The sequence below is a fragment of the Salicola sp. AFF1 genome (assembly GCF_056783195.1).
The window spans coordinates 1-115343 of the sequence record NZ_JBXAYL010000002.1 but is presented as its reverse complement, the minus strand read 5'-3'; the positions used below and the strand labels follow the sequence as shown (position 1 = coordinate 115343).

The following is a 115343-nucleotide window of genomic DNA, read 5'->3' as shown; positions in this document are numbered from 1 at the left end:
ACGCCCTGCAATGTCGATCGTGCTCTGCGCCATGGGGAACGCTCCCAGTGGTCGGGGTCAGGATTCGCTCTTGCGAGCCAACGCAGCTTCCACGAAGCCCTTGAACAGCGGATGGCCGTCACGCGGTGTTGAGGTGAACTCCGGATGGAACTGACAGGCCACGAACCAGGGATGATCCGGCGCTTCAACCATCTCCACCAGGCTGTTGTCACCGGAACGCCCAGCCACCCGCAGGCCGGCCTCCTCCAGTTTGGGCAACAGAAGATTATTCACCTCATACCGGTGGCGATGGCGCTCCCGGACCACATCCTTACCATAGCACCGGTGCGATGTCGTACCCGGTTCCAGTCGGCAATCCTGTGCACCAAGCCGCATTGTGCCGCCCAGGTCCGAGTCCTCGCCGCGAACTTCAACCTCACCGTTCTCATCCACCCATTCAGTGATCAGGCCCACCACGGGATAGGGGGAGTCCTTGCGGAACTCCGTACTGTGAGCACCGGAGAGCCCGGTAATGTTGCGGGCGTACTCAATCACGGCCACCTGCATGCCGAGGCAGATCCCCAGGTAGGGAATGCCGTTTTCGCGGGCATGACGGACAGCACTGATCTTGCCTTCAACGCCGCGCTCGCCAAAACCGCCGGGCACCACGATGCCGTCAACATCCGCCAATGCGCCCACCCCGTCGCGCTCCAGATCCTCGGAGTCGACGTATTTCATCTGCACCTCGGTGCGGGTATGCAGCCCCGCGTGGCTCAACGCCTCGATCAATGACTTATAGGCATCCAGCAGCTCCATGTACTTGCCGACCATCGCAATGGTCACCCTGTTGTCGGGGTTCTGCTCGCACTCGAACACCCGATCCCACTCGGACAGATCCGCCGGCCCCACGCTCAGATTGAAGCGCTCGACGATCAGCTGGTCCAGGTCCATCTCGTGGAGCATGCGCGGGACCCGGTAGATGCTGGGTGCGTCACAGATCGGGATCACCGCCCGCTCTTCCACGTTGGTAAACAGCGCAATCTTGCGCCGCGAGCTGGCATCCACTTCATGCTCGGACCGGCACAGCAGGATATCGGGCTGTAGACCGATGGAGCGCATTTCCTTAACGGAATGCTGGGTCGGCTTGGTTTTCACCTCGCCGGCGGTGGAGATATAGGGGACCAGTGTCAGGTGCATAAACAGGGCCCGCTGGGAACCGACCTCCACGCGCAGCTGGCGGGTCGCCTCCAGGAAGGGCTGGGACTCGATATCGCCCACAGTGCCACCAATCTCCACCAGCGCCACATCCACATCGCCAGCGCCTTCAACGATGCGGCGCTTGATCTCGTCAGTAATGTGGGGAATAACCTGAACGGTACCCCCCAGATAGTCCCCGCGCCGTTCCTTGCGGATAACCTCCTCGTAGACCCGGCCGCTCGTGAAGTTGTTGCGACGGGTCATGGTGGTGCGGATAAAGCGCTCGTAATGGCCTAGATCCAGGTCGGTCTCGGCACCGTCATCGGTGACAAACACCTCACCATGCTGGAACGGGCTCATGGTGCCGGGATCCACATTGATGTAGGGATCGAGCTTGAGGATGGTCACCCGGAGACCGCGCGCCTCCAGGATGGCGGCCAGTGATGCTGATGCAATGCCCTTGCCGAGCGAGGACACAACCCCGCCGGTGACAAAAATATAGCGCGTCATGCGAATCCCGTGTTCTGCCCGATTGCCAGTTTTAGAGGAGGAGGGAGGCGTCGCCTCAAGATGGGGGAACAGACTACCAGAAAGGGGGGCAACCCTCAATTTGCAGAAGATGCGACACTATAACGGCCCGCCGGTGCCTACACTGATAACCATGAAAGAACTCATCGCCGCAATCATTGATATGACCCTCCTTGCCGCCCCCTGGCTTCTGCTCGGCCTGGTGGTCGCGGGCCTTGTACGTGGACTGGTCCCCCGTGCCCGCATCCAGCAATGGCTCAGCGGCGGTGGTATACGGCCCATCCTGCGCGGTGCCGTGCTGGGCGTTCCCCTGCCGATGTGCTCCTGCGGCGCCATTCCAACCGCGCTGGCATTGTACCGCGGCGGCGCGGGGCGTGGCCCCACCACATCCTTCCTGGTGGGGACACCGGGCGCGGGCATTGACTCACTCTCCCTGACCTTCGTGCTGATGGGCCCATTCATGATGGTGGCCCGTGCGCTGGGGGCACTGGTGGCAGCCGTCAGCACGGGCCTGCTCACGGCCCTGAGCCAGGGCGGGGCTACGGCCAGGCAGGCGAATGAGAACAAAGGCGATTGCTGCTCTTCAGGCTGCAGTAGCGGCAATGTCATGGCGGATGCCGACGAGACGGCGCCCGGCGTGCGCCACGGGCTGCGCTATGCGTTTACCGAAATGCTGGATGACATCAGCGTTTGGATCGCGATTGGCCTTGGCGTTGCCGGGCTTCTGATCACGCTCACCCCACCCCAGGGGATGGCGGTACTGGGCGGCGGCGTGGGGCCCATGCTGTTGATGGCACTGATAGGCGTGCCTCTCTACCTTTGTGCCGCCGCCACCACCCCAATCGCGGCGGCCCTGATGCTTGAAGGCCTCTCCCCGGGCACCGCCCTAGTGCTGATGCTGGCCGGGCCGGTAACGAGCCTGGCCACCCTCAGTATCTTCCAGCGGGAAATGGGGACCAGTGCGCTGCTGCTCTACCTTGCTGGCATTGTCCTGAGCACGGTGGCGGCCGGGTTGGTGACCGACTCCGTTATTGCTGGGCTGGGCCTGGATATCCAGGGATCAGTCCAGGAGATCCAGCAATGGATACCAATCTGGCTCGAATGGGGTGCACTGATCCTTCTGGTGGTCATGGCCCTGCCCTGGCTCCGGCGCATGCTCATAAAGGAAACCCATGATGACTGACCCGGAAAACCCAGAAGCCAGAACAACGCATCAGGATGGGGCGACAAAGCGCCACGAAGCCCGGCGCTACCAGGTGAGCACCAACCGTGGCCAGGCGCGCCACCATGTGCGTTACGTTGAAAGTGGTGGCGCGGTTGAGGAACTGGGCTCCGGCGAATGCGATCTGTGCCGCGCCGTACCGGTCAGATAACGGCTTTCGCGGCCGCCCTGCCCGCGTTACGCCCTGAAAACAGGCACCCGCCCAGGAAGGTCCCTTCCAGTGCGCGGTAGCCATGCATACCGCCACCACCGAAACCGGCTGCCTCGCCCACTGCATAGAGCCCCGGAATACGCTCGCCCTGCTCGTTCAGCACCTGGGCTTCCAGGTCCGTCTCCAAACCGCCCAAGGTCTTGCGGGTCAGTATATTGAGCCGCACCGCGATCAACGGGCCGTGGGCGGGGTCCAGCATCCGGTGTGGCCTGGCGGTTCGCACCATCCTGTCGCCCTTGAACTGGCGGGCATTATGCATGGCCATTACCTGGAAATCCTTGCTGAAAGGGTTGGCCAGCTGCTGGTCACGCGCCTCGATCTGGCGCCGGATATCCGTGGGATCCAGAAGGTAGTCGCCACTGAGCCTGTTCATGCCCGCAACCAGGTCCTCAATGGTGTCCTCGACGACAAAGTCCGCGCCGTGCTCCTTGAAGGCCTCAACCGGCCCTGTCCCTTTCCGGCCGAAGGGGCGCTTCAGTGTCTGCATCCAGCTCTTGCTGGTGATGTCCGGGTTCTGTTCAGAACCTGAAAGCGCGAACTCCCGCTTGATGATGCTCTGGTCCAGAATGAACCAGCTGTAGTCATAACCGGTCGACTGGATATGCGCCAGCTGGCCCAGAGTGTCCGAGCCGGGGTAGAGCGGCGCTGGGAAGCGCTTCCCGGTCGCATCGAACCACAATGACGACGGGCCTGGAAGAATGCGGATGCCGTGATTCGGCCAGATGGCGTTCCAGTTCTGGATGCCCTCAACGTAATGCCACATGCGATCCGGGTTGATCACACGCGCGCCAGCAGCCTCGCTGATGCCGATCATGCGACCGTCCACATGGGCCGGAACCCCGCAGACCATCCGCTGCGGCGGCTGGCCAAGACGTGCCGGCCAATTGCGGCGCACCATTTCATGGTTGCCGCCAATCCCGCCCGAAGCCACGATCACGGCCTGGGCCCGGAACTCAAAATCACCCTGCTCGTCACGGTTGGTCGCAACGCCGCGTTCCGCAGGGTCATCCGCCAGAACCTTGCCCCGAACGCCGTCCACGTGAGCCCCCGTGGTCAACAGATCGTCCACACGATGCCGCCAACTGAAACGGATCAGGCCCTTGGTTTCAGCTTCACGGGCCCGGCGCTCAAATGGCTCAACAATGCCCGGGCCCGTGCCCCAGGTAATATGGAACCGGGGCACGGAGTTGCCATGACCGCAGGCATCATACCCACCGCGCTCGGCCCAGCCGAGAACCGGGAAGATCCGATGCCCCATCTCGCGCAGCCAGGCCCGTTTCTCGCCCGCCGCGAAATCCACATAGGCTTCAGCCACCCGCCGTGGCCAGTAATCCTCGGCACGATCAAAACCGGCAGTGCCCAACCAGTCCTGCCAGGCAAGTTCCGGCGAATCCTTGATGCCCATCCGTCGCTGTTCGGGCGAGTCGATGAACAGCAATCCTCCCAGCGACCAATAAGCCTGGCCACCCAGATTCTGCTCCGGCTCCTGCTCCACAATCAGCACACGCCGGCCTGCATCCGCCAGCTCGGTAGCCGCTACCAAGCCGGCCAGGCCGGCGCCGACGACAATGACATCCGCGTCCTGAGCCATAGCCACCTCTTTTTGTCATTATTGTTGTGCAAAACTGAACCAAAGCGCTCTCCGGATCAAGATCTTCCGGAGCAGTGCCTGGTTCAGCTGCTGGAGTGGGGCAGGCTGTCCGGGTCGATGGATTCCGCTTCATCGGACTGGAAAAGGCCTTCCAGTTCGTCGATGATTTCCTGGTCACTGGGGTTGCGGCTGCCCTTCTCTTGATGGATGGCGTAATACTTGCGCAGCTCCTGCTCATCATGGTCCCGGAAGACCTGAACCGCTTCCCTGGCCTCATCCTCATCCCAGCCGAAGATCTGCAGCAACTGCTCCCCCATGTCCATACTGCCCGCGAGGGTCTCACGGGTAATCACACGGCAACCAAGGTCCATCAGGCGCCATGCATGCTGGCGGTTGCGGGCCCGGGCATAGACCGGAACCGTGGGGAAGTTGCGGCGCACATGGTCAACAATGCGCATGGAATATTCGGCATTTTCCACGGCCACGATAATGGCCTGGGCATCCCGCGCCCCGGCCGTGGTCAACAGATCCACACGGGCCGGATCGCCATAGTAGATGCGGTGCCCGTAACGGCGAATGAAATCCACTTGAAGCGGATTGGCATCCAGGGCGGAAAAGGGAATCTCGGCGCTGTGCAGCAGCCGCCCCACCATCTGCCCAAAGCCCCCGAAACCACAGATCAGCACATTGGGCTTCTCATCGTCCTCGCCCACCGCATCATAGGGCCTGTCCTCGATTCCGGAAGTAGCCAGCATCGGGTCCAGGATCCGTCGGTTGAACAGGAACGTGAAAGGCGTGGCCGCCATGGTCAGGATGACCACTGCGAACAGCACATCGGTAACGGCTTCGCTCATCACGCCATAGGTCATGGCCATGGAGAACAGCACGAACGCCAGCTCCCCACCCTGCGGCATGAGCGCCGCCAGCGCCCGGCTCCCCTTGTCATCAAGGCCCCCAAAGCGGCCCACGGCGTAGAGGATAACGATCTTGAACAGCAACACGGCCCCGGTAACGCCGAACACCAGCCCAGGCATATCCGCCAGCATATGCAGGTCCGCCGACATGCCCACCGACATGAAGAAAAGCCCCATCAAAAGCCCCTTGAAGGGCTCGATGGACAAGTGGATCTCATGCCGGTACTCCGAATCCGCCAGCAGCACCCCGGCCAGGAAAGCGCCCAGCTCCATGGGCATGCCGGCCATTTTAAGGATCTGGGAAACCCCCAGGACCACCAGCAGTGCCGTGGCGGTAAACGTCTCGCGCGCGCCCACGCGGGCCACCGTGCGGAAAACAGGCCGCAGCAGATAGTGGCCGCCCACAATCACTGCGACCAGCACCACCAGCGTCCGGCCAATAGCCAGGGCAATACCCAGGGGGTCCATAACGGCGGTGCTGCCTTCGCCCATCAACGGGATCGCTGCCAGCAACGGCAGCAGGGCAATGTACTTGAACAGCAGCATGGCAAAGGCACTGCGGCCATGGAGCGAGGACAGCTCATTGTGCTCGGACAGCACCTGCATGGCGAAGGCGGTGGAGGAGAACGCCAGGCCCAGAGCAATGATCAGCGAGGTCTGCCAGTCCAGCCCGAAACCGGCCCACGCAACCGCTCCCATGGGAACAGCACACCCCACCACACCCGCCATCCCCTGGCCGAAGATGTTGTGGCGCATCACCCAGAGCCGTTGCGGCGCCAATTCCAGCCCCACCAGGAACAGGAGCAGCACCACGCCGATCTTGGAGAAGCGCAGCATACTCTCAACGTCGTCGATGACACTGAAAAGGGAAGGGCCCATGATGACACCGGCAACCAGGTACCCCAGTACGGCCCCGAAGCCCATCCACTGGAATATGGGCACAGCAACCACTGCTGCAAACAGGAAAAGGGTTACTTCCAGCAGGAAATCCAATGCACGCTCTCCTTAAAGCCGGTTCAATCGGGGCTCACTCGGGCCACGCTGGAAACAGGGGCATACTACAGACGCTAAAGGCCATTGCGAAGCCCGCCGGCAACCCCGTATTGCCGTCCAGGGGAGCAACCCGCTAGTGTTGGCCAGCACCCCGCTTCAGGAGCAATCATGACGCGTTTTTCACTGCTTGATCTTGCGCCCGTTACCGAAGGCAGCACGCCCCGCGACGCACTACTTAACGCCGCCGACCTGGCCCGCCATGCCGAGTCCCTGGGATACGAGCGCTTCTGGATGGCGGAGCACCACAATATGACCGGCATCGCCAGTGCGGCTACCCCAGTGGCACTGGGCCATATAGCCGCCCATACCACCAGCCTCCGCATCGGCGCTGCCGGTATGATGCTGCCCAACCATGCCCCGCTGGTGGTCGCCGAGCAGTTCGGCACCCTGGAAAGCCTCTACCCCGGCCGCGTGGACCTGGGGCTGGGCCGTGCTCCGGGAACGGACCCGGAGACCCTGCGCGCCCTGCGCCGGGACCACCATTCCGCCGCCAACCGGTTCCCCCAGGATGTTCAGGAACTGTTGCATTATCTTGAACCCGTGCAGCCCGGCCAGCGCGTCCAGGCCGTGCCGGGCGCCGGCACCCGGGTACCGGTATGGATCCTCGGTTCCAGTCTTTTCGGCGCCCAGCTGGCAGCCGCGCTGGGCCTGCCCTATGCCTTCGCCTCTCATTTCGCCCCGGACATGCTGGATGAGGCGATCCGGACCTACCGCGACCAGTTCCAGCCATCACAGCGCCTGGCCGAACCCTACGTTGCAGCGGCAGCCAACGTTTTCGCGGCGGATACGGACGCCGAAGGACGCCGGCTCATGACCTCCATGGAGCAGCAGTTCATTGCTCTGCGACGGGGGTCACCCGGGCCACTCCAGCCCCCGGTGGATGACCCGGACAGCCTTGGAACCGCCGCAGAGCGAACCACAGCCCGGCACGCCCTCAAGGAATCCGCTGTCGGCTCCCCGGAAAGCGTACGGCAATGGTTGAGCGCTTTCATTGAGCGTACGAACGCGGATGAATTGATCCTCACCGGCCAGATCCACAACCATGAGGCCCGCAAGCACTCCTTCCGGATTGCCGCTGAGGCGCTTGCGGATGCGGCGGCGTGATGCCACGCCGCTGACAAGGTGTTACGGACGATCACAATCTGTCCAGTTGATTCCTGCCCGGGTCTCGCCTAGCTTGTGGATATGACGCGCACCAAGCGTGGTCAATTTAAGCTCAGTACGCAGTCCAATAACAACGGCGTGAAGGGCGACCCCGCCGGGCAATAAGGAGGTGTGTCATGGGAGCACCCGTCGACGAACTGGAACAGCGCATCAGGGATGCCCAGGACCCACTTGAAGCGATTCTACCCTCGGCAATCACCCTCTCGCTGATGATCCGCAACCGGAAGATGGGCAGCTGGCTGCGGAATGAATTCACCGGTTACAGCGAGGACTCGGCGCTGCCTCCCTATCGCAGGGATATTCCAGGCCACCTGATGACGCGCTCCCCCCAGTATGGTTGGATGCCGGCCCCCATTACCGACCAACAGGAACAGCAGGAAGCCCATCTCGATATCCGGGAAGGCATCCGCAGCCTGGAAAGAACCTGCCTCCGTTACCGCAAGGACAGCTACATCCAGCACTCACTTCCCAAGGATGAGATGCGTGAGCTGCAAGCCAGGGTCAACCTGACCACCGACCTAGCAATCACCATCAACCGCGAGAGCTACTCCGACCTCTTCCGCGTTGTCCGCTCGACGGTGTACCTGTGGCTCGGCGACCTCATTGAGGCGGGATTCAGCGGGGAACACAATTCATTTGAACGATCGGAACGAGCGCAGGCAAGCACTCTGGACACGCCCGAGCACTACTGGCAGCGGGCTATGGACGAGTTCACCAGCCTGCCTGTGCCGGGCATACGCAAGGCTGGCATGCTTGAACGGTTCTTTGGCGGGGCCTGATCAGGTGAGATCCACATCCGGGTAGCGCCGGCGCATCCGCATCAGCCGCACGATGGTCACAATATTGGTAACCACCACCATTGCCTCCGCCAGGCTGGCGCCCACCGAGCCGATGGCGATATTGTTCCCCATCCAGGCAAGCCCCGCCGCCGCAAGGAACAACCGCATGCGGATTCCCCTGAGCAGGAACATACCCAGGGTGCCGAACAGCATCGCCGCGACCGGGAAGACGTCGATCCAGCTCTGCCACGTCAACCAGGCGGCCACGCCACCAATCGCCAACGTGCCCAGCATCACCGGCACATTGCCACGGAACCGGCGCGCCAGATGGATGCGAAGAATGACAAGCCCCGTCAGAACCGCCGCTGTCCAGCTCTGGAACAGCGCATACTGGACCGCGAAGGCCACATTGGCGCCGATCAGCGCCAGCATGAGGCGGTCGTCCCGGGTACTGGCAAAGCCGACAACGCAGAGCCCGAGCGCAACCAGCGCCACCGCCTGTCCGGCCAGTTCCATTGCGGTCATTTCCGCCAGTGCCAGCATGGGGGCTCCCAAACACGAAACTTCCATTATAACGAACGCTGCCAACCTTAGCGCTCCGTAATCGCTGCGGGCACCTGAGTTTCCCCCTACATAAACCGACTTTATTCGCTCGATTTCCCAGTGGCCGCCTCCTCACCAATTTGGTTACGATCATCCACCCCAAACCAACAACCATCTCGGGAGGCAACGCCGAATGCCAGTAGAGCTCGAACGCGTCAGCGGTGATGCAATCCGCCCCTGGGTCCGGGACGTCGCCGACCTCAGGATCCGGGTATTCCGTGAGTGGCCCTACCTGTACGACGGGGACATGGCCTACGAGGAGCAGTACCTCGATACCTATGTCCAGTCGCCCCGCAGCGTCCTGGTCCTGGCACTGGATGGCGACCAGGTGGTGGGGGCCGCCACGGGGCTGCCGCTGGCGGACGAAGAACAAGCCTTCATCCAGCCCTTTGTGGACCTGGGTTACAACCCGGAACACATCTTCTACTTTGGTGAATCCGTGCTGTTACCCGCCTACCGGGGCCAGGGCATTGGGGTGCGTTTTTTCAGTGAACGGGAAGCCCATGCCCGTGAGCTGGGTGGTTTCCAGTACTGCTGCTTCTGTGCGGTGGAAAGGCCAGCCAACCACCCGCTGCGACCGGACGGTTATCAGCCCCTGGATGATTTCTGGCGAAAGCGGGGTTATGAGCCCGTGCCGGAACTGCGGACCCATTACCCCTGGAAGGACATCGACCAGGCCGCGGAAACGGCCAAACCAATGAATTTCTGGATGGGCAAGCTGGCCTGAATCAGGCCGCCGCCGAGAGCGTGCTGTTCACCCGGTTCCGCAGGCGGCCGACCAGCGAGGTGCTGCTGGCCCCGCTCGCCGCCTGGGCACCATCCTCGTTGAATGCCGGGAAGAGCCGCTCACGCAGCCGGTCCGGCAGCGAGAAGGCCGCCACGCGCTTGACCACGGTCGCATACTGGCGCGGCAAACTCGCCGAGTTGTAGTGCAGGCCGTACTTCTCGCACACCGCCTGGACCTGTGGCGAGATTTCGCGGTAGCGGTAGGCGGGAATGTCCGGAAACAGGTGGTGCTCGATCTGGTGGCTGAGGTGCCCGCTCAGGGTGTAGACCCAGCCGGGGCCGGTGAAGTTGCTGGAGCCGGTCATCTGGCGCAGATACCAATGGCCGCGGCTCTCGTTTTCGCACTCCGCCTCGGTGAAGCTCTCCGCTTCCTCGGTGAAGTGGCCACAGAAGATGACACTGGAGGCCCAGAGGTTGCGGATCAGATTGGCGCCGACGTTGCCCACGATCACCACCGGTGCCACGGGCAGGGTCAGCGCCGGGAAGAACACATAGTCCTTGAAGACCTGCCGACCGCCCTTGCGCGCAAAATCACGCAGAAACGCCGCTTTCTCCCGGAACGTCACCTCGCCACTGCGCAGCTTCTCAAACTCCAGCTCATGCGCACCCACGCCCCACTGGAAGAAGACACTGAGGTTGATGAAGTTGATCATCTGCAGCAGGTGCCTGGGACGCCAGGGCGTTTCATCCTCAAGGCGCAGCACCGCGTAACCATAGTCCCGGTCCTTGCCGATGACGTTGGTGAAGGTGTGGTGCTCATAATTGTGGGTGCGCTTCCAGGAGTCCGCCGTGCAGATGGTATCCCATTCATAGGTCTGGGAATTGAGCTCCGGGTCGTTCATCCAGTCATACTGGCCGTGCATCACATTGTGGCCGATCTCCATGTTCTCCAGGATCTTGGCCAGTCCCAGTGAGGCCATGCCGGCCAGCAGGAACGGCGGAATGATCCCCAGGGGCATCAACGCCCGGCCACCGAATTCCAGCGTGCGGTGCAGGCGGATGATGCCTCGTATGTAATCGGCGTCCTTCTGGCCCAGGTCGGCCATCTGCTCATTGCGGATCGCATCCAGGTCCTGGGCGAGATGTTCGAGCTGTTCTTCGTTGAGCTTTTCCATGATGTTTCTCCTTGCGGTGTTGGTTTACAGCGCCAGCTCGACGGGTCCCTGGGGCACAGTGATACAGAGCTGGACGGTTTCCTCGCCATGCCCCGAGGGCTGGCCGGTGTGCTGGTTGATGACGATGCCGCTTGTCTTGCGGCAGGCGCATTGGTGGCAGATCCCCATGCGGCAGCCGTAACGCGGGTTCAAGCCGGCGGCCTCGGCTTCTTCCAGCAGCCGGCGGTCTCCGGCGCTTTCTACCGTGAGGTTGCTGTGGCTGAAATGAACGGTCCCACCCGCGTCCTCACTCACGACAACGCCCGGCCCCACGGCAAAGAGCGTGCTGCTGACCTGGTCCGCCGGCACCCCGGCATCCGCCAGCAGGTTCTGGGCGTGTTCCATCAGCCCGGGAGGACCACAAAGGAAGCAATGGCGGCTCGTAATCCCGTCCACCGTCTGGAGATGATGCGGGCCCAGACGGTCCGGGTTGCGCGGATCCTGTTCCGCCGCCACGATCCGCAGCTCCAGGCTGGGAAGCCGTTTCGCCAGGGCTTCCAGCTTGCGGCCACCGATCACATCCGCCTCGGTACGCACGAAATACAGCACGGTGACCGGGTTGCGCAGATGCCGGTCCGCCATGGCCTCAAGCTGGCTCAGTACCGGCGTAATGCCACTGCCCCCGGTGATGAACAGCAGCGGCTGACCGGGTTCCGGCGCATGGTCTTCCCCGTAGGCCCGGCTGACGCCGATCACATCACCCGGCTGGCAATGGTCCAGCAGCCAGGGGGTGATTTCACCGTCCGGTACCTTCTTGATCGTGACCGTCACGGTGCCATGGCGCTCCCAGTGCGATGGGGAACACGAGAGACTGAAAGGGCGGCTGTACCAGCGGCCTTCTTTCTCCACCTCCAGGTTCAGGTGCTGCCCGGCCCGGAAGCCGCCCCAACGCCGCGCGGGACGCAGGGTCAGGGTCTTGCTGTCATGGGTCTCCTGCTGAATCGCCTCGATGCGCGCCGGGATATAGCGTCGGACCCAGAGTGGATTGATGCTTTCGAGCAATGGATCGAAGTAGGTGGCGGGATGCGCCCGGTTAAAAAGCTGCTCGCCCAGCCAGCGCCAATGGTCATGCCCCAGCCAACGGCTCGGTCCGTGGGCAAACGCTCTGTCCATAATGCCTGATTCCTGCATGACGCCCTCGTGTACATCTGTTTACAGATTGTGTACGACTGTACACAAAGGCTTCGCAGGGTGTCAACGAGCACGAGACGGGGCGCTTCACACGTTTCGATTCCCTCCACTGGCCGGTACACTCCGGGGATGACCCCGCACGCATCCGAACAGAACATGAGCACACAAAAACGACGCCGCCCCGGCGAAACCCGGGAAATGCTGATGGAAGCCGCCCTTACCCTGGTTGGCAGGGGCCGCCACTTCGCCAGCCTTGGCATTCGGGAGGTCACCCGGCAGGCTGAGGTTGTGCCCACATCCTTCTATCGCCACTTTCGTAACATGGACGACCTGGGCCTGACGCTGGTGGACGAGCTCGGGGTGGTGCTGCGGCGGATGATGCGGGAAACACGTGCCAATGTGATGCACGCGGAAAGGTTGATGGACGAATCAGTCGCCATTTTCGTGGATCACGTCCAGGCCAACCGCAACTTCTTCACTTTCATGGCCCAAGGGTTGGCGGGTGAGAGTCAGGCCATTCAGAATGGCATCCGTAACGAGATGCGATTCTTCAGCAGTGAACTGGCGAACGACCTGCGCAACCTCCAGCTCCTGAGGCACCTGAACGATGAAGACCTGGACATGACCTGCGAGCTGGTGGTGCGTACGGTGGCGTTCAGTCTGACCGACATTCTGAGCATCTCAGCGGAGGATGAGGAGGCCCAGACGCGGATCAAGCGCCAGACCACCCGTTTTCTCCGGATGATCTTCATTGGCGCGGATCACTGGCAGAGCAGCTGAGCCCCGACGGAACGGAACCCAGTCAGCCGGGGGCTTTCAGCCGGCGGTTCAACCAATGGCCCAGAAGGCCATAGCGCGGACTCAACAGGAAGGCAGCCAGGAAGAAGACACCGGTCATGGCCGCCATGGTGCCGCCCACGGACACATCCATGGCAATCGCCAGCGGGTAGCCGCACAGGGTCGCCGCCACCCCCACCACAACCCCCAGCAACAGCATCAGTGACAGGCGGTCGGTGAGCAAGTAGGCCGTGGCTGGCGGCACGATCACAAAGGCAATGAACAACACCGCCCCCACGGCGTCGAACGCGGCCACGGCCGTAACACTGGTCAGCCCCAGCAACAGGTAGAACAACAGCGTGGGGGCCAACCCGAGCGCCGCCGCCAGCTGTCGGTCAAAACTCGCGATCTTGAGCTCTTTGTAGAACGCCAGCACAAACAGCAGGTTCACCACCGTCACCAAGGACATCCAGACCACCGCCTGGGGAATATGCCAGCCCCAGAGCGTCAGCGTATCCAGCCATACAAACCCGATCTCGCCCAGCAGCACCGTATGGGTATCAATATGGATATCCCGGGCATAGAGGTTCAGCAGCAACACGCCAGCCGCAAAGAGAACGGGAAACACGAGACCGATGGCCGCATCGCGCTTGACCCGGTGTGTACGGGCGACCATTTCCGTCAGGAAGACGGTCAGTACGCCGGTCAATGCTGCGCCAGCAATCTGGAATGGCCCTGTCTGGGCCTTGGTCAGGAGCCAGACCACCACAATGCCAAAGACAATGGAATGGCTGATGGCGTCGGACAGCATGCTGTTGCGCTGCAGCACCAGGAAGGTCCCCACCAGTGAGCCGGCGGCCGCCACCAGCGCGCCGGTCAGAAGGACCATATACACGGGGTTGGTAAAAAAGGCCTGCATCATGTTGCCTCCTCAACTCTGCCCAGCCGCTCCAACACCTTCTCGGCCTCCTGATAGCCTGCATCCGTCAAGGCCCAATGCGGGCCCTCTACCCGCATATGACTCGCTGGCGCCACAAATCCCTGCTCGTGAAGGCGTTTGAGGATCGGGTCCGTGGCCACTCCGTAGAAGCTGTCCAACATGCTGCGCTCAACCGGGTAAAAGGGGTCCTCATGGTGCTGCGCCAGTTTGTACAGCGTCGTCAGCATCTGGCGCTGCCCGATGGCGCGGCGCTCACGCCAGAGCTTGAACCAGGACCAGAGCACGCCCCTGCCGGGCGCCAGTAGCAGTGAAATCCCCACCAGCACGGAGGCCGCCAGCACTACAACAGGCCCCGTGGCCAGGTGCGGAACGCTGGCACTGAGTAACACCCCCACGATTCCCGAAATCACTCCAATCACCATGGCAAGCATCACCATGTGCTCCAGTCGGGTCACCCACTGGCGGGCCGCTGCCGCCGGCGCAATCACCATGGCCGTCATGAGGACCACGCCCACCATCTGTAACCCCACGACCACGGCAAGCGCGATCATGGCCGTCAGGATACTCTCAAGAACAACCACGGGAAGGCCGATGGAGCCGGCGAACAGAGGGTCAAAGGTAACCAGCTTGAGCTGCTTCCATAACCCCATGACCATCAGCAGCGCCAGCACCGCAATGCCCCCCATGAACCACAGGTCCTGACGGCGCGTGGCGGCCGCCTGGCCGAAGAGAAAGGTATCAAGCCCTCCCTGGGAGGCATTGGACATCCCCTGGATATAGGTCAGCAGCACCACCCCCAGCGCGAATGACACGCTCAGGGCAATACCCAACCCCGCGTCCGTCTTGATGCGGCTGTAGCGCACCACGACCTGCACGAAAAGCGCGGCAATAACGGCAGTGGCCAACGCCCCGGCCATGATCCAACCCAGGTGACGGGTTCCGGCGATCAGGAAGCCAATACACACGCCCGGCAGCGCGGCGTGCGCCAGGGCATCGCCCATCAAGCTCTGCTGGCGCAGCACCGCGAAAGAGCCCAGAAGTCCGCTGACCATGCCGAGCAGCGTTGCCCCCAAAAGGACATTCTGAACGGTGTAATCACCGAGCAGCGCCAGCATCAGCTCCCCACCTCCCGGGTCACGACATCAGCTTCCTCTTCCCCGGAAGCCGGATCCAGAAGCGCGATCCGGCCACCATAGGCCCGACGCAGGTTCTGGCCGGTATAGATGTCCCGCACGCGCCCCTGGGCCACAACGCGCACGTTGAGGATCACGAGCCAATCGAAATAATCACGCACCGTCTGCAGGTCGTGATGGACAACGATGATGGTCTTACCGGCATCCCGCAGCTCCTGCAGAAGCGCCACCACGGTTTTTTCAGTGGTGGCGTCCACCCCCGCCATGGGCTCGTCCAGGAACAGGACATCGGCGTCCTGCACCATGGCGCGGGCCAGGAACACCCGCTGCTGCTGGCCGCCTGAGAGCTTGTTGATCTGGCGCTTGGCAAACGCCTCCATGCCCACGGACTCAAGGGCTTCCATGGCCTTCTGGCGTTCGCGTTTACCCGGCCAGCGCAGCCATCCCAGCTGGCCATAAAGCCCCATCATCACCACATCCAGAACCGTGGTGGGAAAATCCCAATCAACGGCGGAGCGCTGGGGCACATAGGCCACTCGCCGCACCGCCTGACGCGGCGTGTAACCGTGGATGCAGATATGGCCCGCTGTGGGCTTCACCAGCCCCAGCACCGTCTTGATCAAGGTGCTCTTGCCGGCGCCATTAGGACCAATGACAGCCGCCATCACGCCGGGAGGAATATTGACGTCAATGTCCCAGAGCACCGGCCGCCCCTCGTAGGCGACCGTCAGATCTTCGATGTGCAGGGCCAGATCCGGTTCGTGGCGCTGAGTGCAACTCATTACGTTCCCCGCTTATCCGTTGTCCGCCGCTTCGCCGCCGTCCCAGTGATCAGCCAGGCGCTCCGGCCAGGGCGCGACAGTACCGCCGAGGCCCTTGGTGATGGCCTCCGTGTTCGAGCGCAGCATCCCGATATAGGTGCCAGCCTCGGTGCCTCTTTCGCCCATCGCATCCGAATACAGTTCCCCGCCGATCGCCAGGTCATGCCCCTGGTTCGCCGCACCCTGTACAACCGACTCAACCGTGCGCCGACTGATGGTACTTTCAACAAAAATAGCGGGGATGTCGTTCTGCGCTACGGTATCCACCACATTGCGGATGTCCGCGATCGCCGGCTCGCTGTCGGTACTGATCCCCTGGATCCCGAGCACCTCAATATCGTAGGCATCACCGTAATAGCCGAAGGCATCATGGGCCGTAACCAGGGTACGCTGCTGCTCCGGAATGGTGGCAATGCTGCGCCCGACCCACTGATCAAGGGCTTTCAGGTCCGCCTCATAGGCTTCAGAACGCCGGCTCATGGCGCTGCTGCAATCCGGCGCGATCTTCTGCAGTGTCTGCGTCACCGTGGGCACAATCCGCACCCACCTTCCGGGATCCATCCACAGGTGCGGATCGATCCCATAGGTATCATCTTCGTCCGCCGTAAGGAGCTGGTCCTCTGTCATGGACTCCGGCGCCACGGCGACCGTGAGCTTGCGCTTGCCCAGCTGCTTCAGGACCGAGCCCAGCTGGCCCTCAAGGTTGTAACCGTTGTGCAGAATCGCGTCCGCGCTGCGCAGACGTTCAATATCACTGGCCCGAGCCTCGTAAAGATGCGGGTCGATGCCCGGGCCCATCAACGCCTCCACCTCGACGCACTCGCCAGCAACTTGGCGAGCCACATCGGCAATCATCCCTGTTGTTGTGACCAGGCTGGCCGCTCCCGCAACCGCCGGGAAGCCGGGGACCAACAACAGGATCAAACCTTGAATAAGCTGTTTCATAAGACCCCCTCAATCTGTTCGGCCCTAGTTTAGAAAGAATTTTAACAGCAATGCAAACCTTTTTAGCCTCGGCTAACTTTTGTTGTCTTTCTATTGTGCACAGCCGCGCTCTTGGCTATAGTCGCGGCATGACCAGTGATCCCGACACCCCCTCCTCAGCCGACGACAGCCTGCCGCCACCCGAGCAGCACGCCCGTCAGTACGCCGCCGTTCGTGACGCCCATGAAACCGAACTCATTGAGGATTACGTGGAGCTGATCGGCGACCTGCTGGACCATGCAGGCGAGGCCCGGGCAACGGACATCGCCGCACGCATGGGGGTGCGCCAGGCCACGGTGGCACGCATGATCCGGCGGCTGAATGAACTCGGGTTCGTGACCAACGAACCCTACCGGTCCATCTTCCTCACAGACCGTGGCCGTGCCATGGCCAATGATTCGCGCAGACGCCACGCCGTCGTGTTGCAGTTCCTGCGCAGCCTGGGCGTGGATGATGCTACGGCGCGGATTGATGCCGAAGGCATGGAGCACCACGTGAGCGAAAGCACACTCGATGTTATGCGTGAATTCACCCGCAGCCAGAATAATGGTGGCGGCTGAACAGAACGCGTGGTAAGGTGCCCACCTGCGTTGTTCCCTCCGCTTCCCCGGTCGTTCAGACGACCCCTGTTACGCCGGTTGGTCTCCGCACGCTTATCGCGGACTGCATATTGCCAGGGCCATTCCCGACAAGCCGATAACCTGTCCTTCCCTGTTGATCGGGGCAATGGACAACACCCGCTCTGGCGTATTGAACAGGAAAGACTGAATGTCCTTTGACTCCCTCGGCCTGCGGGCTGAACTGAACCGTTCCATCAAGGAACAGGGTTATGATCAGGCGACGGAAATCCAGCAGCAGGCCATTCCGGCCGCGCTCGATGGCCGCGACCTGATGGCCAGTGCCCAGACCGGCACCGGCAAGACCGCTGCTTTTACACTGCCGCTGCTGCAGAAGCTTTCCCAGGGCAAGGCACAGGGCGGGCGCCCGCGCGCTCTGGTGCTCACCCCCACCCGTGAGCTTGCCGCCCAGGTGGAAGACAGTGTGCGCCTGTACGGCCGCCACCTTCAGCTGCGTTCAGCCGCGATCTACGGCGGCGCTGGCATTGGCCCGCAGATTCGTCAGCTCAAGAGCGGCATGGATGTGCTCGTGGCCACGCCCGGGCGCCTGATGGACCATATGGAACGCGGCACGGTGGACCTGTCGGCCATTGAGGTCCTGGTGCTGGACGAAGCAGACCGGATGCTCGACATGGGCTTCCTGCCGGCGATTGAGACCATTGCCCGCACCCTGCCCGATGCGCGCCAGACGCTGCTGTTCTCTGCCACCTTCTCGGCCCCCATCCAGAAGCTGGCCCAGAAGTTCATGAACGAGCCGGAACTGATCCAGAGCGGCGAACGCAACGCCACCGCGGACAATGTGGACCAGAGCGCCTATATGGTGGATGGCGGCCGCAAGCGGGAACTGCTGACGCACCTGATCGGAACCGAGAACTGGCGCCAGGTGCTGGTGTTCACCCGCACCAAGCGCGGCGCGGACCAGCTGGCCAAGCAGCTCGAAACCGACGGTATCCGTTCCACGGCGATCCATGGTGACAAGAGCCAGGGCGCGCGCAACAAGGCCCTGAAGGCGTTCAAGCACGAGAACGTCCGCGCTCTGATCGCCACGGACGTGGCGGCACGCGGTATCGACATTGACCGCCTGGAATACGTGGTGAACTTCGACCTTCCCGATAATCCGGATGACTATGTACACCGGATCGGCCGTACCGGACGCGGTGGCGAAAGCGGCTCCGCCGTCTCGTTCGTCAGCAATCCGGAGAAAGGTCAGTTCAACAGTATCCGCAAAGTGGTCAGCCAGGACATTCCCGCCAATGTGGTTGCCGGTTTTGAGCCGGTCCAGAAAAGCGGGCCTCCGCCGAAGCGCGGTGGCGGCGCACGCCCCAGCGGTGGTCGTCGCAACGGCCCGCCGCGTCGGCGCTGAAACCGTGAACGGGAGCGGACCCTGTCCGCTCCTTCCCCATGCCCGCCCCTGCGTCGCCACCTCTTCCCAAAAACGACAACCGCTTCTTAGCAATCATCATCCGGCTCGTCCATACTCTCTGATTGAACACTAACAACCAATCAGGAGCCGTGCATGTTCACCCATCAGGTGGTCTGGATCACGGGCGCGTCATCCGGAATCGGTGAATCGCTGGCACTCACCTTTGCCGGGCAGCAGGCCCGCCTGGTGCTTTCCGCCAGGCGCGAGGAAGAACTGGAGCGCGTGGCCCAGCGCTGCGAACGCGAAGCAGGCCTGCCCCGGGGCTCCATCATGCTGCTGCCACTCGATATTGCCGACCTGGCATCGGCGCCCAGTAAAACGGATGAGGTTCTGGCCCACTACGGTCACATTGATGTGCTGATCAACAACGCTGGCATCTCCCAGCGGTCGCTGTGCCGTGAGACGGACCTGTCCGTGTACCAGCGGCTGATGGACGTGGACGTCATGGGCCAGATCGCGCTGACCAAGGCGGTTCTCCCGCACATGCTGGAGCGTGGTCGGGGCCACATCGCGGCTACGTCCAGTGTGGCCGGCAAGGTGGGTGTGCGGCAGCGCACCGGCTACTGTGCCGCCAAGCACGCGGTCATGGGCTTCTTCGACGCTCTGCGGGCGGAAGTGGAAGATGAAGGGATTCAGGTTTCCACCATTGTGCCCGGTTTCATTGCCACCCCGATTGCTGAGAACTCGCTGGCCGGCGATGGCAGTGCCTTTGGCGAGGCGGACGGGGATAACGCCAACGGCATGAATGCCGACAAGGCCGCCGAGGTCATTATCAATGGCCTGGGCCGTGGCAAGCGCGAGATCCCGGTCGGTGAAGGCAAGGAAATGATGGCCTTATGGCTCAAGCGCCTGTGGCCAGGGCTGGTATTCCGGTTGACCAAGAAACGCCAGTAACAACCCAACGCCCAGGAGCCGGAGCAGTATCTGCTCCGGCAGTAACGGACACTCAGGGGAGAGCGGGGAAGCTGACTTCCGGCATTTCGCCCGTCAGCGTATGCAGGAAAGCTTCGATCTGCTCCACCTTCTCATCCGACAGTTCACGATTCAGCATCTGGTCCGCCATCAGCTCAATGGCTTTATCCAGCTCTTCAACACTACCGTTATTGAAGTAGGGATAGGTCACGGCAACGTTGCGCAGGGTCGGTGTCTTGAACTTGAACTTATCCGACTCCTTGCCGGTTACAACAAAGCGGCCCTTGTCCGTGGACCCAGGCACCTCAAACCGATGGTAGTTGCTGTCCGTCAGCGCCGGTCCCCGGTGGCAAGCAACACAGCCCGCGTCCACAAACGTTTTCATCCCCTTTTTCTCCTTCTCACTGAGCGCCTGAAGATCGCCCCTGAGGTAACGGTCAAAGCGGGAATTGGGGGTATTCAGGGTGCGTTCAAAGGAGGCAATGGCCTTGGCGACGTTGTCCGCATTGATCGGCTTCTCGCCCGGGAAAGCTTCATCAAACAGCTTGCGGTAGACGTCGAAGCTCGATAGCCGGTCGATGGCCTTATCAAGGTCCATCGCCATTTCCACGTCAGCCTCGATCGGCCCCAATGCCTGCTCTTCCAGATCATCGGCCCGACCGTCCCAGAACTGCTCCTCAAAAAACCCCGCGTTCAAAACCGTTGGTGTGTTGCGTTTACCAACCTGACCACGATGCCCCGTGGCCCTCGGGATGCGGTCCGTCCAGCCCAATGCTGGATTATGGCAGGTCGCACAACTAATCACACCGCTGGATGAAATCCGTGGTTCGAAAAACAGCATCTTACCCAGCTCCACCTTCTCCGGCGTGAGAGAATTGTTTTTAGGTATCGGCGGCATGGCCGGCAAGGGCTCAAAGCGCTCGCGATAATCCGCATAGCCGTCGCTCGCCTGCACTGGGCCTGCGACAGCCAAACTGCCAAGCAACGCGATAAGAACGACAATAGGTACTGCTGTGCGTTTCATTAGCCCTCCCGGTACGATCATGTTGCACAGTCGCCATTCAAACGCAGCCCACCCCAACCATCGATGAGGTAAGTCAAGATCCTTGGATTGGCCTCTTGATCGGGGGCTTGCCGGTTTTTCCCGTAGGCAAGGCAATGGCTGGGACTGATACACTGGCGCCCTGTACACCAACTGAGCAGGGAGTATCGAGCCATGACCACAGAACGGATACTGACGCTGATCCGCCACGCCAAATCCAGCTGGGAGGACGCCAAGCTCCGCGACTTTGACCGCCCCCTCAATGAGCGGGGCCAGCAGGATGCACCGGAAATGGCGCGACGGATGGCCGCGCGCGGCGAACGCCCGGATCATTTTCTGGCCAGCAGTGCCCGGCGGGCCCGCGAAACCGCATTGATCCTGGCCCAAGGGGTTGGATTCCCGGAAGGGGGTATCCACTTCGAGCGCGACCTCTACCTGGCGGACAGCCAGCAATTGCTCAGCACCATCCAGCGATTGCCCGATACCGCACAGAACGCTTGGTTAGTGGGCCACAACCCGGATCTGACGGAACTGGCCAACCTGCTGGCCGGCCCGCAAACGGACAACCTCCCCACCTGCGCGGTCTTCCAGATGGCGTTTGAGGCCGGATCCTGGCGGGATGTGAAGCCGGAGACAGGTCAGTTGCGTGTCTACGACACCCCCAAAGCGCCCTGGCAAGCTACCTGACGCCGCCGACGCGAACCAGTTCCAAGGGGTTATTGCTACCGGGTTCCTGCGCCAGGATCAGCTCATGGATGCTGCGTTTCTCCGGGGTTATGGATTCACAGAGAAATTCGTTGGCCGGATTCCCCTGGGCCGTCACCACCAGCTGATTGTTCCCTTCAGGCACTGGCAGCATGGAACTGCGGTTTGGATAATCCAGATTGCTGACGAGGGGCTCCGGAATGATCCCATCTTCTGGCAAAGAGCCGGACGCATTGCATCCGGACTCAATCAGGTAGAGATCCACCGGTACCTGATTGGCGGACAAGGCATTGGCAATGCGGAGGCGCGCATTGGTGGCGACCGGCCGCGCATCATGGGTCAAAAAAGACGCGACGGCGGATTCGCTCGATGCCGACGGTAACTGCCTGAGCACCAGTGTTCCAGCTTTCCCCTGCCCCAGCCTGATGTCATAGCAATAGTCGCAACCCTGGTTCCCTGCCACAAAATCGATGGGATAGTGCCTGGACTCAACGCCCAGATACCCCTCGGCCGGCTCAGCCTGTATTGAACCCACCCCCGTCCGGGATAACGCACCGTCCTCAGTCGTGAGATCCACGGCGCTTCCCGAGGCATTCACAAACGCCAGTTCGGCCGCCTGCGCCTGGCCGGGAAGGCGCTGGGTCTGGTTCCCGTCCACCTCGATCAGCGACAGCTCACTGTCATTCGAAGCCAGCACACCAGTAGCGGGAGTCACAGCCAGCAGCACATCATCCCCGCTTTCCCACCCAAGGCTGGGGTCGCTCTGGTAGATTACTTCACTGCTATCGGCTGGCGTGATCGTGAGCTGGTAGACGCCCTCCTCAACCCGAATGGCATCGCTGGCCTGACCACTGGCAAGGGTGGCGTCCGGATCCCCTGAAACATCCGCCTTCAGGTACAGATCAACCGACCCAGCTTCGGGCACAAGATGGGCCAGGCGGAGCCGGACATTGCCCTCCGGCTCGTCCTCCTCTTCCGAGTCACTGTTCCCTGTCTCACCATCCCCCTCTTCGTCCTCTTCTTCGGGCTCAAAGGGGTCATCATCCTGATCAAGAACAAGGGCACGGACATTGTCATCCTGAAGAGAGCCCATCAGCAGCACATCATGGCGCCTGTCTTCACTGAGGTTGGCGTCGAGGGTATCCAGAAGGGGGGCAGGCGCCTCGCCACCGGTATAACCCTGTGCCTGGAAGCGGTAATCATGCGCCGGCAGGTCAACGGTCGTCACCTTGCCGTATTCCAGCTTATCGACGGGCACATCACCATCCGCTTCCAGCCGCAGCGCGGGCGCGTCAGGCACGGCGTGGAGCACGCGCATGGCCACGTCATCAGGGACAACGGTATCCTCAAAGGTTTCGTCTTTCTGGCTGTCAAAACAACCGCTGAGGCCAAGTGTAACGGCCAGCAGCAATGCGGCCCTGGCAGGCGATTCCATGGTCATCATCCTGTTCCATGAAGGTTTAGCGGCGGTTTTAACAGGATCCGGTCAACGGCAAAAGCGACCGGCTCACACTCCGGGCACAGGATCAGTCACAACGTGCCAGGAGACGATTCCAGGCTCCGGCGTGACGTTCAACCGCCCGGTCAAGGTCATGCCAGACGCTGCCAGGTTGGCGGGTACGCAGATTGCGATCACGGAAAGGCGCCATTGCTTGCGGCACCGGGGCGCCGGGCGCCCGCATCAGCGTTTCCAGGGCCCGAGCCATGCGCCGCCCATAGTGGCGCACGCGGCGAATCCGGGCAGCCAGGCCATTAAGGTAATGCGCACGGTAGAGCTCCACTGGCGCGCCGTCCACCGGGCACCGATCGGTTACGGCCAGGCTTTGGTTCAGGATCGCCGTACCCTCACCCAGCCGGCTCTGAAGCGCCTCCGCACTGCGCAGAAGCTGACCAAAACGTGGCACCTCACGCCACTGGCGGTACCGCTCGGTCATGGCGTTCAGCCCCTGGGGCACTTCCCCGGGTTCTACTCCGGCCAGCATCGAAGCGGTTGCCGATACGCCCTCGATGAGCTGTTCCAAATGTTGCGCCGGCACGGGTGTCGGCAGGCGACCACCGGAGCGGCTCACCAATCGGGCTATCTCATCGCTGGCCCAGATCCCATTCCAGAGCGCCAGGGGCAATGATTGCGAACGGGCTTGCCGGGCTTCCTTCAGGGCCTGGACGCGGGATTCACTGCTGACCTTGGGCAGGCACGCATCCACAGCGGCCAGAAAGCGCAGATGGTATTCCATGCGTGTCCCGGGGTGCGCCACGCGCCCCAGAACACTGGTGCGCTCGCCAACCACGACCTGAAGTTCACAGCCATAGAGTGAAAGAAAGTCCACCAGCCCCATATCCAGTTCCGGCAGCTTGAGCCGACGATCGCGGGATCGTGGCAGGGGTTCCACGGTGGGGACATCGGAGCGTTCGGGAGTCACGCCGACGGCTTCCCCCAACGTACTGACATAGGCTTCCGCCTGCTTCTTGCTTTCGCCCATGAGCCAGTCGCCGGCCAAGCCCAGTGGCAGCAGGGCCAGAAGGCCAGCGAGGAGCAGCCCCCTAAACGTCATACCGGATCAGTCGCTCCAGCAACCGGTGGCGCTCCGCCAGCACCTGCGCCATGGTAGCCACGGCGATCTCTGGTGGCGCCTTGCTGCCGATGCTGAAGCCGATCGGAGCGTGGATGCGACCCATACGGGAATCGGTCACGCCCAGCTGGTAAAGCCGCTCCCGGCGCTGGGCCGCCGTGCGCTGGGAGCCCATGGCACCAATGTAGAAGGCATTGGTCTCCAGCGCCGCGAGCAGGCCCATGTCGTCAATTCGCGGGTCGTGGCCAAGAGCCAGGATCGCACAGTGGGCATCGTTGAAGTCACGCTGGATCAGGTCGTCCGGCAGGCACGCATGGCACTGGATACCGGGTTCCTCCCAACCGTCGAGGAACAGCTGACGTGGCTCACACAACGCGACGCTGAACCCATTCATCAACGCCATGCGCCCCACATAACGGGCCACCTCCCCGGCGCCAATCATGAGCATGCGCGAGCGTGGGCCGATGGTGTGAAGAAACTCCTGCTCATGCTCCTCAATACGCCCCGGCACCGAAGCGCCGGCAAACAACCAGTCCCCGCTTTGCCAGTCGACACGCCGGGTCACGCTGCGGCGCTCCGCCAGGTCATCCAGCACCCGTGCCACGGGGCCCGAGTGGCGCTCGGGGTTCAGAACCTCAATGACCAGCCGCATCCGGCCACCGCAGGGCAGACGCCATTGGGCCTGCTCCGCTTCGGTGACCCCGTGGTCCACAAGACGGGGTGGCGACGACGCAGGATCACTGCCTTCCACCACCTCCCGGATCAACGCCTCCTCAAGGCAGCCCCCTGAAACCGAACCGGCCCACTCACCGGCGGCATTGACCGCCAGCATTGAGCCCGGTGGCCGCGGCGATGATCCCCAGGTTCGCAATACCGTGCAGAGCCAGGCCTGTTCCCCACGGGCCAGCCACCGGTTGACCTGTTGGAGGACCGAAGCAGCCGGGTCCTGGCTTGCTTCAGCCATCGGGCCTCCCCGCGCGGAAAGGGGTTCGGCGCTGGCGCTCTCCCGTTAGTGCAAAAAGCGCGTTGCCCAGCGCCGGGATAGCCGGTGGTGTCCCCGGCTCGCCCACGCCCTGGGGGTCTTCCTCGTTCTCCACCAGCAGGATGTTGAGCTCCGGGGCCTCATCGTGGCGCATCAGCTTGTAGTCGTGGAAATTGCTCTGCTGCAGGCGGCCATTGCCATCCCAGTCCACCTCGCCATAAAGCGCCGCGGTCAGACCGAAAAGGATCCCCCCTTCCATCTGCATGCGCACAATATCGGGGTTCACCATCTGGCCGCAGTCGGCCGCGCAGGTCACCCGGTGGATACGGATTGCTCCTTCCTCAATGCTGACCTCCACCACCTGGGCCACATAGGTGCCGAAGCTGCGGTGCAGGGCGACACCCCGAGCCCGCCCCTGAGGCAGGGACTCGCCCCAGCCGGCGGCTTGAGCCGCGCGCTCCAGAACCGCCCGGTGACGGGGGCTGTCTTCCAGGTGGCGCAGTCGGAACCGAACCGGGTCCTCGCCTGCTCTGTGGGCCAGCTCATCCATGAAGGTCTCCACCGCGAAGCCATTGTGGGAATGGCCCACGGAACGCCAGTAACTCACCGGCACACCAGCGTCCGAATGGGTATGGCGAACCCGGAGATCGGGCACGGTATAGGGCACCTCAATGGCCCCTTCGATGGCGGAACGGTCCTTGGGCGTCAGGAAGGTTCCTTCCGCCATGCGCCCCATTGAGGCCAGGGTGTTGTAGAACAGGCGCGGTGCCCAGGGGTACTGGGCGGCAGCTGCATTACGCGCGAACCAGTCAAAGATCAGCGGGCCTGTGATCTGGTGGTCCCAGGCGGCGACACGCCCTCCTGAAACCGCGCCACGGAACCGGTGCAGCATCGCCGGCCGGAAAACGTCATGCCGTATGTCATCCTCGCGCGACCATACCAGTTTGATAGGCTCGCTGCGCTGAGTGGCGATTTCCGCCACTTCCTCCACGTATTCCTGGGTCAGGCGCCGCCCGAAACCACCCCCCAGAAACGTGGTACGCACGGTGATTTCGCCCGGTGAATAGCCGCTGGTACGTGCTGCGGCGATCCGGGCCATATCCGGCCCCTGGGTTGGCGCCCAAACCTCCAGCCCTCTATCCGTGACCCTGGCCGTGGCATTCTGCGGCTCCATGGTGGCGTGCGCCAGGAAAGGCGCCTCATATTCCGCCTCCAGAACATCGGCCGCGTTGTCGAGGGCATGGGCTGCATCGCCGTCACTGCGCTCGGTTTCACCGGCGCTGTCGTCGGCCGCCTGCCGGTACTGGCGGAACACCGAATCCTGGGTCGGTGTCAGCGCGTCAGACTCGTCCCACTCGACGCGCAGCGCATCCCGCCCCTGGAGAGCCTGCCAGTAGCTTTCCGCGACCACGGCAACGCCACGCTCGATGGCCAGAACATCCACCACACCCGGCAGTGCGCGCGCCTCGGAATCATCAAGGGACGCCAGCCGTGCCCCAATGGCCGGTGGCCGTGCGACCACGGCGTAGCGCATGCCTTCCAGCGCCACATCAATACCGAAGCGCGCCTGCCCTGTCACCTTGGCATGGGCGTCCAGGCGCTGGTTCTGTTGACCGATGTAGCGGTAGTCTTCTGGACGGCGCAGCGTAACCTGTTCTGGCATGGTCTGGCTTGCCGCCAGTTCCAGCAACTCCGTGTAGGCGACTTTCTGGGTCCCGTCCGGGTGCAGGACGTAACCATCCCGGGTGGTGAGCGAAGCAACCGGCTCCTGCCACACCTGCGCCGCCGACGCCAACAGCACGCTGCGTACCCGGGCGCCGGCTTCACGCACGCGTGACCAGCTGGTGCGCACGCTGGAGCTGCCTCCGGTCACCTGGAGACCGTACTGCGGGTTGATGTAGGCATCGCCTACCGGCGCAAAGACCACCTCGATGGTCTCTGGAGGCAGATCCAGCTCTTCCGCCACCAGGGTCGTAATACCGGTTACGGTACCCTGCCCCATTTCCACCCGGTCCAGGGTAAACCGGATGCTGCCTTGCGGATCGAGCTCCAGCCAGGCATTGGGAGACCAGCCCGTGGAATAGGACGCATCGTCTTCGCGCGAACTGGCGCACCCCGGCAGAGCCATGCTGAGCACAAGGGCCCCGGAACCGGCGGCCCCCAGGCGGAACAAGCCGCGCCGGGAGATGCCGCTCATGAGCCACCTCCATCGGCGACGGACCTTATGGCCGCATGGATACGGGGATAGGTACCGCACCGACACAGGTTGCCAGCCATGAACTCACGGATGCGCTCGTCCCCCGGGGTTGCCTCCTGGTTGAGCAGCGCCACCGCGCTCATGATCTGGCCGGACTGACAGTAGCCACACTGGGGGACATTATGCTCAAGCCATGCTTCCTGAACCGGGTGCAGCTCATCACCGTCAGCGAGCCCTTCGATGGTGGTCACGGACGCCTCGCCGCCAGCTACCCTGGAGACCGGGGTAATACAGCTGCGCGTTGCCTCGCCGTCAATGTGTACGGTGCACGCCCCGCACTGGCCGATGCCACAACCGAACTTCGTCCCCTTGAGGCCAACCCAGTCACGCAGCACCCACAAAAGCGGTGTGTCTTCAGCCGCTTCAACGGATTGATCCGCCCCGTTCACCCTGATTGTTATCGTCATTGGCGTACTCCTGATCCTCACGCCTCACTGGCCGCTGAACTGCTCGCGGTTGCGTTCCCGGGCCTCGGGACTCTTGCGCAGCATCACGTAGACAGCGCCGGTGCCACCATGCTTGGGCTGCGCTGAATGAAAGGCCATGACATCCGGCAGCTGTGGTAACCACTGGTTTACATAGCTTTTGATGGTGGCGATACGGTCCGGATTACGTTCACCCTTGCCATGTTTCACAAGCGCTGACCGTACATCCCGGCGCAGGCATTCATTGATGAAGTTGAACACCTCCTGACGCGCCTCATCCACCGTCATGCGGTGCAGGTCCAACTTGGCTTCAATGGGGTACTGACCCATCCGAACCTTCTTGAAAACCCCATGCTGGATGCCGTCGCGCTTGAAGCTGAGCTCATCCTGGGGCCCAAGCCAGGCCACTTCCGTGACCGTCAGTGGGTTGCGGTCCACGGTGTTTTCAATCACGGCCGCGCGGCGACGCTCCAGCTGGCCGGGTGTTACCTGACGCCCTCCGTCGAGATCGGCCCGGTCGGGCTTTCGGATTGGTTCCACATCCCCCATGGCTTCTAGGAACTGAAGGCGCTCTTCCTTCGTGGTCATAGCAGACCCTCAATACTGGAATCAGGCTTCGCCGTTACTTTACCACCCGCCCTGAAAGCAGGGAAACGCCGCCCCAGGCGTTATTTTCTGTCACCAGCACCACTGATTGTTTGAGCGACGGGCCAGGGTGGACTAGCTTGGAAAGCATTCCCCTGTGTCGCCAACACCAAGTGGTTCCAGGCCGATGGACGAGAATGAACGCTACAAGCTCTACCGGAAACTGCGTTTTCTGATCACCGACGATTTCGAGAACTTCCGGCGGTCCATGCGCCAGATGCTGAGCAGCATGGGCGCCGAAAAGATCGACATGGCGGCCAATGGCAATGAAACCATTGCCAAATGCACAAGAGAGCACTACGACGTACTGATCTGCGATTTCAACCTCGGATCCGGCAAGACCGGCCAGCAGGTCCTTGAGGCACTGCGTCACCAGAAGCTTCTGCGCCATACGTCGCTGTTCGTGCTGGTTACCGCCGAAACCTCCCGAGAGATTGTGATGGGCGCCCGTGAATACCACCCGGACACGTACATCATCAAACCCATTACCCAGGCCGTACTGCAGAAGCGCATGGACGCCCTCCTGGCCCAGCGCCATGAGCTCTACCCCATCAATCACGCGCTCGACCAGGAGGACCTGCCGGAAGCCATCCACCAGGCGGAGCAGCTGCTCCAGACCAAGACCCGTTACCGGAACCGGGTGACCCAGATCCTGGGTGACCTCTACCTGCAGCGCGATACGCCGGATCAGGCGCGCCAGATCTATAAGGAGGTTCTGGAAGGCCGGGAGCTGGCGTGGGCGCGCATGGGCATGGGGCGGGTCGCTGTTGCCGAGGGAGCGCTTGATGAAGCCATTGGGCACTTTGAGACCCTGATCGAGACCAACCCGGATTACATCGAGGCTTACGATGCCCTGGCCGATGCGCTCCAACGCAAGGGCAACAACCACCGGGCTCAGGAGGTTGTGCAGAAGGCGCTCGATATCTCGCCGCTGGCCATCCTGCGCCAGAAACAGCTGGCCGACATTGCTGCCAGCAATGAGGATATGGAAACTGCGGCCGATGCCTGGCGCTCCACCGTCAAGCTCAGTGATAACTCCATTCACGACGATCCGGAAAACTACCTGGGCCTTGGCCGGACCCTGTCAGAGCTCAGCGACGGCGACACCAGCAGTGAGGGCAAGGCTCTGGCCGATGAAGCCCTGAACACACTGAAAAACATGGGCCGCCGGTTCAAGGATGACGAAACCGCCAAGACCCAGCAGCAACTGGTCACCGCCCGGATCCATGCCGGCCAGGGCCGCATGAACGAAAGCCGCAAGACCCTGGAGAGCATCGGCGACCAGCTGGATCCAGCCCTCATGACCCCCGAGCAGGCCCTGGATTACGCCCGCGCCCTCTACACCCAGCAGGACAACGCCGCGGCCCAGAAAGTCCTGAGCCAGCTTGCCGAACGCTGCTCAGATGACCCCGAAACCATGAAGGCCATTGAGGAACTGATGGACGAACCCGTCAGCTTCCACAAGAAGAACCAGGCCAGAGGCCTCAACAAACAAGGCATCAAGGCCTTTGAAAAGGGTGAACTGGGCCCGGCTGCCGATGCCTTCAAACAGGCGCTGGAGCTGGTTCCGCAGCATCCAGCCCTGAACCTCAACCTGGTTCAGGTGCTGCTCAAGCACGCCGAGCAGGAAGGGAGGGCCTCGGACCCCAGCACATTGAAGCGGTGCGAACAGTGCCTGGAACAGCTCAGCCACTTACCTCCCCAGCACAAGCAATACAAACGTTACCAGTTCCTGGTCAATAAAATTGCAAACCTCAGATCCGGGAGCAATGCATGAGCAATGAACTCGAGTTCTCCACCGTGCTCGCCTCCACCGTTCACGATATGAAGAATTCCCTGGGAATGCTTCTGAGTTCACTGGATGAAGTGCGTGACTCCGTTTCCGAGGAGATGCGTGGTTCCAGCCCATTCACGGCTCTGGAGTACGAAGCCCAACGCATGCACGGCGACCTGATCCAGCTGCTGAGCCTGTACCGGCTCTCTGAGGACAAACTCTCCGCCACGGTGGAAGAACAGCTGGTTTCCGATTTCCTCGACGAACAACAGGCTCATCACCGCCCCCTGGTGGAAGGGCTGGGCATTCAGCTCAAGGTCCACACCGACCCGGAGGCGGAACAAGCCTATTTCGATGCCCAGCTGGTCAGCGGCGTACTCACCAACGTGATCAACAACGCCATCCGCTATGCCAACAGCGAGCTCCACCTCAACGCCCGCTCTGACAACGACTGGCTGGTGCTGAGCGTGGAAGACGATGGCCCCGGCTACCCGGAACACATGCTGGCCGTGGATTTCTCCGGCAGCGAACGCGTTGACTTCAGCACTGGCAGCACCCACCTGGGCCTCTACTTTGCCGAACGCATGGCCGGCATGCATGCCACCGGCAACCGCCAGGGATTCACCCATCTGCGTAATGGCGGAGAGCTGGGGGGCAGCGTGTTTGAGCTCTGGCTGCCCTAGGTCGGGCGCCAGCACGCTCGCCGCCCTGCACAATAACGCCCTGATGGATCAGCTACTGCACCATATTACGGCGCAGCAGCAACTTGACGAGACGGATCTGGGGCGGATCGGTGGGATAGGTCTGCAGGTGCTGATCCCGGAAGCGGATCAGTGTTTCCCGGTTATGGATAAAGTGCGGATCGATACCAGTCAGTCGCCGGATCACCCGGCGCTCCCGGGGCGTCAGCCGGATCTGGTCACCATGGACGAGCATGGTCAGTCTCCCGGTTTACCGAATTCTGTCTGATAGAATAGATCGAGTGAGCTTGCAAGGCCACTGGCCGCCTCCAGATAGAGGCTGCGCGTCAGGTCGTAGCGCAGTGCCAGGCGACTCACAGGCTGAAAAAGGCCCACCCCGTAACGCAGGCTCAGTTTATCCGTCAGATAGCCGGAAGCAACCACGCTGGCCTCGCCGCCCCGCCCTTCGGTCTCAAGCTGGAGATCGTCAATGCCAACACGCTCGCCGATCTCACGCGCCAGTGGTGCCGTGCGCGCCAACCCCAGGTTGATGGCGGCACGCTCCATGGCGTAGCTGTCGCCTTCACTTTCCAGGGGACGCCCCAGCGTCAGGTACGCCAGGGCCTGCTGCTGGCTCATGGGAGGCTCGGAGAAAATCTCGGACCGGGGCTGATCCGCGGGGCCCGTAAGCCGGATGCCGGCGGTCACGTCGTCCACAATCCGCACCGCCTCAATATCCAGGAAGGGCCGACTGATGGGGCCAGAGAACAACAGAGTGGCCCGACGCATACGCAGATTCTGGCCATAGAGCTCATAGCGACCGTTGCGCAGATTGAGGTCGCCGTTGGCCACCAGATCATCATCAAGACTGAGCCGCCCCTCAAGGTTGCCGGTCACGCCAAACCCGTTGAAGCCCACGCGCTCTTCCCCAATCAAAACATCCAGGTCCAGGGATAAGGGCACTGGGTCGGAACCTGGCGCTTCCCCCTGCACCACGGCATCGTCAGACACACCCACCGCCGATTCCGGCAGCGAATCAATCACCACTTTCCCTGAAGGCACCCGTACCTGCCCTGAAACGGCTACACCCTCCGTCTGCCTGTAACGCAGCGTCAGGTCCGGGAAAACCGTCAGGTCGGCATAGGGCGGAATACTCAGCGGGAGGGACTCCGCCACGAGAGCCAGTTCCGCGCTCAGCCCATCCGCCCAGTTGGCCGTACCCTCAACATTGCCATGACCCTGCTCACCGCTGCGCCAACGTCCCTCAATACCGGCTTTCATGCCGCTTATGCTTGCCCTTGCCTGAAGTTCCGACAGCGGCAACGGCAGTCTCGGGTCCCTGACCGCGCCGTCCGACAGCGTTACGTCCCCCTCCAGGGAGGGGGATGTCATGGGCCCACGCACCGCCAGGTTCCCCGCCAACCGTCCTTCCACGGTATCCAGGTCCAGGAAGGGGCGGACCAGGGCGAGATCCAATGCTTCAAGATTGAACTGACCCTCCACGGGCATGCCTTCCACCAGCGGTTCCACGCTGGCATCCAGATCAAGACGACCCATCTCGGGGCCCGCCAGAGTTGCCTTCAGCTTGGTCCGCTCCGGGCCCAACGCCGCCCCAACCCGCAACCGGTCGTACTCGAAAGGCAGCCACTGCCATGCCTGCTGTCCCTCCTTTTCATCCACTTGTGCATCCAGGTTGTCCGGATCAACTGGACGACGCAGCGCCACCTGTCCTTTACCGGCTCTGATCCAGGCTTCACCGCGTGGTCCCTGCGCCCCCAGCGCCACATTGGCATAGGCGTCCAGTGTTTCCCGCCAGCGGAAATCGGGCGGCAGAATCGGGCGCAAGGCCCTGGTGGGCAGGTTCGCAACCCCAAGGCTCAATGATGGTGAGGGGGTCAGCCGCTGTTCGTTCGCGCAGAGCCGGGCGCCCGACCAGCGCCAGCAGTGGGCGCCAAGGTGGGCTTCACCATCCCGCGCAACCCTGAGTTGGGCCGGGGTCGCCATTAACCAGTGCTGGCCCGCAAACGCGACCCCACCACCATTGATCGTCGCCCGCCACCCATCGTTACCCCAGGCACCCGCTGCGCTCAGGCGCAAGCTGCCCCGCTGATGCCCAAGCGACAGTGCGAGTTCATGCTCAGCGAGCGAGCCCGTCAGCCGTAACTGGCCCGATGTCAGCCGCTGCTCCCGGGCCTTCAGTTGCGCGAAATCCACATGGGCGCGGGCCGAGCCATCAGCCGCCACGCTTGCCTCACCCTCAACCTGGCTGAGCTCAATACCGTAATCCGCGAGGGCCAGATCATGGCCCTGCAAGCTGAGACTGCCCCGGGGCTCTTTCAGCAGGTGGCGGCCGCTGGCATGCCCCTCAAGCTGCCCTGCAAGCCCGGACCCAAGCTGGGTCAGTGCCGGAAGATGCCATTCCAGCTCTGCAGCGATCCCCTCCGTTTTACGGGCGGCCCCCTGGAAGCTGTTGTCTCCCAAATGCAATTCAAGCCCTGGCACCTCCCACCGGCCGCCTTCAAAACGCGCCTCAGTAGCCAGCCACACCGCCTGTCCCCGCAGGCTGCCTGCCAGTTCCAGAGACGCGTCCCCCACCGGGCCGTCATCCGCCATCGCCCCACTGCTGGTTACCACGCCACTGAGTTGGCCATTCAGGTCAGGGAGACGCCGCCCCGGCCGCAGGTTCTCCAGTGCCATTCGGGTTCGCCATTCGACGCCTTCTTCCCAGTCAATGCCGGCAGTGCCCGCGGCACGCCCCAGAGCGCTCGCCACGCTCAGATTGGCCAGCTGAACCTGGCTGAAATCCCCCGAGACAGGGGTGCGGATCCAGACAGGCCCCTCCTGGGTGACCAGCTGCGCGTCGAGGCTGCCTGTGTATTCCCCGTCTTCCAGTACAAAATCCAGTCCAGCATCGCTTACGGCCACCGGTACCCCGCCCTGGTCCGGGACCAAGCGCTGCCAGGGGAAATAACGCCAATCCAGCGAACCTTGAACCGTCATCCCATCATGCCAGCCTATTGTGGCCTCGTTGAGCTCCAGCGAGTGCTCTGCCCCATCCGAGAGCGACAGTGTCTCGATCCGGGCCTGCTGGAGGTTGGCATGACCTTCAAGTGAGGCCTCCAATCCAGGCTCGGTCGCCAGCAACGCATCGCCCCCCACAGACCAGCCTTCATCCAGATTGCCTTGGGCTTCCAGGACCAGGTCCGTCAAGGCATAGTGGGGCGGCAGCTGTGGTGTCGCCAAAAAACGGTCAGCAGTGATTCGGGCCTCAACCGGCACCCCGGGCTCAAGAGGACGCACCCGCCCTTCAAGCTGAGCCTGCCAGGGGCGGCTCATACGGGCTCTCACATTCAGCCCTGGAACCGTTCCAGAGAGTTTGCCGGTCAGCTCAAGCACGCCGGGACCCTCTTTACCAGTGTCATAACGCAGTTCCAGCGCCAGATCCACTGGCCAGTCCCCCGCCATCGTGAGGGAGCCTTCAGCTTCCGCATCCAGGCCCCGTCGTACCACGTTCAATGAGCCCAGTGTCAGTGTATTGCCTCGAAGTTCAGCGGCGGATTCAACCGCATCCAGGAGCAGGGTTCCGTTCAAGGTGACCCGCCCCACTGACAGTTTGCCGACGGATACAGGCAGCGGCAGGTCTATCGAAGGCAGTTTGAGGGTGCCTCCAGAGGCTTCAGAAGCCTCTCCCGGGGGCGTGGACACAGCGACCTCACGGGCCCGTATCCGGTCCACACAAACCTCAAGTCTGACAAGACACCCCGGCGACCACACCAGCTCCGGCTCCGTCACCACCGCCCGGGTACCAGTGCCGTCATCATAGATAAGCCGTTGCGCCCGCCAGTCACCCGCCAGCGTTCCCGCTGACGCCTCCACGGTGAGCCCGGGGGCCTGGCGCAGAAGCCAGCGTCCCCCGCTTTCGGTAAACAGCAGCCAGCCTGTTGCTGAAACAATGCCAAACAGCGCTACCGCAACCAGGACAGCGATACTCCACAGGAAACGCCGCCGCATCACAGCTCCGGACCCATGGAAAAGTGAAGCCGGAGGTTCTCGGGCTCATCCAGCCCCCGTGCAATATCCAACCGGATGGGCCCCACCGGCGAGACCCACCGGACGCCCACACCCACGCCGGTTTTCAGGGGTTCATTCAGGTCATCAAAGGCGTTGCCCTTGTCCACGAAGGCCGCCAGACGCCAGCTGTTGGATAGCGGGTACTGGTACTCCATGCTGCCGGTCAGCAGAAAACGCCCACCGGCATTTTCGCCCTCCTCATTGGTCGGCCCCAGCGTACGGTATCCATAACCGCGTACGCTCTGGTCACCACCAGCAAAAAAGCGCAGGAAAGGAGGCATCTGGTCGAAGTCATTGGTTCCGACGCCACCAGCTCGCACCCGGCCCAGAAAACGGTGTCCCCCGTTGCCCAGGGTCACCAGCCCGCGCGCCTCCCCGGACAGGTGGATTACATCGATGTCGGACAGCATGTCGCGCTGGCCGCCGCTCACCTCGAACTGCAACCGGTACCCCCGTGACGGATCCACGGGAGAATCCCGATGCAGATAACTGTAGCTTACCCCTGGCAAGACCAGCCGGGTGCGCTCACTGTCACCGGCCACCCGGAAACGGTCTTCTTCACGACGCAGGGAAATCACCTGCTGCCATCCCGATTCCAGCCGGCTCTGCCATTGGGCACCCAGGCTGGTCCGGCGGGAGCGGGTGTCCTCAATGTCTTCGTTCTGATAGGAGCCGGTGAAGCGCAGCGAATCCGTCATGGGTGGGTCAAGCGGCAATTCATAGTAAACACCGACATTCTGGCGCGGTCGGGAGACTTCCAGCTCCGCACCCCGACTATGGCCCTTGGGATTCACATAGTGCTGATCCCAGGTGCTGCGCAGCCGAGGGCCCACGTCCGTACTGAACCCCACGCCCGCCCCCAGGGAATGCTGGGTGCGCTCATCCAGTGTGACGTCCACCGGGATTGTCCGCTGCTGCGCTGCGTCCGGGTCCGCGTCCACGCGGACCTCACTGAAATAGCCGGCTCCCCGCAGGTCCTGGGTCAATTCAATCAACCGATCGGAATGATAGGGGGTTCCCGGTTCAAACCGCACAAAACGCCCCAACAGATCCTGGCTGAAATAACTGTCCCCGGGCAACCGGGCCCTGCCCAGGCGATACCGTTGCCCGCTGTCATACAGCAACCGGATCTCGGCCGCGTGTTCCGCCGGTCGTACCCGCAGTTCATGAGTGACAAAGGTACCGTCAAAAAAACCATGGGTCTGGGCACGGCTCTGGAAAAAGTGCTTCACCCGCTCATACTGCCCGTGGTTCAGGATATCCCCTGGCTCGGGACGCAACTGATCGGGGAGCTGGAACGAAGGCAAGTCCGAAGCCCCGCCTCTCACCCCGATCCGTACACGCTCCAGCCGTACCGGCTCCCCCGGCGCCACCTGCAGGCGCAAAACCGGTTCGTCGCCGTCGACCACCCGGTACTGGACATCCCCTTCATAGTAGCCGAGGGCGCGCATGGCTTCCCGCGCACTGTCCCGTGCATGGGACGCGAAACGACGCAGCGAAAGCGTATTGCGGTCACCGAGGTCGCCCACATGGGCGCGGATATTGGATCGGAGAGCATCATTCTCCGGCTCAACGATAACCGCCAGTTCCGCCGCCCGGACACCGGTCACGACCAGGAGCAGCAGCAGAAACAGCCAGAGCCGGAGAACGTTCGGGGTCATCATGGGCGCATGGTATCAGCCCCGGCCCGCGCGGCCACGGGATCAGCGCCGCAAATTCATCAGCTTTGCCAAGCCGTAATGGGACTCCAGCTCATCCAGCGCCTCGCCCGTGTAGACCGCCAGGCGCTGCATGCTCGGCAGGGTATCCCGGCAACCGGTATAACCAAAGTTCAGAGAGCCCGCATAGCTCAGGCAGGTGATGTTGAGGGCGCCTCCATGGGTGACCAGCGAGACTGGGTACATCGCTTCCATGCGGGCGCCTTCGTAGTACAGGGGCTCATCGGGGCCGGGCACATTGGAAATGGTAACGTTGAAAACTGGCCGCATGCGGCCGCCCAGGCCGGAAACCAGCTGCAGGATGTAGGGCGACATCAGCATCATGGTGTACTGGTTCAGAACCTGCCGAGGCAGACTCTGAAGGTGCGCCTTGGCGGTCTCCGTCGATTCCTTGATCTGCTCCAGCCGTGCCATCGCATCCGGCTCGTCCGTGGCCAGGCTGGCAATCATGAAACTGATCGCCGTTCCGGTTCCCTCGTCATCCGCTGGCCTTACGTTGACCGGGATACCCGCTGTAAGCGGTGCGTCCGGGAGCGCATTCTGCTCCAGCAGAAAGCGCCGCAGTGCCGTGCCGCAGAGCTGCAGCACCACATCGTTAACCGATGCATCCGTTTTGCGGCAGATGCCCTTGAGCCGTTCAAAGTCGTAATGCTGGGTGGCGAAGCGACGCTGGCCGGTGATCCGGTTGTTCAGAATCGACTGTGGCCCTACAAAGGGCGCGGTCAACTTGCTGTCCTTACGCTTCCAGGCGGCACTGGCCAGCCGGCCAACGGCCGCCGCCAGCTGCGGTGTGGACCCTGCCTGGATGCGCAATGCCTCCACTGCCTGTTCAAAAGCGCCCTGCACCGAGGTGACCCCCTGACCGGCCCGGGAACGGCGCTGGCTCGGCTCCACCGCCCAGGGTGGCGGCATATCCGTGTGGGTCGGATCCGTTGCCAGAATCTTCTGCATCAGCCGAACCCCACTGATGCCATCAATCATGGAGTGATGCATCTTGGTGTAGAGCGCAAACCGGTTGCCCTCCAGGCCCTCGATGATATGACATTCCCAAAGTGGGCGCGCAAAATCCAGCGGATGCGAGTGCAGGCGGGACACAAGCACCCCGAGTTCCCGCTCACTGCCGGGCTTTGGCAGTGCGGAATGGCGCACGTGGTAATCCAGATCAAGCTCCTGGTCCTCAACCCAGACTGGCACCAGGCTGCGCCCCAGGCGGCTGCCACTGAGCAGCTTATATTTCCAGGGAGACTGAATCTCCCCGGCGTTTTTCATGCGCCTGACCATATCCCGCAGGAAAGTCTCCGGCGCCCCTTCCGGCAGGGAGAATATCTGCATGGTACCCACATGCATGGGGGTATCGTCAGATTCGACCTTGAGCCAGGACGAGTCCAGAACACTCATTCGCTTCATCGGGAGCCTACTCCTTGCAATTACTCCGGGATGCTTCCATAACCGAAACGGCATTCTAACCGAAACATTTTGTTACAGTAGCCCCCGACTTTCTAAACTCAAGGCTGCTTCACACCCTCGGGTCACACCCCTCCTTGCTTGGTGGGCACTACCTGATCCGGGTCCGGCGAATAACCAAGCTCATGAAGCGCCGCCAGGACCTGTTCCAATAGCGGGGTACTGTCGCCCGGCATGTTCTCATCGTCCGCCACCGTCAACTCCCGCGCGTCGTACTCCCAGCGGCGCAGTATCCGCACCCGGTCGTCCCTGCTCAGCCCCTCGGCGACGACCACGTCGGCCGGTTTCTTGAACACAGCTGCTGGATCAACCATTGCTTTTTCCAGATCCATGACTCACCTCCTGCTTTGCTCCAACCAACGTAGCACCCATGGGTCACCAACGCCGACTCAGCCAACACGCCAATGCGTCACGGCCTCACCTTTGCTATAAAAGAGCCCTCCAAGGCATGTCATAAGGATGCAGTGTGCTCGCCATCAACCTTCGCAACCTGCGTACCAGCCACCAGTTGATCTGGTTCTTTCTGGATTTGCTGATGCTGGTTCTGCTGGTGGTCAACCTCTTCTGGCTCCTCTTTGATGCCCTCTACGCACTGGCTGCTTTCAGGGCCTTTCTGGAACACCAGGTGCCGGCGTTCACGGCGCTCTACAACCCCGTACACCGTAATTTCCTGTTCTACGACCTGCTGTTCATCAGTGTCTTCCTGAGCGAATTCGTCATCCGCTGGATCCATGCGGTTTACCGCCGCGAATACCAGCGCTGGTACTTCTACCCCATTGCCCACTGGTATGACCTGCTGGGCTGCATTCCCGCCTCGGGGGCGCGGATCCTGCGTTTCCTGCGCGTTTTCAGTATCGTCTACCGACTCCAGAAGTACGGCATCATCGACATCACCCAAACGCGGCTTTTCGAATTCGTACGCTTCTACTATGAAGCGTTCATGGAAGAGCTCTCAGACCGTGTCGTGATCAAGGTGCTCAGCGGCACCCAGGAGGAAGTCAAGCGCGGTTCACCACTGGTTCAGCGCATCCAGGAGGACGTGCTTCTACCCCGACGGGATCTGCTGGTGGACTTCCTGTCCTCACGGATCGCCCGTTATGCTCAGGAAGGCTATATGCCCAAGCAGCAGGAGCTGCGCGCCTACCTCAACGCCCGCGTGATCTCGGCCATGAACCGCAACCGGGACCTGGGCCGCATCCGCGAACTGCCTGTATTCGGAAGCTGGGCATCCGGGACGCTGGACCGTGCGGTGGGTGACATCACCGCCGAAGTCATTGAACAGATCCTTCAGGATCTGAGCTCGCCGGAGAATCACGCCTTTGTCGAGGACCTTGTGGACGTGATGCTCACCCGTCACGAGCGCGAAAGCACACAGGCCCACGACGCCTTCATCCAGGGCTTGATCGAGACTCTGGAGCTGGTGAAGGATCAGGTCGCCGTCAAACGGTGGCAGGAAGTCCTGGCGGAAAAGGATGAACGCAAGGCTGCCGACAAGGCGGCCCGCAAAGAGCAACAGAAGGCATCAACATGAGTGAATGGCTGGACCAACCGGCACGATACCTGGCTGAGGCCCTGCGTACCGGCAGGGTGACCAGCGAAGCGGTCACGGCGGCGTTACTCGCTCGCATTGACGCGCGCAACCCGCCCGTTAATGCGGTGATTTACCTGGACCGGGAAAGAGCCCTGGACCAGGCCCGGGAGTGCGACCGCCAGCGTGAACAGGGGGAAAACCTTGGGGCGTTACACGGACTTCCCATGACCGTGAAAGACGTCTGGGAAGTCGCCGGTATGCCCACCACCGCAGGCTCCTCCTCGCTACGGGATCACCGGCCACCCCAGCATGCAGACGCCATCCAGCGGCTGGAAAACGCCGGTGCCATCATCATTGGCAAGACCAACGTCCCCCTCTTTGCCTCAGACCTGCAAACCTACAACCGACTCTTCGGCGTTACCAACAACCCACGGGACCTGAGCCGGACGCCCGGCGGCTCATCCGGGGGTGCGGCAGCCGCCCTTGCTGCCGGCATGACGCCCCTGGAACTCGGCTCGGACGTGGGCGGCTCCATCCGCACCCCGGCGCACTTCAATGGCGTCTTCGGGCACAAGCCCAGCCGCGATATCGTCTCGCTGCGCGGCCATATTCCCGGCCCTCCTGGAACATTGAGCCAGCCGGACCTGGCCGAGGGAGGGCCCATGGCCCGGACCGCCGATGACCTCGCCCTGCTGCTGGATGTCATCGCCGGCCCCAGGCCCCACGAGGGCCCCCAGTGGGGGCTGTCACTACCCGCTCCCACCTTCAGCCACCTGGGGAGTCTTCTGGGTACCGGCTTCCGGCCCAAACAACGCCGGCAACTCAAGCTGATGGGTTACCTGGTCCGGCTTTTCAGCCGTTGGATGCGGATTCCGCCCGGACTTGAACAGTACATCATCGGCGTCAACCAGTCGTTTCTGAGCTGGCAACAGCATTCAGAACAGCGGGAAAAGGCCCGCGCGGCCCTGGTCAGCGAACTCTTTGACGGCACTGATGTGCTATTAACGCCTGTTACCCCAACCACCGCCATCACGCATAACCGGAGTCAGCCCATGTTTCGCCGCAAGATCCTTGTGGACGGGCGTGAGCGGCCTTACACCGAGCAAATGCATTGGATTGCACTGGCCACCGCATTGGGTCTGCCCGCAACCTCAGCGCCTGTTGGTCTGGATGAGAACGGCCTCCCCTTCAACATCCAGATCATTGGCGCGCCCGGCCAGGACCGGGCCACCATCGAGTTCGCGCGTCTTATGGAGGCAGAGGGGCTGAGCGGGTTCCAGCCCCTTCAGGCGTGATCAGCCGCGCTCGACAATCGCCGTCACGCCCTGCCCGCCTGCAGCGCAGATGGAAATCAGGGCACGACCACTGCCTTTCTGCTCCAGCAGCTTGGCAGCGGTAGCCAGGATCCGCGCGCCGGTGGCCGCAAAGGGGTGACCTGCCGCAAGGCTACTGCCCTTGACGTTGAGCCGGCTGCGGTCAATGCCACCAAGGGGTTGGGCAAGCCCCAGCTTGTCACGGCAGAAGGTCTCGTCCTGCCAGGCCTTGAGCGTGCACAGTACCTGCGAGGCAAAGGCCTCGTGGATCTCGTAGAAATCAAAGTCCTGCAGGGTCAGGCCTGCCTTGTCGAGCAGGCGCGGCACCGCATAGACCGGTGCCATCAGCAGCCCCTCTTTCTCGTCCACAAAATCCACGGCGCCCGTTTCAACATGGGTGAGATAGGCGCGCACACCCAGGCCCCTGGCCTCGGCCCATTCGTCAGTCCCCAAAAGAACCGACGAGGCACCATCGGTCAGCGCGGTGCTGTTGGCTGCCGTCATGGTGCCCTTGTCCTTATCGAATACCGGCTTGAGCTGGGACAACTTCTCCAGCGATGAATCCGGACGCAGGATATTGTCCCTTTCCAGCCCCGCCAACGGCGTGATCAAGTCGCTGAAAAAGCCCTCATCGTAAGCCGCCGCCAGCTTCTGGTGGCTCTCCAGGGCCAACTGGTCCTGCTCCTCGCGCGGAATCCCCCACTCTTGGGCGGTGATCTGCTGATGCTCGCCCATGGACATACCGGTCCGTGGCTCACTGTTCTCCGGGATCTGAGGCAGCAGATGCCGGGGCCGGAAGCGGGCTGCAATCTTCAACCGCTCCGCATTGGACTTCGCACGATTCAGGTCCAGCAGCAACTCGCGCAAGCCCTCGCTCACACCGATAGGGGCATCCGATGTCGTATCCGTTCCACCGGCAACCCCCGCCTCAATCTGGCCCAATGCAATCTTGTTGGCCACCAGGATGGCCGCCTCCAGCCCGGTACCGCAGGCCTGCTGGATGTCGTAAGCCGGGGTCTCCGGAGCCAGGCCGGAACCGAGAACCGTCTCGCGGGTCAGGTTGAAATCACGCGAGTGCTTGATGACCGCCCCGGCAACCACTTCGCCCAGACGCTCACCTTCCAGGCCATAACGATCCACCAGGCCACGGAGGGTGGCGGTGAGCATGTCCTGGTTGGAAAGCTTGCTGTACGCGGTGTTGGAACGGGCGAACGGAATCCGGTTGCCCCCAAGGATGGCCACCGGCCGTGGCAGGATTCCGGCGGAACCGTTGCCTTTTCCCTGGCTCTTACTGGAATTCGATTTTGCTTGTGCCATGACGTTATAACCTTGTTAAATTCGGGATGAAAACAGTCGGGTGCATACTGTGCGGGTTGCACCCAGAGCCTCATTGGCTGAGGTGACGCGGCCGGGTGACAGAGGGTTCATTGCCATCAAAGGGGTAAGAGCGCCCAATACAACCGCCTGATAATGACTTAAAACGTTGCCTGATGTGATCACTGACAGACTTCTTTTCAGACGACCCGGTTACAATCAAGCCAGTTACAGAATGTAACACACCCCCGCGACGACACTGAAAATGTTCCACTACCACTGACCAGACCAAGGGATAGTGCTATGTCCGATCTCTACCTGAAATTCGTGAACACGCCAGTCGGCAAACAGGCCGCCTCCTCGCTCGGCCTGCCGGCTCCCCTCAAGCTTGAGCGCTGGAAACGTCAGGACCAGCCCTTCATCGAGGGCAAAGTCCTGGTGGGCGCCGGTCCGCGGCCGAGAGCGCTTGCCACACTGGGCGAGATACTGCGCGGCAGCCCGGCCACTCTTTACGCGCCCGAAGGCCCGGCGACACTGGGTGATTCCGCCTCGCTGGTGGAAAGTGGCGTTGCCAAGAGCCTGACCATGGAGGAGGACGCCATTGGCGAACACCGCTTCAAGGCACTGGTCTTTGATGCCACCGGTCTCCGTGACCCCTCTGAACTGCGCTGCCTGTACGACTTCTTCCACCCGACCATCCGCCAGATGGCCAAATGCGGTCGCGTCCTGATCCTGGGCACGGATCCAGCCTCCTGCAAGAGCCCGGCGCGCGCAGCGGCCCATAAAGCGCTGGAAGGCTTTGTGCGCTCGGTGGCGAAGGAAATCGGCAAAAAAGGCGCCACCGCCCAGCTGCTCTGGGTTGCGCCCAACGCCGAGCACCAGGTTGAATCCTCCGTGCGCTTTTTCCTGTCACCCAAGTCAGCCTATGTGGACGGCCAGCCGGTGCGCATCGGCAAGGGCAACGCCAGCAAGGGGCGTACGGCGGTGAACACCAATGCCCCCCTGACCGGAAAGGTAGCGCTGGTAACAGGCGCCAGCCGCGGCATTGGCGAAGCGATTGCCCGGACTCTGGCACGGGATGGAGCCCGAGTGGTCTGCCTGGACATTCCCGCCACCATGGAAGAGCTCAACCGCGTGGCCGAAGCCATTGGCGGCTCCCCGCTGGCGGCGGACATCACCGAGGAAAACGGCCCCAAGCTGATCGCGGACCATCTGGAAGACGCCTTCGCTGGTGTGGACATTGTGGTGCACAACGCCGGGGTTACGCGGGACAAGACCCTGGCCCGGATGCCCGAGCACTTCTGGGATATGGCCATTGCCGTGAACCTGACTGCCGAGGAGCGCATTGACGCGGAACTCACCGAGCGTGACCTGATCCGGGAAAACGGTCGCATTGTGTGCGTCTCCTCCATCGCCGCGTTTGCCGGAAACTTCGGCCAGACCAATTACGCCGCCTCAAAATCCGGCGTTATAGGCTATGTGGAAACCATGGCGCGCCAGCTCAAGAACGGCATCACCATCAACGCGGTGGCCCCCGGGTTCATCGAAACCCAGATGACCGCCGCCATGCCCATGACCATCCGCGAGGCCGGCCGGCGCATGAACAGCCTCTCACAGGGTGGCCTGCCAGAGGACGTGGCCGAAACCATAGCCTGGTACAGCAATCCGCTTTCAAGCGGCCTGAATGGCAATGTGGTGCGCGTTTGCGGGCAAAGCCTGGTTGGCAAGTAGGTAAGGGCCCGGCTCGTCTGTGGGTTTGAGGCTCACAGGCGAGGACGCCAAACGACAGTTGAGGCTGCCAACGAAGTCCAAAGGGGAAGGTAAGCGCCACCTCAAGCCAATGACCCAATAGGACTGCATTGTTTGCGTTTCTTATTCATGACTCACCTCCTGTGTCGATGCTGAATCATCGCTTCGTGGTCTGTCCAAAATTCGGGGCCCACCTCAGGAAGCACTTTCTAACTTCTTGACATGGTGTGCCCGGTTCGCGAGCATAAACAGGCCGTCACGGGTACCTGAAGACGGCCTCGAAAAGGGAACTGCATTATCAAGGAGAGATGTCACAATGGGCCACCTCGTCAGCGCACCCTGCGGAATGACTACCCGCCGCTTAGCTGAACAGCACCTCCGGAACGGCGACCCTGAAAGCGCCAAGCAAACCGCAGCAGAAATCGAATACCGCAATAAGGGCCGCATCAAGAACGGCAAAATCACAATGCCGATGCTGGTCGTTACTCCTGATGGAAATAACTACAGCGATCAGGAAAAGAAGGACTGCGAGAAGCTGCAAAAAGACCTTGAGCAACTCCGTATACGGCTCGGCCCCCAGAACTACAAGAAACTGGTTGAGATCACGAATACGCTAGGCCCGGAGGCGACAACAATCATCCAGGCAGTGGAGCGTTGGACAGAGCGTCACAAAGACACGCTCAACACCGCACAGACCCTCGCTGGCGGCGCAGCTTCCAGTTCAGGAAATCGGCTCGACGGATTTGGCAAAGCACTTGCCCAATACGAGGACGCACTCAATACCTATTTGCTCAGCAAACACTCGCCGGCTGCCACCAGAGCCAAGGCACGTGGAGCAGCACAGAAGGCATTTCAGGAACTCAACAGTCAGTTCGCCTCTGAATTACGGACAATGGCAAACAACCCGAGGTATAAGCCCTGGATCCACAATCCTTACAAAAGCTTCGCAGGAGGCATCGAGTCGTCTATAAGGAGCCAGGGGAGTCCTATTAGCTCGCTGCCAGAAACGCAGCGCTTGAACCGAGGCCTGAGTGCAACGAAGGTTCTCGGGAAAGGCTTAGTTGCGATCGATATTTTCGGCCGCAGTATGCGGGTCGCGCACAGCGACAACAAGGAGTACACCTTCGCGAAAGAGGCTACGAGTTTCGCAGCCTCTATGGGCACAGCAACCATCGTCGCCCAGGGGACAGCAATTGGGCTTTCCCTGGTCTTCGCCCCTGGGGGTCTTGTACTAATCTTAAGCGTTGCTGCCGTGGGTGCGCTCACAGCCTATTACACCGACCTCGTTACGCGCGATCTTTTTGATTCCGCCTCCCAAGCCCTAATGGACTAAGTTGATCTAATGTTGTTTGTGCCAAACCCATGCGACAGCCTCATCATTGGCTACCTGATTCCAATCGCAGCTGGGCCAATTATACCACTCATGGTACTAGCGTATCCGTGCCTTGGCCGTTACTTCGATGCTCGGGTTCAGACCAAGGAATCACCTGATTTCCATATAGGTCCTATCGGAACCTTTATCGCGCGACCAGTGGCTTATGCGCTTTATGTTGTGCTGGATCTGGACTGGGAAAAACTTGAAGCACGGGCTATGCGCAAAAACCCGAACAATCCAATTGCCCCACTGGTCCGCAGTTACGGCTCGATCAATTACAGACAGGAGGCAAATGCGTTTCAGGTTGGTTTGAGCTGGCTCTACGTGTTGTGCCTCTCGCTTACCGTTATGCTCGCTGCTAGTTACGCAGTGTGTATGCACCTACTCTGAAATATGCGCCAATCGCTGACCCTGACCCTTTTTCAGCATTACCCAACCATTCTTTTAGCCCGTTTTTCAAGATCAAATAAAACGGGTGTAAGGAGAGGCGCTTTGAGCACCACGGCATCGAGTACCTGGGCCGGCTGCGGCCCAATGTGGCGCTGGATCGCCAGGCCGCCCCTACTTCAAGCGCCCGCCGGGACGCCCACCGAATCAGCCGCGCCAGTGGTGTCACGAGTTGAGCTATCAGGCCGAGCGCTGGCCCCAGCCCGGGCGTGTGGTGCTGGTGGTGCAGGAACACCCGGACGATCTGCTGCTGCACCACTTCTACATCATCACCAATCTGGATCCGCTGTGCCACAGCCCGGACGAGGTATTGCGCCTGTACCGGCGCCGGGGCAAGGCCGAAGGCCACATGGGCGAGCTCAAGTCGGTACTGGATCCCTATCTGGGCTCCACCGGCCGGGGCTGCTCCACCGTTCAGCAGGTGGATAGGCGCAGCAACGAGATCCTGTTGTTGCTCAGTCTCTTCGCCTATGAACTAATGCACGTACTGCGCGATCTACCGCAACAACGCACCAGCGAGGGCTGGAGCCTGGCGCGGTTGCGCGAGCAGGTGCTGAAAGTCGCGGCGCTGACGCGCGTGCACACGCCAACCCCTGGCCAATAACGCCCATGAGTGGGTGTGATGGCGTCTCATGGGCCGTTAGCAGCTGCGTTGAGCCCAAAGAAGCGGATATTACGCGATCACCCGGGTCGGTGATTCAAGCGACACAGCAGCTCCGCGCCGGATCGCCGGGGCTGATGAATAAAACGGGGTGATGGCTACCAGCTGGTAGTAGCGCGGCGTCATGCCCCTCCCATCACCGTAATAAGGCTGCACGGCAATGGTCCTGGCGGTGGACTGCAGGCTCTTCCACTAGTCCAATAGCAGTAGCGTTGCCAGAGCCACTCTGGTGTGGGGAACCCATCCAGGCTGATGGTGGACTCGGTCTTATCGCCCAGGCCGGTATTGGCGTGGAAAAGGACAGTGAGGTCAGTCCCGGTCTGGTTCAGTAGCTCAAGGAATGATGAATCATAAAACCACGATTGCTTTTGCAAGCACCAATCAGCCAACTAAGGGCTGCCTAAGAGCCGCATAGACCTGGAGCTTCGAGTCTTATAATTTCTACTAGGACAAAAGAAGAAAGGAAATGGTGGGTGGTGCTGGGATCGAACCAGCGACCCTCGGCTTGTAAGGCCGATGCTCTCCCTAACTGAGCTAACCACCCAAAAGATGGCGGAGCGGACGGGACTCGAACCCGCGACCTCCGGCGTGACAGGCCGGCATTCTAACCATCTGAACTACCGCTCCGTTTCGTTCTTCAGGGCTTTCCCTGCCGAACGAGATGCGTATTCTAAAGAAATCAGCGTTAGTGTCAAACCCCCTTTCGAATTTTTTTCAGTGATCGGTTGGATCGCGACGCTCACCGCCCTCGATCACCTCCAGCGTCGGGCCCTGTTGCCGGCGCTCACGCAACAGTTCCTCAACCCGCTCCTGCCTGGATCTGGGCACGGCCCGCCAGGCCAGTGCCTGGTTGAGCCTGTCCAGGCGCCGGGCCACGCCAGCAGTCATTGAGTCCAGTTGGTCGCGCTGCCAAGCGTGCCAACGATCAATACGCCGCCGCAGGCGCTCTCCGGCCATAAACTGGCGTGCCATCTCAGGAACCCTCCCCGCTGGCCAGCCGGTCCACTCGCTCCTGCAGGCGTACGAACCGTTGGGTCAGCTGGGCGCGTGAGCTGTCGATGGAATCCACCACCGAGGCCAGTTCGGCAACCCGGTCCTTCAGCTTGCCAAGATCACCGCTGCCGGGCTTTTCCTGTTCCAGCGCGGTTACACTGCTTTCCAGACCATCAATACGGGCCCGCATTTCTTCCAGTGCCAGCCGTTGACTCTGCTTCAAGGACTGGACACGGCTGTCCAGATCCTCACGCACCTGCGTAACCGCCTCGTCTACCGAAGCGTTCAGCTGCTCTGCGTCCGGCAGTCCCTTAATGGTCCCCGCCAGCTTCTCCAGGCGACCTGCCTGGCTCTGCTGACCGGAATCCAGTTCGCTGATCCGGGACTCAATGGAGCCCACCTTTTCCTCAAGGGTCTCAATCCGCGGCTGATTCGTCTGGTGGGCCACGACCCAGAGCTTGCGCATCTCGCTATCGAGCATTTCAAGCTTTTCTGAAACCGCCTGTCCGGTTTCCTCCTGCTCCTCATCCACCACCCCGAGCTCCATCTGGTTGGTGCGCACATCGCTTTTCACGGTTGCCAGCGTGCCTTCCAGCTCGGCAATCCGCTCAGCCTGCTTCCAGGCCAGCCAGCCACCGGCACCAATACAGACCAGCACAAGCACCAGCATCGCCCAGAGAGGCCGCATTCCCGGGCTCTGTCCCTCGCCAGAGCCTTTCCGTCTCCCGCGCTGCGCTGCGACGTTTTCACGCTCGGCCAGTTGGTCTTCGTCGGGCTTCAGTGACTCCATGCTTGTCCCTCTGCGTCCACGATGTCTGCCTCTGATGGGGTTCATGGCATGGTACTCTGGCTGCAATACTGCGCAAAGCCCGAAGTACTGGTTACCATTTGCACCGCCCCCTCTGCGGGCATAAAATACCGCGTTTTCCCGCAGAACAGTGATGTGGAGTCACCCATGACGCAACAGGCTCAGGTCGGACTCATCATGGGCTCAAAGTCAGACTGGCCGACCATGGAACACGCGGCCAGCGTGATGGACGAGCTCGGCGTAGCCTACGAACGCCGCGTGGTTTCGGCCCATCGCACGCCGGAGCTGCTTGGTGACTACGCCCGGCAAGCGCGCGAGCGAGGGCTTAAGGTCATTATTGCGGGAGCCGGCGGTGCCGCGCACCTGCCCGGCATGGTTGCAGCCCACACAACACTGCCTGTTCTGGGTGTGCCTGTGGAATCAAGGGCGCTGAGCGGAGTGGATTCGCTGTACTCCATTGTCCAGATGCCTGGCGGCGTTCCTGTCGGCACTCTTGCCATCGGTAAGGCGGGGGCGCGCAATGCCGGGCTTATGGCCGCGCAGGTCCTGTCCCTGTCCGATGCTTCTGTTGCACAGGCGCTCCAGGCTTTCCGGGAGAAACAGACGCAGGACGTTCTGGATAACCCCGACCCGGCAGCAGACTGAACCACGACGATCACGGCAGGAGGGTAGGATGAAAATCGGTATTCTGGGGGCGGGCCAGCTGGGCCGCATGCTGACGCTGGACGGCATGCGCCTGGGTCATGATTTCAGCCTCTACGATCCGGCCGGCAAGGGGTCGGCAGGCGTGGGCACCGTCTACAACGATCCGGACGGTCAATACCTCCAGACCTTTCTCAACGATGCGGACGTTGTGACCTATGAATTCGAGCACCTGCCGCTCGAGCTTGTAAACCGGATCGCCACGGATAAAACCGTCCACCCTGTGCCCAGGGCCCTGCAGTGCTGCCAGAACCGTCCTCTCGAAAAGAACCTCTTCAGGGACCTGGGCATCAACACCGCCCCCTTTGAAACCGTGGACTCGGCGCAGGCGCTACAAGCCGCCACAGAGCGTCTTGGGGGCCATGTTGTGGCCAAGTCCGCAACCGATGGCTACGACGGCAAGGGCCAGGCCGTGCTGGAGACGCCGGACCAGGCACTGGATGCCTGGCCTGACATTGGCTGCGACACAGCCATTGCCGAATCCTTCGTCCCCTTCCACCGGGAGCTGTCGATCGTCGCCGTCCGCGGCCAGGACGGTGACATGGCTTTCTACCCGCTGGCCGAGAACATCCACCACAAGGGCATCCTGCGCTTTTCGATCGCGCCTGCCCCGGGGGTTACCCAGGAGCTGGAAGACCAGGCACAACGCATGATCCGGACCCTGATGAACGAACTCGGGTATGTGGGCGTGCTGGCGCTGGAAATGTTTGAGACGGACGAGGGCCTGGTCGCCAACGAGATGGCGCCCCGGGTACACAACTCCGGGCACTGGAGTCAGAACGGGGCGGTGACCAGCCAGTTCGAGAACCACATCCGCGCCGTTTCCGGGCTGCCCCTGGGGGACACGGCCGCCTTCCATCCGACCTGCATGATCAACCTGATTGGCGAGACGGGGCCGGTGGCTGACATCCTCAAACTCCCCTACACGCATCTACACCTCTACGGCAAGTCCGAGCGGGCCGGTCGCAAGGTTGGCCATATCAACATCGTCGCGGAATCCCTTAAAGAACTACGCTGGCGTGCCATGAACACTGCCAGCCTGTTACCCGGTTGCCCGGAATTCGACTGGCACCCATGAGGCCGCGCGGGTCCTTGTTGTCGCTGATTTTTTAGCTTTTTACCCAGACCTGCTACGCTTGTTCTGAGCCGGGGGTTCCCGGAAGGAGTGACAAAGAATCCGGACCGATCCATGAGGACACTTTTCCAGCCTGAACGCCGACTCGGTTACCGCATCCTGCGCTGGGTGCTGATCACGGCGTTTACGGTGGGTTTGATCATTGGCAGCACCCAGATCTTCATTGACTTCCGTACGGTCTCGAAGGAACTGGATGACCGCGCCCGCCAGACACTTGCCCTCGTCCGGGAGCCGGCAACCCAGGCCGTCTACAGTATTGACGAGGATCTCGCAACGCAGGTCATTGATGGGCTGTTCGAACAACAATCCATTCGTGGGGGTAAAATCACCCATCCCGACGGGATGCCCCTGGCCCGGGATCAACGCCCGCTCACGGAAAGCCCCTACCGCTCGCTGACCGACGTCATTTTTGGCCAGCAGCGAACCTATAAGGTGGAGCTGGTGCGTCCCCAGTCCGGTGAGGCCATCCAATACGGCACGCTGACCATCAAGGTGGACACCGCGCCCCAGGCCACCATCTGGCTTGAGCGCGCTTTCCTGATCATGCTTTCCGGCGTGGCCCGCGCCGTTATTCTCGGGCTCGTGCTTTACGTGGTCTATCACCTGCTGGTGACACGACCCTTGTTCCGTATTGCCGAGGATCTATCGAATGTGGATCCTGCGGATCCCGGCCGGTACCTGCTCCAGACCCCCCGGGGCCACGACCGGGACGAGCTCGACACCTGGGTCAGGGCCACCAATGAACTGCTGACCGCCATCTCGGAAACCCAGCAGAAACACCAGGACGCCCAGGACCGCATCACCCGCCTGTCACGCTATGATGCGCTAACCGGCCTCCCCAACCGGGACATGTTCCTGAGCCTTCTCAACGGGGCTCTGGAAGCCGCACGCCGCCAACGCGGCATGGTCGCCATCTTCTGCATCGGGCTGGATGACTTCAAGACGCTCAACGAGCAGTACGGTTTTTCCAGTGGCGACCAGTTGCTGCAGGTGATCGCCGAGCGGATCACGAACAACAGCAACCAGGAAAACCTGATCAATGGCGGGCGACTGGGCGCTGACCAGTTCGCCATCATCCAGAGCGGGATCAAGGAAACCTACGAGGCGGCCGCCATGGCCGACTGGCTGCTGCACGAAACCAGTCGCCCGCTCAATGTCAGCGGCAAGGAGATCAGCATAACCGCCACGATCGGCGTTGCGGTCTACCCCAATGACGCCCTGCAATCCGACCGCCTGCTGCAGAAAGCGGAACAGTCCATGACCCTGGCCAAATCCGCGGGTCGCAACCAGTTCCAGTTCTACGTGGCAAGCGTCGACCAGGCCATCCGGGAGCGTAAGAACCTGGAGCGGGACCTGGACGTCGCACTGGCCGAGCGTCAGTTCTATCTGCTCTACCAACCCCAGGTGGATATGGACAGCTGCCGCGTTCTGGGCGCCGAGGCCCTGATCCGCTGGCATCACCCGGAGCGTGGCTTTATTCCGCCGGATGAGTTCATTCCCCTGGCGGAGCTCAACCTCTCGATCATCGAGATCGGGTACTGGGTTCTGGACGAGGCATGCCGTCAGGCCCGGGAATGGATGGATCAGGGGCTGGCGCTGCGGATGTCCGTCAACCTCTCTCCTGTTCAGCTGCGCCAGAACAACATCGTGGATGTGATCCTTGGGGTACTGCACCATCATGACCTGCCGCCCTCCCGCCTGGAGCTGGAGGTGACCGAAACCAGCTTCATGCAGAACCTGGATGACGCTATCGGCAAGCTCTCGCGCCTGCGGGATGAGGGGATCCGCGTGGCCGTGGACGACTTCGGAACCGGCTACTCCTCGCTGACCTACCTCAAGCGGTTGCCGGTACACCACCTGAAAATCGACAAACAGTTCATCCGGGACCTACTGGCCAACGAGGAAGACACCCAGATCGCCAATACCATCATTGACCTTGGGCGCAGTCTCAGCCTGGACGTGATCGCAGAAGGGGTGGAAACCGAGGAACAGAGTGTCTACCTGGTCAACCGGGGTTGCGTGATGGCCCAGGGCTTTTTCTTCAGCAAGCCCGTGAATGTCAGCCAGTTCCTGGCCTTCATCGAGACCTTCAGCGCAGAGCCGTAAAACCGGAGCCAGGTTGCTCCGGTTTTACGCTGCTTGGCCCCCGTTAGGCGCCAATCACATCACTCAACGGGTGGCAGGGGATTACCTTCAAAAATCTCTTGCAGCGGGGGCCGTTCAGGCTGCTTTTTGTCTTCGCCCTTCATTTCCAGGTTCACCTTCCACAGGCGCTTGAACTCTTCACGGGCAACCTTGTCCGCCTGGCCCTCCTCACGGAGAATCGTCGGTCGCAGGAACACCATCAGGTTACGCTTCTGCCGCGATTTTGACTCACTGCGAAACAGCGCGCCCAGCAGCGGGATATCACCCAGCAATGGTACCTTGTGGTGAGCAATCCGGTAGTCCTCTCTGATCAGGCCCCCAAGCACAATCGTTTCTTCGTTATCCGCCAGCACCGTGGTCTTGATCTCACGCTTCTCGGTAATCAAATCCGCCGCGGCGTCCAGTGACTGACCGATGTCCTCCGTCGTCTGCTCAACAGCAAGCTTAACCACATCCTCAGCGCTGATGCTGGGCTCGACTTTCAGCGTTAAACCAATGTCCTTGCGCTCAATGGTCGTGAAGGGATTCTGGAGGCCGTCACCGCTATTGGTCGCCTGCCCCGTCCGGAAAGGAACATTCTGACCAACCATGATTTCGGATTCCGAATTATCCAGAGTGATAATGGACGGTGTGGACAGCAGGTTCGCCTTGCTTGAGGATGACAATGCCTGGATCAATACGCCCCAGGTTATCCCGTTGGAATCCCGCTCCCCGGCTCCGATAGTAAGCCCGGAAGCAAGCCCGATATTGCCACTGCCATCCTCGCCACTGCTTGAACCGCCCAGTATCGTCCCGAGAACGTTACTGAGACTGAGTCCCACATTGCTGAAGTTGGTCCCCGCCACGGGAGCTGCGGTTTCCCCCGACTCATCGCCAGCTGCCCACTGCACGCCCAGGTCCTGCCCGACCTCACGACTGACCTCAACAATGGCGGCCTCGATCAATACTTGTGCGCGACGCACGTCGAGCTGATCCACGATGAACTCAATTTCGTTCATCAACTGGGGCTTAGCTCGTACTATCAACGCATTCAAACCCTTATTGGCATGGACGGAAACATTACTCTTTCCGTCCTTCTGGGAGCCCTTGCCATTCTTGGTAATCTCCCCCATGAGTCCGCTGAGCATCTCGCTGAGCTTTGTCGCATCGGCGTGATTAAGGCGGATCACCTTGGTGGTACCACGGCTGGTACTTGGAGTATCAAGTTTCTCAACAAGTTCACGGATCTTTTCCCGGAACGCACTATCACCCCTGACAATGAGACGATTACCCCGTTCGTCCGCGACCACACCGGCAGCACTGTCCCTTTTATTGCCCCCTCCCTGGCCACTCAGCTTGCCGGGTCCCAGTTCTTTGAGCAGCTCCACCATGTCCCCCACATAGGCCTCTTCCAGCTGAACCACTTCCACCTCGGAGTCCGTGGGTTTGTCCAGATCATCAATCAGGCGCTGCATGCGCTGGATGTTATTGCGATGGTCGCTGATGATCAGCGCATTAGCGGCGGACACGCCCGCCAGGTGGCCATAGCTGGCCACCATGGGCCGGAGTATGGGCACCAATTGCATGGCACTGACATTCTCAACATGGATAACACGGGTCATCAGCTGCTCGGAGGGCACGTCCATGAAACGCGTGATGTCCTCGGCGGCCTGTTTGGCATCACTCTGCTGGATCACCTTGATCACGTCCTCGCCGGGAACTGCCGTAAACCCATGGACATGGAGAACCGACAGGAAAAGGTCATATACCTCCTCCTTGTTCATCGGGGTCTCGGACACCACCGTGACCTTGCCCTTAACGCGGGGATCCACCACAAAGCTGTAGCCGGTGATGTCCGAGACCTGGTCCACCAGGGCGCGGATATCGGCATCCTTGAGGTTGACCGTCCAGGTTTCGGAGGCCTCGGTTTCAGCCACACCCTGCCCGTCGGACTGGCCGCCATCCTGAGCCATCAGGGGCATGGATGCCAGAAGGGCCAGCGCAAGCGTGAAAAACAGTCGTTGCATGTGGATCATCGGATAACCAGTGCCTGTTGTTGTCTCTGGTCTGCCGGTTACGGAACCGGAACCGTGAATGAAAAGCGCGTACCACCGCGCTTAATTTCCAGCTCGAGCCGATCCGAGTTCATCCAGCGCCTCAGGTTTGCCCGGTCTGACTCGATATCACCAAGCTGCTTGCCGTTGACGGAGATGATCACATCCCCCTGTTGCAGGTTCATGGCCGAAAGCCGCTCATTCGTGCCGTCATACACATAGCCGGGGCCATTCTTGTTGGGCCGGAAACCAGCCTGGGCGATGGTCTCCCTGGGGTTTTCCTCAAGCGCCTCGATGGCGCGTTCAACCCCGGCCCGCGTATCTTCCGTGCTTTCCCGCGCCGCCGCAACCCCACCCACTGTGAGCGCCTCGTCATCAAAGCTCAGCGATTCGACCTCACCATTGCGACGCAACAGGATCCGATTGCGTTCCACCGCCACCAGTTCCGCGCCCCCGGGTAGCTCATCGCCCACCCGGTAACGCTCGGCAGCACTCTCCCGACTGGAGAGGATAGCACTGGAGTCCTCCCCGTGACTGGCCAGAAATACACCATGAAGCGTCAGCGTAAGCCCTGTCTCCGGGGCCGTCTCCCGCTCCACGGCGGAGACGTTTTCAGCCTCGCCGGAGGCCGGGCGGCCAAAAAGGGCGAGTTCCTCCAGGGCCGCATCACCACCCCCACCACGGCCGGGCGTAGCCTCCGCCAGCCCCAGCGCCACCGGCTCCGAGGGCGCTGGCCAGAGTAGGCGCCAACTCCACTGCCCGCCCTTCCAGCCAAGCTGAACCACCAAAGCAAGCAGCAACAGGTGCGCCAGACGGACAGGCCAACGGCTCATGGCATCACCTGCTGACTGGCACGGAACACGATGTCGCCCGGAGCCGCTTTCGGCGCGAAGTTCAGGCCCAGAAAGTTAATCCAGCGCTTGTACAATTCAAGCTGCGCCCGGCCCCCGGTGTCGACCAACACGCGCACAGCGGGAGCGCTGGTCCCCTTCTCCATCAACACCAGCTCGGGCTGACCCTTGTTACTGGTCAGCCGCCCTTCGAGGGGCGGCATGCGGGACTGGCGAGGCTGGCTGCCCATGGGCCAGGTGACAGTGCCTCCCGGCCACTGGCCTCGCCCCTGGAAATCGCCAAAGCCCTGCTCCGGATCCCAGACCGCAAAAAAGCTCTCGAGCTCCACAATCCCCGGGACGCGAAGCGGTCGAACTCCCAGATCACGGGCCGTCACCTCCGCCATGTCCAGACGGGCGCGGCGCAACAGCAGCCGCACCCGCCCGTCCAGCATGGCGGTCACACTGCCCTCGGCCTGGGATCCCGGTGAATGCAGCCGCCACTCAAGCGGCACGAACCCATGGATTAACGACCCCGGCTGCAACTGCCAACTCAAACGCAGAGGCAGCCCTTGAAGCGTCAGCCAGGCATCGCCGGACCAAAGGGTTCCTCCCACCTGCCGCACTTTGACCGCTTCAGGGACGGGCAGCTGTTGTGCCGCTTGGTTCCAAACCCACCCTGCGGGAAGATAGACCACCAACGCGGCCGCCCAGGTGACCAGCAACAGTAAAAAGAGCAGGACGCCACGGATTGGCCCAACGCGAAAACGGGGTCGCTCGGCGTCGGGGGACGATTCAGGGCTTTGAGGGGACGATCTACGCATCCGTACGGCAACCACAGCGTTAAGGCGACGATAGGATAACCATAAAAAACCCCCGAGGCGAACCACCACGGGGGTTTTCATGGAGCCGGTCACACCGGCAGAGAAGCGCGGGCGTTTACATCATGCCGCCCATGCCTCCCATGCCGCCCATATCGGGCATGCCGCCACCGCCGGCACCAGCGCCGCCGCCGTCATTCTCTTCCGGCTGATCGGCGATCATGCACTCAGTGGTGATCATCAGACCTGCCACGGATGCCGCTGCCTGCAGTGCGGAGCGGGTTACCTTGGCCGGATCAATGATGCCAGCGTCGAGCATGTCGGCGTACTCGCCAGTTGCGGCGTTGTAGCCGTAATTGCCCTGGCCTTCGAGCACCTTGTCGACCACAACGGCCGGCTCATCACCGGAGTTGTAGGCGATCTGCTTCAGCGGTGCTTCCATGGCACGGCGCAGCAGGTTGATGCCCATCTGGCGTTCTTCGTTGGCGCCCTGAAGGCTCTCAATCGCCTGCAGTGCACGGACCAGAGTCACGCCACCGCCGGCAACGATGCCTTCCTCAACCGCAGCACGGGTGGAGTGCAGCGCGTCTTCAACGCGGGCCTTCTTCTCTTTCATTTCAACTTCAGAGCCAGCGCCCACCTTGATGACCGCAACACCACCAGCCAGCTTGGCAAGGCGCTCCTGGAGCTTCTCCTTGTCGTAATCGGAGGTGCTTTCCTCGATCTGCTTCTTGATCTGAGAAGTGCGGGCTTCGATGTCCTGCTGCTGACCGTTGCCGTTGATAACGGTACTGTCTTCCTTGCTGATGTTGACGCGCTTGGCGCTGCCCAGGTCATCAAGGGAAACATTCTCAAGCGTCAGGCCGACTTCCTCGGAAATGACGGTACCGCCGGTGAGAACAGCGATGTCCTGCATCATTTCCTTGCGACGGTCGCCGAAGCCAGGCGCCTTGACCGCAGCAACCTTCACAATGCCGCGCATGTTGTTGACCACCAGGGTCGCCAGCGCTTCGCTTTCAACGTCCTCGGCAATGATCAGCAGCGGCTTGCCGGACTTGGAAACCGCTTCCAGCGTCGGCAGCAGGTCGCGAACGTTGGAGATCTTCTTGTCGACGAGCAGGATGTAGGGGTCGTCCAGCTCGACAGTCATGCTCTCGTTGTTGTTGATGAAGTAGGGCGAGAGGTAGCCACGGTCGAACTGCATGCCTTCGACCACTTCCAGCTCGTCCTCAAGGCCACGGCCTTCCTCAACGGTGATGACCCCTTCCTGGCCAACCTTGTCCATCGCGTCCGCGATCAGCGAGCCAACGGTGTCGTCGCTGTTGGCGGAGATGGTGCCCACCTGCGCGATGGTCTTGGAGTCATTGCAGGGCGTGGAGAGCTTGCGGATCTCATCAACCGCCGATTCACAGGCCTTGTCGATGCCGCGCTTGAGATCCATGGGGTTCATGCCCGCGGTTACCGCCTTAACACCCTCGCGCACGATGGCCTGGGCCAGAACGGTGGCGGTGGTGGTGCCGTCGCCGGCATTGTCGTTGGTCTGGGAAGCGACTTCCTTGACCATCTGGGCGCCCATGTTTTCGAACTTGTCTTCCAGTTCGATTTCCTTGGCAACGCTTACGCCGTCTTTGGTGACGTTGGGCGCACCAAAGGACTTGTCCATCACCACGTTACGGCCCTTGGGACCGAGGGTGACCTTAACCGCGTCAGCCAGGGTATTAACGCCCGTTACCATCTGCTTGCGGGCCTGGTCGGAGAACTTGATCTCTTTCGCCATAGTGTTCTTTTCCTGTTCGTTGACCGTTGTAACTCGTCAGGTGCCCGGGGCTGCTTCAGCCTTCCAGCACACCGTAAATGTCATTCTCACTCATGATCAGCAGTTCCTCGCCGTCAACCTTGACGGTGTTACCAGCGAACTGCCCGAAAACAACCTGATCACCGACGTTCACCGCCGGCTTACGTACCTCGCCGTTGTCCAGGGTCTTGCCCTCACCCACGGCCAGAACCTCGCCCTGGGACGGCTTTTCCTGGGCATTGCCCGGCAGAACAATGCCACCGGCGGTCTTTTCCTCTTCTTCCTTGCGACGCACGACAACGCGATCGTGTAACGGACGGATTTTCATTGCTGCTTATCTCCAGTTTCGGTTTGTCGGTTAAGCAATGAGTTAAGGTTTCCCCAAAGCACATTGGCCTTGTGGTGGGTGAAATTGGGGACAGGCTCTGCGTTTTCAATCCCCCACCCCCAAAAATTTTTACCGGTGATCCAGCCGATCAGGGTCATCCTCTTTGGTCTGGTGTTCCTGTTGCTCAAACTCACCCTCAATAATGACATTGCCGTAAGCGTCCCGGCGGGGCCCCCGATCACCGTTCTGGGTATACTGTTGGTATTCGTAATACCCGCCCATGGACGCGCCCCCGCCCAACACCATACGATTCACGACATAGCCGCTGAGCCAGCGCCGTATGAACGGGATCAGGCAGGCGAAGCCCACACCGTCAGTCACGAACCCGGGCGTGAGCAGAAGCGCACCGCCCACGGCCAGAAGCAGCCCCTCCGCCATCTCGCGCGCCGGCAGCTCCCCGCTGGCCATGCGCTGGTTGGCCCGCAGCAGGGTTGCCGCTCCCTGCTGGCGAAGCATGGCCGCGCCGATAACGGCCGTCAGCAATACCAGGCCAACGGTGGGAAGGGCGCCAATCAGCCCCCCGACCTCAATAAGGATGACCATCTCGATGATGGGAATGAGGATGAAGGCAACGAGCAATATGGGCATGTGGTCTCCGGACAAACAGGCTTGTGCCTTCCAGCATCGGGGCGACAGGGCCGGAGTTCAACCATACGGAATCGTAATGCATGAATGATTCTGCGCCCGAAGACACGCTCTACCCCGGCTGGCGGGTCTATCTGAACCCGCGGGTCATTGGCATGCTGTTTCTCGGGTTCTCCGCCGGGCTGCCGCTGCTGCTGGTCGGGGGCACCTTTACCGCCTGGCTGCGGGACCTGAACATTGAACTGGCCGCCATCGGTTTTCTGAGCTGGGTGGGGATGGCCCACTCCATCAAGGTCCTCTGGGCACCACTGGTCGACCGACTGCCCCTCCCGATCATCAACGCCGTTTTTGGCCGGCGCCGTGCCTGGATGCTGACGGCTCAGGTGGCAGTGGCCGCAAGCCTTCTGGGAATGGCGCTCACGGACCCCCAGGAACAACTCTGGCTGGTGGCCGTCTGGGCCGTGATCGCCGCGTTTGGCTCGGCAACCCAGGACGTGGCCATCGATGCCTTCCGGGTAGAGGCTGCACCGGAAACCCACCAGGCCGCCATGGCGGCCACCTACGTTACCGGCTACCGGGTAGCGATACTGGCAGCTGGTGCCGGGGCTCTGCATGTGGCCGCCATTGGCAGCTGGTCGCTCTCCTACGGCGTCATGGCCACGCTCATGGGGATAGGGATGGTGACGACCCTGCTCAGCCGTGAACCCGTAGCGGAAGCCGACCGATTCGCGCCGGAATCCGAGGAAAGGGTCATCCAGTACCTGGCCAATACGGAACACACCGGCCTGCACCAGCGCCTCACCGCCTGGTTCATTGGCGCTGTGGTCTGCCCCTTCACGGATTTCTTCCAGCGCTATGGGAATGCCGCCATCGTCATTCTGATCTTCGTGGCCACCTTCCGGATCAGCGACATCTTTATGGGGGTGATGGCCAACCCCTTCTATCTGGACCTGGGCTTCACCAAAAGCGAGATCGCTAATATCGCCGCCGCTTTCGGACTCGCCATGACCCTGGTTGGCGCCGTTATCGGCGGGCTTATGGTGGCACGTTTTGGCATTGCCCGTATGCTGGTGGGCACCGCCTTCATGGCCCCCGCCACCAACCTGACGTTTGCCTGGCTGGCCAGCATTGGCCCGGAAACCATTGGTCTGGTGGCGGCCATTGTGGCGGACAATGTCACAGGCGGGCTCTCCATCTCGGTGTTCATTGCCTACCTCTCCAGCCTCACCAACACCCGCTACACCGCCACCCAATACGCGCTGTTCAGCTCCCTGATGACACTACCCGGCCAGTTCCTGGGCGGATTTACCGGCGTGGTCGCCGAAAACGTTGGCTGGATCGGCTTCTTCCTGATCACCGCCGGCCTTGGCATCCCCGCCATACTGCTTGCCGTGGCCCTGCTCTGGCTGGCCCATCCCGACCGCAATGCCTCGGCGTAACCGCTGTCAGTGCGATCTGGCTCACATCCCGGCCAGATCTGAAAAACGTTTTGCATTCTCCGTCTTCCCCACCCGCTATTGCGGTCTATAATGACCAGCAATACACACAAACAAACGGACAGCAACCACCTCCATGACGCCTGAACTCTCCATCCTCGTTGTAGACGATGCCCGCTTCAGCAGCGCCGTCGTCAGCCGTACACTCAAGCAGGCCGGTTACACCAATGTTCAGGTTGTCAACTCAGCACCCCGGGCGCTGGAAGCTCTGGAAAAGGAACCCACGAGCATACTCATCGCTGACTGGCTGATGCCGGAGATGGATGGGCTGGCGCTCACCGACCGGGTCCGCCAACAGGACGAACAGACCAACCACTACACCTACATCATCCTGCTCACCGGCAAGGAAAGCGTGGAAGCACTGAGCAGCGCCTTTGACCGCGGCGTGGACGATTTCATCTATAAATCCGAAATGAGCCGCCAGCTGGTGCCACGCATCTTTGCCGCAGACCGCCTGGTGGCGCGCCACAACACCCTGCTGCACAACAACCAGCTGCTGATGGCGGAGAACCGGCAGCTGGAAGGGCACAATATCGTGGATCCCGAAACCGGTCTGGGGAACGCCCGCTACGCCCGCCAACGCCTCCAGCAGGCCCTGGATTACACCGAATCACGGGGGGGCGCGGTGGGCTACCTGCTCATCGGCATCCGCCACTGGGAACGCCACATCAGGGAGCACCCCGGCTCAGCGCATCGGGAAATACTGGAAACCCTCTCGCGCCGGATGAAGGACCTGGTCCGGCCACTGGACGCGCTCTGCCGGGTTGGACCTGACCGTTACGCCGTCATTGCGCACTTTCCCGATCCCGAACAATGCCGGCCAGCCGCCTTCCGGCGCCTGCATGACGGCATCAACCACAAAGCCCTCAAAACCCATATGGGCTTCATCGCCGTGGAAGCAGATGCAACGCTGAGCATCGCCAGCGAGACGGAAACGGCGCCCACCGTTGATGCCATGGAAGCTGCTGCGGAGGAAGGGCTCAGTCACGCTCGCCAGTCACGGACGCTGACGCGGGCCCGGCCGAGCGTAGCCACCTGAGCTCTGGGCTTAAGACACCTTGGCGGTACCGCGAGCGGGACAGGGATCAACACCCACCAGCGCTATAAGGCTCTGGCGGTCACCTATCTGGCCGAAATTTCCGGAAAGCCTATCGTATCAGCGAGCAATCTGGTGGAAGCGTCCTCCGATATGGGAACCTCTGAGTGTCGACAACCTGCTCAACGCCATGAAAATGCTTGGGTCAGCCTGCAACATGCTTGATGAAAGATGCTTCAGAGACGAGCTGTGAGTCGTCGGGTAATGGTGCTCTACACAGGAGGTACCATCGGCATGGTTTCCTCGAATGGGGCTTACGTCCCCGGGGCAAACTTTAGCGCGCGATTGGCCCGCCACCTCGAAGAGAGTCGTAACGAGCTGCCACGGTTTGATGTAGTCGAACTGAACCAACTCATCGACAGCGCCAACCTGACTCCCGCTAACTGGACCACCATTGCCCGAGCTCTCGTCGCGAACTGGGACCATTATGACGGTTTTGTGGTGCTCCATGGCACCGACACCATGTCTTACACCGCCTCGGCTCTCTCTTACATGCTCCAAGGCTGCAACAAACCGGTGATCCTGACCGGATCGCAGATCCCGCTTGGGCGGTCGCGTACCGACGCGATCGACAACATCATTAGCTCGCTGGCGCTGGCATCTTTACCTGAGATCTCAGAAGTGTGCCTGTACTTCCGCGGCAATTTACTCCGGGGTAACAGATCGAGAAAGCTGAAAACCAGTGAACTGGATGCCTTTGACTCCCCCAATATGCCAAGCCTTGGCAGCGGGGGCATCAAGCTGGAGCTACAACGCGACCTGCTGCTGTCACCAGGGTGGCCCGATTTTCAGGTGCCCCCATTTAACCCACGCTCAGTGGCTGTTCTTACTCTGTTTCCAGGCATGCCGGTCGCCCTCGTTGAGGCCGCCCTTGGGCTGCCGGAGTTAAAAGGGCTGGTCCTCCATACCTATGGTACGGGCAATGCCCCGGACGCCGATAACGGACTGATCGAGGCTTTGGCTCAGGGAATCACCCAAGGCACCGCCGTAGTGAATGTCAGTCAATGCGTGCAAGGTCGAGTAGCGCAAAAGGACTATGCCTCGGGCGCAGCGCTGGACAGGATCGGCGTTATCCCCGGTCAAGACCTGACTCCAGAAGCCGCTTTCACCAAACTCCACTTCCTGCTGGCCACGGGACACTCTGGTGAGTCACTCCGCAAGGCGCTTCAACAGCCTCTGAGTGGTGACTCCGGGCAACTGGTACACGCAGCAGTGCCCTGTTAGTTGTCTGGTCCCGGGTGATCGATAACCTTTTTGTGAAATAATTCGGGTCGGTCATCCAGAATGATTGTCAACACCGAGGCCATTACAAGCTGTTACGTGTGCTCACAGAGGATCAACAGATGTGATCTCGTTCACAGGACATAATCCAATTGTGGATTTGAGCAGTATCCCCCGGGTGGCAGAGGCGGAAGTCCTGCCGCCGGTAACGGGGTCCTGCGGATCCTGGGGAATATGATTTTTTTCAGGCTTTTCATTCTCCCCTTATGACTTCTTCTCTTGGCGGACTCAGGTCCGCCTTTTTTGTGTGCACCTATTCCGGATACCCCGTAATCGACCGAATACGGTGGTAGAGCGGCGACAGCCTCGAATACATGCGCTGGTAAACCTCCCGGTAAAGTCGCTCATAGAGCGCCTGACGCCCTGCATCCGGCTCAAAACGCTCCCCAATCCGCACCATGGCGGCCACGGCCTGATCATAATCCGCAAACCAGCCCAGACCGACAGCGGCATTGATCGCCGCGCCCAGTCCAGAGGTCTCATAGGTATGCGGCCGCTCCGCGGGCAGACCAAAGATATCCGCGGTGAGCTGTAAGGCTTCGTCACTCTGGGAGCCACCGCCTGCTACCCGGAGGCGCTGCACCGGGACCCGGTTGCGTCGTTCAAGTTTCTCCTGGCCCTCGCGCAGCGCATAGGCCAGCCCCTCAAGGATGGCACGATAGATATGGGCCCGGGTGTGCACATCCCCGAAGCCAATGATGGCGCCCTTGGCCTCTGGCCCCGGCTGGCGCACACCCGGCGACCAGTACGGCTGCAGCATTAAGCCCATGGAGCCAGGCGGGACCTCACGAACCAACTCATCGAAGAGTGCTTCCGGCGCAATGCCCCGCTCTTCGGCAAGGGCTTGTTCACGATGACCGAACTGGCGCTTGAACCAGCTCACCATCCAGAAGCCGCGATAGATCATCACCTCCCCGGAATAGCGCTCTGGCACCGCCGACGGATAGGGCGGCAGAAAGCGGGTCGGTTCCACGTAACGACTGTTGGTTGTATTAATCGTGGCCGTGGTGCCATAGCTCATGCACGCCGTCTCCGGCGAAAGACCACCGGAGCCCAGGATTTCGCAGGCCTTGTCGGAGGCGGCGGCCAGCACCGGCACCCCCTCCGGCAGCCCCAGATGAGCCGCGGCCTCCCGGGTCAGCTCGCCCATGCGCTGCCCCGGATGCACCAGCTCCGGCAGCATGGAGCGCTTAACGGCCATCAGCTGCCACTTCAGGTCCTTCGGCTGGCACCAGTCATGACGCTTGTAATCGAACGGCAGGTAACCGACCTGGCTGCCAGTGGAGTCCACAAAACGCCCGGTCAGACGCCAGCTGAGATAGCCGGAAAGCAGCAGGAAATGGTGCGTCCGGGCCCAGACATCCGGCTGGTTGTGGGCAATCCAGTTGGCCTGGGTCTGCTCCCCGAGCCTCTGGATGGTCCCCGCGAGCCCCAGGGTCTTCAAGAGAAGACGCCACAACGGCGGCACCCGTACCGGCCCGGGGGCGCGGCGCTGGTCCAGCCAGACGATGGCCGGCCGCAGTGGTTCCCCATTGCCATCCAGGTTCACTACCGTGCCGCGCTGGGTCGTCAGCGTCACGCCCGCGACCGTTGCCGGGTCGGCCCCGGTGTTGACCCAGAGATCGGCACAGGCGCGGCCAATGCTCTGCCAGTAATAATCCGGTTTCTGTTCTGCCCAGCCCGGATCCGGCGACTGATAGGGCTCGATTTCCTCGCGACCCTTGCCCACCAGCTCTCCCTCGGCGTTGAAAAGCAGTGCGCGGGCACTCTGGGTTCCCATGTCGATGGCGAGGATGAGCGGTCGACCACTCATGCCGGGGTCTCCGACGGACGGTAGTAGCTGGCGTGCCAGAGGTCGCGGTAACGGGTGCGCTCCTGCTGCCAGCGCTCATCGCTCCAGCCAAGCACCGGCTGGCAATGGGCCCGGATGGTATCCAGCCATTGCTCACCGCCCTCTGGCAACAGCAGTCCCAGACGGGTGCGGCGCAGCATCAGGTCGTCCAGATGCCCGATCCGTTCATGGCGGCAACTCCAGACCAGCTCCGCCAACAGTGTATCCGTATGGCCAATCGGTGTAAGAGGCCCGGCATTCAAAACCTCGGTTATGCGGCTGCCATAATGGCCACACAGCCGTTGCCACTGCCAGGCTGTCAGAGCGTGGGGACGAGCCATCGCGGGCGCGGGCGCAAAGACCTGCTCTTCCACCTCACGCCGGATGCCGTTGTCCGTCCGTACATGATCCAACACTTCCAGGGCAATCAGACGGAAGGTGGTCAGTTTACCTCCCGCGACACTGATCACGCCCTGATCGTTCCAGATCACATGCTCGCGCTTTTCCTTGGACGGCTTCTTCCTGCGGCCACCACCCTCGGAGACGACGGGGCGAACGCCGGACCAGGTACTGATCAGATCCCCCTCGGTGAGATGCGCATCGGGAAAGGCGCCATGGACCGCTTCCAGAAGATAGTTCAGTTCGTCCCGACTGATCACCGCCTCTTTCTGAAGGTCTTCATCGTGATCAAGATCCGTGGTGCCCACCACGGTGACCCCTTCCCAGGGATAGACGAACATGGGCCGATGATCGCGGGGATGAATGAGGGACAGGCTCACCGAGACCGGCAGCTTCCAGAAGGGGAACACCAGATGGCTGCCCCGGAGCGGCCGGATGCGCTGCTCCCCGCCGAGCTGGCTGCGGAGCTTGTCTGTCCAGGCACCAGTGGCGTGCACAATGTGGCGGGCCCTCAGCTCATACGTCCGCTCACTCAGTTCATCATGGACCGTTAGTCGTCCTTCGCCCTGCTCGCCCGGGGGTGTTACCGACAGCGCCCGTGCATAGTTGATCGCACGGCCCCCCGCTCTGGTCGCCTCCTGCAGGATCCGCAGAACCAGGCGGGCGTCATCGGTCACGGCGTCCGAGAAGCGGGTCCCACCCCGTAGCCCATCGCGGCGCAACCCAGGCACCCAACGCAACACGGATTCGCCGGGGAAAAACCGGCGGGTTCGGCGCTGGGCCAGGAAGTCATAGAACCGGAGCAGGAGCCCGAACAGGCCTGGCCCGGGGAACTGGCGCCGAAAATGGGGCATGATGTAGTAAAGGTTGTCCACCAACCCCGGCGCTTCGTTCATCATGCGTTCACGCTCATGCACCGCGTCACGCGTCAGACGGTAGTCCCCGCTCGCCAGGTAGCGCAGCCCCCCATGCACCATTTTCGAGGAGCGGCTGGAAGTGCCCCACGCAAAATCCTGCTGCTCCACCAGCAGCACACTGTAGCCTTCCCGGGCAGCCTCCCGAAGGACGCCGACCCCGGTAATACCACCGCCAATGATCACCATGTCCCAGGAGGTATCCGCTCCCAGAAGCTCAACCGCCTCCTGGCGCTCCTCCCGGATTCCGCCTGTAGCCGTCATGAGGACGCCTCCGATTCATCCAGCAGCAAAACCCCGGGTGCCAACCGCTGCTGCGGGTCCATGTACCGGCTCATGGCGCCCAGCATGCCGATGGTCACCGGCCCTTTTTCAATGGGAAGGTAGGGAGCATGATCCTTGCCAACACCATGCTGATGGCTGATGGTGCCCCGGTTGTTCACGATCGCCTCGGAGGCCGCCTGCTTCAATCGCGCCCAACGCTGGTGGGTGGCTTCATAGCTGTCCGCGCACCGGAAGGCGTAGGTGGTGTAGATGCTGCAGCCCTGGCCGTAGACATGGGATAGATGCGTGAACACGTGAACCGGCTCCCCTTCCGCTTCAAGCCCGTTGCGGAGCGTGGACTCGACATGATCCATCAGCGCATCCACATTGTCCCAGTCCGTTGCCGTCTCAAGGGTGTCCACGGCATAGCCCTGCTCCCAGAGCGTCTCGCGCAAATAGGGCATGGTGAAGCGCTTCTGCTCCCACTTCCTGCCCAGATAGGTCCCGGTGTAAACCCCGTCGTGACGCCGGCTGATGCGCTTGAGCTCACGCAACCCGGTACGGCACTGGGCTTTGGTACCCGTCACCCCGATGGTCATCATGCACTTGCCCTCCCCCGCCCCGCGCCAGGCGAGAAAGCGTTCAAGCACCCCGATCATCCGGGGATGGCCCGCCAAAGCCAGCTGGGTCTCGGTTTCAACGCCATTGCTCAGCCGCAGCATGGAAAGAGGGGTCCGGTTCTGCACCAGCCGGCGCGCGCACTGGCGTGCCCGCTCCCAGTCCGGGAAGAACAGGACATGAAAGGATTCATGGTCGGCGACAGGCGTCACCCGGACCTTCACCTCCGAGATGACACCAAACCGGCCCTCGGAACCAAGCACCATTTCACGCGGATCCGGGCCAGCGGCAGAGGCGGGGAAGGTCGGGATGGTCCATGTGCCCTGGAAGGTTTCCACGCGACCACCGGCGAAGAGCTGCTCGATGCGCCCATAGCGCAGGGACTGCTGGCCACTGGACCGGCTGGCCACCCACCCCCCAATGGTGGAGAGCTCAAAAGACTGGGGAAAATGGCCCAGCGTATAGCCATGGGCCAGCAGCTGGGCCTCCACCAGCGGGCCCGGGGTGCCCGCACCGAAGGTAGCGACCTGACTTTCAGCGTCCAGATCCAACAGCCGATTCATACGCGCCAGCGACAGCGTGAGCACGGGCTTGCCGGAGGCCTCTGGGTTGATGTGGCCGGCCACACTGGTGCCACCGCCATAGGGAATCACGACCAGGTCCTGCTCCTGGGCCCAGGCCAGAAGTGCCGCCACCTCATCACTGTGTTCAGGCAGCGCGACCGCATCCGGAAAAGCGCCGAAAGCCCCGCTGCGCATCGCCAGCCAGTCCGCCAGGCTCTGGCCGCGAGCGTGGCGAACGCGGGTCTCGGCGTCCGTGTAAACGCCCTCACGCTCTGGAACCCGGGATTCAGGAACCTGGGCGCAGACCTGTTCAAGGCTGGCCTCGGACAATGACGTGGCGGCCCCGAGACGGGCTTTCAGGAAATCCTGCCCATGGGGCGGTAGTGGCAGATGGAAGCTGGCATCACCCCAGCCGTTCCAGCGTCGCATTGGATGGTACTCCCTTCAGGCTTTTTGTTTGCTGCCTTTGATACACCATCGGGGATTTGATTGTCCATCATTTTTAGAGTTTTTGCTCTAAGCAGATACTTGCGGCAGGAAGGCCGGCCTTCACCAAAAGGCCAAGCGTTCAGGAATGGGCCTCAACCCTGTTGCGCCCCTCGGTCTTACCGCGATACAGCGCCGCATCGGCTCTCTTGAGCACCTGTTCGGGGTTCTGATCATCCTCGTTCAAGACGCTGATGCCGGCTGTGAGCGTGATATGGAAGGTATCACCGGCCTCCGTGTGGGCATGCGGCTGTCGCGCTACGTCGAGTCGCAACCGGTCTGCCAGTTCCAGTGCCTCAGAAAGGCCAGTGCCCGGCAATAACAGCCCAAACTCTTCGCCCCCAAGGCGGCAGGTCAGATCGCTTTCCCTGACATTGCCCGCCAGGGTGCACGCAACGCTTTTGAGCACCCGATCGCCGATACTGTGGCCGTAGGTATCATTGACCGCCTTGAAATGATCGACATCGAGCATGATGACCGCCGCCGGAATGCGTTTTCGGTGGAACAGTTCGTAGCTTTCCCTGAGGCGCTCCATGAAGACGCGCCGATTATGGATCTGGGTCAGCGGGTCGGTAATCGACATCTGTCGCAGGCGCGCCTCCTGCTCCTTCTGTTCGGTGATGTCCCTGACGGTACCAATCAGAAGCTGGTCATCCCCCGAAGGCGTGTAATCCGCTCGCTCATGAACCCATCTCACAGTGCCATCCGGACGAATGATCCGGTGCTCGACATCGTGCAGGCCCGTCTGCTTCGCGCGCTCATCACTGGCCTCCACCTTCCCCAGGTCTTCCGGATGCACGAAAGCCTTGAACGCATCGACCGAGGGCTCAAACGTATCCTGGCAGACGCCGAATATCTCGAAGACCTTACTCGACCAATAGAGATCGCCCGTTTCGAGATTCGCTTTCCAGTAGCCAAGGTTACCGATTTCCTGGGCTTTCTCCAGGGTCTGCACCAATTCCCTGTTGGCAGCACATTCCTCACGCAGGCTCTGCTCGGTATGTTTCTGGGTGGTGATATCAAGGTGGGCGCCGCTAACCCACTCAGGGTAGCCATCCGGGGTCCAGCTGATGACCCTGCCAAAATCCCGGATCCAGACCAAGTGGCCATCACGGTGGTGGACGCGGACCTCGCAGTCATAGGCTGAAACGCGGCCCTCAAAATGCGCCTTCAACGCTTTCTCTGATACGGGCCGATCCGCCTCATACAGCACAGCCAGCCACGTCTGGATGGAGGTTGGCTCAAGCTCTGCCAGTGTGTACCCCAACATCCCGGCCCAATATTCATTGAACTCGGTCTCGCCCGTCTGCACGTTCCACAGCCAGGTACCCAACTTGGCAACATCAATAATGGTCTCGAGCGCGGAAATCCGATCTCCAGACAACGGACGCTGCTCCATACGTCACTCCCAGCCCAAGGTAATCATCAACCACAATACGCACGTCATGATACGGTGAAACTGTGGATCATACGTAATGTTGGGTGTTCAAAAGTTGCTAAATCGGCGCAAAAGCCATTTACTGACGGAGGCTGCGGAATGCACAGATGCCCTCCCGCAGCGCCCACACCCAACCGGCGGAACCAGAACAGATCGAGTCGATCGGTGACAACACTCCAGTTGAATGCGGACATGGGTGAAAGCTTCGGCCCCTGGGCCATGGGCATGGACGAAGCCGTTATGCCCGTGGTGGACCTGGCCAACGTGGCCTGTGGCTTCCACGCCTCCGATCAGGATCATATGCGGCGCACCGTGCAGCTGGCGGTCGACCATGACGTAACCATCGGCGCTCATCCGGCCTACCCGGACCTGATGGGCTTCGGCCGGCGATCCATGGCATGCTCGGTCGATGAGGTCGAAAACCTCGTCCTTTACCAGATTGGCGCTCTGGACGCCTTCTGCCGTGCTGCAGGCACCCGGGTGCGCTACGTCAAGCCGCACGGTGCCCTTTACAACGATATGATGAAGGACCACGACATACTCGCCGCCGTTATGCGGGCGGTGAAAGCATTCAACCCGGCCCTGGCGCTCATGGCCATGGCCACCCGAGACAACCACCCGGTGCGTTCCCTGGCCGCTTCCCACGGCGTCACGCTCTGGCTTGAGGCGTTCGCGGACCGCGCCTACGATGGCGACGGCCACCTGGTGAGTCGGCGTGAGCCCGGGGCCGTCCATCAGGATGCGGAAACCATCGTGGAACAGGCCCGGCGTATTGCATGGGGCGAACGACTCACCACCAGCGACGGGCAGGAACTGGTTCTGGAAGCGCACACGCTCTGTGTCCATGGTGACAACCCGGACGCCATTGCCGTCATACGCCGCATCCGGGATGTCGTGACCACCAGGGCCCGCTCATGACAGTGCCCCGCTTGGAAAATGCCGGTGCCGACGCCTGGATCGTGCGCCTCGCCGAGCGCATCGACCCAGCCAATCGCCGCTGGATCAACGGTTTCTCCCGGGATTGCCGCCATGCCTTCGGGAATGCACTGGTGGAACTGGTGCCCTCCTACACCACCGTGCTGGTGCAATACGATCCCTGGCAACTCAGCGATGTCACATCCCGGGAACGGCTGGAACGCCTCCTGGCCCAGCTGGCACCGGATGAGGATGAAGCAGGGGGGCGGCTGGTGGACATCCCCGTCTGGTACGACGTCAGTGTCGGGCCAGAGCTGGCACTGATCGCGCAACGCAATGGCTGGTCGGCGCAACAGGTGGCCGAAGCCCATGCCGCCACTGAGTACCAGGTGTTCGCGCTGGGCTTCGTGCCCGGATTCGCGTTCATGGGCTTGGTCGAGCCGCAGCTCGCAACGCCCCGGCTGGCCACACCGCGCGAGCAGGTCCCCCGGGGCAGCATCGCCATTGCCGAACGCCAGACCTCCGCCTACCCACAGGTCACGCCGGGTGGCTGGAACCTCATCGGGCGCACCCCCCTCACACTGTTTGACGCTAACCGCGACCCCATGACCGTACTTGAAACCGGGGACCGGGTCCGCTTTGTGCCTTTATCACGGGAGCGCTTCATCGAAATGGGAGGCGACGTGACCCCCGTGGGGGAGGCAGCGACATGAGCAACAGCCCTCACCTCCGGGTCGAGCAAGCAGGCCCCCAAACCCTGTTACAGGACGGGGGTCGTTTCGGGGTGCGCCACCTGGGCATCACCCAGGGCGGGCCGATGGACTGGCATGCCGCCGGGTGGGCCAACGTCCTGTTGGGCAACGCTTACGCCGCGCCTGTGCTCGAGATCACGATTGGTGGACTCGCCCTGGCCGCCGGAGCCAGTACACCGCTGGCGCTTGCCGGGGCGGACCTGGGCGCTGCCCGCAATGGCCAGGCGCTGGCACCCTGGCAGCGGTTCCAGCTGAGTGCTGGCGACCGGCTGACCTTCGACCTGCCCCGCACCGGCCTTCGCGCCTACCTCGCCGTACCCGGTGGCTGGCGGGGCGACGTCAGCCTGGGCAGCGTGGCCTGCGTCCCCCGCGAGGGGCTGGGAGGGCATAAAGGCGGCGGCTGGCCGGTGGCGGCCGGTGACCAGCTGGCCTTCCAACCCCAGCCCTCAACCAACCTGCCCGCCGCCGATACGGTTCCACAACCTCACCGTATTGATTACGCCCAGCCGGCCCGGCTCGGCCTGATTCCTGGCGGCCAGGCAGCGCTGTTTGATGGGTTCAGCCTGTACCAGGCCTTCAACCTTGAATGGACAGTGGCCACCCGTGCCGACCGCATGGGAATCCGCCTCAATGGGCCGGAGCTGACCTGCCACCACAACCCCATGGTTTCCGAGGGCATCCCCTCCGGTGCGGTCCAGGTACCTGCTGACGGCCAGCCCTTCTGCCTGATGAACGACCGCCAGACCATTGGCGGCTACCCACGCCTCGGCACCCTCACCCCGCTTGCCCGCGCCCGGCTGGCCCAGTGCCCGCCCGGCCACCCGGTCCACCTCCACGCCTGCGGTACCGGAACCGCCCAGCGGGCATGGCGCGCGGCATTGGATGCCATGACGGGTTGCCCCCGCCAGCGTGATGAATCAATCGTCCCGGCAACCAATAAGAGAGACTGACCATGGCAACCCCCAACGTCCGTACCGAGGAAAACGGCCCGATCTGCACCATCATCCTCGACCGCCCAGACCGCAGGAACGCCGTTGACCGCGAAACGGCGCAAGCGCTGCAGGCGGCTTTTGAGCACTTCGAAACCAATGAAGCGCTCCACGTCGCGGTGCTCTGGGGCGCCAATGGCATCTTCTGTTCCGGCGCTGACCTCCAGGCCATGGGCGACCCAGAAACACGCAACGCGCTGGATGCCGATGGCGCCGGGCCCATGGGGCCAACCCGTATGACGCTCACCAAGCCAGTCATTGCGGCGGTTTCCGGCTACGCGGTCGCCGGGGGACTGGAACTGGCTCTGCTCTGTGACATGCGCGTCGCGGAGGAATCCGCCACCTTTGGCGTGTTCTGCCGGCGCTGGGGCGTGCCCCTGATCGACGGCGGCACGGTGCGCCTGCCCCGGCTCATTGGCCACTCCCGGGCCATGGACATGATCCTCACCGGTCGCCCCGTTCAAGCCCAGGAGGCGTTGCAGGCCGGCCTGGCCAACCGGGTTGTTCCTGACGGCCAGGCGCGGGAGGCCGCCGAACAGCTGGCGGAACAGATCGCCGGCTTTCCACAGCAGTGCCTTAGAGCAGACCGGGCCTCCGCCTATCAACAGTGGGACCTGCCCATGGACGAGGCACTGCGCCACGAAGGCAGAAACGGCTACCCGATTGTCTTCGAGGAAGCCATCGCCGGTGCCGACCGCTTTGCCAAAGGCGCAGGCCGCCACGGCCATTCAGACGCCGGATCCTGAAAACCAACCGCCCCTGATGCTGGCCCCGCAAGTGCCGGGGCCAAACGTTCAGGCAGCTGTAACGCCCCCCCGCTCCTTAGTCTCCTGATCCGTACCATGCATCAGACCCGCCCTGAGTCGTGCAACCAGTCCAGACTCAAACTACTGAAACGCTAATAACAACGATTATCAGTTGTCATTTTGTTGGTTTCCTTTAGGATACCCCGACAAGGCGGGCCGGCCCCAGTGTCGCCCCGCTGACGGCCAACCATTCAATCAACGAGGAACCTCGACAACCATGCGAGACTTTCGTTCCCCCGGCGCTCTCTACACGATCAACGTCATGCTTGCCACCGCTGGGCTGGCCCAACCGGCCCTGGCGACCGAGGACAACACCGACTATTCCGCCACCCTGCCCACCCTGCTGATCGAGTCCAGTTCGGCGTCGAGCCCGACAGAGGGATATGTGGATTACGAAGGGGCGACCATTACCCGCAACGGCCTTCCAAGCGAGGATGTTCCGAAAACCATTGATGTCATCAACATCCAGAATGACCAGAACTACGGCACCGACGACCTGAGTTCCATTCTGGAAGGCAACGCCGGTGTCGATGCGGGCTACGACATGCGCAGCGAAAACATCTACCTGCGAGGATTCAGGGCCGACGCCAACGACATTCACCGTGACGGCATCCGCTCCAGCGGCCAGGTCCGGCGCAGCACCGCCAATATCGAGCGGGTCGAGATCCTCAAGGGGCCCGCCTCGGCGCTTTATGGCCGCAGCAACGGCGGCGGTGTCATCAACCTGGTCAGCAAATCCGCCAACTTCACGCCGAAGCGTCAGCTGGGCGTCAGCTATGGTTCCTGGGCGGACCGCAGCGTGAACGTGGACATCAACGAGGTCGTCAATGACAACCTTGCAGTACGCCTTACCGGTGAAACCGGCAAGTCCAACTCGTTCCGTTCCGGCATTGAAAGCGAAAACGACATGGTGTCACCGAGTGTCGTGATGACCTCCGATGACGGCAGCCTCACCTGGGAGGCCCAGTACACGTACGACAAAACCTGGCGGGTCCCCGACCGCGGCCCGAGCAAAACCGAATACGACCGCATGGGGATTGACTATGACACCGGCTTCGCCCATCCCGGGGATTACGTTGAGGACATCCTGCATTTCGCCCGCTCCAAGGTGAGCTACCAGATTGCCAAGGATTGGAAACTTGATTGGCTGGTGGGTTACCGGGAAGCCGAACAGAACTTCGATCACCACTACGCTGGCAGTTTCAATGAGGATTCCGGGCTGCTGTCGCGCAACTACGCGTGGCAGGACACCGACAACACAACCCTCACCAACACCCTCAAACTCACCGGTGAGATGGAGACGGCGGGACTGACCCACCAAATCACCGTTGGGCTGGAGGACAGCCGGGAAGAACGGGTTCCGCGGGTCGGTTTCGAAAGCGACTTGGTTGCCATTGATCCCAATGACCCGGCCAGTTGGCCCCGTCCTGACCAGGCCAATGCCCCCGTATTCTTCGATAACGTCCACGAGGCGGACACCCAATCCCTGTTCGTGCAGGACCTGATTGAGCTGACACCCGCCCTTAAAGTAATGCTGGGTGGCCGCATTGATGACTATGAATTCAAGAGCACCAACATTGATGATGAAAGCAGCCGCTACGGGGAAACCGCATTCAGCCCGGACGCCGGGGTGGTTTACGACCTGACCGGGGACCACACCGTCTACACTTCCCTCAGCCAGAGTTTCTCACCCTATGGCGGCCAGGGGTACCTGGGCATCAGTTCCTCCGGGGACAGCGACACCTTCAATACGGACCCCGAGGAAAACCGCCAGTATGAAATCGGCCTGGAGAGCGACTGGCTGGATGAGCGGCTGACCTCCACGGTGTCGGTGTACCACATCGAACACCGTAATATCCGTTACCAGCCCGACCCGGAAAACGATCCCTACCGGTGGGCGGTGCGTGGCAAGGAGCGTTCCCAGGGCCTGGAGCTGAGCATGACCGGCCAGATGGTTGAACACTGGTACCTGCGCGGCTCATTGGGCGTCATGTCGGCGGAGGTGGTTGAAAACCGTGAAGAGCCCGCCGAGGAAGGCCGCCACCTGGAGAACACCAGCAACGTTCAGGGCAATGCCTTTGTCCGCTATGTTCCCAACGACCGATGGTACGGCGAAATGGGCGTCACCCACCAGGGCGACCGCTACAACTACGATCGCGATGGCAGCACCGCGCACCTGGACGGCTTCACCCGAGTTGATGCCATGGTTGGCTGGCAAGGGCGTCATTGGAGCGCCAAGCTTGCTGTGCGCAACCTGCTTGATACCGACTACTGGCGCTCGTCCAGAAGGCCAGGCAAGCCGCGTTCCGTAAACGGCGAACTCAGCTACAGCTTCTGACGCCACGGCAACCGGGCGGCCCAACGGGCCCAGGCCTAGCCCTGGGCCCCGCCCTCCCGCTGCTCCGCCATGTCCATCAACAACGTCTCCACGCCCTCGCGGTAATCGCCCGGCTCGGCCCAGAGTCCGCGCTGCATGGCCTCCAGGAGCCGTTCCCCCATCTCGCGCAGCGCCTCCGGATTGTTCCGTTCCATGAACTCGCGGTTGCCAGCCTCAAAGACCAGCGCCTCGCTCACATTGGCGTACTGGTAGTCGTCCACCAGGCCGGTAGTGGCATCATAGGCAAAAAGGTAGTCCACGCTGGCGGCCATCTCGAAAGCGCCCTTGTACCCGTGGCGCTGCATGCCCTGGATCCACTTGGGGTTGGTCACACGACTGCGCACCACGCGATTGAGCTCCTCCTTGAGGGTCCGGACCCTGGGCGCGGCGGGGTTGCTGTGGTCGGCATGATAGATGGTCGGCTGCCTGCCCCCCATCTCGCGCACCGCATTGGTCATGCCACCCTGGAACTGGTAATAGTCACCAGAATCCAGGATGTCGTGCTCGCGGTTGTCCTGGTTCTGGATCACCGTGTCGAGTTGCCCCAGGCGGCGGGCAAAGGCGTCTGGAGCGGCCTCCCCGTCCGTTTCCTGAGTGTAGGCGTAGCCGCCCCAGTTGATGTAGGCACGCGCCAGGTCGCCGCCGTCCGACCAATGGCGTTCATCAATGGGCCCCTGCAAGCCCGCGCCATAGGCTCCAGGCTTGGCCCCAAAGACCCGGAACGCCGCCTGGCGATCCGCGTCGCCAGCATCCACCCCCTCCGCCCTTAGGCTCTCACGCTGGGCCTCGACATTGGCGCGAATGGTGTTGGTATTCCCCGGTTCCTGGAGCTCGGCCAGCTTCTGCACCGCCGCGTCGAACAACCGGATCACGTTGGGAAACGCATCCCGGAAAAAACCGGAGACCCGCAGCGTCACGTCAATCCGTGGGCGGTCCATCAGGAAGTTGGGCATGACCTCAAAATCCACCACCCGGCTGGACCCCGGCGCCCAGACCGGCCGCACTCCCATCAGTGCAAACGCCTGGGCAATGTCATCGCCACCGGTGCGCATGGTTGCCGTCCCCCAGACCGAAAGCCCAACCTGCTCCGGGTATTCCCCATGGTCCTGGAGGTGGCGCCGCACCAATGCATCGGCCGAAGCCTGCCCCAGCTCCCAGGCCGTCTGGGTCGGGATCGCCCGGCTGTCCACGGCGTAGAAATTGCGCCCGGTGGGCAGCGTATCCAGCCGTCCCCGGGTGGGAGCCCCACTGGGCCCGGGCGGCACAAACCGGCCCTCAAGGCCCGCGAGGCAGTGTCCGATCTCATCCTCGAGACCCTGGGTGAGCGCGGGATAAACCACCTCGCGGACATGGGCCAGAAGCGCCCGCGTACGCCGCCATTCCGGCGCTGGCTCACTGCCCTCCTGATGCCCCAGCACGACGCCGGCCACCAACTGGCTCGCCAGCGCCTCCAACCGTTCACGGGTATCGTGACCATTGCGCCACGGTTCAGGGCTGACGCGGGCCAGTGCCGCCGGCCTGGGCCCCTGCCATTGCGCGGCCTCCGACTTGAGTGGGTCGAAGTCCTCGCCCAGCGCCAGGTCCTGCGCCAGGGCGTGCAGCAGGCTGGCGTCTTCATCTCCATCCCCCCTGGGCAGGCGCACCAGGGCAACCAGGGTGTCCCTCAGCGAGGTCTCGGGCGGACGCTCGCCCAAGCAGTGCAGGCCATCGCGGATCTGGGCCTCCTTGATGTCACACAGATAGTCATCAAGCTGGCGCAACAGGGCCGTCTCGGGGTCTTCCGCCTCCTCACCGGGGCGCCCACTGAGTTCCTCGGCGATATGGCTCTCACGCACATGGTTGAGTATTGACTGGCGCAGATGGTCTTCCCGGCGCTGGTCCAGACCCATCGCCTGATAGTATTCATCCACAAGACGCTCGAGTTCCGCCAGCTCGCCATGGGTTTCCGCCCGGGACAGGGGCGGCGTCATGTGATCAACAATCACGGCCTGGCTCCGGCGCTTGGCCTGGGCTCCCTCCCCCGGATCGTTCACGATGAAGGGGTACAGCTGGGGCATGGGCCCGAGCGCAATGTCCGGCCAGCATTGGTCCGAAAGGCCCACCCCCTTGCCCGGCAGCCATTCAAGGTTGCCGTGCTTGCCAACGTGCACCACGGCGGAAACCCCGTAAACCTCGCGCAACCAGCAGTAGAACGCCAGGTAGCCGTGTGGCGGCACCAGGTCTGGATCGTGGTAGCTGGCGGTCAGGTCCACGTCATAGCCACGGGATGGTTGCATGCCAACGAAGGTTTCTCCCAGACGGATACCGGGGACCATCAGGCGGCCACCCCGACACTTCGGGTCAGCCTCGGGCTCTCCCCAGCGTTCCCGAACCGCCTGTTGGCAGTTTGCGGGCAAGCTGGCGAACCAACGCCGGTAGGTTGCCAGATCCAGGCTCTGATAACAGGGCGAAGCCGCGAGCGTCTCAGCGTTATTGGTGATCCCCGCCTGGAGTTGCTCGATCAGCGCGGTGCCATCCTCGGGCAGGTCAGAGACTGGGTAGCCGGCTTCCGCCATCGCCCTGAGCAGGGTCAGGGTGGAGCGTGGTGTGTCCAGCCCAACGCCATTACCGATTCGCCCGTCGCGGGTCGGGTAATTGGCGAGCACCAGCGCCACCCGCTTGGTGTCATTCCGGGCCTGGCGCAACCCGCACCACCGGCGTGCCAGCTGGGCCACAAAGCGGGCCCGCTCCGGGTGCAACTCATAACGCACCACATCCAGCTGGCAACGACTGCTGTAACGGCTCGCGCTCTTGAAGCTGACCGGCCGGGTAATGATGCGACCATCCAGCTCCGGAAGGGCGATGTGCATCGCAATGTCGCGCCCGCGCAGCCCTTGGCTCTGCTCCGCCCAGTCACTCCGTGTGCAACTGGCGATGATCAACTGCAGGATGGGCAGGTCCCGGTGGAACGGTGAGCCGGGACCACCGGGACTGGAATCCATGGCGGCATTGGCCCCTGCCTGCATGGCGAAACCGGTGGTGTTGAGCAGCACCCGGGCATCGGCCGCCTCGACCAGTTCATTAACCGTCGCCAGGCAGGCAGGCTCCTTGGGTGACGCCACCGCCACCGGCAATGGATTGAGACCGTTTTCCGCCAGGACGTCGATCAACCCGTCGAACATGGTCATGTTGGCGGCCTGCAGATGGCTGCGGTAGAACAGCATCAGCGCCACCGGCCGGTCCTGTGTCCAGTCCTCATACCAGTCCCCAAGCGCCGCCTCCCCTTTGCGGGGGTGATAGATGAGCGCACGCGGCAGCGGTGCCGGCTCCCGCCAGGGCTCATCCCGTCCGAAGCCATAGGCCCCAAGGTACCGGTAAAGCTGGAAGGCGTTATCTCGTCCGCCTTCACGCAGGTAGCGCCAGACACGCCGTGCGACGGTCTCGTCAACGGTACCGCTGGTCAGCAGCTCGACATCCTCGCTGTCGTCCCCGGGCACCACGATCAGTGTGCGCTCCCCGTCCTCCTCCGCCCATTCCTGGAGCTGTTCCAGCCCATAGGGCCAATAGGCCCGGCCGCCGAGCAGCGATACCACCACCAGCCGCGCGTGATCCAGCACCTTGTCCCGGTACAGGTCCAGCGCCGCCGGCTTGGTGAGGTTCAACCAGTTCGCCAGCCGCAGGCTTGGGTAATCTTGCGGCAGTTGCTCAGCAACATCCGTCAACAGGCCGAGCGTGCCATCGGCCGCCGCCAGTATCACCATGTCGGCCGGGCTCTGCGCCAGGTCGATGATGCCCGGCTCGTCGGTAAAGCCCCCGGGCTGGGCGGAAAGCATGTGCATGGTGGCCTCCGGTCAGACCTGCGCCCCCGCGAGCGCTTGATGGAGTGTGTCATGCTCCAGGTCGCGGCCGATCACCACCAGCCGGGTATCGCGGGCTTCGTCCTGCTCCCAGGGGCGGTCGAAATAGTGCGCCACCCGTTCGCCCACCACCTGCACTACCTGGCGCATGGGCTTGCCGGTGTCCGCAAACCCCTTGATGCGGTAGACGGCATGTTCGGCCACCACCGAGCGAATGCGCTCCAGCAGCGCGTTGCTATCGACCTTGCCCAGGCTGATCACGCAGTTGTCGAAATGATCATGGGCATGGCCGTGTTCCTCGCCCTCGGCATGGTGGCGGTCGTGATGGGTCTGCACCGACTCAATCCGCGCCTCCGTTGCCGCATCAAGCCCCATCAACAGGTCGTTCTCCACCTCGCCGTTCTCGACGAACAACACCTTGACCGACTGCGGCAGGTGCTCGCGCACCGCGGCGGTGACCTGATCCCGTTCCGGCGCCTCCAGCTGATCGCTCTTGCTGGCGATGACCAGGTCCGCCGACCCCAGCTGGTCCTCCAGCAATTCCCTCAGGGTCGGGTCATGATCCAGGCTGTCATCCGCCAGACGCTGGCGCTCGACCCGTTCCGGGTCATTGGCGTAGCGGCCCGCCGCAACGGCCGGTGCGTCCACCACGGCGATCACCGAATCGACGGTGCAGTGCTCGCGCACTCCCGGCCAGTTGAAGGCCTGGACCAGCGGCTTGGGCAGGGCCAGGCCCGAGGTTTCGATGAGGATATGGTCGATCCGGTCCCGCTGCTCGATGAGCTTTTCCATGACCGGCACGAACTCTTCCTCAACGGTGCAGCAGATGCAGCCGTTCGCCAGTTCAAAAATGCCGTCGCCCTGGTCGGTGCCGTCGTCGCACGCCAGGGGACAGCCCCGGAGGAGCTCGGCGTCCATATCCATCTCGCCGAACTCGTTAACGATGACAGCAATACGCTTACCATCGGCACGCTGGAGGATGTTGGACAACAGGGTGGTCTTGCCGCTTCCAAGAAAGCCGGTAACCACAGTGGCGTTGATCTTGTCGAGTTGCATGGTCAATTCACTCCATTAATGGTGGGCCGCGCACGCGGGGCAGCGTCCGCCAGCTGCTGGTACGCCCCGCCCAGGGTCTGGGCCAGTTTCCGGCAGCGCCCCAGTGGCACGCGCGCGCGTTCGGTGTCGATGACCGTCAGGGAGGCGGTCAACTGGATGTCCTGAACCGGGTTACGGCTGAGGCCGTCGGTCAGCAGATAGACCCGGGCGCTCAGTTCCGGCTCACGGTGGCGTTGCTCGCTGATCCGGTCACGGACTTGCAGCAGGGCTCGCCTCAGTGGCGTGCCGCCTCCGGCCGGCAGGCCCGACAGGTAAGGGCGACAGTCCCTGGGCGCGCGACGCGGTGGCAAGAGCCACCGGCAGTCGTCGTTGCCGAATGCCAGGATCGCAAGCTGCTGGCGAGCCTGGTAGGACTGGTGGGCAATGGAAAGAACCACGGCCTCCGCGTCCGCCAATGCCCCATTGTTCAGCGTCGAGCCAGAGGCATCGAGCAACACGCAGTTCAAGGTGTGCGATACCCGGCGGTGTGGCCGGAAGTACAGCGTTGATGAGGCATCACCCGACGAGCGCTGCCGGGCTACCAGCGTGCGGAACCAGTCGACGCTCCCGTCGCTCCTGCCCTGACCGGACGCACCCTTTCTCGCCCCGTCGCAACGCCCCGGGGATCGCTCGGCACTCAATCCCACTGATCGGGGTTTGTTGGCTGGCATCGCGCGCAGGCCCTCGGGCTGTTCCTGCATCCGGAACGTGCGGGGATCACCGGGGCTGACCGCGCTGGGTGGCATGCCGCCCCAATCGCCGCCCCCCTGGCCCCCCTCAGGACTTCCACCATCACCAGGGCCCTGCCCGGGGGTTCCCGAGCCGGAATCATCATGCCCCTGGCCCGAGGGTGGCGGGGAGCCCGAGGAGTCCGGCTCATGCCCCCGGCGGTGATGCAGGACCAGCTCCGCCACGGCGTCCACGTCCGCGGCGGTAATCACCCGGTTCCCTTGCCAGGCGGCGTGGGCCCCGGCGGCCTTGCGCCAGGTGATGTCGGCTCGCACCCCTTCAACCCCGGCTGCCAGGCACTGCTCCACGATCCGGGTTTCCTCGCTGGCCGGGCACTCGATGCCCGGATAGACCTCACGCGCCCTCTCGATCCGGTTACGAAGGTCGGCCTCCTGAGCCGCATAACGCTCAACAAACGCCTGGGGCGCCTGCTCAAACGCCATGCGCTGGCGCATGATGGCCGCTCTTTCGTCGACCACGTCAGGGGTGGTCAGCGCTACCGAGAGCCCGAAGCGATCCAGCAACTGGGGCCGCAACTCACCCTCGTCCGGATTCATGGTCCCCACGAGCATGAACTCGGCCGCATGCGTCCGGCTGATGCCGTCCCGCTCCACCCGGTTAACGCCGGAAGCCGCCACATCAAGCAACGAATCCACCAGCGGGTCCGGCAACAGGTTCACCTCGTCAACGTAGAGCACCCCGCCATGGGCCTTTGCCAACAGACCTGGATTGAAGGCCACGGACTGGTCGCCCAGGGCTTTCTCCAGGTCCAGGCTGCCGGTGAGCTGTTCCTCCGTGGCGCCCAGCGGCAGCGTCACGAAGCGCCCTTCCCCGCCGGGATGCAACCGTGCCAGACCACGCGCCAGGGTCGACTTGGCACAGCCACGCGGCCCGCTGATCAGGACCCCTCCCAGGCGTGGCTCAATACTCGCCAGGATCAGGGCCATTTTCAGATTGTCCTGTCCCACCACAGCGGTGAACGGGAAGACGGGCATGGATACGTTCTCATCAACCTGCATCGTCAAAGACGGCACTCCATCGTTCAAGCAAGCGCGTGTGGCCATACTGGCGCCGCGCCTGGCGTATAGCATTGCGCACACCACTGCGACCGAGCCGGGTGCCGGCGTCCAGGGCTAGTTCGTCTGAAAGGCCAGGCTCTTCGACCCCTCGGTGATCATGAGGATCACCCCACCGATGATGTTGGGGCCGTAGAGCGCCGATTGCGGGCCACGGAGGACATCCAGAGCGCAACGCTCATATCGGGCCTCGATGGCATCTTGATCAAGCACCGTTGCGGCACGGGGTAGTCCACCAGCCCTTCTTATCGCAAAAGGCGACAGTGACCTCATCCGGCGGGTTCAAACCGCCGACGGGCCATCAGGGCATTCACGCGGCCGCGTCTTCAGGGTCGTTGGACCGGTTCCCGGCAATCCGCCTGAGCACCAGCGCACAGGCCAGGCCGACCACCAGCCAGAACGCCAGGTTGGTTAATCCGGTCGCCCAGATAAAATCGTGATGCAACGCATGCAGCGTCGAGACCGCCTCCGGGTCGGGATGGGAAAACAAGGGGCCTTCAGGGTGTGCCGGGACAAAGAGATAGGGCAGACCCAGCAACGGCAGCCCCAGCGCCCTTTTCCAGCCGGACGCCAGGCACAGCAGCCCCAGCCCCGTGGCAGCCAGGATCACGGTCGTGACCCACCACAACTGACGCGTCGCCAGCGCCGCGCTGTTCGCCCCGGGGACCTCGGGAGGAAGCCCCAGCGAGGGCGCCACAAACACCACCAGGTAACCAACCAGCCCCAGCAAAAGCCCATGCAACGGGGTCAGCCTCAAACGTCCGCGTTCATGCAGCTGGTTCATGAGCACCAGCATGACGGCCGTAAAACCAACGCCCGCGAGCACGTTGGACAGCCCCGTGAAGAACAGGCGTTCACCGCCATCCGAAGGCGCCCAGCCATCCCCGCCATGCGCATGCCCCCCATGGCTATGGTCGTGCTCATGGCCATGGGCGTCAGCCGCTTCCGGTTGCGCCGCAGCGCCTTCGAACTGTTCGGCCGACAGAAGAATAGGGGTAACCCCAAAGGACTGGATGGCGGTCAGCAATACGCCAGCAACTGCGCCAATCAGACAGGCGCTCAGAATAAAGGATCGAAACATTCCGTTTTCCTCCGGCAATCAATGGTTCGTGCTGTTCAGACACAATCACCGGGCGGTTAATACCAACCCAATGAGCGGCTTGCCCCTTAGTGGCAGGGGAAGACGAAACTGTGCCGCGTATCGTGCGCCGCGTTGTGCACCGCTTCCATGGGCAGAAAGCCCACGCCAAAGAGGATGACAACGCCAAACAGCAGGACGGCACCTTGCTGGAGGAGCGAAGAGGATTGGGATGCCGAAGCGGAGTCCGCCCCGGTCGTATAGGAGGAATAGACCGACATTGTTTTACTCCCTGAGTGCCCGCCGCACCCTTAGTGGATGAAATACCAAAAACAGGCCGGTCTTCGGGCTCAAAAGGAGACAGCCAGCCTGGCTGTCTTCGCCTGCACCTTCCCGGTATGGAACCAGTGGTATTCGCAGGCTACGCCTTTATCACCGATGCGGGGGCAGCGATGGCATTGGCCTCAAGGGCCGCACCATACTTCCCGATTATCCCCTGACGGGGCACCTGTTTTCTGAGCGATTACCTTACTCATTTACCGGACAAAGCGCAACGCCCCGGCGAGGGATTCATGGGCCCTGCACCCGATGCGCGGCACCAGATGCGCGTGGCCGATTGCCGCCCCATTGTGCCCTGTTACCCCACTGACGGGGCCGGGCAATGGGTGGCACAGTCCGGGCACTGCGCCGGGGTACCGCCCTCGGGCACGGGCAGCACCCGGCCACAGTCACCGCAACGGGAACCAAGCGCCCGCATTACGGAATCACGCTCGTCGGCAGCCATCGACGACCACCGGACAATCTGGTCCCGGGACCGGCCGCAACCGATACAGGACTCATTCTGGAGACGGCAAACGCCGACGCAGGGCGAGGCAATACGAGACCCCTTGGCCATAACAGGATCCTCCATGGCTATTAAAGGCAAGCCGCCTACCCTACCACGCTGGCGGGCAGGCAATGACCCCGAATTGGCTGACTGATTCCGATCAGACCGGTATTGAATCTGAATTGCCCCGACCCCGTGACGCCATATCAAAAGTAGTAGACAGCGCCAACATTCAGCTCATTAATTTCTTCGTCAAGACCAACGTCTTCATTGTTGCGCTGCAGGGCTTCCGCGTAAACGTACATGTTGTCGTTCACGTTGCGCTTGGCCTGAACGGTGATGACATCACTTTCGTCGTCCGATGTATCTGCTTCAGCAGACTCATAGGATGCACGGAACGAGTTGGCGCCCATCGTATAATGACCCATGACACCGAACAGGTCCTGACCATTTTCAGCACCAAGCTCAATGGATGACCCATCATTGACATAGGCATCCTGCCCCTTACGCCTGTCGTAATAGGCATCCAATGTCAGATTCTCGTTAACGTCGAAAGCAACACTCAGACCATAGCTGTTTTCATTGCTTTGATCGGTTAGATAATGACCTGTCCTACCAGTTCCATCGTTGGAATCCATAGCCACTGCCACAGTCACAGGATCCATGGAGTATTTCATACCCAGCTGATAAGGGTGACTCGCATCCTGCTCAGGATCGCCGTTGCCAGAGTCGGTCATGCCATTGACCTGAACGACACCGTGAACAGTCAGCCCACCAAAACTGGGAGAAACATACTGTACAAGGTCATTTTCAGCGGTCGTATAACTCGCATACAGGTTATTCAGACCCACTTCATAGATCCAGTTACCATAGTCACCAACGAGTGCTTCATACTGTGAATCATCAGACCCGACCCAGATCCTGCCAAATGTCTCACCCTTGATACCGATATAGGCTTCATCCAGATCGTCCAGGCCTGAACTACCGCTTTCCTTATCGTCCGCCCTGATTCCCTCAAGTTCAATCTTTCCGAACGCAGTAATGCCCGGTGCCACTTCACTCTCGTGCTTCAGACCGATGGTGGAGCCGTTGTCCTTTAGCCCGTCGTTGGTGACACTGTTGACGTCAGAATCGACGTAGCGGTTAACCAGCTGAATATTACCGTACAACGTTGGCATGGAGTCCATGCTGGCCGCCAATTCCTCAACGGTCATCGCTGCAGCAGAGCCAGAGAAGGTCGCCGCAGCGACAGCGGATACGATCATGGTTTTTTTCATTTTTGGTTTTCTCTTTGGCTGAAGTGTTTTCAGTTTCTGTCAACACTTACGTTCCATTAAGTCAGCTCCAGATCACTATCTCGAACTGCGTTCCTATAGCGGTTACAGCCCTAAACCGACAAGTGCCTTTCATCTTCCCGGAAACGCCATCCGTTAAGACATTCTTATCAGCCACTTGTTCGTTAGTGCCGGTTTCCGTTTAAGCGGTAGCCCCAGTCAAGTTCCATTCACTCAAAAACCGATATCCCTATTACCTCCAGCAATTCACTAGAATTTTTTCATGCCGACCGCCCCTATACTTCTAAACAATTCAGACCACTTTTGCAAACCCCGACCCAGCCTTCCAGGCGATGGTTAATGCCCGATCCGGATAGTGCGGAGCGCCTCTACAGCGCCCTGAGGCGCCGATCAGGGATCGTTCGGATCAACGGTAAAGGAGCTGATTTGATCGACGAATAACGCCATGTTGTTTTTTCGATTGCCGTCAAAACCGGCAGTTCCTACATTCGTCAGTGTCTTGTCTGGCTGATTCTCCGGTCGGATGGGTCAGAAAGGCATCAGGTCTCATAATCAGGGCGCCGGTAGGAAGCCGGCGCAGATCAATAATAACGACAGGACCCCGAACGCCATGAAACGACTTATAACAACGATTGCCATTTGCATTACATTCACAGCCTCGGCCACGACAGCCGCCTCGCCATCGGAGGAGACCAAGGACATCCGGATTGCCTATGATGCTGACCCGGTCACTCTGGACATTCACGAGCAGCTGTCCGGCGGCATCCTCCAGCTTTCCCATATGACGTTTGATCCACTGATCCGGTGGAACAAGGACCTTTCCTTCGAGCCCCGCCTGGCCAAGAGCTGGGAACGCGTCGACGATCGGACCATGCGCTTCAACCTGCGTGAGGATGTCCAGTTCCATTCCGGCAACACCCTGACCAGTGAAGACGTGAAGTTCACCTTCAACCGCCTCAAGCGGAGTCAGGACTTCAAGGCCATCTTCAAGCCCTTCAGCGAACTGAACATCATCGACGACACCACGTTCGAGCTGGTCACGAAGAAGCCTTATCCCCTCGTGCTCAACGCCGCCACCTACATCTTCCCGCTGGACAAGCAGTTCTACACGGGCACTGACGAAGACGGCAACGACAAGAGCCGGATCTCCAAACAGGGCAGCACCTTCGCCTCGCGCAACCAGTCCGGGACCGGCCCCTACCGCGTCACGTCACGCCAGCAGGGCGTCAAGGTGGAGTTCGAACGCTTTGACGAGTACTGGGACGAGGCCTCACCCGGTAACGTCGAACACATCTCGCTGACGCCCATCAAGGAAAACAACACGCGCGTCTCGGCCCTGCTGTCCGGTGGCGTGGACTTCATCGCCCCGGTTCCGCCGACGGATCTGGCGCGGATCAAGCGTGATCCGAAGACCAGCCTGGAAACGATGAGTGGCACCCGCATCATCATGTTTCAGATGAACCAGAAGCGGGTTGAAGCGTTCAAGGATGCCCGGGTCCGTAAGGCGTTCGCCTATGCGATCAATCAGGAAGGCATCGCCCAGAAGATCATGGAAGGTTTCGCCACACCGGCCGCCCAACTCTCCCCAGAGGGCTATCAGGGGCATGTGCCGGAGCTTGAGAAGCGATTCGATGTGGCCAAGGCGAAGCAGTTGATGAAGGAAGCCGGCTACGGCGATGGCTTCACCATCTCAATGATGGCACCCAATAACCGCTACGTGAATGACGGCAAGATCGCCCAGGCAGTCGCTGCCATGCTGGCCCGGATCAACATCAAAGTGGATCTGAAGACCCTGCCCAAAGCCCAGTACTGGCCCGAGTTCGACAACCGTGCCGCGGACATGATGATGATCGGCTGGCATTCGGACACCGAGGATTCGGCGAACTTCTACGAGTTCCTGACCATGTGCCCGGATGCGGATTCCGGCGCCGGCCAGTACAACGCGGGCAACTACTGCAACCCGGAGCTCGATGAGCTGGTCGAGAAGGCCAACGTCGAAACCAACCGCGAGACGCGTGCCAAGCTTCTCCAGCAGGTTGAAAAAGGACTGTATGAGGACGCGGCCTTCATCCCGCTGCACTGGCAGGACCAGGCCTGGGCTTCGCAGAAGAACGTCAGGATCAAGCCCATCGTCAACGTCATGAACTTCCCCTACATCGGCGACCTGGTCGTCGAATAAACGGGCGCCCAATGGCTCACCGGCCCGCAAACCGGGTCCGGTGCCAGCCGTTGGCGGCAACGTTCAGAACGGCCCGGGATCGACGTTCCCGCGCCTCCGCATAGTTGGTGTCCCTCATGCTTGCTTTTCTGGTTCAGCGAATTGGCCAGGCCGCCCTGGTCATGTTCATCATCAGTGTGATCAGCTTTGCCATCCAGGATGGTCTGGGCGATCCCCTCCGGCAGATGGTCGGTCAGTCGGTCTCTGACGCCGAACGCCAAGAACTCCGCCAGGAACTCGGCCTGGATGACCCCCTGCTCTTCCAGTACGCCCGGTTTGCCGGAAACGCCGTACAGGGCGACCTCGGCACCTCCTATTTCTATGGAGAGCCAACGATGGACGTCATCCTCGACCACCTGCCCGCTACACTGGAGCTGGTGATTGCCGCCAGCCTGATCGTCGGTCTGTTCTCCGTTCCCATCGGGGTTTACGCAGCCATCCGCCCCCGGGCCTGGCTTGCGAAGTTCTTCATGGGCGTCAGCACTGTCGGCATCTCCATACCCGTCTTTCTCACGGCCATCGTCCTGATCCAGCTCTTCTCAATCGGCGTCACCGTTACCTGGTTCCCGTCCGATACCGGCTGGGGGCAATGGCTGAACGAGCTGCTGTCAACCGAAGGCGGCATGCCCTCCTATGGGCGTGGTAATGACCTGACACACCTGTTCGGCACCTGGGATTCCAATTTCTTCTCCGCCAGCGGTCTCCTGAACCTGGTGTTACCGGCCATTTCGCTGGCCGCCATCATGCTGCCGCTGTTCATCCGGCTGATCCGCGCGGAAATGATGGAAGTGCTCCAGAGCGACTACATCCGGTACGCCCGCGCCAAAGGCCTCACACCCCGTCGCGTCCACTTCGTGCATGCCCTGAAGAACACCATGCTGCCGGTCATCACGGTGGGCGGCGTGCAGCTTGGCATCATGGTGGCCTACACGATCCTGACGGAAACGGTTTTCCAGTGGCCGGGCGTTGGCCTGATGTTCCTGGAGGCCATCACACGCAGTGACATTCCATTGATCGTGACCTACCTGATGGTGGTGGGGCTGATTTTCGTGATCACCAATACGGTGGTTGACCTGATCTACGGGCTGGTGAACCCAACCGTGAAACTGACGGGAGCAAAGGCATGACCACAACAACAGCACCGGCCTCGCGCCTGAGCCGGTTCCGGGGCTCCTTCTTCTGGCACAGCTTCAAACGGGACAAGGTGGCCATTGTCAGCTTTGTGGTGTTCGTGGCAATGGCTCTGGCGGCGCTGTTTGCGCCTGCCGTGGCGCCCCACGACCCCTACGACCTGGCAACCATCAACATCATGAACGCCGAGCTGCCTCCGGCATGGCTGGATGGCAGCGATGCATCGTTCCCGCTGGGCACCGACGCCCAGGGCCGCGACCTGCTCTCCACGATCCTGTACGGTACCCGGGTCTCCCTGCTGATCGGCTTTGGCGCCGTGATCCTGCAGGCGGCGCTCGGCATCCTGTTCGGCCTGCTCGCCGGCTATCTGGGAGGCCGGGTCGACTCCATCCTGATGCGGATTGCCGACGTCCAGCTGTCGTTCACTACCCTGATGGTCGCGATCATCGTCGGGGCCGTGTTCAAGGCCAGTTTTGGCAACCTGATGTTCGGCGAGATCGCCATCTACATGCTGATTCTGATCATCGGTATCGCTGAGTGGCCACAGATTGCCCGGACGGTCCGGGCCTCCGTTCTGGCGGAGAAAAAGAAGGAATACGTGGAAGCGGCGAAGGTCATGGGCTTTCGCACACGGCGCATCATGTTCCGGCACATTCTGCCGAATACGCTCTCTCCGATCTTCGTCATCGCCACCGTTCAGATCGCAAACGCCATCATTTCAGAGGCGGCGCTGTCTTTCCTCGGACTGGGCATGCCGGAGACACAGCCGTCGCTGGGCTCGCTGATCAAGTCCGGCTTTGACTACATCCAGAGCGGCTCCTGGTGGATCACGCTGATCCCCGGCCTCGTACTGGTCATTCTGGTGCTGGTCATCAATCTGCTCGGCGACTGGCTGCGCGATGTAATGAACCCGCGACTGTATAAGGGATAGGTCATGGCATTATTGGACGTCAAAAACCTCGACATCCGCTTCGCGGTGCGTGGCGGTGACCTGAACGCCCTGCGGGAAATCAGTTTTTCGCTCGATCGGGGCGAACGGCTGGGACTGGTAGGTGAGTCCGGCGCTGGCAAGTCAGTGGCGGCCTTCTCCATCCTGAACCTGACCGCACAGCCGGGCTACCTGGCTGGCGGCCAGATTCTGTTCGAAGGGCGTGACCTGGCCGCCATGAGCGAGCGCGAAATCCGCAAGATCCGCGGCAACCGCATCGCCATGATCTTCCAGGACCCGATGATGACGCTGAACCCGGTTCTGACCATCGAAACCCAGATGATCGAGGCGCTTCAGGCGCATCAGCGCATCAGCCGTAAAGCCGCCCGGCAGATCGCGCTGGACCGGCTCAAACAGGTCCAGATTCCATCACCGGACAAGCGTTTGGATCAGTATCCGCATGAGCTTTCGGGCGGGATGCGCCAGCGCGTGATCATCGCGATCGCCCTGTTGCTGGACCCGGACGTGATCATCGCGGACGAGCCGACCACCGCCCTGGATGTCACCATCCAGGCGGAAATCATGGAGCTGCTGCTGGAACTGTGCGAACAGCATCATGTCGCATTGATGCTGATCACCCATGACCTTGGCGTCGTCTCACAGGTCACCCAGCGCATGTTGGTCATGTACGCCGGCCGCATCATTGAGCAGGGGCCGACGAAAGAAATCATCAACGACGCCCAGCACCCCTACACGCAGGGACTGATCGATGCCCTGCCCCAGATGGGCGAACCGGGCAGCCTGCTCTACCAGATCCCCGGCACCATGCCATCGCTGAACCACATTCCTCCGGGGTGCCCGTTCCATCCGCGCTGCCAGTTCGCCACGGAGCAGTGCCGGAGCAACATGCCGGACTATGTCCAGTCCGGCAACATAGAAGTAGCGTGCCACGAGGTCCAGGAACTGATTGAGGCCGAAACGCACCAGCGGGAGACCCATCCATGAACGCCCAGGCCAACCCACTCGTCGAAATCCGCAACCTGGAGAAACGCTTCGATCTGTCCGGGAATCTTCTTGAGCAGCTGCGTTTTAAAAAGGGCCGTATCGAGCGTCACCGGGAATTCGTTCACGCGATCAACGATGTCAGTCTGGACGTGCGCAGAGGCGAAGCACTCTGCGTGGTCGGAGAGTCCGGCTGCGGCAAGTCCACGGTGGCACGAACCGTCATGGGCCTGCTCTCCCCTTCGGGAGGCGGCGTTTATTACGATGGACAACGTATTGATAACCTGGACGGGAAGTCCGCACTCCCCTATCGGCGGCGGATGCAGATGATCTTCCAGAACCCCTATGCGTCGCTGAATCCGCGTATGACGATCCAGCAAACCCTGGAGGAACCCATACGCTTTCATTACCCTGACTGGTCGATTGGTGCCGTCCGCGAGAAAGTGGCAAGCGTCATGGAATCGGTTGGCATTGGCGCCGACTGGGGGAAACGCCTCGGGCACGAGTTCTCCGGCGGGCAACGCCAGAGGATCTCCATCGCCCGCGCGCTGGCGGTTGATCCGGAGTTCATCGTGGCCGATGAACCCATTTCGGCGCTGGATGTGTCGATACAGGCTCAGGTTCTGAATCTTTTGATGGAGGCCCAGGAAAAACGCAACCTGACGTATCTGTTCATCACGCATGACCTGTCAGTCGTCGAGCACTTTGGCACCCGGGTTGCCGTCATGTACCTGGGCACGGTCTGCGAACTGGCCGAAACCCAGACCCTGTTCGAAAGCCCGCGCCACCCCTACACACAGGCACTGCTGTCCGCCATCCCCCGACTGGAAGATGACCGCCCCAACCACATCCGCCTGCACGGCGAAGTCTCCACACCAGTCGAGTTACCGTCCGGGTGTGTTTTCCATGGCCGCTGCCCGTATGCCAATGAGCGCTGCCGGACCGAGGTCCCTGAGCTGATCACCACCGACACCGGGGCCAGGGTCGCCTGCCACGCCGTCGAGGAAGATCGTCTATAGTGTTGGCCGCTGACACAGCACAACACAGGCAGACGAGCGGGTAACACTACTATGGAAATACGCTGGCTTGAAGACTTCCTCGCGCTGGCGCGAACACGGCATTTTTCTCGTGCCGCCGAAAGCCGACATGTCAGTCAGCCAACCTTCAGTCGCCGCATCAGGATTCTGGAGGAAACGATGGGCACGACCCTGATTAACCGTCAAACGCTTCCGCTGTCACTGACACCGGCCGGGGAGCAGTTCCGCGATATGTGCGAGCGAATGACGCGTGACCTGCGCCAGACTCGTGACCGCATCGCCGCGATGGAGGAAGCGGCCAGTCGCCGCATCAGTGTCGGTTCCACACAGGGTCTGTTTTCCCATTTCTTCCAGACTTGGGCCGATCAGACCGGATTACGCGAGCGCCTGGCCATCAACCTCGAATCCACCAACTGGGTTGGTAAAGACTTTCTGGATGCCCTGGACGCCGGCGACGTCGACCTGGTGCTGTGTTACTGGCACCGGCACCTGCCCTTGCAACAACGCCTCGATCCCGAGCACTACGCTTGGCTCACCCTTGGGCGGGAACAGATCACGCCTTTTTCCATCGCCCAGGAGGACGGCTCACCGCGGTTCGCGTTGCCCGGAACCGCGGATCAGCCCGTGCCGACCATCTCGTACCACTCGCGAGGCTTTCTGGCCTCGGCCATCCAGGAAGAGCTGAGCCTGTGTCCGCAGCAGGCGCACCTGTTTCCCCTGAACGAGAACAGCCACTCAGCCAGTATCAAAACCCTGGTCAAACAGGGCTTCGGCATGGGTTGGCTGCCGTACCGGATGGGCAAAACCAACCTTCAGTACGGCCAGCTTGCCCGCGCCGGGGATTCACAGTGGGATGTTCATGTCGATATCCGCCTGATCCGCCTCCGAACTCCCCGCTCGGAAGACGTCCTAACCCTATGGAACGAACTGGAATACCAGAATGACCAATGATGCCATTGCCGTACAGCAAGCCGACCATATAAAGCAACTCAAGGCGGCTTACGTGGACGTCCTGAAACAACTGGGCTACGGGGGCGTCCTGATCAGCTCCGGCGCCGCACCGCTGCGCTACGCCGATGACCAGGCCCATCACCATCACGGTTATGGCCATTTCCTGCACTGGACCGGTCTAACAGGCGTTGAGCACAGTTGGCTGCTGGTCGAAAGGGATGGAACCGTCCGGCTCTGGCTTCATACACCAGACGACTTCTGGCATGCGCCCCCAACCCTGCCGACGGAACCCTGGACGCATGAGATCACCGTCTCAGGCAGTCAGACCCCGGAACCGCCTGACGCGACGCATCTTCCGGGACAACTCGCCGTCATCGGCGACCCGTCACAGATTGCCAATGCACCCGGTGCCCCCAACCCACCGTCACTGATCGCAGCGCTTGACGAACTACGCCTGGTGAAAAGCGATTACGAAATCAACTGCATCAAACAGGCCAACCGGATCGCGGCAGCTGGCCACCAGGCCGCCCGGGAGGCGTTTCTGGATGGCGCCAGTGAATTCGGCATCAATCTGGCGTATCAACAGGCCACCGGCCAACGGGAGGCCCTGGCGCCCTATCACAGCATCATTGGCCTCAACGACAACGCCGGCATACTGCATTACCAACACTACGATACGGCGCCACCGCCACGCCGGCACAGCCTACTGGTCGACGCCGGCGTCCGTTACCGGGGCTATTGTTCCGACATTACACGAACGACCGGAGCGCCCGACCAGGCGCGTTTCAGGGCACTCATTGGAGGACTGGATCAACTCCAGCAAAGACTGTGCGAGGCGGTCACTCCCGGGGTCGAGTTCGCCGAGCTGCATCAAAAGGCTCATTGGGGGCTCGCAGCGCTGTTGCGAAGCAGCGACCTGGTACAGGGGCTCAGCGAAGAAGCCATTACGGAGCGCGGGATCACGCGCGCCTTTTTCCCGCATGGCCTCGGCCACTTGCTGGGCATCCAGGTCCACGACGTGGCCGGGAAGCCGGTACCGGCACCTGAGAACGCGCCCTTTCTGCGACTGACGCGGTCTCTTGAAAAGGGCATGGCCATCACCATTGAACCCGGGCTATACATTATTCCCTCGCTACTGGAACCGCTCCTCAATGGCGCCGACGGGCGCCACCTCAATCACACGCTCATCAATGAACTGAAAGGCTGTGGCGGCATTCGTATTGAAGATAATGTGGTCGTTACCTCCCAAGGGTCCCAAAACCTCACGCGCCCCTACTTGCCGGATTGATTGAGCCGACGAGGTTGCAATGTAGAGCGTATCCGTTCTCACTGGCCCTGGACGAATGACGAGGGATTCGGGCTGACAGTTACTTCAAGCGAGCCAGCCGAAGCGCCAGCCCTCCCAGCAGACCGACCCCTGCAATCAGAACGCCCCAAAGCAGCCATTGCCGCCAGGGCAGTGGCGGCGGGGCCTGTTTGAGGCGTGCAGCCCCTCCAAGGGTCTGTTCGCCAATGACCTCGACGTCCGCGATGACCTCCCGATCCAGGCTGGATAGATCATTCAGAAGCTGCGTCACCGGTGCCGGCGCCCCTTCAGCGCGGGTGCTTCCAAAGGCCAGGGTATAGGGCCCCTCGCCACGGGCCAGAAAGAGCAGTTCATGAGGTGTCCATCCAAGCTTGAGCCGTACCGGCTCACGCGTGCCGCTGACCCGCCAGTACCTGTGATCATTCCGCCGCACCGCCACCGCGTTGCTTTCCAGCGTCGCCTTGTCCGCGTGCAGTCGGTAGAACATGCCACGATGCCGGAGATGCCAGGCAGCCTGCGGCGCTGGGCGCGACGACACGGCAACCCGGGCCAGGTTGTTGCCCTCCAGGAAGGCCAGGTCGATACGATCAACCGGGAAATAGCCCGGCATCCGGAAAAGCTGGTCCTGATCCTCCCGATCCGGCTCCCCCTCCAGCGTCAGCCATTGCCGGGCGGGTTTCGCCTGCTCCGGTTCCGTCAGCACCCTGGCATCCGTGAGCCGGGCCCCGGCCTCCTCGGGCCAGCGCAACCGCAGATAGGGCCCATTGGTGGCGGAAAAATCAACGCGATCCTGGACGAGTTCGTGCCCCTCAAAACTCAGCCGGGCAAGCGTCAGGTCCTCAGCCAGGGGCCGCCACTGCTGAAGGTCGTTACTGACGTGGAGATCCAGACCATCCAGAAGGCCACCCCCATCAGCCTGTTCCCAGGTGAGCTCCAGGCCAATGGCCGGCTGCTCGAAGCCGGTAAGATCGAAAACATAAGCACCCACAGCACCGCTGCGCTCCTGCTCATCCTCCTGCAGGCGCAGTATGGTGCCACTGTCATCGGTAATCAGCTCCAACGCCCCATGTCCCTTCCGGGATTCCGCCGCCAGGGGAAAGAATGGAACCGGTCGGGTCTCGGGCTTGCCGGAATCGGCGACGGGGTGGCGCAGATTGTGTGGCACCGTCTCGCCGTCGGTGTTGTACAGACGCATGTCACCGAGGTCGCGGCGCGTAAGGTTCCGGTAGACCCGTTCCGGCAACCGCAACCGTTGAATTGGACGCTCCTCGTTCACCGCCAACCGCAACCCGTAAGCAAAATCATCCGGTTCCGGCTGTGCCGCGCCCAGCGACAATGGCAGCGCCAACAGCACGCCAAGCCAGTATCTCATGTCGACTCCCGCGAGCGCTCCGGTGGCAGGGGGGCCATATAGCCAATCAACAACATCAGCAGACCCACCCCCATGAAAGAGATAATCCGTGTAACCGTGCCACTCTCCGCCAGATCAATCAGGAACAGCTTTGCAACGGTCAGCCCGAGCAGTGCCGCGCCCACCAGCCACAGGACCCGGCTCATGCGCGACCGGGCCATGCCCATGACCAGCATCGCGGACAGGCCCCAGGCAACCGCCAGGGCACTCTGCAGCACCCCGGACTGGAACAACGCCTCCGGGGTGTAACTGATTCCGCCCCAGTGGTGGACTGCGCGTGCCAGTACCGCATTGAGCCATAGGAAGCCGGCCATCCCGAGTGCCGAAAGCATCGGCTTAGTCGCCTTCTCCCCGAGGAAACGGTACCCCGTTTGATACCACCAGAGAGCTACCGCCGCCGGCAGCAACGCCTGCACCAGATCCAGCGGATTCAGAACCGGCATATAGGGCAGCGGGCTCGCGCCCCCGGGATGGCTATAGGCGGCAATCAGCCACAGTGCCGATACCCCGATCACCGGATAGAGCCCCGGTCCCCGATACCCTTCGACCGACGCGGCCACGGGCCAGAGGTGATCCGGCCTGTTACTGCCCATCGCCAGGATCGCCAGGGCGGGCACCAGCCCCCAGGCCGCCACTGGCCAGGCGCCGGGGACGGTACTCGAGCCCAGGCCGCTGACCAGCCACCCCAGCTCCACCGCCAGAAACAACACAAGCAGGCAGAGACCCGCACTGTGGCTGACGCGCAGCCACGCCTTGGGCCAGCGGGCTTGTTTGAGAAGGACCAGGTGGGCCACGAAGAATCCAGCCCAACCAAGCCCGCCGTTGCCAGCCAGAAAGTGCCCATTCGGCCGCCCTTCCAGGATTGACAGGGCAATCCACAGCGTCACGGGCCAAAGCCCCATGGCCGGATAGCCCAGCTCCAGCCAGGCCAACCGCCGCGAGACCAGCGCCAGGGCAACCGCACTGGCACTCAGAAACAGCAAGGCCGTACCCACGAACCAGTCATGACCGACCTGACGCTCAATCTCGGCCAGGCCGCCACCGAGCCACCACATCAGCCCCCAGCTCAGAAGCACCCGGCTCCACGCGGCGGCCCACCGATACGACTCGCGCTGCATCAACCACCCCGAGGCCAACGCCGACAGGCTGATGATGAGACAGCCCAGATAGAGGCCATTCAACACCGGCACGTCTCCCCAGCTGTTTGCGCTCAACAGCGCAATCACAAAGCTCATCCCCGCACCGAACTGCAGCAGGAGCCCGGAGACACGGGGTAGGAGACGGTCCTGCCGGCAGCCAACCCATATCAGCCCGGCCCCCTCCAGCGCCCAGACCGCCGCTGTCCACTGGCTGTCCAGCGCCAGCGGAATCGCCAGCGTGATGAAGACAACCCCCAACGCCAGAAAGGCCTCGGCGAGCGGGCGCATTCCCTCGCGACGCCATAACGCGGTCGCCAGCGCCACATAAAGGGCCGCGACGGCCAGCGCACTGAAAGCAAGCCTAAGGGGGTAATCCTCAAGCATGGCGGCCTGGAGACCGAAACCAACCAGCGGCACGCCAAACACCAGGGTCCCATCAATGTATTGCTTGAGCCGTGGCGGCTGTTGCCGGGCGAAGAGCACGGGCAGGGCCACGAAGAAGAGGAAGAACAGGATCAGGAAGGGCTGGGTGGACGCATAATGCGCGGGCTCATACGAGGCCACGCCCCAGGCTGTGGCAATGACGAAGGTGAACATGAACGCGATCAGGTTGAGCTCACGCCAGGCCCGGAAGTAGGCGATGCCGACAATGCCCGCGTTGAGCACGGCGTAGTAGCCGAACAGCAGCACATGGCTGCCCTCTCCGGTGGAGGCCAGCACCGGGGCCATGAAACCGCCGCCGGCAGCAAAGGCTGCCAGACCCCGGGCATCCTGCAGAATGGCCAGCGCCGCGAAAAGCACGGACAACGCAACAAGCAGCGCAAACGCCAGCCCCGGTGGCATCAGCTCGTAAAGCCGCAGGGCGGTGAAGACCGTGAGATACATCATCCCCACACCACCGCCCTGAAGCAGCACCCCGTAGAGCCACCGGGACCCACTGAGCCAGTAGCCAACCCCGATCATCACGATGCCACCCAGCGCCACCACAGCGAGGCGGAACTCAATGGGTAACAGGGCCTGATCCACGCTGTACTTGAGCAGGAAAGAGAGCCCGAAAAACAGAACGACCAGCCCCACCCGCAACACCACGTTGCCGCCCACCAGATAATCCCAGATCCGATGTCCCAGAGACGTCAGCCAGTCAGGCTTGCCGGCGGAAGACGCCCCGGTGTTGGAGGTCTGCCAGGCACCCTGGTTGAAAACCGGCTCATCAGGCTGGGGCTCCCGAGGCGCGGCGGTGGTTTCTTCCACTGCGGGTTCCAGCGCCGGTTCCGGGGCTGGTGCTGTTTCGTCCTCGACGGGCTCTCTGGTCGGCTGCCGCGCCACCGGATCCGACCCGGTGGGTGTCTGCTGGCCTTCCAGCTGTTGCAACCGCGTGCGCAACTGCTCCATCTGCCGGCGAAGCTGGATGACCCACCCCAACAACCAGCCCAGCAGTGCGCCCATGACCAGCCCGCCAGGAGCCTCCAGAAGCAGCACGCCGATGAGCGCGCCAACCATTCCCAGTGATATCGCCATCCATTCCCTCTTTGGACTGTCCCGGGACCTGATGTTTTATTCAAAACCGGCACATGGGTTACATGCTAAATCAGGCCCTTTTCCCTGAGCGCTTCGATCTCACTCGCGGGCTTTTGCAACACGCGTTCGAGTACTGCGGAAGTGTCTTCCCCAAGGGTAGGTGGCGCCTTGTGGTATTCAAGCTCCGTTTTCGAGTACTTGATCGGATTGGCCACCCCTTCCACCGGGCCGTTGGCGGAGTCAAGTGTCACTTGCATGCCGCGCGCCTGGACCTGCGGGTCATCGAAAACCTGTCCGATATCCTGGATCGGGCCGGAGGGAACGCCAATGTCACTAAGAAGCACTGTCCACTGTTTAAGCGTGCGTGTTCTGGTCACACTCTCCAGTACTTGGATGAGCTCAACCCGGTTCTTCACTCGCTCTGCGTTCGTCGCAAAGCGCTGGTCCTGGGCAAGCTCGTCGAGGCCAATGGCGTCGCAAAAACGCTGGAACTGGGCATCGTTCCCGATGGCAATAATGATCTGCTCATCGTCCGCAGTGGGAAACGGCTGGTAAGGCACCAGATTGGGGTGGTAATCACCAGTGCGTGCGGGTGGTTGTCCACTGCAGAAATAGTTCTGCGCCTGGTTGGCGAGCCAGCTCACCTGCACGTCGAGCAGCGCCATATCAATGTGCTGCCCTTCGCCAGTCTGGGTCCGGTGGTGCAACGCCCCCAGGATGGCAATGGTGGCATTCATGCCGGTGGTCAGATCCGCCACGGCCACACCAACGCGTTTGGGGCCGGCGCCAGGCTCATCGTCTGCCGCCCCTGTAATGCTCATCAGCCCGCCTTGAGCCTGGATCAGGTAGTCATACCCCGCCTTTTCGGCCATGGGCCCGGTGTGCCCGAAGCCCGTGATCGAACAGTAGATCAGGCCCGGATTGAGCGCCGAGAGCGTCGCGTAATCCAGCCCTTTCGTTGCTAGATCACCATTTTTGAAGTTTTCGACCAGGATATCGCTCTGGCTGGCAAGCTCGCGGATCAATTCCTGGCCGTCAGGCTGACTGATATCCACCGTCAGGGAGTGTTTGCCGCGATTCGCTGAAAGGTAGTAAGCAGACTCCTGGGTTTCAAAGCCATCGTCTCCCTGAAACCAGGGCGGCCCCCAATGACGGGTATCATCACCACGATTGGGTCGCTCAATCTTGATGACCTCTGCTCCCATGTCCGCCAGGATCTGGGTACTCCAGGGCCCGGCCAAAACACGACTGAGGTCAAGTACACGCAAACCTTTCAAGGGACCTGCCATGATGCACACCTAACGAAATAGAGTCAGAAGAAAGCCTGGAGGCCGGTCTGAGCGCGCCCCAGGATCAGCGCATGTATGTCATGCGTGCCCTCATAGGTGTTAACCGACTCGAGATTGACCATATGGCGTATCACACCGTACTCATCCGACACACCGTTGGCGCCGTGCATATCCCTTGCCATGCGGGCGATATCCAATGCTTTACCGCAGTTATTGCGCTTGATCAGCGAGATCATCTCCGCCGCCCAGTTTTCACAGTCGATCAAACGACCGACCTGAAGGGCGCTCTGTAAACCCAGAGTGATGTCGGTCTGCATATCGGCGAGTTTTTTCTGGATCAGCTGGTTAGAGGCCAGGGGGCGACCGAACTGCGTCCGATCCAGTGTGTACTGTCGGGCGGCATGCCAGCAGAACTCAGCGCTGCCCATTGTGCCCCAGGCGATGCCGTACCGGGCTTTGTTCAAACAACCGAAAGGACCTTTCAGGCCGCTGACATTGGGCAGCAGATTCTCTTCTGGCACAAAAGCGCCATCCAGCACGATTTCGCCGGTTATGGAGGCACGAAGGGACACTTTGCCCTCAATTGTCGGCGCACTGAATCCGTCAGTGCCGGATTCGACGATAAAGCCTTTAATCGCGTCATCGTGGGCGGCGGATTTCGCCCATACCACGGCGATATCAGCAATCGGACTGTTGGTGATCCAGATCTTGGTGCCGGTGAGACGGTAGCCGCCCTCCACTTTCTGGGCCCGCGTGACCATTGAGCCGGGGTCGGAGCCGTGGTCAGGTTCTGTCAGCCCAAAGCAGCCAACCAATTCGCCCCTGGCCAGCCTGGGTAGATATGTCTGCTTCTGCTCTTGTGAGCCATAGGCCTCGATGGGATGCATAACCAGCGACGACTGCACACTCATGGCCGAGCGGTAACCCGAGTCAACACGCTCCACCTCTCTCGCAATCAACCCGTAAGAGACGTGGTTGACGCCCGCTCCCCCATAGTCCGGCGAGACGGTGGCCCCCAACAAGCCGAGATCGCCCATCTCGCTCATGATCTCACGATCAAAACGCTCCTCACGAAACGCTGACAGGACACGTGGCTGCAATCTCTCCTGGCAGTAGTCGTGGGCAACGTCACGGATCTGGCGCTCTTCGTCGGTTAGCTGCTGCTCCAGCAGAAGTGGGTCGTCCCAGTTAAAACGGCTCATCGTCAAGGATCCTGAATGGTTAGCGGCAATTGGTTGTGCGGATCACACCGCCTCAAAATATCGACATTCTTTTCAAATCGTCAAAATGCTTTTTTTTCTGAGAGCTGGCCAACCCACACGGCACCTACAAGGGATCGCTGTCGCACCAGCCATTGCTGGGCCACCAATCGAATAAGGACAGGTCGCCGCAAACGACCGGACTCCGGTTCATGATGTCAGGCTCCCAGGGATTCGAGAAGCGCCTGATACGTTTATACTTCCTGTATTACGTTCGGAGTGCCCCAAGGAGTCGCACACCATGAACCTGATCCGCTCCTATTCCAGTCTGCCACTGGCCGCCAAGCTTGGCAGCGGCTTCGCGTTGCTGATTCTGATGTCGATGCTGGTCGCCGGTATCGGGCTGTTTGCACTCGACATGTTCAGTCAACGCTCAACCGTGGTGGCCATCGTCAGTGACATGGAATCCAGTCTGCTGGAAGCCCGCAGCGAGGAAAAGAACTTTCTGTTGCACGGCGAGCGGCAGCACCTGAAGGCGGCACGCACCAAGGCCGACAACGCCAGTGAGCATGTGCAGTCGCTGCGCGAGCGGCTGGTGGCGCCGGCGGATCTCGAGCGGCTGGATACGTTCGAATCCAGCGTGGCGGACTATCAGGCGCAGCTCAGTAAGCTCCAGCAGGCCGTTAAGGACCGCCATCAGGCCGCCAAAGCGGTTCAGAGCAACGCCACCGCGCTTGAAGAGGCCCTGAAGTCACGGTTCCAGTTCCGGAAGGTGACGGACGCGTTCAAGGCGATGCGCTCAGCCGCTCAGGATTATGCGTCATCCAGCTCCGAGGGGGCACTCAACGCATTCAACGCAGCGAAGGACCAAGCGGCCGACCAGATCGCCGGAATTCAGGTTGATGAAAAGTCGCGCAAGACACTGAGCGCCCCCTTCGATGCTTATGTGTCGTCCTTCGAGAGTCTGGTCAGTACCACTCGGGCCACGCAGGATATTCAGGATCGGATTGTCACCCTGGCGCGATCGGCTCTTGAAACGGCCGTCGAACTGCGTGAGATCCAGATGGATAAGCTGGAACGGGACCGCAGCACGGCCGTCACCGAAATTATCGCCACGACCATCGGCGTACTGGTTGCCGCCGTTCTGATCGCCTGGGGTCTAACCCGCAGTATCATGCAGCCGGTTCGACAAGCGGTGGATGTAACCAGCCGTGTGGCGTCCGGGGATCTGCGCGTGGAAGTCGACTCAAACCGCACCGATGAGCTCGGCCAGCTGCTCGACGCCCTTGGCACCATGGTCACCAGCCTGCGCGAACTGGTCGGGCGTATCGACACGACCGCCACCAATATCGCGTCGTCTTCCGACCAGTTGTCCACGGTTACCCAGCAGACAAGCCAGGGCGTGAACCAGCAGAAGGACCAGACCGACCAGGTCGCCACTGCCATGAACGAGATGGTCTCCACCGTCAACGATGTTGCACGCAGTGCCGAGGAAGCCTTCAACGCCGCGAACGAGGCAAGCCAGAAGTCCACGTCCGGCGAGAAGGCGGTTGAGGAAACCGTCTCCTACATCGCCGACCTGAACCGCCAGGCTGACACCACCATGGAGCGCCTGCAGGCGCTGCAGAATGATACCCAGAACATATCCACCGTGCTCGATGTGATCAAGTCGGTTGCCGACCAGACCAATCTCCTGGCCCTGAACGCCGCCATCGAGGCGGCCCGGGCCGGCGAGAACGGCCGAGGGTTCTCGGTTGTCGCCGAAGAGGTCCGCTCGCTGGCCCAGCGGACCCAGACCTCGACCTCGGAAATCGAAACGCTGATCGAGCGCCTGGTCACCAGCGCCAGCCAATCCGTAACCGACATGGAAACCGGCACCAAACTGGCCAACCAGACCCTCGACAGCGCCAGGTCGACCGGTGAGACCATCCGTGAAATGGCCAGCGCCGTTGAAAACATCCAGCAGTACAACAGTCAGATCGCTACTGCCGCTGAGCAGCAGACCTCGGTCGCCGAGGATATTAACCGCAGCGTTACCCAGATCCGGGACGTCAGTGATCAATCGGCAGCCTCGGCCAATGAGGTTTCATCCGCCAGTGAAAAACTGGCCCGCCTCGGAGAAGACCTGAGAGAGCAGGTATCGCGTTTCCGGGTGTGATTCGACCCTCCAATGCGAGGCGTTCGCCGGTCGGAACGATTAACAGGACGATGCTCTCGCGGTCTGGCAAGTAGCCAAAACAACGATGATTTTGGCCGGAAATGGGATCACCATTGATTTTTCGGGCCACAATCCGTAAAAAATTGGCGTTGCCATGGAACCGGCTGACAGCGTCCGATTGCCCGCAACCGCTTTCGTGTGCGGTCATACCGGACTATATTTCAAAGGTAAACAAATGATAACGGCAGGGCCGGACGCCTGCCCCAATAAACCAGGAGCATTCCATGGCTGATGACAGTGCCCCGCTTGTTTGCCGGGACATCCACAAATCCTTCGGGGACACCGAGGTCCTCAAGGGCCTGGATCTGGAAACCCGCAAGGGCGATGTCGTGTCGATGATCGGCAGCTCGGGCTCCGGCAAGAGCACTTTCCTGCGCTGCATCAACCTGCTTGAAACCCCGACCGCTGGCGACGTCGTCCTTCACGGCGAGCCCCTTCAGTTCAAGACCAACCGAAAAGGCACCCGCGTGCCAGCGGATCAACGTCAGGTCGAACGGGTCCGGGCAAAGCTCTCCATGGTCTTCCAGAGCTTCAACCTCTGGTCCCACATGACCGTTCTGGAAAACATTATCGAAGCACCGGTCCACGTTCTGAAGGTGCCCAAAAAGGAAGCGATTGAGCGGGCTGAGGCCTACCTCCATAAGGTCGGCATTTACGAGCGCAGGGATTACTACCCGGCCCAGATGTCCGGTGGCCAGCAGCAGCGGGCGGCGATTGCCCGGGCACTGGCAATGGAACCGGAGGTTATGCTGTTCGATGAACCCACCTCCGCACTCGACCCGGAGCTGGTGGGGGAGGTACTGCGGGTCATGCAGGACCTGGCCGAAGAGGGGCGCACGATGATCGTCGTGACCCATGAAATGGCATTCGCCCGGAACGTTTCCAATCAGGTGATGTTCCTCCACCAAGGGCAGATTGAGGAGCAGGGCTCACCGGACAAAGTCATCGATAACCCGTCCTCCGAGCGCATGAAGCAATTCCTGGCTCCCAACTTCAAGCAACGGTCGACGGCGTGATATCTCAACCTGGCCCGATGCTTGCTAGGCTTTTCGACGATTCGTCCAGTGCACCTCACCCGCTGTGCGTGCACGGCGTTTCCGGCGCTGCGTCCGCAGCGTCGAATCCCATCAACACGGTTGATACAACAACAAAACGACGGAGTTTCTGACATGAAAAAACTGCTCATTGCCACGGGTTGCATTCTTGCCATGATGGCCGGCATGGCCCAGGCGCAGGACAACCCGCTACGGATTGCGTTTGATGTGCCCTATGAACCCTTCGAGTATAAAACGCCCGACGGTGAGCTGACCGGCTTCGAGGTCGAGCTTGCGCGCGCCATGTGCGACGAAATGGGGCGTGAGTGCGAGTTCGTGATCCAGGCCTGGGACGGCATCATTCCCGGTCTGCTCGCCCGCAAGTACGACCTCATCATGTCCTCCATGTCCATTACCGAAAAACGCGCCAAGCGCGTGCTGTTCTCAGAGCCTTACTACATCACCCCGGGCGCCTGGTTCGGAAAGATGGACACCAAGGTGGACGTCACCGACATGGCCGCGATGGAAGGCAAGGTGGTGGGCGTGCAGCGCGGCACCACCATGGACAAGTACGTCACCGAGAACATGAGTGACATTGTCGAGATCAAGCGTTACACCACCGCGGATGACATGGTGCTGGACCTGCAAAGCGACCGGCTCGACCTGGTGTTCGTGGACTACCCGGTGGGCGAGCAGTACTTCCTCAGCAAGGAGAACTTCAAGGTCATCGGCAAGCCGGTCAAGCTGGGCAAAGGCGTAGCCGTCGCCATGCGCAAGCGCGACAAGGAGCTGGCTGAGAAGATCAATGCTGCTCTCAAGACGCTCAAGAATGATGGCACCTACGACACCATCATGAACAAGTACTTCGACTACAGCATCAAGATGTAAACCACTCCCCGGGGCCGGCCCTGCGCCGGCCCCGCACCGTCACGGATCACCGCGTCCATGCTCGATTTTCTGTTTGATTTCAAAGGCTATGGCCCGGAACTGCTCCAGGGGGCACTCGTTACCACCGAGCTGGCCTTCTCCTCGCTGGCGCTCGCCCTTGCTATCGGCCTCGCCGGCGCCGCCGCCAAACTTTCTGGCAGCCGCGCAGCCAAAGGCGTCGCAACCTTCTACACCACCGTCATTCGCGGCATCCCCGACCTGGTCATGATGATGCTGTTCTACTATGGCGGGCAGGTGCTGATGAACCGGTTGTCCGACTACCTGTACTACAATTACGAGATCGATTTCTTTGTTCAGTTCGACCCCTTCATTTCCGGCGTCCTGACCATCGGACTGATCTTCGGTGCCTACATGACGGAAACCTTCCGTGGCGCCTTCCTCGCTGTCGACAGCGGCCAGATCGAAGCCGGTCGTGCCTATGGCATGAGCCGGGTACAGATTTTCTTCCGCATCATGTTTCCTCAGATGCTGCGCCACGCCCTGCCCGGGCTGGGCAACAACTGGCAGGTGCTGCTCAAGACCACTGCGCTGGTCTCCATTATCGGCCTCTCCGACATGGTCCGCATCGCGGAACAGGCCAGCAAGGCCGAGCACGCCCCCTTCAAATTCTTCATTCCGGTGGCGGCGATGTACCTGACGCTGACGGCCATTTCGGAGCTGGCCATCAAATGGCTGAACAAACACGCCAATGTCGGCGTTGCGGGAGGCGCCTGAACCATGCCTGAATTTCTAGCCGACCTGCTGAACCAGAACGCCATCTTTACCGCCACAACGGTCGGTCACTACTGGGATGGACTGGTCACGACTACTCAGCTCGTCTTTCTGTCGCTGGTCATTGGCCTGCTTGTGGCGGTGCCTCTGGCGATCCTGAGAACTTCCAAAAACCCCTTTGTTTACGGCCCGGTGTGGCTGTACACCTACGTTTTCCGGGGCACCCCACTGCTGATCCAGCTCTACATCATCTATTACGGCATCGGGCAGATTGACGGCATTCAGGGCACGTTCTGGTGGGACATCTTCCGGGAGCCCTTCTACCCGGCCCTGCTGGCATTCAGCCTCAATACGGCGGCCTACACCACGGAAATCATCCGCGGCGCGCTGGTGGCGACCCCCCACGGCGAGATCGAAGCCGCACATGCCTACGGCATGTCCTGGCTGCTGCGCATGCGCCGAATCATTCTGCCCAGTGCCTTCCGCCGGGCCCTGCAGGCGTACAGCAATGAGGTCATCTTCATGCTCCACGCCAGCGCCATCGCCAGCGTGGTGACGATTGTCGACCTGACCGGCGCTGCGCGGGACATCTACTCGCGGTTCTATGCGCCCTTTGTCGCATTCATCGCCGTCGCGGTGATCTACATGGCGCTCACGTTCCTGATTGTCTATTGTTTCAAGCTGCTGGAGCGCAGAATGCTTCGCCACCTGCAACCACTGAATCCGTAACGCTATGACCAACACCGGGCTGTTTGAGAACCACCCCGACTGGCTCAGCCATACGCTGGCCAATGCGGGCCTGACAACAGCAGGGGGCGATGTCGCCCTGCCGGATGGAGGGCGGCTGGAACGGCTGGGCACCGGCGTGCTCTGCGTGCACCCCGCACAGGTGTCCGGCCCTCACACCATCCTCTCGGCAGGCGTTCATGGCAATGAAACCGCGCCCATCGAGATCCTCAATGAGCTGGTACAGTCACTCCTGGAAGGCGACCTCCCGGTCACCTGCCCGACATTGCTGATCCTCGGCAACCCACCGGCGATGGTGGCCGACCAGCGGTTCGTGACGTACAACATGAACCGGCTGTTCAGCGGCGCCCACCAGCATCCGGACTACAGGACGTGCGATGAAACCGAAAGGGCCGCGCAACTGGAGCAGTTCTGTCTGGCATTTGCCGAAGGCGCCGAGCGCCTGGTGCACTATGATCTGCACACGGCCATCCGACCCTCTTACCGGGAGAAGTTCGCACTCTATCCCTGGGTGCCGGACCGCACCATTACCGACGACCAGTGCCGTTTCCTGCTGGAGGCGGACGTGGACACACTCCTGCTCCAGCACACCGGCGCCACCACCTTCTCCGCGTTCACGGCGGTGACGCTGGGAGCCGAAAGCCTGACCGTTGAACTGGGCAAGGTCCGCCCCTTCGGAGAGAACAACCCCGAGGACTTCCGGGGCATCGACCGGGCCCTGCGCCGCCATCTGCGTGGCGAACCGGCGCCCGCCACCGACCGCAGACTGACCCGTTTTGAAGTCGTCCACGAGATCATTCACACCGGCGACGATTTCCATTTCCACGTCAGTGACGACACGCCCAACTTCACCGAGTACCCACCGGGCACCCTCATCTGGAGCGATCGGACAACGGAATACCGGGTCGGGGAGCAATCAGAGGCCATCGTCTTCCCAAACCCGAACGTACCCAAGGGGCATCGGGTGGGGTTAATGGTGAAAGAAGATCACACTCACCACTGAAATTCGTAAAGCGATCCCAACCCAAGAATCCCGGTCAGCTCATCCAGCGCGTGGCGGCTTTCTTGCAGGAGCATCGGGTCAGCCAGATCGTCCGGGGTGATTGCGTCACGGTAGTGCTCTTCAACCCAGGTCACCAGCCGGTTGTAGAGCGAATCCGTCAGCAGGACGCCGTCGTGCATGGCGGCAATCTCGTCGCCGGTGAGCACCACTCGCAACCTCAGGCACGCCGGTCCACCGCCGTTGCGCATGGACTGGCGCAGGTCGGCCACTTCAACGTTCGTGATCGGGCCATCCGAGGCCATCAGTCGATCCAGATAGGCTTTCACGCTGGCCGTTTCCTGGCACTCCCCGGGCACCAGCAGGGTCATGCCCCCATCCGGCCCGGTCAGAAGCTGGCTGTTGAACAGGTAGGACGACACAGCGTCGCCCATGGGCACTTCCGACGCCGGTACCCGGACCGTCCGCAGGTCGGCGTTGGGCATTGCGGCGTTCAGATCGCCCAGCAGACGCGGCTCATCAAGGAAAGCCTGCTCGTGGTAAAACAGCGTGTTGCCGTTGCCCACGGCAATCACATCGTTATGGAACACGCCGGCATCAATGGCGGCCGGATTCTGCTGTGCGAACACCGCCCGCCCATCATGCACCCCATGCATCCGGGCGATCGCCTGGGAGGCTTCGAGGGTCTGGCGGGCGTTGTAGCGTGACGGTTTGGGGACACTTCCATCAAAGCCCGACCGGCCGTAGACGAACAGCTCCACACCGGTCTCGCCGTAGTGCGAGCATAGCCGTGTGTGGTTGGCCGCGCCTTCGTCGCCGAACGCACTGACCGGCGGCAGCGCAGGGTGGTGCGCGAAGTAGGCCTCGTCCGAGAAAATCGACGTCAATACACGGCCGGTCACCTGGTGTTCAATCGACCGGTGAAACTTGTCGTTCAGGTTAGCGGGCGTGAAGTGCACCCGATGATCCCGGGTATCGGCGCTGGGCGACACCGTCGCCGCGTTGGCGGTCCACATGGCGGAGGCCGAGCTGACTGACGCCAACAGGGATGGCTGGTGCTGTGAAACCTGCCGCAGCACGTCGGCGTCCGACCCGGAAAAGCCAAGGTGGCGCAAGGTCGGCAAATGAGGCCGTTCGTGAGGCGGCAGAACCCCCTGCAGGAAGCCCCGGTCAGCCAGGCGCTTCATCTTCGCCAGGCCCTGCAGGGCCGCCTCACGGGGGTTCGATGCGGCGTTGCGGTTGGACTGGGACGCGACATTGCCGGACGACAGGCCCGCATAGTTGTGGGTGGGGCCGACGATGCCGTCAAAATTGGCTTCCTGGGCGGGCTGGCTCATAGCGGCTCCAGAGTGATCAGAATGTCAGGCCGGGCGCGGTCTGCTCCGGCAGGGTTGCCTGCTCAGCCTCCAGCGAGGCCATGGGCCAGGCACAGTAATCGGCCGCATAGTAGGCACTCGGGCGATGGTTACCGCTGGCACCGATACCACCAAAGGGCGCGGCGCTACTGGCCCCGGTCAGCGGCCGGTTCCAGTTGACGATGCCGGCCCGCACCTCTTCGGTCAGCTTTTCAAACAGCGAGCGATCCTCGCTCAGCAAACCGGCGGAAAGCCCAAAGCTCGTGTCATTGGCGATTCGGATGGCGTCATCGAAGTGCTGGTAACGGATCACCTGCAGCAGCGGCCCGAAGAACTCCTCATCAGGCTGTTCCTCGAGGCTCGAGACGTCAATGATGCCCGGCGAGACCATGGCCGGCCCTGCGTCCTGGCGCTCCATGGTCAGCAGGGGCCGGGCGCCCGCATCAATAAGCCGCTGCTGCCCCGCCAGCAGATGGTCGGCGGCCGCTTTGGAAACCAGCGAGCCCATGAACGGCTGGGGATCGTCATCCCAGTCACCCACTGTGATGTTCGAAGCGACCGACACCAGTCGCTCCAGGAAACGGTCGCCCTCATCCCCCTCACGAACCAGCAGCCGGCGCGCACAGGTACAGCGCTGTCCGGCGGAGAGGAAGGCCGATTGCAGTGCGTGGTGCACGGCACCATCAAGATCCGGCGCCGAGTCCACAATCAGCGGATTGTTGCCCCCCATCTCCAGCGCCAGAATTTTCTCCGGCTGGCCGCCCAGTTGGCGATGCAGCAGATGACCGACTGTGGCACTGCCGGTAAAGAACAGACCGTCGATGCCGGGATGGCCGGACAGCGCCACGCCCGTGTCTTTCTCACCCTGCACCAGATTCATGACACCGTCCGGCAATCCGGCCTCGCGCCAGAGCCGGACGGTGAGTTCCGCCACGGCCGGAGCGATTTCGCTGGGCTTGAAGATGACGGTATTGCCGGCCAGCAGGGCCGGGATGATATGCCCATTGGGCAGATGGCCCGGGAAGTTATAGGGGCCAAACACCGCGACCACACCATGGGGCCGGTGCCGGAGCACGGCTTGCCCGACCGGGGCGGGATTCACCCGCTCGCCGGTGCGCTCATGATAGGCATCAATGGAAATGGCAATCTTGCCGATCATGGCGCCGATTTCAGTCCGGGATTCCCAGAGCGGCTTGCCCGTCTCGCGGGCAATCAGCGTGGCCAGATCCTCCCGGTGCTCTTCCAGCTGTCGCCCAAAGGCTTCCACAATGGCCTTGCGATCCTCGAAGGACCGGCGACGCCAATCCGGAAACGCGCTCCGGGCGGCGCTGACAGCGGCATTCACATCATCGGCCGTAGCGGCGTTGCCTTCCCAGACCACCTCACGATTGACCGGCTGGATGGATTGGAACACCGGACCACTACCGGATTCCCATTCGGCGCCCAACAGGGCTTTGCCAGTAAGCTCGTGTGTCATGATGACGATCCTTCGGTTGTTGGCGTTTTCAATGGCGATACGCGCACTACGTCGCCTTCTTCGATGACCAGCGCGTCGGCCTCGGCCGGATTGAGCTGAAGATGGCCGGAGATCAAAGCCGAGCGTGGCACGGTGATCACCCGGAAATCGGCAAACGAGCGATTGGACACCATCAGCTGGTCCGCCGAGGACAGGGGACCGGCCGGACGCGACGCATCGGATACGATCGTCACCGACCGCAGCAGGCTCTCACGCACTGTCCGCACATTGTGGAGGAATGCCTCCACCAGCGGCCCACCGTCAAAGATGTCCACCAGGCCATTGAAGTTGAAGCCCTCGGCTTCGAGCATCTTCAGGGCCGGCGCCGTTCCCTCATGCACCTGGCCCACCACGGCACGGGCCTCCGCCGGTAACAGTGAGAGGTAAATGGGGTATTTGGGCATCAACTCCGCGATGAATGACTTGTCGCCCTGAACCGACAGCCGATCCGCCTCGGCGAAGTCCATGTTGAAGAACAGGCGCCCAAGGGACTCCCAGAGCGGTGAATGCCCGTCCTCGTCCGAGTAGCCACGCATCTCCGCGAACACCTTGTCCGCAAACAGCCCCCCGAAATCCGCCATGAAGAGGAAACGGCAGCGGGAGAGCAAGAGTCCGTTCCCCCCACCCCGGTGATCCGCATCCAGCAACAGGGAGCAGATCTCGGTGGCGTCTGTCATGTCGTTGGTGAGATAGAGCGTGGGCGTGCGCACATGCACGCCCAGTTCACGGGACGCCGTGACGTGGGTGCTCAGGCGGTAGTTGTAGAACACCTCATCCTGACCCACGCGGGCCTCGATCCCGCTGATGCCAACACACTGATGCGTGTCGGCATCGCTCAGCGCGAACAGATACATGCCGGCATCGGCGGATTGGCGGCCAGAGAAGGTGGCCTCGGCGCGCTCGATCTTGCGCGCGAGAAAGTCCCGGTCCGGGGGCAATGACGTCAGGCCCTTGCCGGCATTGCCCGCCATACGATAGAGGTCGTCCAGATCATCGGCTTGCAAAGGGCGGATCAGGCGCATGGACGTTACCCGACGAACCGTTTCACGGCTTTGTCGAAACGCGCCAGACCCTCTTCAAGATCACTTTCCGGAATGATCAGCGAGGGCGCCAGACGAATCACGTTGGGACCAGCCACCAGGACCATAACGCCCTCTTCGGCCGCGACCTTGAGGAGCTCCTTGGCACGCCCCTTCCAGGCGTCGGAAAGGACGCAGCCGAGCAGCAGCCCCTCACCGCGCACCTCTTCAAACAGCCCGTACTCGTCGCCGATCCGCTTCAGCCCATCCCGGAGGGTTGTCGAGCGCTCACGGACGCCCTTGAGCACATCCGGCTGACTGATCACATCAATCACCCGTTGCGCCACCGCGCAGGCCAATGGATTGCCACCGTAGGTGCTGCCGTGCGTCCCGACCGTGAGACTCTGGGCGATGTCGGCGGTCGTCAGCATGGCACCAACCGGGAAACCACCACCGAGCGCCTTGGCCGTGGACAGAACATCCGGAGTGACGCCGTAGTGCTGGTAGGCGTAGAGGTGGCCGGTACGACCCACGCCGGACTGCACTTCGTCGAACACCAGCAGTGCTTCATGCTCATCGCACAGCTCGCGCAGCCCCTTGAGGAACTCGGGGTCGGCCGGCAGAACACCGCCTTCGCCCTGCACCGGTTCAACGACCACCGCGCAGGTCCTGCTGGAGATCAACTCCTTGACCGAGTCCAGGTTATTGAATTCGCCATGCCGGATACCGCCAGGGGCCGGCTCAAAGCCTTCGAGGTATTTGGGCTGCCCACCCACGCTGACGGTGAACAGCGTGCGGCCGTGGAAACTGTTCTGGAAGGCGATGATCTCATGCTTACCCTCCCCATGGTGCTGCCAGGCATAGCGACGCGCCAGCTTGAAGGCGGCCTCGTTGGCTTCACCGCCGGAGTTGGCAAAAAAGACACGCTCAGCGAAGGTGAGCTGGCACAGGCTCTGGGCCAGCTGGATCGCTGGTTCGTTGGTCATCACGTTGGACAGATGCCAGAGTTTGTTCGCCTGATCAGTGAGCGCGCCAACCAGTTCCGGATGGGCATGGCCCAGTGCGGTAACGGCGATGCCGCCGGCGAAATCCACGTATTCGTTGCCTTCCTGGTCCCAGACCCGCGAGCCCTGCCCCTTGACGGGAATCATGGACGCTGGTGCGTAGTTCGGGACCATGACGTCGTCGAACATCTCGCGGGTAATGGTGGTATTGGTCATGGTCGGGTCGTTGCCTTATTCGGATGGGTTGTTCATTCAGGCCAGTGCCGCAAGGTTAGCGCACCAAACCGGTGCCCGAAAGGATAGGCCCTGTCGTCGGCCCTTCAATCAGCACTTTTCCCAACAACAGACGCGCACGGGCGTAACAATGAGGCATTCAGTGCTGACATGGGGCGACAGGCCGACGATGGGGCCCACTCCCTTCAGCGCCGGCGCCCTAACGCTCGGCGGCATGGGTGCTCTCGAAGATCTTGTCCGCCGAGGCCGGTACAAAGCCGCCGTAAAGATTGCCGTCACTGTCCGGATACCGTTTGGCGAACTCGTAGAAACAGCTTGGGATGCGGACCGTCGTATCCCGGAAGCGGACCTCCACCTCGTCGGCAAGCGTTGAGGACTGCTCCAGCAGCACCTCCGGCGACCCCTTGATCTCGCCACCGGCATCGTTGAGACGGTAGCCGGCGTCCTTCAATGCCTGGTTGACCGAGGCCAGCGTTGTGTACTGTTCCAGCGCATTGACGCTCACGGTGAAGTGATTCGGCCGCCAGCCCCAGGCCGCCATCCAGGCGGCGTACTCGCTTTCCTCAAGCAGAGTCCGGTATGTGGCCTCATCAATGGACCAGTGGGCGCCGGAATAGAGAAAGTCGTCCGCGTCCACGGCCGCAGGATCAACCTGGGCCACGAGATCCCCAACGATTGACTGCAGTGCTGGCGAGCATTGGTCGACGAGCAGTTCCGAGATAAAGACCTTCGGCGCCGTCGGGTCGGGATGCTGGAAATGGCGGGCGTACAGTTTCTTTTCATCGAAATGGTATTCGCCGCCCTGCTCATAACCCAGTACCCGGAAGTGCTCGGCCAACCGGTCCAGACGGACCGGATCAAGGTTAAAGGTGCGCAGGGCGATGTGATCATTGACGATCGCCCCGCCCTGGGTGCCGCCCAGCAGCCGGTGAATGTCCTGTGCCGAAGGGGTCACGGTCAGGTAGTGCTCCCACAGCTTCTGGAACAGAGTGTGACGGTCAGAGTGCATGATGAACCTCCTGTGGCATGGTGGCCTGAGCCGCAGGGCTCAGGCGGGTGAATCCAATGGTATCGCCGTTGGCGCAGTTCAGTCGCTCAAGAATGTGGCCCGGCACCAGCAGGCGATTGTGGCGCGGCAGGTAAATGGCCTGGTCGGTTACCGTGGCCCGGAAGCCGGTCACGCTGCCATTGGCGATGGCGATGGTCTCGTGATGATGCGTTCCGTGAGCCTGTGCCAGTGTGGCGTCGGCCTCCTCCAGCGGCTGGACCGCGCAGCGGACGCTGTCACGGATACTGCGGATGTCGTCCCGCCGGGCCTCAAGTGTCGGGCCGGCATCGAAAGGATCAACATAGCCCGTATACCGGAACCCTTCTGACTCCAGCACCTGACGTGCGGGGCGGGTCTGCTGATGGACCTCACCGATGGCCTGGCAGGCCGCGTCATCCAGAAACCGTGAGTAGATCGGGTGGCTTGGCATCATGTCGGCAATGGCCTGGGTGTGGCCCAGACCCGCCAGCCGGGTGACGGTCTCGAAATCAAGGTTTACAAAGTGGCGCTGGAAGGCCCGCCAGAACGGGGATTCGCCATTGTCATCGGAAACGCCGCGCATTTCCGCGATCACCGTATCGGCGAAGCGCTCCGGATGCTGAGCCATAAACAGGAACCGCACACGCGAGAGCAGCCGGCCGGCATTGGCGCGCCGGAACTGCGGCCGCAGGAACAGGCTGCAGACTTCGGAGCAGCCGGTGTAGTGATTGCACAGATGCAACACCTCCTGCTGGCTGGTCAGCCCCAGCTCCGGCGAGCGATGACGGACACGGGAGACCTGAAAATGATAAAGCGGGTTGCGGTGCCCCACCGCCGCTTCGATGCCCGTTGTTCCCATGATGTCGCCGGTCTCCGGGTCCTCCAGAACGAACAGATACCCCTCGTGGTCCGGCGCGTCCACAGAACGACGGAAGCTGTCCATGGCATGGGCGATTTTCTGCTCAAGAAACACGCGATCATCAACCAGCGAGCTGAACCCGGGTCCAGACTCCTCTGCAATGGCCTGCAGAGCGGGCAGATCGCTGTCAGTAATGGGGCGAATGATCATAAGCCATTTCCTGCGCCGTTTTCAGTACGTTGGCGCCAGTATGGCCATTGCGTATGCCACATTGTAGTTTCAATATGAGCGGATTAATGCCATGATTAATCAAATTGACACGGTTATTGCTCAATATGATTGGTTCTCAGGATGAGCGCCTGATTGCGCTGCTACGACGCAATGCCCGCTCCAGCATCTCGGACCTGGCCCGGGCCCTGAACCTGTCGCGCTCCACAGTCCAGAACCGGATGGAACGGCTGGAAACCCGCGGGATTATCCAGGGTTACTCAGTCCAGCTGGGCGGTGACTATGCGGCCCGGCGGGTGGAGGCTCATGTGTCGATCAAGGTGCACCAGAAGCTGACGGCGAAGGTCAACACGGCGCTGGAGCAGCTCAATCACGTCACCCAGCTCTACTCGGTAAGTGGCGAGTACGACCTGATCGCGATTGTTGAGGCCCAGTCGCTGGAGCAGCTCAGCACCGTTCTGGATGACATTGGCAATCTGGACGGGGTGGAGCGGACCAACTCTGCAGTCGTGCTGGAAACCCGGTTCCGTCGATAGCGGATTTCTGAAAACGTCCGTTTTTGGTCTAGCGGGGCCATGTTCGCTGACCGCGAATCAGGCTCGGTCCCACTCCATCCGGTACAGCGCCCCAAAGAAGGAGTTATGGTGATTTCTGGTGTATGGAAGCAGGCTGAAGAGGTGGCATATCCTGTTGGTTGATCTCCGCCAAGATCACAACCAACAGAGGGATGATACGCCATGTCCAAGTCTAACCTGCATGCTCTTTCACAACCAGAACAGACTCAAAACGACCCACTGCACGAGCTGATTCGCCAGGGTGCCCGCGATCTGATCGCACGGGCCGTTGAAACGGAGCTGGAGAGCATGCTGAGCCAGTATGCGGATGTCACCACACCCGATGGTCGCCAAGCGGTAGTTCGCAACGGCCACCTGCCCAAGCGAACCGTCCAGACCGGCGTCGGCGACGTTGAGGTTCAGGTGCCCAAGGTCAGAGACCGCAGTGGCTCGGGGATCCGGTTCAACAGCCAACTGCTGCCGCCGTATCTCAAGCGTGCTCAGAGCCTGGAGGAGCTTATTCCCTGGCTGTACCTGCGTGGTGTCTCCTCCGGCGACTTTCAGGAGGCATTGAGTGCGCTGGTAGGCGAGCAAGCCAAGGGCTTGTCGGCGAACACGGTATCCCGGCTCAAGGCCCAGTGGCTGAAAGAACACCGCGACTGGCAGCAGCGGGATCTGAGCCAAAAGCGCTACGTTTACTGGTGGGCAGACGGTGTATACAGC

The 115343-nt window shown here is 61.7% G+C and carries 96 protein-coding genes, 2 tRNA genes, 2 pseudogenes and 1 riboswitch (1 of these 101 running past the window's edge); of the genes and pseudogenes, 44 read left to right on the top strand and 56 right to left on the bottom strand.

Going from position 1 to position 115343, the window contains the following annotated elements:
* Positions 1 to 33: the 5' portion of a 3-deoxy-8-phosphooctulonate synthase gene (kdsA, locus tag AC1RQI_RS01870; protein ID WP_481903446.1), read on the bottom strand. 813 nt of this gene lie to the left of the window's left edge; only the first 33 of its 846 coding nucleotides appear in the window; it begins with the start codon at positions 31 to 33; its stop codon lies beyond the left edge, outside the window.
* 24 nt (positions 34 to 57) lie between these two features.
* Positions 58 to 1686 (bottom strand): CTP synthase, encoded by a 1629-nt coding sequence (locus tag AC1RQI_RS01865; RefSeq protein WP_481903445.1) that lies wholly within the window; start codon positions 1684 to 1686, stop codon positions 58 to 60.
* A gap of 151 nt (positions 1687 to 1837) precedes the next feature.
* On the opposite strand from AC1RQI_RS01865, the gene AC1RQI_RS01860 reads away from it, so the two are divergent.
* Together AC1RQI_RS01860 and AC1RQI_RS01855 are read left to right on the top strand one after the other, a co-directional pair.
* Positions 1838 to 2887 carry an SO_0444 family Cu/Zn efflux transporter gene (locus AC1RQI_RS01860; RefSeq protein WP_481903444.1) on the top strand — a complete coding sequence of 350 codons (1050 nt, stop codon included), beginning with the start codon at positions 1838 to 1840 and terminating at the stop codon, positions 2885 to 2887.
* Complete coding sequence (locus AC1RQI_RS01855) at positions 2877 to 3077, top strand: hypothetical protein (RefSeq protein WP_481903443.1); 201 nt, start codon at positions 2877 to 2879, stop codon at positions 3075 to 3077. The genes AC1RQI_RS01860 and AC1RQI_RS01855 overlap by 11 nt, the downstream gene beginning before the upstream one ends.
* Here AC1RQI_RS01855 and AC1RQI_RS01850 read toward each other — a convergent pair.
* Both AC1RQI_RS01850 and AC1RQI_RS01845 read right to left on the bottom strand, forming a co-directional pair.
* Positions 3070 to 4728, bottom strand: coding sequence for an FAD-binding dehydrogenase (locus AC1RQI_RS01850; RefSeq protein WP_481903442.1), 1659 nt, complete (start codon positions 4726 to 4728; stop codon positions 3070 to 3072). The two genes, AC1RQI_RS01855 and AC1RQI_RS01850, sit on opposite strands and share 8 nt — an antisense overlap.
* Positions 4729 to 4811: 83 nt before the next feature.
* Positions 4812 to 6635 carry a monovalent cation:proton antiporter-2 (CPA2) family protein gene (locus tag AC1RQI_RS01845; protein ID WP_416635089.1) on the bottom strand — a complete coding sequence of 608 codons (1824 nt, stop codon included), beginning with the start codon at positions 6633 to 6635 and terminating at the stop codon, positions 4812 to 4814.
* Between the two features lie 168 nt (positions 6636 to 6803).
* On the opposite strand from AC1RQI_RS01845, the gene AC1RQI_RS01840 reads away from it, so the two are divergent.
* Together AC1RQI_RS01840 and AC1RQI_RS01835 are read left to right on the top strand one after the other, a co-directional pair.
* Positions 6804 to 7799 carry an LLM class flavin-dependent oxidoreductase gene (locus AC1RQI_RS01840; RefSeq protein ID WP_481903441.1) on the top strand — a complete coding sequence of 332 codons (996 nt, stop codon included), beginning with the start codon at positions 6804 to 6806 and terminating at the stop codon, positions 7797 to 7799.
* A gap of 176 nt (positions 7800 to 7975) precedes the next feature.
* A complete protein-coding gene (locus AC1RQI_RS01835; protein ID WP_481903440.1) occupies positions 7976 to 8638 on the top strand; it encodes an AbiTii domain-containing protein in 663 nt (220 codons plus the stop codon).
* Here the strand turns inward: AC1RQI_RS01835 and AC1RQI_RS01830 are convergent, their stop codons facing one another.
* A complete protein-coding gene (locus tag AC1RQI_RS01830) occupies positions 8639 to 9181 on the bottom strand; it encodes a YgjV family protein (protein ID WP_416635092.1) in 543 nt (180 codons plus the stop codon). It lies immediately after the preceding gene.
* A gap of 193 nt (positions 9182 to 9374) precedes the next feature.
* On the opposite strand from AC1RQI_RS01830, the gene AC1RQI_RS01825 reads away from it, so the two are divergent.
* A complete protein-coding gene (locus AC1RQI_RS01825) occupies positions 9375 to 9968 on the top strand; it encodes a GNAT family N-acetyltransferase (protein ID WP_481903439.1) in 594 nt (197 codons plus the stop codon).
* Between the two features lies 1 nt (position 9969).
* On the opposite strand, the gene AC1RQI_RS01820 is transcribed toward AC1RQI_RS01825, so the two are convergent.
* Together AC1RQI_RS01820 and AC1RQI_RS01815 are read right to left on the bottom strand one after the other, a co-directional pair.
* Complete coding sequence (locus AC1RQI_RS01820; RefSeq protein WP_481903438.1) at positions 9970 to 11142, bottom strand: fatty acid desaturase family protein; 1173 nt, start codon at positions 11140 to 11142, stop codon at positions 9970 to 9972.
* A 24-nt stretch (positions 11143 to 11166) separates the two neighbouring features.
* Positions 11167 to 12294: a ferredoxin reductase gene (locus tag AC1RQI_RS01815; protein ID WP_481903437.1), complete on the bottom strand. Its 1128-nt coding sequence runs from the start codon at positions 12292 to 12294 to the stop codon at positions 11167 to 11169.
* A 174-nt stretch (positions 12295 to 12468) separates the two neighbouring features.
* Between AC1RQI_RS01815 and AC1RQI_RS01810 the strand changes: the two genes are divergently transcribed.
* Positions 12469 to 13092, top strand: coding sequence for a TetR family transcriptional regulator (locus AC1RQI_RS01810; protein WP_481903436.1), 624 nt, complete (start codon positions 12469 to 12471; stop codon positions 13090 to 13092).
* 22 nt (positions 13093 to 13114) lie between these two features.
* Here AC1RQI_RS01810 and AC1RQI_RS01805 read toward each other — a convergent pair whose 3' ends face one another.
* From AC1RQI_RS01805 to AC1RQI_RS01790, 4 genes are read right to left on the bottom strand one after another with little or no spacing between them, the layout of a single operon-like run.
* Positions 13115 to 14011, bottom strand: a complete 897-nt coding sequence (locus AC1RQI_RS01805) for a metal ABC transporter permease (RefSeq protein ID WP_481903435.1) — start codon at positions 14009 to 14011, stop codon at positions 13115 to 13117.
* Positions 14008 to 15144, bottom strand: a complete 1137-nt coding sequence (locus AC1RQI_RS01800) for a metal ABC transporter permease (RefSeq protein WP_481903434.1) — start codon at positions 15142 to 15144, stop codon at positions 14008 to 14010. Before AC1RQI_RS01800 ends, AC1RQI_RS01805 begins: the two co-directional genes overlap by 4 nt.
* Positions 15144 to 15944 (bottom strand): metal ABC transporter ATP-binding protein, encoded by an 801-nt coding sequence (locus AC1RQI_RS01795; RefSeq protein WP_481903433.1) that lies wholly within the window; start codon positions 15942 to 15944, stop codon positions 15144 to 15146. The genes AC1RQI_RS01800 and AC1RQI_RS01795 overlap by 1 nt, the downstream gene beginning before the upstream one ends.
* A 12-nt stretch (positions 15945 to 15956) precedes the next feature.
* The gene (locus tag AC1RQI_RS01790; RefSeq protein ID WP_416635100.1) at positions 15957 to 16928 is read right to left on the bottom strand and encodes a metal ABC transporter solute-binding protein, Zn/Mn family; all 972 of its coding nucleotides are present in this window, start codon (positions 16926 to 16928) and stop codon (positions 15957 to 15959) included.
* 128 nt (positions 16929 to 17056) lie between these two features.
* Between AC1RQI_RS01790 and mntR the strand changes: the two genes are divergently transcribed.
* The 3 genes from mntR (at position 17057) to AC1RQI_RS01775 (ending at position 19901) form a co-directional block, all read left to right on the top strand.
* On the top strand, positions 17057 to 17527 hold the full coding sequence (gene mntR / locus AC1RQI_RS01785) for a manganese-binding transcriptional regulator MntR (protein WP_481903432.1): 471 nt from the start codon (positions 17057 to 17059) through the stop codon (positions 17525 to 17527).
* Between the two features lie 208 nt (positions 17528 to 17735).
* Positions 17736 to 18947: a DEAD/DEAH box helicase gene (locus tag AC1RQI_RS01780; protein WP_481903431.1), complete on the top strand. Its 1212-nt coding sequence runs from the start codon at positions 17736 to 17738 to the stop codon at positions 18945 to 18947.
* A gap of 153 nt (positions 18948 to 19100) precedes the next feature.
* Entirely contained in the window at positions 19101 to 19901 is an 801-nt protein-coding gene (locus tag AC1RQI_RS01775; protein WP_481903430.1) for an SDR family oxidoreductase, read from the top strand.
* Between the two features lie 52 nt (positions 19902 to 19953).
* Here the strand turns inward: AC1RQI_RS01775 and AC1RQI_RS01770 are convergent, their stop codons facing one another.
* Positions 19954 to 20943 carry a cytochrome-c peroxidase gene (locus AC1RQI_RS01770; RefSeq protein ID WP_481903429.1) on the bottom strand — a complete coding sequence of 330 codons (990 nt, stop codon included), beginning with the start codon at positions 20941 to 20943 and terminating at the stop codon, positions 19954 to 19956.
* Positions 20944 to 21135: 192 nt separating this feature from the next.
* On the opposite strand from AC1RQI_RS01770, the gene AC1RQI_RS01765 reads away from it, so the two are divergent.
* Positions 21136 to 21648 (top strand): SixA phosphatase family protein, encoded by a 513-nt coding sequence (locus AC1RQI_RS01765; protein WP_481903428.1) that lies wholly within the window; start codon positions 21136 to 21138, stop codon positions 21646 to 21648.
* Here AC1RQI_RS01765 and AC1RQI_RS01760 read toward each other — a convergent pair.
* From AC1RQI_RS01760 to smrA, 6 genes are all read right to left on the bottom strand, one after another.
* Positions 21641 to 23101, bottom strand: coding sequence for a DUF4397 domain-containing protein (locus AC1RQI_RS01760; RefSeq protein WP_481903427.1), 1461 nt, complete (start codon positions 23099 to 23101; stop codon positions 21641 to 21643). The genes AC1RQI_RS01765 and AC1RQI_RS01760 overlap by 8 nt on opposite strands.
* A 91-nt stretch (positions 23102 to 23192) precedes the next feature.
* Complete coding sequence (locus tag AC1RQI_RS01755; protein WP_481903426.1) at positions 23193 to 24218, bottom strand: DUF3080 family protein; 1026 nt, start codon at positions 24216 to 24218, stop codon at positions 23193 to 23195.
* Positions 24208 to 25200, bottom strand: coding sequence for an XdhC family protein (locus AC1RQI_RS01750; protein ID WP_481903425.1), 993 nt, complete (start codon positions 25198 to 25200; stop codon positions 24208 to 24210). Before AC1RQI_RS01750 ends, AC1RQI_RS01755 begins: the two co-directional genes overlap by 11 nt.
* A complete protein-coding gene (locus tag AC1RQI_RS01745; RefSeq protein WP_481903424.1) occupies positions 25193 to 27415 on the bottom strand; it encodes a xanthine dehydrogenase family protein molybdopterin-binding subunit in 2223 nt (740 codons plus the stop codon). The genes AC1RQI_RS01750 and AC1RQI_RS01745 overlap by 8 nt, the downstream gene beginning before the upstream one ends.
* Complete coding sequence (locus AC1RQI_RS01740) at positions 27412 to 27882, bottom strand: (2Fe-2S)-binding protein (RefSeq protein ID WP_416635110.1); 471 nt, start codon at positions 27880 to 27882, stop codon at positions 27412 to 27414. The genes AC1RQI_RS01745 and AC1RQI_RS01740 overlap by 4 nt, the downstream gene beginning before the upstream one ends.
* Positions 27883 to 27906: 24 nt before the next feature.
* Complete coding sequence (gene smrA / locus AC1RQI_RS01735) at positions 27907 to 28488, bottom strand: DNA endonuclease SmrA (RefSeq protein ID WP_481903423.1); 582 nt, start codon at positions 28486 to 28488, stop codon at positions 27907 to 27909.
* Between the two features lie 184 nt (positions 28489 to 28672).
* Between smrA and AC1RQI_RS01730 the strand changes: the two genes are divergently transcribed.
* Positions 28673 to 30322 (top strand): response regulator, encoded by a 1650-nt coding sequence (locus AC1RQI_RS01730; protein WP_416635112.1) that lies wholly within the window; start codon positions 28673 to 28675, stop codon positions 30320 to 30322.
* Entirely contained in the window at positions 30319 to 31002 is a 684-nt protein-coding gene (locus AC1RQI_RS01725) for a sensor histidine kinase (RefSeq protein WP_481903422.1), read from the top strand. Before AC1RQI_RS01730 ends, AC1RQI_RS01725 begins: the two co-directional genes overlap by 4 nt.
* Positions 31003 to 31054: 52 nt before the next feature.
* Here AC1RQI_RS01725 and AC1RQI_RS01720 read toward each other — a convergent pair whose 3' ends face one another.
* The 5 genes from AC1RQI_RS01720 to AC1RQI_RS01700 form a co-directional block, all read right to left on the bottom strand.
* A complete protein-coding gene (locus AC1RQI_RS01720) occupies positions 31055 to 31255 on the bottom strand; it encodes a hypothetical protein (protein WP_416635114.1) in 201 nt (66 codons plus the stop codon).
* Positions 31256 to 31257: 2 nt separating this feature from the next.
* A complete protein-coding gene (locus tag AC1RQI_RS01715; RefSeq protein ID WP_481903421.1) occupies positions 31258 to 35010 on the bottom strand; it encodes a translocation/assembly module TamB domain-containing protein in 3753 nt (1250 codons plus the stop codon).
* Positions 35010 to 36734 (bottom strand): autotransporter assembly complex protein TamA, encoded by a 1725-nt coding sequence (locus tag AC1RQI_RS01710; protein WP_481903420.1) that lies wholly within the window; start codon positions 36732 to 36734, stop codon positions 35010 to 35012. Before AC1RQI_RS01710 ends, AC1RQI_RS01715 begins: the two co-directional genes overlap by 1 nt.
* Before the next feature lie 39 nt (positions 36735 to 36773).
* Positions 36774 to 38195, bottom strand: coding sequence for a WS/DGAT/MGAT family O-acyltransferase (locus AC1RQI_RS01705; RefSeq protein WP_481903419.1), 1422 nt, complete (start codon positions 38193 to 38195; stop codon positions 36774 to 36776).
* Positions 38196 to 38317: 122 nt separating this feature from the next.
* Complete coding sequence (locus tag AC1RQI_RS01700; protein ID WP_481903418.1) at positions 38318 to 38584, bottom strand: hypothetical protein; 267 nt, start codon at positions 38582 to 38584, stop codon at positions 38318 to 38320.
* Between the two features lie 134 nt (positions 38585 to 38718).
* On the opposite strand from AC1RQI_RS01700, the gene AC1RQI_RS01695 reads away from it, so the two are divergent.
* Both AC1RQI_RS01695 and AC1RQI_RS01690 read left to right on the top strand, forming a co-directional pair.
* Positions 38719 to 39783 carry an ion transporter gene (locus tag AC1RQI_RS01695; protein ID WP_481903417.1) on the top strand — a complete coding sequence of 355 codons (1065 nt, stop codon included), beginning with the start codon at positions 38719 to 38721 and terminating at the stop codon, positions 39781 to 39783.
* A complete protein-coding gene (locus tag AC1RQI_RS01690) occupies positions 39780 to 41078 on the top strand; it encodes an amidase family protein (protein ID WP_481903416.1) in 1299 nt (432 codons plus the stop codon). Before AC1RQI_RS01695 ends, AC1RQI_RS01690 begins: the two co-directional genes overlap by 4 nt.
* Here AC1RQI_RS01690 and AC1RQI_RS01685 read toward each other — a convergent pair whose 3' ends face one another.
* Positions 41079 to 42413, bottom strand: coding sequence for an acetyl-CoA C-acetyltransferase (locus AC1RQI_RS01685; RefSeq protein ID WP_481903415.1), 1335 nt, complete (start codon positions 42411 to 42413; stop codon positions 41079 to 41081). It lies immediately after the preceding gene.
* Between the two features lie 300 nt (positions 42414 to 42713).
* On the opposite strand from AC1RQI_RS01685, the gene AC1RQI_RS01680 reads away from it, so the two are divergent.
* From AC1RQI_RS01680 to AC1RQI_RS01670, 3 genes and pseudogenes are all read left to right on the top strand, one after another.
* Complete coding sequence (locus AC1RQI_RS01680) at positions 42714 to 44141, top strand: 3-oxoacyl-ACP reductase (RefSeq protein WP_481903414.1); 1428 nt, start codon at positions 42714 to 42716, stop codon at positions 44139 to 44141.
* Between the two features lie 334 nt (positions 44142 to 44475).
* Entirely contained in the window at positions 44476 to 45492 is a 1017-nt protein-coding gene (locus AC1RQI_RS01675) for a hypothetical protein (protein WP_481903413.1), read from the top strand.
* 536 nt (positions 45493 to 46028) lie between these two features.
* Positions 46029 to 46564: pseudogene (locus AC1RQI_RS01670) on the top strand (transposase); the annotation flags it as partial.
* A gap of 545 nt (positions 46565 to 47109) precedes the next feature.
* On the opposite strand, the gene AC1RQI_RS01665 reads toward AC1RQI_RS01670, so the two are convergent.
* The 4 genes from AC1RQI_RS01665 to AC1RQI_RS01650 form a co-directional block, all read right to left on the bottom strand.
* A tRNA-Val gene (locus tag AC1RQI_RS01665) sits at positions 47110 to 47186 on the bottom strand.
* A 6-nt stretch (positions 47187 to 47192) separates the two neighbouring features.
* Positions 47193 to 47269, bottom strand: a tRNA-Asp gene (locus tag AC1RQI_RS01660).
* Positions 47270 to 47356: 87 nt separating this feature from the next.
* Positions 47357 to 47614: a hypothetical protein gene (locus tag AC1RQI_RS01655; RefSeq protein WP_481903412.1), complete on the bottom strand. Its 258-nt coding sequence runs from the start codon at positions 47612 to 47614 to the stop codon at positions 47357 to 47359.
* 1 nt (position 47615) lies between these two features.
* Positions 47616 to 48425, bottom strand: a complete 810-nt coding sequence (locus AC1RQI_RS01650) for a hypothetical protein (protein ID WP_481903411.1) — start codon at positions 48423 to 48425, stop codon at positions 47616 to 47618.
* A gap of 165 nt (positions 48426 to 48590) precedes the next feature.
* On the opposite strand from AC1RQI_RS01650, the gene purE reads away from it, so the two are divergent.
* The 3 genes from purE to AC1RQI_RS01635 all read left to right on the top strand — a co-directional run bounded on the left by purE (position 48591) and on the right by AC1RQI_RS01635 (position 52386).
* The gene (purE, locus tag AC1RQI_RS01645; protein WP_481903410.1) at positions 48591 to 49088 is read left to right on the top strand and encodes a 5-(carboxyamino)imidazole ribonucleotide mutase; all 498 of its coding nucleotides are present in this window, start codon (positions 48591 to 48593) and stop codon (positions 49086 to 49088) included.
* A 28-nt stretch (positions 49089 to 49116) separates the two neighbouring features.
* Positions 49117 to 50223: a 5-(carboxyamino)imidazole ribonucleotide synthase gene (locus AC1RQI_RS01640; protein ID WP_481903409.1), complete on the top strand. Its 1107-nt coding sequence runs from the start codon at positions 49117 to 49119 to the stop codon at positions 50221 to 50223.
* 111 nt (positions 50224 to 50334) lie between these two features.
* Positions 50335 to 52386, top strand: coding sequence for a putative bifunctional diguanylate cyclase/phosphodiesterase (locus AC1RQI_RS01635; RefSeq protein WP_481903408.1), 2052 nt, complete (start codon positions 50335 to 50337; stop codon positions 52384 to 52386).
* A gap of 59 nt (positions 52387 to 52445) precedes the next feature.
* On the opposite strand, the gene gspD is transcribed toward AC1RQI_RS01635, so the two are convergent.
* The 6 genes from gspD to AC1RQI_RS01605 all read right to left on the bottom strand — a co-directional run bounded on the left by gspD (position 52446) and on the right by AC1RQI_RS01605 (position 58880).
* Positions 52446 to 54431 (bottom strand): type II secretion system secretin GspD, encoded by a 1986-nt coding sequence (gene gspD / locus AC1RQI_RS01630; protein ID WP_481903407.1) that lies wholly within the window; start codon positions 54429 to 54431, stop codon positions 52446 to 52448.
* Between the two features lie 47 nt (positions 54432 to 54478).
* Positions 54479 to 55291 carry a type II secretion system protein N gene (locus AC1RQI_RS01625; RefSeq protein WP_481903406.1) on the bottom strand — a complete coding sequence of 271 codons (813 nt, stop codon included), beginning with the start codon at positions 55289 to 55291 and terminating at the stop codon, positions 54479 to 54481.
* Complete coding sequence (gene gspN, locus AC1RQI_RS01620) at positions 55288 to 56112, bottom strand: type II secretion system protein N (protein WP_481903405.1); 825 nt, start codon at positions 56110 to 56112, stop codon at positions 55288 to 55290. Before gspN ends, AC1RQI_RS01625 begins: the two co-directional genes overlap by 4 nt.
* Positions 56113 to 56227: 115 nt before the next feature.
* Positions 56228 to 57886, bottom strand: a complete 1659-nt coding sequence (groL, locus tag AC1RQI_RS01615; RefSeq protein ID WP_481903404.1) for a chaperonin GroEL — start codon at positions 57884 to 57886, stop codon at positions 56228 to 56230.
* Positions 57887 to 57941: 55 nt separating this feature from the next.
* On the bottom strand, positions 57942 to 58232 hold the full coding sequence (gene groES, locus AC1RQI_RS01610) for a co-chaperone GroES (RefSeq protein ID WP_416635132.1): 291 nt from the start codon (positions 58230 to 58232) through the stop codon (positions 57942 to 57944).
* Positions 58233 to 58361: 129 nt separating this feature from the next.
* Positions 58362 to 58880 (bottom strand): FxsA family protein, encoded by a 519-nt coding sequence (locus tag AC1RQI_RS01605; RefSeq protein WP_481903403.1) that lies wholly within the window; start codon positions 58878 to 58880, stop codon positions 58362 to 58364.
* Between the two features lie 80 nt (positions 58881 to 58960).
* Here AC1RQI_RS01605 and AC1RQI_RS01600 point away from each other — a divergent pair, with 80 nt between their 5' ends.
* From AC1RQI_RS01600 to AC1RQI_RS01585, 4 genes and pseudogenes are all read left to right on the top strand, one after another.
* A complete protein-coding gene (locus AC1RQI_RS01600) occupies positions 58961 to 60316 on the top strand; it encodes an AmpG family muropeptide MFS transporter (RefSeq protein ID WP_481903402.1) in 1356 nt (451 codons plus the stop codon).
* 133 nt (positions 60317 to 60449) lie between these two features.
* Complete coding sequence (locus AC1RQI_RS01595; RefSeq protein ID WP_481903401.1) at positions 60450 to 61412, top strand: GGDEF domain-containing response regulator; 963 nt, start codon at positions 60450 to 60452, stop codon at positions 61410 to 61412.
* A 15-nt stretch (positions 61413 to 61427) separates the two neighbouring features.
* Positions 61428 to 61568, top strand: a pseudogene (gene aspA, locus AC1RQI_RS01590) (aspartate ammonia-lyase); the annotation flags it as partial.
* A gap of 105 nt (positions 61569 to 61673) precedes the next feature.
* Positions 61674 to 62693: a type I asparaginase gene (locus AC1RQI_RS01585; protein WP_481903400.1), complete on the top strand. Its 1020-nt coding sequence runs from the start codon at positions 61674 to 61676 to the stop codon at positions 62691 to 62693.
* 310 nt (positions 62694 to 63003) lie between these two features.
* On the opposite strand, the gene AC1RQI_RS01580 is transcribed toward AC1RQI_RS01585, so the two are convergent.
* The 4 genes from AC1RQI_RS01580 to AC1RQI_RS01565 form a co-directional block, all read right to left on the bottom strand.
* Positions 63004 to 64563, bottom strand: a complete 1560-nt coding sequence (locus tag AC1RQI_RS01580; RefSeq protein ID WP_481903399.1) for an FGGY-family carbohydrate kinase — start codon at positions 64561 to 64563, stop codon at positions 63004 to 63006.
* The gene (locus tag AC1RQI_RS01575; protein ID WP_481903398.1) at positions 64560 to 66158 is read right to left on the bottom strand and encodes a glycerol-3-phosphate dehydrogenase/oxidase; all 1599 of its coding nucleotides are present in this window, start codon (positions 66156 to 66158) and stop codon (positions 64560 to 64562) included. Before AC1RQI_RS01575 ends, AC1RQI_RS01580 begins: the two co-directional genes overlap by 4 nt.
* Positions 66155 to 67768, bottom strand: coding sequence for an FAD-binding oxidoreductase (locus AC1RQI_RS01570; protein WP_481903397.1), 1614 nt, complete (start codon positions 67766 to 67768; stop codon positions 66155 to 66157). The genes AC1RQI_RS01575 and AC1RQI_RS01570 overlap by 4 nt, the downstream gene beginning before the upstream one ends.
* Positions 67769 to 67907: 139 nt before the next feature.
* Positions 67908 to 69224, bottom strand: coding sequence for a sensor domain-containing diguanylate cyclase (locus AC1RQI_RS01565; RefSeq protein ID WP_481903396.1), 1317 nt, complete (start codon positions 69222 to 69224; stop codon positions 67908 to 67910).
* A 204-nt stretch (positions 69225 to 69428) separates the two neighbouring features.
* Between AC1RQI_RS01565 and AC1RQI_RS01560 the strand changes: the two genes are divergently transcribed.
* The 5 genes from AC1RQI_RS01560 to AC1RQI_RS01540 all read left to right on the top strand — a co-directional run bounded on the left by AC1RQI_RS01560 (position 69429) and on the right by AC1RQI_RS01540 (position 75063).
* On the top strand, positions 69429 to 70181 hold the full coding sequence (locus AC1RQI_RS01560; RefSeq protein WP_481903395.1) for a 5-oxoprolinase subunit PxpA: 753 nt from the start codon (positions 69429 to 69431) through the stop codon (positions 70179 to 70181).
* On the top strand, positions 70178 to 70891 hold the full coding sequence (pxpB, locus tag AC1RQI_RS01555; RefSeq protein WP_481903394.1) for a 5-oxoprolinase subunit PxpB: 714 nt from the start codon (positions 70178 to 70180) through the stop codon (positions 70889 to 70891). Before AC1RQI_RS01560 ends, pxpB begins: the two co-directional genes overlap by 4 nt.
* Positions 70888 to 71880, top strand: a complete 993-nt coding sequence (locus AC1RQI_RS01550) for a 5-oxoprolinase subunit C family protein (protein WP_481903393.1) — start codon at positions 70888 to 70890, stop codon at positions 71878 to 71880. The genes pxpB and AC1RQI_RS01550 overlap by 4 nt, the downstream gene beginning before the upstream one ends.
* Positions 71881 to 71882: 2 nt before the next feature.
* Complete coding sequence (locus AC1RQI_RS01545) at positions 71883 to 72665, top strand: crotonase/enoyl-CoA hydratase family protein (RefSeq protein WP_481903392.1); 783 nt, start codon at positions 71883 to 71885, stop codon at positions 72663 to 72665.
* A 277-nt stretch (positions 72666 to 72942) separates the two neighbouring features.
* A complete protein-coding gene (locus tag AC1RQI_RS01540) occupies positions 72943 to 75063 on the top strand; it encodes a TonB-dependent receptor (RefSeq protein ID WP_481903391.1) in 2121 nt (706 codons plus the stop codon).
* Positions 75064 to 75098: 35 nt separating this feature from the next.
* Here AC1RQI_RS01540 and cobN read toward each other — a convergent pair whose 3' ends face one another.
* The 8 genes from cobN to AC1RQI_RS01500 all read right to left on the bottom strand — a co-directional run bounded on the left by cobN (position 75099) and on the right by AC1RQI_RS01500 (position 85019).
* On the bottom strand, positions 75099 to 78920 hold the full coding sequence (gene cobN / locus AC1RQI_RS01535) for a cobaltochelatase subunit CobN (RefSeq protein WP_481903390.1): 3822 nt from the start codon (positions 78918 to 78920) through the stop codon (positions 75099 to 75101).
* Positions 78921 to 78932: 12 nt separating this feature from the next.
* Positions 78933 to 79994, bottom strand: a complete 1062-nt coding sequence (gene cobW, locus AC1RQI_RS01530; RefSeq protein ID WP_481903389.1) for a cobalamin biosynthesis protein CobW — start codon at positions 79992 to 79994, stop codon at positions 78933 to 78935.
* A 2-nt stretch (positions 79995 to 79996) separates the two neighbouring features.
* Entirely contained in the window at positions 79997 to 81781 is a 1785-nt protein-coding gene (locus tag AC1RQI_RS01525; RefSeq protein ID WP_481903543.1) for an AAA family ATPase, read from the bottom strand.
* Between the two features lie 114 nt (positions 81782 to 81895).
* Positions 81896 to 82051 (bottom strand): hypothetical protein, encoded by a 156-nt coding sequence (locus AC1RQI_RS01520; RefSeq protein WP_481903388.1) that lies wholly within the window; start codon positions 82049 to 82051, stop codon positions 81896 to 81898.
* 97 nt (positions 82052 to 82148) lie between these two features.
* A complete protein-coding gene (locus tag AC1RQI_RS01515) occupies positions 82149 to 82919 on the bottom strand; it encodes a CbtA family protein (protein ID WP_481903387.1) in 771 nt (256 codons plus the stop codon).
* Between the two features lie 86 nt (positions 82920 to 83005).
* Positions 83006 to 83197, bottom strand: coding sequence for a CbtB domain-containing protein (locus AC1RQI_RS01510; RefSeq protein ID WP_481903386.1), 192 nt, complete (start codon positions 83195 to 83197; stop codon positions 83006 to 83008).
* Between the two features lie 37 nt (positions 83198 to 83234).
* Positions 83235 to 83443: riboswitch (cobalamin riboswitch) on the bottom strand.
* A 110-nt stretch (positions 83444 to 83553) separates the two neighbouring features.
* Entirely contained in the window at positions 83554 to 83811 is a 258-nt protein-coding gene (locus AC1RQI_RS01505; RefSeq protein ID WP_416635152.1) for a DUF1289 domain-containing protein, read from the bottom strand.
* Between the two features lie 137 nt (positions 83812 to 83948).
* Entirely contained in the window at positions 83949 to 85019 is a 1071-nt protein-coding gene (locus AC1RQI_RS01500; protein WP_481903385.1) for a porin, read from the bottom strand.
* A 628-nt stretch (positions 85020 to 85647) separates the two neighbouring features.
* On the opposite strand from AC1RQI_RS01500, the gene AC1RQI_RS01495 reads away from it, so the two are divergent.
* The 7 genes from AC1RQI_RS01495 (at position 85648) to pepQ (ending at position 93592) form a co-directional block, all read left to right on the top strand.
* On the top strand, positions 85648 to 87216 hold the full coding sequence (locus tag AC1RQI_RS01495) for an ABC transporter substrate-binding protein (RefSeq protein ID WP_481903384.1): 1569 nt from the start codon (positions 85648 to 85650) through the stop codon (positions 87214 to 87216).
* 116 nt (positions 87217 to 87332) lie between these two features.
* On the top strand, positions 87333 to 88382 hold the full coding sequence (locus AC1RQI_RS01490) for an ABC transporter permease (RefSeq protein WP_481903383.1): 1050 nt from the start codon (positions 87333 to 87335) through the stop codon (positions 88380 to 88382).
* The gene (locus AC1RQI_RS01485; RefSeq protein ID WP_416635156.1) at positions 88379 to 89317 is read left to right on the top strand and encodes an ABC transporter permease; all 939 of its coding nucleotides are present in this window, start codon (positions 88379 to 88381) and stop codon (positions 89315 to 89317) included. Before AC1RQI_RS01490 ends, AC1RQI_RS01485 begins: the two co-directional genes overlap by 4 nt.
* A 3-nt stretch (positions 89318 to 89320) precedes the next feature.
* The gene (locus AC1RQI_RS01480) at positions 89321 to 90319 is read left to right on the top strand and encodes an ABC transporter ATP-binding protein (protein ID WP_481903382.1); all 999 of its coding nucleotides are present in this window, start codon (positions 89321 to 89323) and stop codon (positions 90317 to 90319) included.
* On the top strand, positions 90316 to 91335 hold the full coding sequence (locus AC1RQI_RS01475) for an ABC transporter ATP-binding protein (protein ID WP_481903381.1): 1020 nt from the start codon (positions 90316 to 90318) through the stop codon (positions 91333 to 91335). Before AC1RQI_RS01480 ends, AC1RQI_RS01475 begins: the two co-directional genes overlap by 4 nt.
* 51 nt (positions 91336 to 91386) lie before the next feature.
* Positions 91387 to 92304 carry a LysR family transcriptional regulator gene (locus AC1RQI_RS01470; RefSeq protein ID WP_416635159.1) on the top strand — a complete coding sequence of 306 codons (918 nt, stop codon included), beginning with the start codon at positions 91387 to 91389 and terminating at the stop codon, positions 92302 to 92304.
* Complete coding sequence (gene pepQ, locus AC1RQI_RS01465; protein ID WP_481903380.1) at positions 92294 to 93592, top strand: Xaa-Pro dipeptidase; 1299 nt, start codon at positions 92294 to 92296, stop codon at positions 93590 to 93592. The genes AC1RQI_RS01470 and pepQ overlap by 11 nt, the downstream gene beginning before the upstream one ends.
* 79 nt (positions 93593 to 93671) lie before the next feature.
* Here pepQ and AC1RQI_RS01460 read toward each other — a convergent pair whose 3' ends face one another.
* The 4 genes from AC1RQI_RS01460 to AC1RQI_RS01445 form a co-directional block, all read right to left on the bottom strand.
* A complete protein-coding gene (locus tag AC1RQI_RS01460) occupies positions 93672 to 94982 on the bottom strand; it encodes a DUF3999 domain-containing protein (RefSeq protein WP_481903379.1) in 1311 nt (436 codons plus the stop codon).
* Positions 94979 to 97678 carry a DUF2339 domain-containing protein gene (locus AC1RQI_RS01455; protein ID WP_481903378.1) on the bottom strand — a complete coding sequence of 900 codons (2700 nt, stop codon included), beginning with the start codon at positions 97676 to 97678 and terminating at the stop codon, positions 94979 to 94981. Before AC1RQI_RS01455 ends, AC1RQI_RS01460 begins: the two co-directional genes overlap by 4 nt.
* Positions 97679 to 97743: 65 nt before the next feature.
* Positions 97744 to 98967, bottom strand: coding sequence for a CaiB/BaiF CoA transferase family protein (locus AC1RQI_RS01450; RefSeq protein WP_481903377.1), 1224 nt, complete (start codon positions 98965 to 98967; stop codon positions 97744 to 97746).
* Between the two features lie 23 nt (positions 98968 to 98990).
* A complete protein-coding gene (locus AC1RQI_RS01445) occupies positions 98991 to 100169 on the bottom strand; it encodes an acyl-CoA dehydrogenase (RefSeq protein ID WP_481903376.1) in 1179 nt (392 codons plus the stop codon).
* A gap of 298 nt (positions 100170 to 100467) precedes the next feature.
* On the opposite strand from AC1RQI_RS01445, the gene AC1RQI_RS01440 reads away from it, so the two are divergent.
* The 6 genes from AC1RQI_RS01440 to astE all read left to right on the top strand — a co-directional run bounded on the left by AC1RQI_RS01440 (position 100468) and on the right by astE (position 106827).
* Complete coding sequence (locus AC1RQI_RS01440) at positions 100468 to 102324, top strand: methyl-accepting chemotaxis protein (RefSeq protein ID WP_481903375.1); 1857 nt, start codon at positions 100468 to 100470, stop codon at positions 102322 to 102324.
* Between the two features lie 284 nt (positions 102325 to 102608).
* A complete protein-coding gene (locus AC1RQI_RS01435; protein ID WP_416635168.1) occupies positions 102609 to 103400 on the top strand; it encodes an ABC transporter ATP-binding protein in 792 nt (263 codons plus the stop codon).
* A 153-nt stretch (positions 103401 to 103553) separates the two neighbouring features.
* Positions 103554 to 104306 (top strand): transporter substrate-binding domain-containing protein, encoded by a 753-nt coding sequence (locus tag AC1RQI_RS01430; protein WP_481903374.1) that lies wholly within the window; start codon positions 103554 to 103556, stop codon positions 104304 to 104306.
* Between the two features lie 69 nt (positions 104307 to 104375).
* Positions 104376 to 105080: an ABC transporter permease gene (locus tag AC1RQI_RS01425; RefSeq protein WP_481903542.1), complete on the top strand. Its 705-nt coding sequence runs from the start codon at positions 104376 to 104378 to the stop codon at positions 105078 to 105080.
* Positions 105081 to 105083: 3 nt separating this feature from the next.
* Positions 105084 to 105806, top strand: a complete 723-nt coding sequence (locus AC1RQI_RS01420; protein WP_481903373.1) for an ABC transporter permease — start codon at positions 105084 to 105086, stop codon at positions 105804 to 105806.
* A gap of 4 nt (positions 105807 to 105810) precedes the next feature.
* Positions 105811 to 106827, top strand: a complete 1017-nt coding sequence (gene astE / locus AC1RQI_RS01415) for a succinylglutamate desuccinylase (RefSeq protein ID WP_481903372.1) — start codon at positions 105811 to 105813, stop codon at positions 106825 to 106827.
* Here the strand turns inward: astE and astB are convergent.
* From astB to AC1RQI_RS01385, 6 genes are all read right to left on the bottom strand, one after another.
* On the bottom strand, positions 106818 to 108161 hold the full coding sequence (astB, locus tag AC1RQI_RS01410) for an N-succinylarginine dihydrolase (RefSeq protein WP_481903371.1): 1344 nt from the start codon (positions 108159 to 108161) through the stop codon (positions 106818 to 106820). The genes astE and astB overlap by 10 nt on opposite strands.
* A gap of 16 nt (positions 108162 to 108177) precedes the next feature.
* Positions 108178 to 109656 carry a succinylglutamate-semialdehyde dehydrogenase gene (gene astD / locus AC1RQI_RS01405; protein WP_481903370.1) on the bottom strand — a complete coding sequence of 493 codons (1479 nt, stop codon included), beginning with the start codon at positions 109654 to 109656 and terminating at the stop codon, positions 108178 to 108180.
* A complete protein-coding gene (gene astA, locus AC1RQI_RS01400; protein ID WP_481903369.1) occupies positions 109653 to 110717 on the bottom strand; it encodes an arginine N-succinyltransferase in 1065 nt (354 codons plus the stop codon). The genes astD and astA overlap by 4 nt, the downstream gene beginning before the upstream one ends.
* A 5-nt stretch (positions 110718 to 110722) precedes the next feature.
* A complete protein-coding gene (locus AC1RQI_RS01395) occupies positions 110723 to 111934 on the bottom strand; it encodes an aspartate aminotransferase family protein (protein WP_481903368.1) in 1212 nt (403 codons plus the stop codon).
* Between the two features lie 217 nt (positions 111935 to 112151).
* Entirely contained in the window at positions 112152 to 112961 is an 810-nt protein-coding gene (locus AC1RQI_RS01390) for a 2-oxoadipate dioxygenase/decarboxylase family protein (RefSeq protein ID WP_481903367.1), read from the bottom strand.
* On the bottom strand, positions 112951 to 114048 hold the full coding sequence (locus AC1RQI_RS01385; RefSeq protein ID WP_481903366.1) for an arginine N-succinyltransferase: 1098 nt from the start codon (positions 114046 to 114048) through the stop codon (positions 112951 to 112953). Before AC1RQI_RS01385 ends, AC1RQI_RS01390 begins: the two co-directional genes overlap by 11 nt.
* Before the next feature lie 125 nt (positions 114049 to 114173).
* On the opposite strand from AC1RQI_RS01385, the gene AC1RQI_RS01380 reads away from it, so the two are divergent.
* On the top strand, positions 114174 to 114602 hold the full coding sequence (locus AC1RQI_RS01380; RefSeq protein ID WP_481903365.1) for an Lrp/AsnC family transcriptional regulator: 429 nt from the start codon (positions 114174 to 114176) through the stop codon (positions 114600 to 114602).
* A gap of 201 nt (positions 114603 to 114803) precedes the next feature.
* The coding region (locus AC1RQI_RS01375; RefSeq protein ID WP_481903364.1) for a transposase at positions 114804 to 115343 on the top strand (540 nt) is incomplete at its 3' end.

What these genes read in the sequence shown, in the direction of transcription:
- AC1RQI_RS01525 (WP_481903543.1), bottom strand. Translation starts at nt 81,781, where the DNA reads ATGCAGGTTGATGAGAACGTATCCATGCCCGTCTTCCCGTTCACCGCT.
- AC1RQI_RS01470 (WP_416635159.1), top strand. Translation starts at nt 91,387, where the DNA reads ATGGAAATACGCTGGCTTGAAGACTTCCTCGCGCTGGCGCGAACACGG.
- AC1RQI_RS01700 (WP_481903418.1), bottom strand. Translation starts at nt 38,584, where the DNA reads ATGGATCTGGAAAAAGCAATGGTTGATCCAGCAGCTGTGTTCAAGAAA.
- AC1RQI_RS01635 (WP_481903408.1), top strand. Translation starts at nt 50,335, where the DNA reads ATGAGGACACTTTTCCAGCCTGAACGCCGACTCGGTTACCGCATCCTG.
- AC1RQI_RS01495 (WP_481903384.1), top strand. Translation starts at nt 85,648, where the DNA reads ATGAAACGACTTATAACAACGATTGCCATTTGCATTACATTCACAGCC.
- AC1RQI_RS01545 (WP_481903392.1), top strand. Translation starts at nt 71,883, where the DNA reads ATGGCAACCCCCAACGTCCGTACCGAGGAAAACGGCCCGATCTGCACC.
- AC1RQI_RS01515 (WP_481903387.1), bottom strand. Translation starts at nt 82,919, where the DNA reads ATGTTTCGATCCTTTATTCTGAGCGCCTGTCTGATTGGCGCAGTTGCT.
- AC1RQI_RS01855 (WP_481903443.1), top strand. Translation starts at nt 2,877, where the DNA reads ATGATGACTGACCCGGAAAACCCAGAAGCCAGAACAACGCATCAGGAT.
- AC1RQI_RS01550 (WP_481903393.1), top strand. Translation starts at nt 70,888, where the DNA reads ATGAGCAACAGCCCTCACCTCCGGGTCGAGCAAGCAGGCCCCCAAACC.
- AC1RQI_RS01740 (WP_416635110.1), bottom strand. Translation starts at nt 27,882, where the DNA reads ATGACGATAACAATCAGGGTGAACGGGGCGGATCAATCCGTTGAAGCG.
- AC1RQI_RS01430 (WP_481903374.1), top strand. Translation starts at nt 103,554, where the DNA reads ATGAAAAAACTGCTCATTGCCACGGGTTGCATTCTTGCCATGATGGCC.
- AC1RQI_RS01685 (WP_481903415.1), bottom strand. Translation starts at nt 42,413, where the DNA reads ATGGCACAAGCAAAATCGAATTCCAGTAAGAGCCAGGGAAAAGGCAAC.
- astD (WP_481903370.1), bottom strand. Translation starts at nt 109,656, where the DNA reads ATGACACACGAGCTTACTGGCAAAGCCCTGTTGGGCGCCGAATGGGAA.
- AC1RQI_RS01755 (WP_481903426.1), bottom strand. Translation starts at nt 24,218, where the DNA reads ATGACGTTTAGGGGGCTGCTCCTCGCTGGCCTTCTGGCCCTGCTGCCA.
- AC1RQI_RS01640 (WP_481903409.1), top strand. Translation starts at nt 49,117, where the DNA reads ATGAAAATCGGTATTCTGGGGGCGGGCCAGCTGGGCCGCATGCTGACG.
- cobW (WP_481903389.1), bottom strand. Translation starts at nt 79,994, where the DNA reads ATGCAACTCGACAAGATCAACGCCACTGTGGTTACCGGCTTTCTTGGA.
- AC1RQI_RS01750 (WP_481903425.1), bottom strand. Translation starts at nt 25,200, where the DNA reads ATGGCTGAAGCAAGCCAGGACCCGGCTGCTTCGGTCCTCCAACAGGTC.
- cobN (WP_481903390.1), bottom strand. Translation starts at nt 78,920, where the DNA reads ATGCACATGCTTTCCGCCCAGCCCGGGGGCTTTACCGACGAGCCGGGC.
- AC1RQI_RS01825 (WP_481903439.1), top strand. Translation starts at nt 9,375, where the DNA reads ATGCCAGTAGAGCTCGAACGCGTCAGCGGTGATGCAATCCGCCCCTGG.
- AC1RQI_RS01820 (WP_481903438.1), bottom strand. Translation starts at nt 11,142, where the DNA reads ATGGAAAAGCTCAACGAAGAACAGCTCGAACATCTCGCCCAGGACCTG.
- AC1RQI_RS01420 (WP_481903373.1), top strand. Translation starts at nt 105,084, where the DNA reads ATGCCTGAATTTCTAGCCGACCTGCTGAACCAGAACGCCATCTTTACC.
- AC1RQI_RS01500 (WP_481903385.1), bottom strand. Translation starts at nt 85,019, where the DNA reads ATGAAAAAAACCATGATCGTATCCGCTGTCGCTGCGGCGACCTTCTCT.
- AC1RQI_RS01720 (WP_416635114.1), bottom strand. Translation starts at nt 31,255, where the DNA reads ATGCTCGTCCATGGTGACCAGATCCGGCTGACGCCCCGGGAGCGCCGG.
- AC1RQI_RS01690 (WP_481903416.1), top strand. Translation starts at nt 39,780, where the DNA reads ATGAGTGAATGGCTGGACCAACCGGCACGATACCTGGCTGAGGCCCTG.
- AC1RQI_RS01490 (WP_481903383.1), top strand. Translation starts at nt 87,333, where the DNA reads ATGCTTGCTTTTCTGGTTCAGCGAATTGGCCAGGCCGCCCTGGTCATG.
- AC1RQI_RS01565 (WP_481903396.1), bottom strand. Translation starts at nt 69,224, where the DNA reads ATGGAGCAGCGTCCGTTGTCTGGAGATCGGATTTCCGCGCTCGAGACC.
- AC1RQI_RS01450 (WP_481903377.1), bottom strand. Translation starts at nt 98,967, where the DNA reads ATGGCAGGTCCCTTGAAAGGTTTGCGTGTACTTGACCTCAGTCGTGTT.
- AC1RQI_RS01815 (WP_481903437.1), bottom strand. Translation starts at nt 12,294, where the DNA reads ATGGACAGAGCGTTTGCCCACGGACCGAGCCGTTGGCTGGGGCATGAC.
- AC1RQI_RS01605 (WP_481903403.1), bottom strand. Translation starts at nt 58,880, where the DNA reads ATGCCCATATTGCTCGTTGCCTTCATCCTCATTCCCATCATCGAGATG.
- AC1RQI_RS01460 (WP_481903379.1), bottom strand. Translation starts at nt 94,982, where the DNA reads ATGAGATACTGGCTTGGCGTGCTGTTGGCGCTGCCATTGTCGCTGGGC.
- AC1RQI_RS01765 (WP_481903428.1), top strand. Translation starts at nt 21,136, where the DNA reads ATGACCACAGAACGGATACTGACGCTGATCCGCCACGCCAAATCCAGC.
- AC1RQI_RS01435 (WP_416635168.1), top strand. Translation starts at nt 102,609, where the DNA reads ATGGCTGATGACAGTGCCCCGCTTGTTTGCCGGGACATCCACAAATCC.
- astB (WP_481903371.1), bottom strand. Translation starts at nt 108,161, where the DNA reads ATGAGCCAGCCCGCCCAGGAAGCCAATTTTGACGGCATCGTCGGCCCC.
- AC1RQI_RS01850 (WP_481903442.1), bottom strand. Translation starts at nt 4,728, where the DNA reads ATGGCTCAGGACGCGGATGTCATTGTCGTCGGCGCCGGCCTGGCCGGC.
- AC1RQI_RS01580 (WP_481903399.1), bottom strand. Translation starts at nt 64,563, where the DNA reads ATGAGTGGTCGACCGCTCATCCTCGCCATCGACATGGGAACCCAGAGT.
- AC1RQI_RS01835 (WP_481903440.1), top strand. Translation starts at nt 7,976, where the DNA reads ATGGGAGCACCCGTCGACGAACTGGAACAGCGCATCAGGGATGCCCAG.
- AC1RQI_RS01860 (WP_481903444.1), top strand. Translation starts at nt 1,838, where the DNA reads ATGAAAGAACTCATCGCCGCAATCATTGATATGACCCTCCTTGCCGCC.
- AC1RQI_RS01475 (WP_481903381.1), top strand. Translation starts at nt 90,316, where the DNA reads ATGAACGCCCAGGCCAACCCACTCGTCGAAATCCGCAACCTGGAGAAA.
- pxpB (WP_481903394.1), top strand. Translation starts at nt 70,178, where the DNA reads ATGACAGTGCCCCGCTTGGAAAATGCCGGTGCCGACGCCTGGATCGTG.
- AC1RQI_RS01680 (WP_481903414.1), top strand. Translation starts at nt 42,714, where the DNA reads ATGTCCGATCTCTACCTGAAATTCGTGAACACGCCAGTCGGCAAACAG.
- AC1RQI_RS01780 (WP_481903431.1), top strand. Translation starts at nt 17,736, where the DNA reads ATGTCCTTTGACTCCCTCGGCCTGCGGGCTGAACTGAACCGTTCCATC.
- AC1RQI_RS01505 (WP_416635152.1), bottom strand. Translation starts at nt 83,811, where the DNA reads ATGGCCAAGGGGTCTCGTATTGCCTCGCCCTGCGTCGGCGTTTGCCGT.
- groL (WP_481903404.1), bottom strand. Translation starts at nt 57,886, where the DNA reads ATGGCGAAAGAGATCAAGTTCTCCGACCAGGCCCGCAAGCAGATGGTA.
- AC1RQI_RS01440 (WP_481903375.1), top strand. Translation starts at nt 100,468, where the DNA reads ATGAACCTGATCCGCTCCTATTCCAGTCTGCCACTGGCCGCCAAGCTT.
- AC1RQI_RS01865 (WP_481903445.1), bottom strand. Translation starts at nt 1,686, where the DNA reads ATGACGCGCTATATTTTTGTCACCGGCGGGGTTGTGTCCTCGCTCGGC.
- AC1RQI_RS01510 (WP_481903386.1), bottom strand. Translation starts at nt 83,197, where the DNA reads ATGTCGGTCTATTCCTCCTATACGACCGGGGCGGACTCCGCTTCGGCA.
- AC1RQI_RS01710 (WP_481903420.1), bottom strand. Translation starts at nt 36,734, where the DNA reads ATGATGACCCCGAACGTTCTCCGGCTCTGGCTGTTTCTGCTGCTGCTC.
- AC1RQI_RS01570 (WP_481903397.1), bottom strand. Translation starts at nt 67,768, where the DNA reads ATGCGACGCTGGAACGGCTGGGGTGATGCCAGCTTCCATCTGCCACTA.
- pepQ (WP_481903380.1), top strand. Translation starts at nt 92,294, where the DNA reads ATGACCAATGATGCCATTGCCGTACAGCAAGCCGACCATATAAAGCAA.
- AC1RQI_RS01790 (WP_416635100.1), bottom strand. Translation starts at nt 16,928, where the DNA reads ATGAAACAGCTTATTCAAGGTTTGATCCTGTTGTTGGTCCCCGGCTTC.
- AC1RQI_RS01625 (WP_481903406.1), bottom strand. Translation starts at nt 55,291, where the DNA reads ATGAGCCGTTGGCCTGTCCGTCTGGCGCACCTGTTGCTGCTTGCTTTG.
- astA (WP_481903369.1), bottom strand. Translation starts at nt 110,717, where the DNA reads ATGCGCCTGATCCGCCCTTTGCAAGCCGATGATCTGGACGACCTCTAT.
- AC1RQI_RS01390 (WP_481903367.1), bottom strand. Translation starts at nt 112,961, where the DNA reads ATGCACTCTGACCGTCACACTCTGTTCCAGAAGCTGTGGGAGCACTAC.
- AC1RQI_RS01810 (WP_481903436.1), top strand. Translation starts at nt 12,469, where the DNA reads ATGAGCACACAAAAACGACGCCGCCCCGGCGAAACCCGGGAAATGCTG.
- AC1RQI_RS01445 (WP_481903376.1), bottom strand. Translation starts at nt 100,169, where the DNA reads ATGAGCCGTTTTAACTGGGACGACCCACTTCTGCTGGAGCAGCAGCTA.
- AC1RQI_RS01395 (WP_481903368.1), bottom strand. Translation starts at nt 111,934, where the DNA reads ATGACCAATACCACCATTACCCGCGAGATGTTCGACGACGTCATGGTC.
- AC1RQI_RS01840 (WP_481903441.1), top strand. Translation starts at nt 6,804, where the DNA reads ATGACGCGTTTTTCACTGCTTGATCTTGCGCCCGTTACCGAAGGCAGC.
- AC1RQI_RS01540 (WP_481903391.1), top strand. Translation starts at nt 72,943, where the DNA reads ATGCGAGACTTTCGTTCCCCCGGCGCTCTCTACACGATCAACGTCATG.
- mntR (WP_481903432.1), top strand. Translation starts at nt 17,057, where the DNA reads ATGACCAGTGATCCCGACACCCCCTCCTCAGCCGACGACAGCCTGCCG.
- AC1RQI_RS01775 (WP_481903430.1), top strand. Translation starts at nt 19,101, where the DNA reads ATGTTCACCCATCAGGTGGTCTGGATCACGGGCGCGTCATCCGGAATC.
- AC1RQI_RS01485 (WP_416635156.1), top strand. Translation starts at nt 88,379, where the DNA reads ATGACCACAACAACAGCACCGGCCTCGCGCCTGAGCCGGTTCCGGGGC.
- gspN (WP_481903405.1), bottom strand. Translation starts at nt 56,112, where the DNA reads ATGCGTAGATCGTCCCCTCAAAGCCCTGAATCGTCCCCCGACGCCGAG.
- AC1RQI_RS01730 (WP_416635112.1), top strand. Translation starts at nt 28,673, where the DNA reads ATGGACGAGAATGAACGCTACAAGCTCTACCGGAAACTGCGTTTTCTG.
- AC1RQI_RS01585 (WP_481903400.1), top strand. Translation starts at nt 61,674, where the DNA reads ATGGTGCTCTACACAGGAGGTACCATCGGCATGGTTTCCTCGAATGGG.
- AC1RQI_RS01480 (WP_481903382.1), top strand. Translation starts at nt 89,321, where the DNA reads ATGGCATTATTGGACGTCAAAAACCTCGACATCCGCTTCGCGGTGCGT.
- AC1RQI_RS01715 (WP_481903421.1), bottom strand. Translation starts at nt 35,010, where the DNA reads ATGCGGCGGCGTTTCCTGTGGAGTATCGCTGTCCTGGTTGCGGTAGCG.
- AC1RQI_RS01600 (WP_481903402.1), top strand. Translation starts at nt 58,961, where the DNA reads ATGAATGATTCTGCGCCCGAAGACACGCTCTACCCCGGCTGGCGGGTC.
- AC1RQI_RS01380 (WP_481903365.1), top strand. Translation starts at nt 114,174, where the DNA reads ATGATTGGTTCTCAGGATGAGCGCCTGATTGCGCTGCTACGACGCAAT.
- AC1RQI_RS01745 (WP_481903424.1), bottom strand. Translation starts at nt 27,415, where the DNA reads ATGAGCGGCATCTCCCGGCGCGGCTTGTTCCGCCTGGGGGCCGCCGGT.
- AC1RQI_RS01650 (WP_481903411.1), bottom strand. Translation starts at nt 48,425, where the DNA reads ATGGAGTCACTGAAGCCCGACGAAGACCAACTGGCCGAGCGTGAAAAC.
- AC1RQI_RS01595 (WP_481903401.1), top strand. Translation starts at nt 60,450, where the DNA reads ATGACGCCTGAACTCTCCATCCTCGTTGTAGACGATGCCCGCTTCAGC.
- AC1RQI_RS01655 (WP_481903412.1), bottom strand. Translation starts at nt 47,614, where the DNA reads ATGGCACGCCAGTTTATGGCCGGAGAGCGCCTGCGGCGGCGTATTGAT.
- AC1RQI_RS01830 (WP_416635092.1), bottom strand. Translation starts at nt 9,181, where the DNA reads ATGCTGGCACTGGCGGAAATGACCGCAATGGAACTGGCCGGACAGGCG.
- AC1RQI_RS01725 (WP_481903422.1), top strand. Translation starts at nt 30,319, where the DNA reads ATGAGCAATGAACTCGAGTTCTCCACCGTGCTCGCCTCCACCGTTCAC.
- smrA (WP_481903423.1), bottom strand. Translation starts at nt 28,488, where the DNA reads ATGACCACGAAGGAAGAGCGCCTTCAGTTCCTAGAAGCCATGGGGGAT.
- AC1RQI_RS01770 (WP_481903429.1), bottom strand. Translation starts at nt 20,943, where the DNA reads ATGAAACGCACAGCAGTACCTATTGTCGTTCTTATCGCGTTGCTTGGC.
- purE (WP_481903410.1), top strand. Translation starts at nt 48,591, where the DNA reads ATGACGCAACAGGCTCAGGTCGGACTCATCATGGGCTCAAAGTCAGAC.
- gspD (WP_481903407.1), bottom strand. Translation starts at nt 54,431, where the DNA reads ATGCAACGACTGTTTTTCACGCTTGCGCTGGCCCTTCTGGCATCCATG.
- groES (WP_416635132.1), bottom strand. Translation starts at nt 58,232, where the DNA reads ATGAAAATCCGTCCGTTACACGATCGCGTTGTCGTGCGTCGCAAGGAA.
- AC1RQI_RS01575 (WP_481903398.1), bottom strand. Translation starts at nt 66,158, where the DNA reads ATGACGGCTACAGGCGGAATCCGGGAGGAGCGCCAGGAGGCGGTTGAG.
- AC1RQI_RS01455 (WP_481903378.1), bottom strand. Translation starts at nt 97,678, where the DNA reads ATGGCGATATCACTGGGAATGGTTGGCGCGCTCATCGGCGTGCTGCTT.
- AC1RQI_RS01705 (WP_481903419.1), bottom strand. Translation starts at nt 38,195, where the DNA reads ATGAAGCGAATGAGTGTTCTGGACTCGTCCTGGCTCAAGGTCGAATCT.
- AC1RQI_RS01675 (WP_481903413.1), top strand. Translation starts at nt 44,476, where the DNA reads ATGGGCCACCTCGTCAGCGCACCCTGCGGAATGACTACCCGCCGCTTA.
- AC1RQI_RS01805 (WP_481903435.1), bottom strand. Translation starts at nt 14,011, where the DNA reads ATGATGCAGGCCTTTTTTACCAACCCCGTGTATATGGTCCTTCTGACC.
- AC1RQI_RS01760 (WP_481903427.1), bottom strand. Translation starts at nt 23,101, where the DNA reads ATGGAATCGCCTGCCAGGGCCGCATTGCTGCTGGCCGTTACACTTGGC.
- AC1RQI_RS01795 (WP_481903433.1), bottom strand. Translation starts at nt 15,944, where the DNA reads ATGAGTTGCACTCAGCGCCACGAACCGGATCTGGCCCTGCACATCGAA.
- astE (WP_481903372.1), top strand. Translation starts at nt 105,811, where the DNA reads ATGACCAACACCGGGCTGTTTGAGAACCACCCCGACTGGCTCAGCCAT.
- AC1RQI_RS01385 (WP_481903366.1), bottom strand. Translation starts at nt 114,048, where the DNA reads ATGATCATTCGCCCCATTACTGACAGCGATCTGCCCGCTCTGCAGGCC.
- AC1RQI_RS01800 (WP_481903434.1), bottom strand. Translation starts at nt 15,144, where the DNA reads ATGCTGGCGCTGCTCGGTGATTACACCGTTCAGAATGTCCTTTTGGGG.